Source organism: Shewanella sedimentimangrovi, assembly GCF_017354965.1.
In the GTDB taxonomy this organism is placed as follows: domain Bacteria; phylum Pseudomonadota; class Gammaproteobacteria; order Enterobacterales; family Shewanellaceae; genus Shewanella; species Shewanella cyperi.
In genome coordinates this window covers 563,358-678,700 of sequence record NZ_CP071502.1, presented here as the reverse complement: position 1 = coordinate 678,700, position 115,343 = coordinate 563,358, and the positions used below count along the sequence as shown (strand labels likewise).

The window sequence follows — 115,343 nt, the reverse complement described above, 5'->3', positions numbered from 1 at the left end:
CTGTGGGCGCTGTCAAGCAACGGCGATGTCACATTGACGACCCGCTGAATCGCCTCGGCCAACAGATGCAGGAAGCGGTTGAAGTTACTGGAAACCTGCCCCAGCTCGTCACGACTGTGCACCTCAAGCTGGTGGCTAAGATCGCCCTTGCCGTCGGCCAGTTCCCCAAGGGAATGAGCCAGGTTGCCGGCCGATTGGCCTATGGCACGGGCAATGGAAATGGTGACCACTGCCATCAAGACCAGCAGCGCCACCCCAATCCACAGGGTCAACCACAGGCTTTGTTCGGATCTGTCGCTGGCCTCTTGGATGGTGTCCTTGAACTCTGTAACCTTATCTTTCTTGAATCCCTGGATTTTTTTCAGCAAACCATCGTATGCGGCTGACTTTTTCTGGCTGATGCCACCAATATTGGCCATGTCCAGAGTACCGTCCAACATGCCCCGCGCCAAATCCAACGTCATGCGGTTATAAGCATCCAGGGCTGACAGCATGGCTGCCAAGGCCTCGGCATTGGGACCATCCAGATCCTGCAATTGGGTCAAATTGGCCTTGAGCGAGCTGTATAAATTACCGGCATTACCCAGCAATTCCTCGTCGGCAAAGGACACGGCCTGGGTATAGACCTCATCCAAACGCTGCACCAACAGCACGTTCTGGTTGGCCAGCTCGACTCTCTGGTACACCTTTTCCCCCATGAAGTTCAGGGTAGTACGGTTTTTATTGATGGAGACTATGCTGATGCCAAGATTGACTGCGAAGATAATCACCGACAACACGAAGATGGCGGCGACTTTTTTGAAAATGGAGAGATTATTGAACCATCTCATACTTAGCCCCTAAAAGGGCGCCGGGATTACTCCCGGCACCAATTGTTCAGTACTCGGCAATCACTTTGACCGAACCGTTTACCTGGCTACTATCAATATAGCCGATTATGTTGGGGTTGGATGACACCAAGCCTATGACTTCCGCGTCGCTGGCTACTTCCTTGGGTGGTGTGCCCTTACCGGTAAAGACTTTCTGCGACCAGTAGGCTTTCAACTGACTGGCTGACTTGCCCAGCACGTTGCTGTCAAATGCCTCCCTGACCGCCCCTCCTTCGAGGTTGACAGGCACAGCCTGGCCTCCTCCCGGGAAGGACTTGGTCTTGCCGAGATAGATATTTTCTATGTCTTTTTTGTCGAGACTATCGCCGTTGCTCGGGTGCACAATCACGGCAACGCCGGCAAAGACCTGCATGGAGCACAAACACAGAAGAATAGAACCCAATAGTTTTTTCATAGTGCTCTCCTAAAATACCAGATCCACGCCGAGACTGATGGCCTTGGCATCCCCCGCCACCCGCCATGAATCGGGGGTACCGGCACCGACACCATCATCGGTCACGTCATCGTACTGGATCTTGAATGCCGCCGATGGATGGAAGTCCCATCTGAGGCCCACAGAGGTGGTATTGTGAATTTCTGAACCATCGTCAAAGTCTGAATAGGAGACATAGGGCAGAAAATCACCGAAGCGATAACCCAGGGTCACCAGGTAGGTATCGAGATCTGAGCCCTCCAGGGTCAAACGGTTCAGTTCGGTCAACACCAGCAGGTTATTCCAGTCGACGTTCACCGACAGACCGTAGAACTTACCCTTGCGTTCCGTGCTGCCATTATCCCAAATGCGCTGCTCACCACCGATGATGCGTTCGTTGTTGTACTGCATATGGGTCAGACGGATATCCAGCCAATCACGGTTGAATTGCACCACCAGACCACCTATGTCCTTCCAGATCTCCCGGGTGGAAGCCCCGAAGAAAAATTCGGACAGCAGCTTGTTTGGCTCATCGTCTTCGCGGCCATAATAAATCTGGCCCGTCATGGTCCAATCGCCGATCAGGTAGTTATAGAGGGCACTGGCACCTGTGTAGTTGAAGATCTGCCAGGTGTAATTGTCTGCTGGTGGCCTGATCCAGGGATAGGCGTAACCCACGTCAAAGAAGTCGCTGTAGTAGTACAGAGGTAAACGTTTTTTACCCGCCTGCAAGGTCCAGTGTTCATTGAGCTCATAGGACAGATAGGCCCACTCAAAACTGGCGGAGAAATTATCTGCGCCCCGGGACACCACCTGGGCGGTAGCAGACAAACCGTCCATCAGATCGGCACTGAACTGCAAGCCGAACAGGGTGTCGGGTTCAAAACTCCACTCCTCAGTATAAGCGCCCACCAGAGGATAATCGGCCAGAAAGGTCGGCTCCAGGCCAAACTCTTCCACCCCACTGCCCTCAAGTACCTGGCCGCCAACCACGGAGGCGAACCCGGAAATGTGAACCTCGGCCGACGCTGCTGTACTGAGCAACAGAGTGCCAAGACATATTGCCAACGATTGTTTCATAGAAAACCCTTTTATTGTCAGGTGCATCCGAACTAAAGCCTAATTGACAATCCAAAATTAGCAACAATGCCTGGTGGATTCCTTGCGTTAAAACAAGCTTTTTTAGCATCTCTGTAACAAATGTGTGATATCAGCCACTGACAATGATGCAGTTACGTCCCTGGCGTTTGGCTTGGTAGAGACGCCGATCGCAGCTCTGCAACAGGGCGTCGGCATCCATGCCCGGCTGCCACTGGCAAATTCCCTGCGACGCTGTCACCCGGTCGGCAATGGGGGAGTCGGGATGGCTGATATTTCTTTGATGCAACAAAGCGGCCACGGATTGCGCCTTGGCCAGAGCGCCTTCCAAGGGTGTTTCCGGCAGCAAAAGCACGAACTCTTCACCCCCGTAGCGAGCCGCCAGATCCCGCGGGCGACAGGCGGCGTCGGACAACAGGGCCGCCACCTGAACCAGGCAGTCATCACCGGCCTGGTGTCCCAGGCTGTCATTGAGACGTTTGAAGTAATCTATGTCGAGCAGCAACAGGCACAGGGGTCTACCATTGCGCTGGGCGGCACGGATCTCCTGTTTCAGCAGTTCATCCAGATGGCGCCTGTTGCTCAGATTGGTTAAACCATCAACCAGTGCCAAGCGCCTGAATTGTTTCAGTAACTTTTGTTTTTCAACGCTGCCGGCAATGGCCCGGCTGAACCAGCCAAACAGCACCTGCTGCCCCACAGCTATGATCACCAGCAAACAGATAAATTTCGACAGCGGAAACGCCAGGTTCTCCGGCATCGATTGGTAGCGACTCAGGCAAATGAAGCACACCAGGGGCACCTGACCTGCGGCTATCATCAGGGCGTCCGGAAACAATCCCATCATCAGTAACAACACCAGGATGTCCGCCACGGCTTCCATGGCGGCAATGGACTGGGGGGCGACTTGCAGCAGCTCGGCAATAAACAACAGCCAGCACCACACCAATAACATCAGGAATACCAGCAGCAACCAGCGGGAATAAGGATGCACGGCACCATGGCCAAGGAACATTGCCCCCAACAGACAGATAAAGGCCAGCGGCAGTACCGCCATGAAAAATCCCCAATCCGCCGGACCTATCTCATTGAGGCGCCAGTTCAGCGTGATAGCCGCCAGCAACAGCAAACTGGCCGCACTGACCCACTGCAGACCATTTTGCACGTAGAGGGCAGACTCCAGCCGCAGTTGACTTTTAAACTCGGGAATATCCTGATCCATTGCCGTAGCAGCACGCATAGAAACCCATCTCTGGATTCAGTACAGACCAAAGCCCGCCATTGCGCTACCGTTGCATGTAAGATTAAGCCTATGATTCTGCTGCGCGGAAATAATAAAGCCCCCGGCAATACGGGGGCTTACTGTACAGAACTTTGTTATCAGGCGGCTTGGGATGCCTGCTCTTCGCCTTGCCTGATAAGGAAATCAAAGGCGCCGAGACTGGCAGTGGCACCACTGCCCATGGCAATGATAATTTGCTTGTAGGCCGCGTTGGTTACATCACCGCCAGCAAACACGCCGGGTAAGGATGTCTGGCCACGCTGGTCCACCACAATCTCGCCCCGGGCCGTCAGTTCCAGGGTATCCTTGAGCCACTCGGTGTTGGGAACCAGACCAATTTGTACAAAAATCCCCGCCAAGACGATGCTGTGACTGTCGCCGCTAAGGCGGTCCGTATAGACCAGTCCGGTGACCTTATTACCATCACCAGTCACCTCTGTGGTCTGCGCCTGGGTAATGATGTCAATATTGCCCATGGAACGCGCCTTGCGGACCAATACTTCGTCGGCCCTGAGCTTGGTGTCGAACTCAAGCACTGTGACATGCTCAACTATATTGGCCAGATCGATGGCCGCTTCGATACCCGAGTTACCACCGCCAATAACCGCCACCCTTTTACCCTTGAACAGGGGACCATCACAATGGGGGCAATAAGCCACACCGCGGCCACGGTATTCTTTCTCGCCGGGCACGTTCATTTCGCGCCAGCGGGCACCGGTGGAAATCAAAACCGTCTTGCTACTGAGCCGCGCGCCACTGGCCAAATCCAGCTGATATAGACCATCCTGGGTCAGGCGGATGGCTTTCTGGTTTTCTATCAGGTCCACCTCGTAATCGCGGACATGGGCTTCCAGGTTAGCCACCAGTTTGGGTCCCTCGGTGGCCTTAACCGAAATAAAGTTTTCAATTCCAATGGTTTCAGTCACCTGACCGCCAAAGCGGTCGGCCACCAGCGCGGTACGCAGCCCCTTGCGGGCAGCGTAGATGGCCGCCGATGCACCGGCGGGGCCGGCACCGACGATTAAGACCTCATAGGGTTCACGCCGCTCCAGGGCTTCGACTTCACGAACACCGGCTTGATTATCCACCTTGGCCAATATCTCTTTGAGACTGATGCGCCCCTGAGCGAAGAGTTCACCATTGAGGTAAACCGAGGGCACCGCCATGATCTGCCGCGACTCCACCTCGTCCTGGAACAGGGCACCATCGATCATGGTGTTGCTTATCCCGGGGTTAAGCGCTGCCATCATGTTCAGCGCCTGCACCACCTCGGGGCAGTTCTGACAGCTTAAAGACACAAAGGTTTCAAACCTCAGCTGCTCCGGCAACGCTTTAATCTGTTCAATGACCTCGGCCTCCAGTTTCAGGGGGTGGCCGCCGGTGTGCAACAGCGCCATCACCAGGGAGGTAAATTCATGGCCCATGGGCAAACCGGCAAAACGTATGTCTGCTCCCTGGGCGTTGGTCACCTGCATGGCAGGGGTCAGCTCGAGTTTGACTCTGGTTACAGACACCAGGGGCGACAAGGAAGCAATGTCATTGGCCAGCTCTAGCAACTCCTGGGATTTTTTGCTGTCATCGGCAGACACCACGAGCCTGACGTCTTGCCGTAAATTTTGCAGATAGGTTCCAAGCTGCTGTTTTAAATCCGCATTTAACATAGTGACTCCAGATGCAAGCAAAGTAAGAGGAACAAGGGCCCCGGGCTAGGACAGGGGCAAGGCCCGGAGCAAGGCGTTGGAGGCTTAAATCTTGCCTACCAGATCCAGAGACGGCGCCAGGGTTTCCTCACCGGGCTGCCACTTGGCAGGACACACTTCACCGTCGTGGGTAGCAACATATTGAGCGGCCTGGATTTTGCGCAGCAGTTCACTGGCGCTGCGACCTATGCCCAAATCGTGAATTTCGGCGACCTTTATCTGGCCTTCAGGGTTGATAACGAAGGTGCCACGCAGGGCCAGACCTTCTTCCTCAATCATCACGCCAAAGTTGTGGCTGATGGTGCCGGTAGGATCGCCAACCATGGGGAAGCTGATCTTCTTGATGGTGTCTGACGTGTCATGCCACGCCTTGTGGGTGAAGTGAGTGTCGGTGGACACCGAATAGACTTCCACGCCCATGGATTGCAACTTGGCATAGTGATCGGCCATGTCGCCCAGTTCGGTGGGACAGACAAAGGTAAAGTCAGCCGGGTAGAAGAACACCACGGACCATTTGCCCAGCAGATCCTGCTCGGTCACAGGCACGAATTCGCCCTTGTGGAATGCAGTGGCTTTGAAGGGCTTGATGGTGCTGTTGATGATGGATTGAGTCATGATTTACTCCTGGTTAGTTATCAGTTCAGTACATTCAGACCGTGGCCATGGGCAGCGCTCTGTTGTTGAACTGCATACTAATCAAGAAAAATCATCTTTTATAACGAATAAAAACTATAGCCTTAATCGCTTTTTCAAAAACACATGACGAACCGCAATGAAAATCCTCCCCAGGCGGCCCAGCACTGGGGCTCAGGTCAGTGGACCGTCCCAGGCACCAAAGCGGATATTGGTCTTGCCGAGTTGAAAATCCAAGCGCTCGGACAGCGCGGCATTACGGGACTTGATGCCGTCGAGCGACAATTGCCCAGGCCTGCGGGCAGCAAAGACTATCCAGTTTCCGCCACTGGTGAGGCAACCGTACAGTTCGGGAAACAACATCTTGAGCTGCCGATAGAGCGCCTCATTCTGACTGTGCTCGCGCCAACAATTAAGCACCAAGATGCCATTATCTTTGAGTAAACCACCGCAATTGTTAAGAAAGTCAGGATCCAACTGTTTGGCATCCACGCCCTCGGCACCGTAAATATCGGCAAAGATAATATCGACCCGTTTATGACTCTTTTCGCTCAGGAACTGCATCGCATCCTGATTCAACAAGGTCACCTTTTTGCCAATGGGCAAATAAAAGTAACGCTGGGCCAGGGTAATCACCTGCTCCCTCAGCTCCACGGCCGTAATCTTGATGGCGGCGTCAAAGCGGCGCAGGGCGTGCACCAAGGCACCACCACCCAGCCCCAGCACTATGGCGCTGCGCGGCTCACTGAACAGCAGCACCTGCAGCATGGCCTGGACATAGGAATGGGCCGGGATGTGCGGGCTTTTCTTGCTGATTTTGCTTTGCTCATCGTTTTCGGCAAAGGCAAGCACCCGGTATTCATCATCTTCCAGTACCCAAATAGGGCCAAGGGTATCTTCTTGCTGACACAAGAGGCGATAGTGCGACATAAACTTTGTTCCGTTCTGGTCCTTGAGGGCGTCTCGCCATCCCAAGATAGGGCAGGCGACATTATGACAAATCAGCTTCTGCTTGCCTTCTTTTATCTCATCAGCTGAGTCGCCGGCAGCTGAAACGGATCAATGGCGCATATTGAAAGGCTCCGCCACTTAAAATACCTGAGACTGAAGTGATTCAACGGCCTGGAAGGGATGAGCCAGGAATCCACTCCTGACTCACGTGGCATCAGCGCAAACAACGTTGAAACAGGGCAATGGCATTCTGGTACATCTGCAACGCCAGGGCAGGATCGTACCTGGCATCACCATCGCGCATAAAAGCATGCTCGGCATTGACCTCCTGCCAGCTATAGCAAGTCTGGCACTTTTCCAGGCGGGCCTGGATCAGCTCCCGGCCTGCACGGGGGACATGGGGATCCTGCTTGCCCCAAACCATCACCAGTTCTCCCCGGATATCCTGTGTGCGGCTGAGAGAATCGTTGCCGGGCGCGCTTGGCAGGGTGCCCGAGTGAATGTCGGTGGCATAGAGGCAAAATGCGGCGGCTACCCCCGGATTGACAGCGGCTCGGTACGCCAGATGGCCACCAATACAAACGCCCATGGCGCCCACTTTTCCCGAGTACCAATCCTGCGCGGCCAAAAAGGCCAGCATAGCCTCGGTGTCGCTGTCATGTTGCTCCAAGGGCTTTGACGCCTTATCGCTGTTACCCTTGTTTTTGCCGGCGTCATCATAGCCCAGCACTGTGCCCATGGGATTGAGTTCATGGAAGATCTCCGGCACCAATACGGCAAAACCGTGGCCTGCCAATATGCTGGCCATGCGACTGATGGGCGCCGTCTCCTGGAAAATTTCCGAGTAAAACAGGATAGCCGGATACGCCCCGGCAGCAGCCGGGCGATAGACAGTTGTCTGCATGGGGCCTGTGGCCGTGGGTAAACATTCAGTGTGTTGAATTATCCGCATCTGAACTCTCCTGTTTGATTTCCTACATTGGTGCGTTTGGACTTTTTCCGGCAAGTACCTGATTACCTAAGCTCGTTGCCACAGACTTTACCCGACAACACAGTCTGCACATTGGATAAGGTCGTTCCGGCTATGGCATCCAATGCTTCTTCGGTTAGAAAGGCCTGGTGACCGGTAAATACCACATTGTGGCAGGCGGACAAGCGACGGAATACATCGTCCTGAATCACCTCACTGGATTTATCCTCGAAAAACAGTTCCTTCTCATTCTCGTACACATCCAGTCCCAAAGCGCCAATTTGTCCATGCTTCAAGGCTTCCATGGCATCAAAGGCATCCAGCAATCCTCCCCTGCTGGTATTGATAACCATGACCCCGGGCTTCATTTTGGCAAAGGTTTCGGCGCACAACAGGTGATGGTTGTCTTTGGTCAATGGGCAATGAAGACTGATGATGTCGGCATTAGCAAAAAGCTCATCAAGGCCGACATAGGGCACGCCCAGCTTGCTCAGTTCGGCGTTGATATAAGGGTCGTAGGCCAGCACCTTACAACCGAATCCCAGCAGGATTTTGATGGTGGCAAGACCGATTTTACCCGTGCCGATAATCCCGACGGTTTTGCCGTGCATATTGAAACCAACCAAACCCTCGAGGGAAAAATTGGCATCGCGGGTACGCTGGTACGCCTTGTGAATGCGCCGATTCAGGGTCAGCATCAGGGCAATCGCGTGTTCAGCCACGGATTCAGGGGAATAGGCGGGCACGTTGACCACTGTCATGCCCAGACGGGTCGCGGCATCCAGATCCACATTATTGAAACCGGCGCAACGCATGGCAATCAGCCGTGTACCATGCTCATGCAACTGTTGCAGCACAGTGGCATTGAGTTCATCGTTAACAAACGCGCAGATAACCTCGAATCCCTGGGCTAACTTCAGGGTCTGGGAGCAAAGCCTGGCATCGAAATACTCGATGTGAGCACCGAAGGCCTTATTTACCTTGTCAAAGTGCTGAATGTCATAGTGCTTGGCACTGAAAAAGCCGATTCTCATAATCTCCCTCACGCCCAAATCAAGGCCCATTAGGCAAGTCTAAAGCTGGCGAGTGTAGGGCAAAAGTGAAAACTTGTCCCCAGTCTCACAAGTCATCCGCAGAAAAATGCTTCACGACAGCAAAATGTAGCGACACTAGCGCGCATCAGGAATAAATCTCAGATATAAACAATGATTGATGTGGTGTAAGCATCAAATAAAAAAGCGGCACCTTGATTAATCAAGATGCCCACTTTGACGGAAAGGGAGATTTAGTCGTCCTGTTGGTCAAGCAAACTGGATTCTTCGGACGCAAGAACCAAGTTTAAGAACACGTAGTAGATAAATACCAGGCCACTTAATGCGCCTATGGCATAAAGGCTGATAGACCACATATTAGCCTCCATTATGAATATCACCACTCATACAGCAAGCATCTATTATGATTCAGTTTTTTGTTCTGTTGACTGATCTATATGATAAATGACACAGTCAGGAAACGGTTCGCAAATAGAAGTGGGTTGCGTATTATCCTGCGCTTTTGTCTCAGAGCTAGTAAAAACAAATGGCAATGAAAACGCTGTTGTAAAGGCGGTTGCAACAACCAAAGCAGTGTACTTTTTCATAGTAGCTCTCCATTTATATGCGAAGCATATGTCATCTGATTGAGTAGGTTCAACCAACTTTAAAGGAACTCTGCACCTTAACTTTCTGCGACCAGTACATCAGAAATTATGTTACTTAGGGGCGGTGTCTTTTATTCCAAGTAAAGTTGGCTGAATGACCAGAATACTAGTATGCGGCACTGCAAGTCGGCCACAACGAAAAGGTGATGAAAAAATAACTAACTCACAACTCACTGTTTTACATCAACAAATACTACGTCAGTATTGGCATTCGCAAGGACGGAAAGTAATACATCTGCTTGGTCAGTCATGGACATTATGCTGGTAGAAAGATTCTTGACGTCTATTTTATATCTTTGGCTACCTCCTGATGTCACTGACAACTCTACTAGAAATGAATTATCCCCATCTGAATCCAGATACCAAATGGTGCCATTGGCTATGTGCCATCCATAAGAAAAGAATGGAGTGAATGCTTCTGTGACTTTAGTTGTCACACCATTATTCATCATCCAAATACCTTTGCTGTGCATTTTTGAAAAATAAAATACACCATCAGTCCGGTCATATTTCCCAGAAAATGCATCGGCAGCGAGTAATTTTTTTACTTGACCAGATTGAACATCCAACAATAATATTTGACGCTTTCCACCATCAAATACCAGAGCAACCAACTCAGACTTGCTCATGCCAAAAGAAACATTTCTAGCTGAATTTACTCCTGGAATGTAATTTATGACGCCATCGTCTACATTCATTACAAATGGCTTTCCATTAATAACTCCACAAATATATTGACTATCAGAAAAGAAACTTAATTCATCAACATGTGCAAAATTTGAAAAGCTGGTTATTTGCTTCTCCTCTCCAGAATTGTATTTTAACCAGATCTGGGGTAAGCCAGTTCGATTTGACACAAATATGGTAAGTTGTCCATTCGGGCTAATACTTCCTCGAAAGTCTCGCCGATTAGAACTTATCCAAGTTTCCGGCTGGCTTGACGTTGACTTTGGCGAACGCCAAAACCACATTTCTTCTTCAACCAATTCCCCGATAACCGCCGTGACCTGGCCAGCACCATTTGATCTGGGTGAATTTATCTCTTGAGCAAATTTGGTGAGACGAGTGACTTTATGGTCGCGTAAATCATATCTATGAAGTTGCCCTTCCTCAGCCCGATAGATAATACCTTGGCCTTGCTCATCCCACGCTACGCTTTTAAGTGGATAGCCTACCTTGAATAATTGCTGCCACTCACCTGATGAAAATTCGAACTCCATGACCAAAGTATCGAACCAACCTACATTCCTCAATACTGCGAGTTTGTCGCCATCAGGCGACAAAGTTAACCCATAATCACCTCGGCCAATGTTTATTGGCTGGCTGAGCTGTTCGCGACGCAGACTTTCAATATTGATACGAAACATCTTTTTGTATTCATCAAGCCCTTCGGTATCTATAAAAATAAGATCCTTGCCACTGAATGCTATAGCGCTGGACTGCAAGGCAGTGTGACAATTTGCCAGCACTTTGCGAGTACGTGTCAACATATCCAACAGTACCACCTCACATCTTTTCTGGCCGTCGTAATTAAGGAAAGCCAGATGCCCGCCATCATTGCTCCAGGCTGGGTAACGCTGGTTCATTCCTGGTTCAGGGGAAGACTCGATAAAATTAATGGTGCCGGTGGCGATATCCTGCGTCATGACTCGCCAAAATGTCCCATCTCGTTCCCGATACGAAAAGGCCAGTTTTTTACTATCTGGAGAAAGTACGGGATCAACCTCCTGACCATCCAAACTGGTCAGAGGAACCAGAGTAACAATATTGTCGGCAACATGATTGTTGCTCTGTAGACTTGAAACGAAAGGAATAAGCCAGTACCAGCAGGTTAACAACGACAGCAAAAACGCGGCGCCAATAACATATTTATTTGGCCGGTTTCTGAAGCGATTTTCCGGTTCAGATGGCACCGAACTCCCATCTTGCGTAAGACTGCTTACATCACCTCCGAGAGTAACGGTCTCATCGGAAGCTAATTCCGACTCGCTAAGTAGCTTCATTGTTAAAGGCTGAAGTGTATCTGACACTAATAGGTAGCCTACTTTAGGCAGCGTTTTTATGACTGTCTGAGTTCTGGCATCATCCCCTAAACTGGTGCGCAATATGCCGATAATGCGATTAATGGCATTGTCTGAGACTATGCCACCACGCCAAACCTCCTGAATGAGCTCGTCTCTGCTAACGGGACGGCCGGCACGCTCCAACAGACATACCAATACCTGCATCACCCTGAGCTCCAACTTGCTTTCATTGCCATCGCGAATGATCAAGCAGCGCTCAGGGATAATCAGGTAGTCACCAATGCGATATTTTTTATTATTAAACATGCCGTTCGCTGTGTTACTCACTTTTTATGGTTGTGTATTTAATCAATTACCAGCGATGAGGGGAAGTGCTGAACTGTAACAACAAGCTGCCTGCACTTGCCTCTTCAGATACTCTTGGGTATCTTAGCGCCCCCTGTCATTTCCTGGTTGAATTATGAACGACTTTATTTACAGCCCACCGACCACTCCCTGGCTGGATGTGCTGTACCAGGATAAAGACATCATAGTGCTCAATAAGCCCAGTGGTCTTTTGTCAGTCCCAGGTCGGGATCCGGCGCACCATGACAGCACATGGTCCAGGGTTAAAGCAGCTCATCCCCATAGTCAGATAGTGCACAGGTTGGATATGGCCACCTCAGGCGTAATAGTCCTGGCATTAAGGCGCAGTGCCGAGAGTGAACTCAAACGTCAATTTCGGGACAGAGAAACCCAGAAGGTATATTACGCCCGGGTCGCCGGCCACATGAAGGCTTCAGGGTCCGTAGATCTGCCATTGATCTGTGACTGGCCAAATCGCCCTAAACAGAAAGTGGACTTGAAGGTGGGCAAACCCTCCCTCACACATTACGAAGTGGTGAGCTATGGAAAACGCTCGACCTTGGTACGCTTGATGCCCATAACCGGACGCAGCCACCAACTCAGGGTGCATATGTTGGCTCTGGGCCATCCTATCTTGGGTGATGGATTCTATGCCGATCCCCTGGCGCGTTCACTGGCGGACAGATTATTGCTGCATGCTGCAGAGCTCAGTATTTTTCACCCCTTCAGCAAACAGCCCATGCAGTTCAGTGCCCCAGTTCCTTTTTGGGAAGCAACCGGTGCACAGTGAGCATTTTCTGGCAAAATTGCAGTTAAACGCGTAAATTAGTGCTCATTAAATGAAATTATGAGCCTATTTCTGTGGATACAGCATTTCAACGTGACCAACTGGACAATCAAATTCTCGAAGCCCTGATGCAGGAAGCCAGAACACCTTTCGCTGAATTGGCAAAACGTTTTGGGGTCAGCGCCGGCACCATACATGTCAGGGTTGAAAAAATGAAGCAGGCCGGCATCATTACCGGCGCCCAGATTACCGTCAACCCCAAAGCATTGGGATACGATGTTTGCTGTTTTATCGGCATTAACCTCAAGAGCGCCGGTGATTACCCCGCCGCACTGGCCAAGTTGAATGCCCTTGAAGAAGTGGTAGAAGCCTACTACACCACCGGCAACTACAGCATTTTTGTTAAAGTCATGTGCCAGTCAATCGAAGGACTTCAACATGTGCTTATCAACCGTATCCAGTCCATTGATGAAATCCAATCAACGGAAACCTTGATCAGCCTACAAAATCCGATATCCAGAGCCATTAAGCCTTGATTGACAGGATTTTCCTCTCATTTCAATACAGTATACCGTTAATTTTTTCATTCCTTGTTCAAACAGCAGTGTTAACTATTCGCAAACTTTGTGTTAAAAGTTAACACTGCGTCAACATTATGACGCTGTTCAAGCATAATAATTATTCGCCGGTTTCGATGTCATTTCATCGAGCGAGGCCACATTGACAAGGAAGAAAGCGTGAAAACCAAACTCTCAATGGCAATTACTGCCGCGCTGCTGTCGGGCGCAGTCAACGCAGACAACCAAGATATCCGCATTGCTCAATTAGCCGTTCCCGTTCAACATGCCGCAGTGCAGCAACAAGCCTCTATCAGTGGCATGCGCGATCAATTCGATGCCCGCACTGGCCAGGCCACCTTCCAATGGGCAAAGACCAATCAACGCACTCCGAGCTTGGGCGCTCTGGATGCCAAGTACAAACTGGCTTTTGCCGCTGATTTTTACCTGAATCAAATCACTGGCCTCTCGGTTGAAAAGCAAAGCGCGCTTAAACCTGTACTGACTAACCTGCACGACCAAGGTCGTGGTGGCATGATCGCCCGATACAATCAAGAATTCCAAGGTGTTGAAGTATTTAACCGTAGCTTCAACATTATGATGGATCGTGAATACGGCTTGGTTGCTACATCTGGCAGTCTGTTGCCCGCCAGTATTGCCGAAGCCAGCGGTCTTAAGGGCATAAAAGCTGATTTTGGTAGCGCCGCCAACGCCGTAAAAGCAGCTTCAGCGGATATGGGTGTCACTGGTTTGTCGCTCACCAGCAAAGGCAGTGAAGGCAAGTACGAAGCCTTTAAGGCGTCTGAAATTGCCAATGGCAAAATTGTTAAAGGCGAGCCTCGTGCCAAGCCAGTGTTCTTTGAACAAAAGGGCAAGTTGGTACCAGCCCAGTATGTAGAGCTTGAAATCGGCGATGCAGAAAGCCGTGATTCAGAGTTTTACGCTTTCATCATCAACAGTGAAACCAATGAAGTGCTGTTCAAGCACAACCAAACTGCTTATGAATCAGCCTTCAATTATCGCGTTTATGCCAGCGAAACCGGTGTACCCTGGGATGGCCCTCACGGTAACGTGATTCCTGCCGAGAGCGAAGATCAGGTAGATGCCACTGCCTATCTGGATGCACCTCTGGTCACCTTGAGTCACGGTCCAATCAGCACCAAAGATGCCTGGTTGGCGGATGATGCAACCATGACCTCTGGCAACAACGCTTTCGCCTATGTGGATGCAATTGCACCCGATGGTTTTACCAATGGTGACTTCAGCGCCGAGACCACCGCCGATCATACTTTTGACTACAAGTACAACACCTCCGAAGTTGAAAGTTCGGTCAATAACCGTAAAGCCTCTATTGTTAACCTGTTCTATATGAACAACTACCTCCATGACCTGTTCTACGATCATGGTTTCGACGAAGCTTCAGGTAACGCCCAGAACGACAACTATGGCCGTGGTGGTGAAGAAGGCGATGCCATTCGTGCCGAGGTCCAGGACAACTCAGGCTTTAACAATGCCAACATGAGCACCCCTGCCGATGGCCGTTCACCACGTATGCAAATGTACCTGTGGGACAGCAAAGACGCCGTGGTTGGCGAGGACTATGGCGTCATCATTTCCTCTGACGATCCTGACACTCTGCTGACCTCCAGTAAGCGTGCCAGCTTTGGTAAAGGCCAATTCGACATCACAGGCAATGTGGTACGCATCGTAGACGGCACTGCACCATTCAACGATGGCTGTACCGCTGCAACCAATGGTGCTGATTTGGCAGGTAAAATCGTCATCATTGACCGCGGTGCCTGTGCTTTCACGGTTAAAGCCAAAAATGCACAGAATGCGGGTGCCATAGGTGTTCTAATCGCCAACAACTCAGGCACTACAGATCCTGCTCCGATGGGCGGTACCGATACTTCAGTCAAGATCCCAGCCATGGGCTTGTCACTGAATGATGGCGCAGCCATTTATGCCCAAGTGGATGCGGCCAAAGATGTTGAAGTCCACATGTTCAACACCAAGCCGTTCAAAGACAGCTCTTGGGATAACGCCATCGTATCCCACGAATGGGGCCACTACATCAGTAACCGCTTGATTGGTAATGGCTCAGGCCTAATCAACAATCAAGGCCGTTCCATGGGTGAAGGCTGGGGTGACTTCCATGCCCTGTTGATGTTGGCTGAAGCTGATGATGCCATGCTGGATGGTAATGACAAGTTCCAGAAAGCCTATGCGGCGATTTCATATGTGGATTCTTTCTACTGGGGTATCCGCAACTTCCCATACAGCACAGATATGGAAATCAATCCACTGACCTTTGCCGATGTAGCAATGGATAATGCCGAAGTTCATTCCGCAGGTGAGCCTTGGGCAGTGATGCTGTGGGATTGTTTCGTGTCTCTGATTAATGATGAGCGTTACAGCTTCGATGAAGCCCGTAGCGTCATGATGGACTACCTGGTTGCCGGCTATAAGATGACGCCAATAGCACCAACCTACACCGAAGCCCGTGACGCTCTGCTGGCGGCCGCCTACGCTAACGAACCAAAAGACTATGATCTCTTTATCAAGGCCTTCGCCCGTCGCGGTATGGGTCTGGGTGCACAGTCACCAGAGCGTTATGATTCCAGGCATAGTGGTGTAGTAGAGTCATACAAGACTGAACTGCCGGCATTCGCAGTAACAGAACACGATGTGAATTCTGACTATGAAGGCCTGACCGTTGGCTATTGCAGCAAGGATGGCATCCTGGATAAGGGTGAAACCGGTACTGTATCCTTTACTATCCACAACCAAGGTAGCGAACGTTTCGAAGGTGTGGAAGCCCAGGTAGAAGTGATCAGTGATCATGACATCACTTTTGCCAATGAAGGAAAGATCACCTTTGGTGCGCTGGAACTGTTTGGTGACGCCACCAGTGCCCCAATCGAGTTCACACTCAACGATGCCAAGACCGCTGATACCATTGAACTGAAGCTCACCTTCCCATCGTTGGCAGAAGGCACAGAGGCTGAAGAGTATAGCTTTACCACAGTTGTTAACATGGACTTTAAGGACAAGGCTCCTGTAAGCAACATGTCTACCAGTGACATGGAAGATTATTCAGGCCTGGCAGATTTCAAGGAAAATGTTCTGGCCGGTGGTGATATGGCAGAAGGTACAGGCATGCTTGATGGCACCTATGCCGCCTACTTCCCGGTAGATTCCCAGTATCTGTACATTGCCAACAATGGCTTCGAATCCGATGTGGCCTTCGAAACCAAGCCGGTACAAATTGGCTACGGTGGTGATTTCACCATCAGCTGGTTCCAGTATTTCGAAATCGAAGAAAACTGGGATGGCGGCGTGGTCGAAGTCAGTGTCAACGGCGGCGACTGGGTTGATGTGACGGAGATGGGCGGTGTATTCGAGGAAGGTGGTTATACCGGTGAGCTCAACCAACTGCTGCCAGAGCGTATGACATATACCGGCTTCTCACCATGGCCAGGTACCATGGAGAAAGTAAATTTCGGTACTGCATTGAATGGTAACGAAGTTCGTTTCCGCTTCCGTATCGTCACTGATACCAACTCCAATGAGTTTGGCTGGATTGTGGACAATGTCACCTTCGAAAATATCAGCTCAAGCGTGTTCCATGAGCAGATTGCCGGCGATGCAAATCCCTGCGATAACCGTCTGCCGAACGTCACCGTGACCAGCAGTGCTGCCAGTGTGACCGAAGGTGAGTCATTTACTTTGACCGCTACCGCCATTGACGCCAACGCAGATGATACCCTGACTTATACCTGGACTCAGACTGCTGGTACAGCCGCAACTCTCACAGGTGCAAACACTGCCACCCTGACTGTTGCTACTGGCCAGGTGAACTCCAACGAAGATCAGGAATTCACTCTGACAGTAAACGATGGCACAGGTGACGTTGTCGTCAAGACCACAGTCAAGGTTAATGACGTGCCAACTCCACCAGCCGGTCCGGACAAATCTTCAGGCGGTAGCCTGGGATGGTTGGCTCTGCTGTTGTTACCCGTCGCAGCTCTGCGTCGCCGTAAGTCATAATAGTTAGAGCATGAAAAAGAGCCGCGATATGCGGCTCTTTTTATTTATAAGTATGTCAAAAATTCAAGTTGAAGTGGTTATCACATTAATGATCAGCGACTTCTGACTTGAGAGAATAGTCCAATCCCAACTCAACTCTCACGATTCCTTTTTCAGTCTTTAATCGCTTATACCAGGCATCCATGGAAAGCTGATCATTCTGAGGAGTGAGCCTGAAAGTATCCGCAGCAAGCTTACTGACCTCAAAATCCTGTTGCCAACTGATTTCATCGTCTGAAGAAATGACCACCAGAAAATTTTTGACTGTGGCAAAGGTACCAATAGACATATCAAATACCTGGGTGCCCGGTCGTAACGCCTGCTCGCTTGCCCGCAACTTAGTGCCATTGATGTTAAAAACATGCTCTAGCTTGCCCTGTTGTAAAAACCTCGGCTCCTTGGTCTGATTGGCCTTCGTTTTTGTATTGTCGGCTATTACAGCTTTGGCTGGCTGCTCACCGGCCGAAGCGCTTCGTTGCGTATTACTTGCCTGTTCCTGGGCACCGCAAGCCACCAGCAATGGCAGTATTAAATAAGGGGCTCTCATGAATTCTCCTTTTCAATCTTCTGCCCCCACTGTACGACATGTAGCACCAATAGCAAGTTTCCAAATTGTCATCCCCTACAACTCAAACACTTGCGTCATAACTTTATACAGCTCTGTGCCTTGATGCACAGAGGCCGAGGCAAAATGCAGTATCGGCACACAGTCTTCGGGTAAAGACACTGTGCTCAATACCTCACCACTGCCATACCTGTCCATCCTGAGCAGGTTTACCAGAGGAGCTCCGGCGAGCAGGGGCTCTCCCACCTTGGCAAGATATTCCACCATACCCGCCTTGGGAGAGTGGAATTTGCGATAGTGTTTCAGTAAACAGCCATGGCGCTTCATCGCCTTGGGGGCGACGTGCTCGGCAATCACACCGCGATGACTGAGGTAAGCCAATATACCCTGTGCATCTTCCAGGGCATCGGCCAGATCGATTCGTTCCTGACTGCCCAGCTCAAGGGTGAAGGCGGCCACCTTGCCCCCCAGATTTCGACCGGTTGCCTTTGCCACCTCGGCCAGGGTCCACCAGGGCACAAAGGCCGCTTCGTCCATGGCACCACCAAAACTGTTTGGGATCAGCAGGGTGTAGGGAATGGAAAAATACTGTGCTGCGGCACAATCAAACTCTGGGCAGTACAGATGCTTGCATGACTTGGGGCCGGTGTGCAGATCAAGCACTATGTCCGCGTTGTGGGCCATGGCCTGCAAGGTCACCGCCTGCCTGTGACCCGTGGTCACGCCCCAGGAATTATTCAGCCTCGCCTGGCAGCTTTCCACCAGGGTAGAGCGAAAGGCCATCACCAAAGCCGCATCATCCAAGTGGGCATGCTCTGCATACCAAGCCTGAATGTCCAAGCCGTGATCCAGGTACTCGCGATTCCAGTTCACCCCGGTAATGGGATCAAACCGGCCAAGGGTAAACTCACCGCTCTTTTGGTTTATCCCGAGCGGATTGGCAAGCGGCACCAGAGTAATGTCTCCCAGTACCTGATAGTGCTCCAGCAGCTTCATCAGCTGGTAGATAACCGCATTGCCCTGCACCTCGGCACCGTGGACGTTGGCCTGGATATAAACGCTGGGGTGTCCACTCCCCTGCCCCTTGAGCCTGTAGACCGGTAACTCCAATGGCTGGCCCGCAGCCAATTCACCGACTGGAACGGCACTTTTTACAAATGCCATTACAGCCCCTCCTCGAACAGATTTTGGTGCAGTGACTTCACCACCTGAGCCGCTTCGGATTCGGAGACCAGCACGCAGAGATTGTGAGGGCTGGCACCCTGGCAAATCATCCGCACATTGTGGGGTTCCAGCACTTCGAACACCCGCTTGCAGATCCCGGCGGTGCTGGCAATACGGTTACCTATGATGGCCACCAGCGCCAGGCCGTCTTCAACCCGGACCCGGCAGTGCTGGGACAATTCCTGCAGCAGGGCCTCATTCAGCAGGCCCTGACCGCTGGAGTCCGATCCTGTCTTATCCAGGGTCAGGGATACGTTCACCTCGGAGGTGGTGATGAGGTCCACGGAGATCTTGTGCCGGGCCAAAGTGGCAAAGGTCTCGGCCAGGAAACCACGGGCATGCAGCATTTCCAGGCTGTGGAGATTGAGCAGGGTCTGATCCCGGCGTACCGCCACGGCTCTGAAGGTTGGCGGATTCTCAACCTGATGACGGATCCAGGTGCCACCCTTTTCCGGTTCACGGCTGGAGCCGACAAACACCTGAATTTGCTGGCGTACCGCCGGCAGTATGGTGGCCGGGTGCAACACCTTGGCACCAAAGGTGGCCATTTCCGCCGCTTCACTGAAGCTGATTTCGTTAATGGGACGGGCATTGGGCGCCAAACGGGGATCTGTGGTGTAAATACCGGCCACATCGGTCCAGATCTCCACAGCCTCCGCCCGCAGGGCCTCGGCCAGCAGGGCGGCAGAATAGTCACTGCCACCACGACCCAAGGTGGTGGTTCGGCCCTCGCTATCGGCGCCGATGAAGCCCTGGGTCACAATAATCTGGTTGACCAGCAAAGGGGCCAGCCATTGCTGGGCGCGCTCGGCAATCTCGCTTATTTGCGGCTCGGCGCGGCCAAAGTGGCTGTCGGTCAGCATCACCTGACGCACATCGAAACTGCTGGAGCTGGCGCCGCGTTCCCGCAGCACGGCGGCAAACAGCAATGACGAGCATTGCTCTCCCATGGACAGCAGCTCATCCATAATCGCCTTGCTGCGGTTGAGCACCAAGGCCTCGCTCAGTGCAGAAATGCGGCTCAGCAAGCTATCGAGCTGGGCAGCCACATCCTGGGGGCGGGTCAGACAATCAAGGATTTCATATTGAATTTGGGCAATCTGCTTCAGCAGCTGCAGGCGCCGTTCATCATTGACCGTGGCCTGGGTCAACTCCACCAGCAAATTGGTCACACCGCTGGAGGCACTGACCACCACCAGATGACAGGCTTCATTATTGAGCACTATGTCGGCACAACGTGACATGGCGTCGAAATTGGCCACCGAGGTACCGCCGAATTTGGCAACAACCAGAGACATCAGCACACCTCCCGACAACAGGAAGCAGCAATAACAAACAGAGATTGGATATTCATGAATCAGCTCCGAACAAAATACGTTCGAAGAGCCTGGTGCAAAGATACAGCACCCCATAGAAGGGAAACAGCGATCGTCACCAGAAGCTCTCCACCAAAAAACAGGTGACAATCGACAGGATTCAGCCTGGCCGACCGATAACGACATGCAATTCCACATGGCATTACCTCGGCGTCAATCTCCCTCACCTTTCGTCATCGGAGTGGATGCTCCTCGAAACGGCTACCTAGTTGACGCTCCTCTTCTGTGCCTTCCCAAGGGAAGGGACCAAAAAAGTAGCAATAAAGCCCGCCCCAAGTCAATGACATTTTTTGACCGGTTAAATATAGCGCAAAGAGTTTGGCTGGCAGAATTCAACACTGCCAACGTATCAAGGAAGGTCTAACAGTCGAAGTCGGCCATGGAGCCAATAAGGCGGGCTCTGCTGCGGAAGCTGCCGAGCTGCAACTCAGGGCCGGGCATTAAGCAGGGCAGCAGTTTCAACCTGTCCTGCTCCACATAATAAATGGCATTTTGTTGGTATTTTTCGGCCAGCGCCAACACATCACCGGCCTCCATAAATACCGCCCAGCTTTTTTCTTTATGCTGCAAATCCGGACTGGTGCCGACCAAGGCTCGATAGGGGACGCCCAGGGCCTCTATGTCCGCCAATAGCTGTCGGTCCCTGAGACGATTCTGACATTCGGACAGCAGTTCGCCGCGGGGATTATGGGCGGTAATAATGGCAAACGAGGTGTCGGGGGAAATATTCTGCATCAACAGAAATTCGGTCTGTTGATAGAGGGACCAGAGGTGATTGATCTGACATTCCATGATGTTGCTTTTCATCTTTCAGAACCCGATACAGTTTAGCAGACTGAAACCTCTTGCCCAGCCCTCAGGCACAGCCATGACAAGATTTAACTTTAACCACTTAATTTTTATAAACATTATTTGCGTTAACAAATATTAACCAACCAGAGCAGCCGATTTGTTAACATTTCAATTGTTAACAAATGCCTAAAACGAGTACAATGCCGCTCGTAGCCATCCAAGCATCCGGCCGTACATTGACATAAAATGTTACATAACCGGACTCTGCTGTCGCAGTATGACTACACGGCCGAAGCAAATGTGATCTACATTGAATTTAACATGTAAACTTTACAGAAAAACAATGGCTAAGGGACCTTCCCTGGCCTTGGATTATCGAAGAAAGTACGGCCGCGACTTCCTGTGACAGCTGGCGATTTGTACTAATCATCAAGTGTATTGCCGTTCAGACCCGTCTTTGAAAGCACTTGCGTGACCACTGATCCAGTCAGCGTTTTGGTAGAGAGCCCGGGGCGACGGGCACTTATGATTAGCAAAGATTTGATTAACTTAGGTACTTGATATGCAAAACCCGCACATTCTTATCGTTGAAGATGAAGCTGTAACCCGTAATACATTGAGAAGTATTTTCGAGGCAGAAGGATATGTGGTTACTGAAGCCAATGATGGCGCAGAAATGCATAAAGCCCTGCAGGAAAACAAGGTCAACCTGGTGGTGATGGATATCAATCTACCCGGTAAGAATGGTTTGTTGCTTGCACGTGAACTGCGTGAAATCAACAACATTGGTCTTATCTTCCTGACAGGCCGTGATAACGAGGTCGATAAGATCCTGGGGCTGGAAATTGGCGCGGACGATTATATTACCAAGCCGTTCAATCCCCGCGAACTGACCATTCGTGCCCGTAACCTTCTGACCCGCGTCAACAGCGCAGGCGCCGAGACAGAAGAGAAAAGCTCAGTTGAAGTGTATCGCTTCAATGGCTGGAGCCTGGAAATCAACAGCCGTTCGCTGGTGAGCCCCCAGGGTGAATCCTACAAACTGCCGCGCAGCGAATTCCGCGCCATGCTGCACTTTGTGGAGAACCCAGGCAAGATCCTCAGCCGTGCCGATCTGCTGATGAAGATGACCGGCCGTGAGCTCAAGCCACACGACCGTACCGTGGACGTGACCATTCGCCGTATCCGCAAGCACTTCGAGAGCCAGCCGGACACGCCGGAGATCATCGCCACCATTCACGGTGAAGGTTATCGTTTCTGCGGCAACCTGGACGACTAATCCAGCTCCGCTGCATCTGTGATAAAAAGCCAACCCCGGGGTTGGCTTTTTTATTGTGCCTCTTTGAATACGCGGATTGCGGCCCGCAGGGGTCCATCAATAAAAAAGCCAGTCCGTAGACTGGCTTTTTCTATATTAATGCTTCAATTCTCGGTCAAGGAAATCCGCCAACGTCAGGTACAGATGGGCCCGCACCTTATCGCCACGCATCGAGTGCTTGGAGCCGGGATAGGTCATGAGTTGGAACAGCTTGCCCTGATCCTGCAACTCTTTGAATACCTTGGTACTGTTCTCAAACAACACGTTGTCATCGGCCATGCCGTGGTACATCAACAAGCCGCCCTGATACCCCTTCACATGGGGCAGCACACTGGATGCGTCATAACCGGCTTCGTTATCCTGCGGAGTGCCCATGTAACGCTCGGTGTAATGACTGTCATACAGGCGCCAGTCGGTCACGGGGGCGCCGGATATGGCCGCCTTGAAATGCTCAGGCGCCTTGAACAGGCTCATCAACGCCATGTAGCCGCCATAGCTGTGACCAAAAATGCCAATCCTGTCTCCGGCCACAAAGGGCAGCGTGCGCAGATAGTCCACGCCCGCCACCTGATCCCGCACCTCGGCATCGCCCATGTTTCGGTAGATCACCTGCTCAAAGCGGGTCCCCCTGTGGGCCGAGCCGCGGTTATCCAGCTGGAATACCAGGTAACCCTGTTGCAACAGATACTGGGTAAAGTAATCCTGCTCGTTCCAACTGTTGACCACCATCTGTGCATGGGGTCCGCCATAAACCCGCACCAACACCGGATAACGCTTGCTGGCATCGAAATCGACCGGCTTGAACAAGCGATAATGCAAGGCCTGGCCATCATCGGCCTTGATGGTGCCAAACTCAGGCAATTGCCACAGGCCGGCAAAGGGATACAGGGGATGGCCGGCTTTCACCGCATTCTCCTCCACCCAGGCCAGGCGCTTGCCGTTGCCATCGTGGAGACTTATCTGGGGCGGTTGACTCAGGCTGTTGAAATAGTCCAGATACACCGCCTTATCTTCCGCAAACACCGGGCTATGCATGCCAGCTGCCTGGCTAAGGCGTTCGGGCGTTCCGCCTTTGAGGCTAATCCGGTAAAGGTGCTTTTCCGTGACCTTATCCATGCGACCGCTGAAATAGACCATACCTGCCTGTTCGTCGACAAACTCTACCTCATCGACGGCCCAGTTTCCTTGAGTCAGCTGGCTCTTGAGTTTGCCGTGCGCGTCAAACAAATACAGGTGCTTGAAACCGTCCCGCTCCGAGGCCCAGAGGAAATCGGAGCTTTGCTTGAGAAAGTGCAAATCGTTATTGAGATTCACCCAGGCCTTGCTGGTCTCCGCCAGCAGCAGGGTTGAACTGTCCGGTTGCTTGATGGCCACTTTGCGCAGTTCCAGCCGCTGCTGATTGCGGCTCTGCCATTGAAAACTCAGCTGCTTGCTGTCCGGTAACCAATCCACCCGCGGCAGATAGATGTCCTTATCCTGGCCCAGCGCCACCCAAGAGGTGTTGCCGGAGGCCAGGGTCACCACACCCAAGGCAATCTCAACGTTGGCCTTGCCGGCATAGGGATAACGCTGCTCGGTGAGCTTGATGCCATCGGCATAGATTTCGTTGCGGGTCACCAACTCGACACCTGATTCATCGATGCGGGTGAAAGCGATGGCCGACTCATCCGGCGCCCACCAGTAGCCCGTCATGCGGTCCATCTCTTCCTGAGCAACAAACTCCGCCATGGCATTTTTAATGGCACCGCCGCCATCCTGGGTCAACTGAAGCAACTTGTTCTGCTGCAGATTGTAAACAAACAGGTTCTGCTCGCTGACAAAGGACACATAATGGCCCTTGGGCGACAATTTGGCATCGGTGGCAAAGCCCTCACCCGTGGCCAGCAGCCTGACCTCGCCGTTAGCCGGGGTGAAATAGTACAGTTTACCGGCGGCGGGGATCAGCAGTGCCTGACTGTCATCGGCCCAAAAATACTCCATAATGCCCTGGCCATAGATACGCTTGCGTTCACGGCGGGCCTTTTCCTCATCCGACAGCTCACCGGCCGCCAGTTTGTCGGCATCCAGCAGCAGGCTGACCTGGCCGCTGGCAACATCCATCTGCCACAGATCGTAAAAATGTTGATTGTCAGCGCGACCGGCCAAATAGGTCACCCGTTTGCCGTCCGGCGACAGGCTTAAGCCCCGAGGACTGGTGCCCGCCAGCGCAGGAGAAGCATACATGCGCGCGATGGCCAAAGGCTCTGTGCCTGCCCCCGGAAATGCCTGGGCCGCCAACACTTGATTGCCAAGTCCAACACCAACAGCCAATAAGCCACTGCTCATCAACATAGTCCCTAACCAATTTTTAATCATTATTCTATCCATTGGGGTCCATGCCCGGCCCTTGTGGCCATGGCGAAACAGGCCTCATTCTGCCCTAAATTGTGAGGTTTACCAAAGCCGATACTGTAAATAAAGGTTCAGCATGCTTCCCTGGGGAGTACAGCCAATCCAATGCGGGAACGCACTGAAAAATTCATCAATCTCGGGTATCATTGGCGGCAAAAATCATCAAGACCTCACTTTCTGTTAAGGACATAACATGCAGACCCTGTCCCAATACCTGAATCAAGCCCAGTTGTCCCCGGCTCTGGCGGCGCTGCTGACCACCCTGGCCAACAGCTCCAAGGACATCAGCCAGGCCGTGCGCAAAGGTGCCCTCGCCGGTGTGCTCGGCGTGGCCGGTACCGAGAACGTCCAGGGCGAAAGCCAGAAAAAACTCGACGTGATCACCAATGACATGCTCAAAGATGCCCTGGCCGCCGATGGCCACGTGCGCGCCCTGGCCTCGGAAGAAGAAGATGAGGTCGTGGTATTGGGTGACAAGGGCGAATTTCTGGTGTGCTTCGACCCTTTGGATGGCTCCTCCAACATCGACATCAACTCCCTGGTGGGCACCATATTCTCGGTTTTGCCAGCCCCTATTGGTGAGATCAGCGAGCAGAGTTTCCTGCAGCCCGGTCGCAACCAGGTTGCCGCCGGTTACGTGCTCTACGGCCCATCCACCATGCTGGCCCTGACCTCGGGCAAGGGTGTGCAACTCTTTACCCTGGATCCCGTCAGCGGCGAATACCTGTTGACCGTGGCCGAGGTGCAAATCCCCAAGGACACCGCCGAATTCGCCATCAACATGTCCAATCAGCGCTTCTGGGAAGCGGCGATGCAGAACTACATCGCCGACCTGATTCAAGGCAAGGCAGGCCCACGGGGCAAGTCATTCAATATGCGCTGGATTGCCGCCATGGTGGGTGATGTGCACCGGGTGCTGTCCCGCGGCGGCCTGTTCACCTACCCCACCGACACCAAGGATCCCAAGAAGCCATTCAAGCTGCGCCTGATGTACGAAGCCAACCCCATGGCCCTGCTGGTCGAGCAGGCCGGCGGCAAGGCCAGCACGGGTTATGACACCATACTCGACATCCAGCCCGAGCAGATCCACCAGCGGGTAGCTGTGATCCTCGGCTCGGCCAACGAGGTCGATGTGTGCCTGGAGTACCACGGCCGCTGAGGCCTGGCCCCTAAGTCTAAGTAGAAGGTCTAAGGCGGCTTTCATTGGCAAGCCGCCAAATCGCGCTATAATACGCGCCACTATTTTACGAAAACCTGTGTTTACACCGTTAAGGATACGCAAATGAGCTTAAATGCTGTGCCAGCGGGCAAATCCCTGCCAGATGATATCTATGTAATCATCGAAATCCCTCAGAACCACGATCCCATCAAGTATGAAGTGGACAAGGAAACCGGCGCCCTGTTCGTTGACCGCATGATGACCGCGCCCATGTTCTATCCCTGCAACTATGGTTACGTGAACCAGACCCTGAGCCTCGACGGTGATCCGGTTGACGTGCTGGTACCTACCCAGTACCCACTGCAACCTGGCAGCGTGATCCGTTGCCGTCCCGTTGGCGTACTGAAAATGACCGACGAGTCAGGTGAAGATGCCAAGATTGTTGCCGTACCACACGAGAAGATTTCCAAGGAATACGGCCACATCCAGAACGTGGACGATCTGCCGGCCCTGCTTAAAGCCCAGATCAAACAGTTCTTCGAACACTACAAAGATCTCGAGCCAGGCAAGTGGGTCAAGGTTGAAAGCTGGGAAGACGTTGAATCTGCCCGCGAAGAAATCCGCACCAGCGCCGAGCGTTACGCCCAGGCCTAAGCGGTAAAGCGCGAATACGAAAAAGCCGGCATCAAGCCGGCTTTTTTATTGCTGTTACCCGAGCTGAATACCTTCAGCACGGGTGAGCCCATAGGGTTTACTCTTCGTCGCTTTGCTCCAGCACCCTGTGTGGGCGTTCGGTTTGGTCGACTATGGTCAGCACTGCGGTATCGCCTACCACATTGCAGGAGGTGAGGATCATGTCTATTAAGCGATCGAGTGCCGCCACCAGGGCAAAGGCTTCCACTGGCAGGCCCATCTGATGGATGAGCACGCCTATCATCACCATGCCGCCTCCGGGTACGCCGCCGGCGCCCACAGACAAGAGGAAGATGCTGAACATCAGGGTCGGCAGTTGCTCCAGGGTAATGGGCATGCCAAAGGCATTGGCGATAAAGAAAATGGCTATGGTGATGTAAATGGACACCCCACCCATGTTCATGGTCGCCCCGAGTGGCACACCGAATCCGGCCACGGCGTGATTCACCTGCAGCTTCTCCACCAGGGTGCGCATGGTCACCGGAATGGTGGCGTTAGAACTGGCGGTGGACAGGGAAAAGAGGATCTGCTCCTGGGTCTTTTGCCTGAAGGTGCTGGCCGAGACCGTGGTAAACAGTTGCACCGCATAGGGATAAACCACGAAAATCCACAGTGCCAGCATACCTATGATAAGCACCAGATACTCAAGCACGCTGTAAAACACTTCGGCATCCAGGGTGGCACCCAACTTAAACATCAGCGCCCCCACGCCCAGCGGCGCCAGGTGCATCACCACAGAGATCAGCTTCATCATCACCTTGTTGGCGGTTTGGAAGCCGCTGACAGCTCCTGCCACGTGAGTTCCCATGGACTTGAGTACGGCCCCCAGCAACAGTGCCATAAAGATCACCTGCAGCATATTGCCGGAGGTAAAGGCCGCCACGGGATTGCGCGGCACTATATCGACTATCAGGCTCATCAGGTTTGGCAGCTCGGTGGCGGTAAGCTTCACCCCTTCGCCGCCGGTCATGTCCACTCCGCGCCCGGGATCCAGCACCAGGGCGACGCCCACCGCGGCAAAAATGGCCACCAGGGTATTGATGATGTAGAAACCGAAGGTCTTGGTGCCGAGGCGACCAAAGCTGCCAAGATCCTGCAGCTCACAGACACCGCAGACTATGCTGACGAACACCAAAGGTACCACCAGCATCATGATCATATTGACGAACATGGTGCCGAGGCCCGATGCGACGTCGAGCAGGGTGGATGAGAAAAAGGAAATATCCTGCAGCAGGTACTGCACTATGGAACCGCACACCAGACCGACAAAGAGGCCGATAAAGATGCGCGCCGAGAGAGTCTTCAACATAGCTTGCCTTCCCTGGGTTAGGGCGTGTTGACGTTTCATGGTTGCTTTTGCAGTAACTTGGCCGGCTTTTATATCAGGCAGTGCCTGCGCAATGTAGCATCCTACATAAGCGGGCACTAACGCATTAGAAAGACCGGCCAAGCACTGCCCTTCGGGTTCGCTTGGGCGGCACTCTGCTCTTTGTCACTCGTCACTCATTTAGAACGAACTAAACTTCGCTCCTCGTTTCTCAAGCAAAGCGCCACCAAGGCGAACATAACCTAATCTCGAAACGTCGCCACGCCCTCATCCCAGTTATCTGTTATTAGTGTAAAACGCCCAAGTCATTTGGGCCTGGCTGGATAGTGGAACAAGCCGCCGTCAATAGCAAGCCCACCAACAGCAAGCTCGCCCAAGCGGCTTGGTTCAGCTGAGCCACAGCTCCACATCCCGGATGATAAAGTTGCCGCTGTAGACGGGATGGGGCTCGCCCAAAGGTTCGAGTTCAAAGTAGCCCTTGTGCTCTTCACTCAGGCCCTCGAAGCCGCCAATCACCTGATACAGCCAGCTTTCGGCGTCCCAGGGCAACTGATTGGCCTTGAGGAAATCCAGTGCCGACTGGCGCCTTCCCGAATCAATAACGGCGCAGAAGTAATTCTCCACCGCCTGTTTGAGCGGGTTGTCCGGCACGTCGAAGTCCTCGGCCTGGCTGAGTACCACCTCGGCCTCAACGTCCCTGTGCCGAACCGGCACATCCAGCCGGGAAATGGCCTTGATGCGGGCCACCAGCTCCATCAGCTCCAGCTCCTGGGCACTGTTGTGCACGTCCACCGATGCATCGGCCAGTATGGCTTCGGCACGGTTGAACAGGCCCGGCACCTTGCGATGTGCCACGTGATCCTGGGGCACATAGTCGGGATGCATGTCTGTGTACAGCAACAAGCCTTTGAGCAAGCGGGTGCGGCCCTGGATCTGGCGGAAACGCCCCAGCAGCTCCAGCAAACGCCCCTGCACCACGCTCAGCTCCTTGCTGCAATCGCTTAAGGTTTCCTGCAATGTGGTCACCAGCAAACGCCTGAGCTCACGTATGTCACCGGCAATTTCACCCAGCTCGGTGAACTGGAACAGTTCCAGGCCGCTCAGCAATTCGCCCACCTGGCTCTGGGCCAGTTCGTTTTCGCGGATCTTGGCGCTGATGCTGCCCACATAGCCGAATTCGTTGTTGATCCGGCCCCAGAGCACCCGAATGGAATAGCGCAGATTCTCGGTAAAGGCGAACACATGCTCGGACAGATCCGCCAGGTAGGCCTCGGCGGCACTGTAATCAACGCTGGCACGGGCCTCGCGGTAGTGGGAGGCCAGGGTCTTGATGGTGGCCAGGGACGAACCCACATTGGAGTTGATCTGGCGGTTGCGCTCGTCCTTCAGGCCCTCTTCCAGCAGGGCGCGGACATTGCGAGTCAACCGCAGGCCTTCGCCGGCCTCGGGGCGCCAGAGTATGCCGGCGTCGGTGAGCTTACTGAGCACGGCCGCGTCATGGCGTCCCTCCTCGGCGCTGCCGCTGAGGTAAACGTCCATCAGGGTCTCGGCATGGCGCCCCAGCAGGCGCAGCAGCTTGACCCCGGACTGATGCAGGTTGCTGCTCATATCAGCTCCCTTTGGGTGGCGGTTTCGGCCTGAGCCTCCAGTCCCAGCCCCTCGGTCTCGTCGATAAAGCGGATCACCTCATACAGGTAATCCAACTTGCCGGTGGCGATATAAATCTGCTTCTCGGCATTGGGGCGGGTCAGGTACCCCAGCTCCACCAGACGTTTGAACACCAGCTTCATCTGGGCATCCACGTTGCTGGAAGTGGAGCCGAACAGGCGATACTGGCTGAGCTTGGCCAGCTGCTCACGAAACGCCGGGGTGTCCTCGATGCGGCTTTGCAACTCGGTGAGGCGCACAGGTGCGCCTTCGGTCAGGGGGGCATCCTGGCCCGAGGCTTCCTGCACCAGCACCAGCCATTCCACCAGGGGGATCAGCGCCTGGCAGATGTCCTTGAACTGGCTGGAGATCACCTTGCGCTCGGCCTCGCCAAGCTGGGCATAGCCGCAGAAAAACACCTCGCCTTCACCGGCAGTGGCAACGGTGCGGTTTATCTGATTCAGGTAGCTTTCCACCCGCGCCCGCATGCCGGGCTCCTTCAGGGCCCGCCAGCCGTCTTCGTCGGTCACGCGGCAGATAAATTCGCCCCGCAGCAGGCGTTCAATCAGGGCGCCCTGGCCCACCAGGCTAATAGCGTCGGTCATTACACGGCCTCCCGGGCGATACGGCTCGCCAGCTTATCGGCGATGGGATTGAGTTTGGGTTTCACCACCTGCAGCTTGCGGGTCTGCTTGTTGATGATATAGCGGTTGCGGAACAGCCCCAGCACCTCGGATTCGGGGTTGGGGAAGGCGCCGAGCACGGAAATATTGTTGTTCTCGCAGGCATCGAAAATCTTCTTCACGTTGCCATGGTGCAGGGTGCCGAGCTCATCTATGGGCCAGTGTATGGTCACGTCGGCCGGGCCCCGCAACAGGCGGGTAAAGGCCAGCAGGAACTTACACAGAATAAGATAAGCCATACCGTGGCTGGAGGACTCGTTAAGCTGCCTGTCGGTACGGATCACCAGATCGCTGTTGCCTTCACGCAGCTTGAGTTCAATCTCCAGCAGTTTGGCGATGCCGCCACTCAGGGCCGCCTTGCCTATGATGTCGAGCGCCCGGCGCATGCTGCCGGTGTAATGTTCGCTCGGCAGGCCGTTGAAACCGTCGGTCTTCCAGTGACGGAAGGCGGCCACGAACACTTCCAGCTCGGGCCAGAATTCCAGCTCACTGATCCGCGAACGAATACGTACCGCAGATTCGGACACGCCGTCGAGGAACAGCTCCTCGCCCACCTCGCGGGTGATGCGCGCGCTCTGGGACGCGATACGGCGATCTATGTCGGCCAACACGTCGTAGAAGGCACAGAGGTCGACACCGAAGTTGCGCCCCAAATCGATCAGAGAGCGCATCCGCTGCGGCACCATCACATTGAGCAGCTGCTCCAGACCCGGCACCAGCTTGCGGTAATCCAGCAGGCGGATGCCCTTGTCGGTGACCACGGTCGCCTCTTCCCGCGCCCGTTCCCAGAACTCCGCCAGGCCCGATCCCGCCTTGCCGGCGATGATGGTGTCGAAGTGCTCCACGTATTGCTTGACCGAGCCCATCAGGTAGTCGCGCTTGAGCAGCAGCTCCTCGCCTTGGCGCAGGCGCTCGCCTATGCTGCCCTGAGCCTCATCTTCGCCAGCGGCCAGCTTGAGCTCGTTCAGTTTACGCAGCAGGGCACGCAGCTTGGTGAGGTTTTCCGAGGCCTCCACCTGGGCGGCATCGGACGCCTTGCGGGCGGTCTCCAGCTCCAGACGCTTGGCCTTGACCTCGGCCATGCGGCCCGCCAACTGTTGCTCCAGATCCGCCAATTCCCGGCGCACATCGCTGAGCTGCTGGGCCAGCTTGGGTTTGCGGCCAAGCCAGGTGTGCTGATACCAATCTTCGAATCGCAGCACCTCGGCCCGGCGGCCTTCGGCGTCCTGAATGCGCTGCTCCAGGCTGCGGATGTCACTCTTGAGGGCGATGATCTTGTCCTCATCGACACCGCGGGACTTGAGTTCATTCTTGTACCACTGCTCGCAGGCCTTGGTTTCCACCTTGGCGTTGCTGCGGCGCTGCTCCATGCTGCTGCGCAGGGCGCTTATCTGGCTGTCGAGGGCACCGACCACTTCCTGCCAGTACGCGTTCTTCTCCATACGCGCTTCCAGGGCCTGTTCCTGGTGTTCGTCCAGACGTTCCTGATGCTGAGCCTTGAGCTGACGCAGCTCGTGATCCAGCTGGGTCAGGCGCTTGTTGGCCACCGCCTTGCGCTCGGCCAGGGCCTTGTTGATCTTGTCCTGCTCGGCGCGCTTCTCGTCAAACAGGCGCCGCAGATCCTCACGGGCATTCTTGTAGGCGGTGCGGGCAAAGGTCAGCTCCCGGCTCAGACCTTCCAGCTCGCCGTTGATGGCCACCAGGGTCGCTTCGGCCTCATCCTGCACCTTGGCCGCCAGGGCCAGGGCTTCCTCGGCGCGGGCCAGACGCAGCCTAAGCTCCTGTTCGGTGGCCGCGTATTCGGGCACCTCCAGCGCCTTGAGATCCAGGCCTATGCCGTAGAAGCTGTCGCCTTCGGTCAGCACAGGATGAAGATCGCTGCGGTGCAGCAGGGCGGGCGCCACCAACTTGCCAAGGGTCTGTTCCCAGCCCGGCGCTTCTTTACGCAAGAACTCCAGCAGGGTGTGGGATTGGGGGAAGAGCACGTGCTGGATCTCTTCCAGCTCGGCGCGGCGCTCGTTGTGCCTAAGGCTCGCCAGGCGCAGGGCCTCGCTGGCCTGATCGCGTCTGGCACGCAGACGGCGCTCGTCGGCGGACAGGCGCTCCACGTTGGCGTTACTGACTTCCTGCTCCTCGTCGGCGCGCTGGATACGCTCGTCAAACACCGCCAGATTGAGTTTTTCTTCCTCTGTGTAGGTGACGGCGTCCTGCTGCAACTTGAGCTTTTCGGCATCCAGCTTGAGGCGGTATTCCTCGTCGCGGAAGCGGCTCTTGATCACTTCCAGCTGATCGCGCCACTGCTGCTCCAGCTTTTCCAGGTCGGCACGGGCGCTGGCGGCCTGACGGTCGCGGCTGTCACGCTGCTTGTCGAGCTCGGCATCCAGGCCTTCGAGATCCCGGTTAAGCTGCTCGACTATCTTGCTGCGACGGCCGTTGTAGGCGGCTTCCACGTCCTGATGCTTGTCGGTAAGCAGCTTGTGGCGCTCGCTCAGGTTGTCGAGATCGATGCGCCACAGGGGCAACTGCTCCAGATGGGTGCGGGCCTGTTCTATGTCGGCATCGAGGAAGGCGCCATGTTGGTTTTCAATGGCCTCGAGATCGTGCTCAAACTTGGCGGCATCACCGCGGGCGGCGGAGATTTCCTGGTTAAGTTCGTCCCGACGCTCCTTCCATTCTTCATCCAGCTGCCGCAGATGGAAATTCAGCTCCTTGGACAGGGTTTGGTTGTGCTCCTGGCGCTGGGCCTCAAGCACCTCGTCATCCCTGTAGCCCTTGTGCAGCGCGCCGAGGCGCAGCTCGGCGGACAAGAGTTGGTTGAATTCCTGCTCCAGCTTGTCGAACTCAGGCCTGATGGCCTCGAAACCGGCAATCAGCTGACACTCGCGGATCCAGCTTTCCACCTGCTGCGGATTGATGCGGGAACTGGGTGGATTGACTCCGTCCTCTTCCAGAATGGCGGCAATCATCGACTTGACCGTCTCCATCTTGCCTTCCTTGGAGTGCACCGCCTTGGCCAACTTTTCTATGTGGCGCAAGGAGTGCTCGGGCTCGCAGAGGGAGAATTGGCGCGCATAGGCCCGCAGCTCGCTGCGATTGCCACCGGTGGCCAGCAGGGTACGGTCATTCTGGATTATTGCGCGGTATTCGCGGGTGTTGAGCAAATTGGTGTGGGCCACACCGGCGCGCTTGAGTTCGCGGCCCAGATCCGCCGCCTTGTGACACAGAAGTGTGTCGCCGTTGCGGTTCTTGACGTAATCGTCCAGCTCAAAGCCCTTGGCGATAAAACGGTAGCTGACGCCCTTGCCCTCGCCGGCGGAGGACAGCACGGCCTGATACAGCAGGCCGTCGGCCTTGCGATATTCGTAAATGATGTAGCTGCCGTCGTGGGGCAAATACCAGCGCTCAAAGCTGTCGCGGGTGGATGGCACCACCCGGCTGGGATACTCACCGTAAAACACGGGTACCAGGCGCTGCAGCGTGGTTTTACCGGAGGCATTGGTTCCACAGATGTTGGTATGGCCGTCGAGGGCCAGCTCCACCACACCGGGCAGGTGGGTGTCTATGAGCACGATTCGGATCAGGCTTGACATCTCTATCCTTAAAGCAAACTGGTGCCGGCCGTGGCAAGGCCATGGGCGGGGTTGGGGCCTGAGAAAAACAGGGCCTGAAACCTACCCGGACACGGGAAAGAGATAAGTTAAAGGAAAGCGACAGGGTTGGCAATTCAACCCGGCCAAAGTCGGCCTGGAATGCGGGTTTCAGGCCATTTTTACAACGATTGGGGCTGACAATCACAGCCGTGCCCCATTGAAGTGGATCATGACAGTTAGCCACCGCCGAGCCGCTTATCGGCTCAGACTTCAGCGGGCGTCAAGCAGGCATATTTGCCGCGATGGCTATCGACTGGACTCAACCACGCTGACGACGGGATTCGTACTCGGCCACCATGGCATCAACCTGCTCGGACTCCAGTGGACGCAGGCCGCTCATCACCAGGGTTTTGAGGCCGGTGCCCACTGTCTTGCCCTCGGCCATAAGGGCAAATTCCAAGGTCACGTCGCCGCGCTTGCCATCTATGGCCAGGCTGGATTTCACCAGTTCCAGTGTCACCTGGGTGAAGTCGAGGCTATTAAGCTCGAATGCCATGCTCTCGTAGATCACCAGTGGACGGTCCGGATTGATCATCACGCCGTGTTCATGCATCAGGGGCACCAGCACGTGGACAAAATTAAGCCCGGAGAAGGCTACGTAGCTGCGAATGAAAGACTCGATTTGCTCGGGACAGTGACTCACTTCACCCTGGCGTTGTACCTGCAGGTAACTCTTGTCACGGCTGTCGCGGACGGAAAAGGCTTCACCTACCTCGGCAGGAAACTGCAATTCCACCCCGTCTCCCACCATGCCTTCAAAGCGAAACTGCATCTTCTGGCTCAAACCATAGTGGCTCAGCACCAGGGCAAACAGCAGATCGCCTGGAACGCAGAAGCGCTTGGCATCCACGTCATGTATGGGGTTGAAGTCCTGGGCTATACCCTTGGCGAAAGCACTGGCCTGGGCCTTGCTGATCTGAACTCTGGTGTCTGTCTGGTTGAAATAAGGATCCAAAAACATAGGCGCTCGAACACTGTCTCTATTAACTGAGATAAAACAGGCGCCAAGTCTACCCCAAAGTCGGCGAATAACTCACCCGATGACTTAAGTCCCCGATACAGGTGAGACATTTTGCTGAAACATCCCAGTTTTTGATCTGGATCATAAATATCAATGCGAATCGTTTGCATTTAAAAAATCAGTGAGTAGAATAGCCGCCATCAAAACAAGCATCCAACTTCTTACATTTCGGGGAATGGGAATAATGAAAAAGACTCTGCTCGCCACCGCCATGCTGGGCCTGTTTGCCAGCCAAGCTGCTATCGCCGCCGACGACACTCAGGAACTGCGCCAAGTGATCGAACAGCAGCAAAAAGTGCTCAAGGATCTGGAAAAGCGCCTGGAAGAAACCGAAAAGCGCGTTGAACAGACCGCCGATGCTGCCGAACAAGGCCAAGGCAAGAGTGCCACTACCATTGGTGGTTACGGCGAACTGCACTACAACAACATGTCTAACAGCGATGCCGAGATCGATTTCCATCGTTTCGTGATGTTCTTCGGCCATGAGTTCAACAGCAAGACCCGTTTCTTCTCCGAACTGGAAGTTGAGCACGTTATCGCTTCCCACGAAGAAGATGACGCCGGTGAAGTTGAGCTGGAACAGGCATATGTTGAGCATGACTTTAGCGATGCCCTGACGGGTAAAGCCGGTCTGTTCCTGGTACCAGTTGGTATCATCAACGAAACCCACGAGCCCCCAGCCTTCTACGGTGTTGAGCGTAACCCTGTTGAGAAAAACATTATTCCTGCCACTTGGTGGGAAGGTGGTCTGGCCCTGAATATCAAGGCTGCTCCAGGTCTGGCCTTCGATGCTGCCGTGACCTCTGGTCTGAAAGTGGAAGATAACTTCAAGGTACGTGGTGGCCGTCAGAAAGTGTCTGAAGCCAGTGCCGAAGCCCTGGCTTACACAGGCCGCGTGAAGTACACGGCGATTCCAGGTTTGGAACTGGCCGCCACCGCCCAATACCAAGCCGATGTCACCCAGGGTGATACCGATGTAGGTGAAGAAGCCTCTGCCACCCTGCTGGAAGCCCATGCCATTTACACTGTTGGCGGCTTCACAGTTAAAGGCCTGTACGCCCAGTGGGATATCGATGGCGCCGAAGCCAAGGCCAAAGGTCGCGACACTCAGAAGGGTTGGTACATTGAGCCTTCATACCGCATCAACGACCAGTTCGGTGTGTTCGCCCGTTACAACGAGTGGGACAACGAAGCCGGTGACAGTGTCGACAGCAAGAAGAAGGTTACTTCCGTGGGTGTGAACTACTGGATCCACGAAAATGTAGTGCTGAAAGCCGATTATGAAAATCAGGGTGGCACCCTGGATTCAGACGGCTTCAACCTGGGTGTTGGCTACCAGTTCTAAGCCATGCAAAATAAAAGGGGCCTCGGGCCCCTTTTTGACTTTCTGTCAGCGGATAATTTTATGATGAAGCCCCTACTGCTGCTCCTTTCCCTGCTGTTCATGGCCACCCCTCAGGCCGATGAAATCTACCAGAGCAATGATGACTTTATTCGCCAGTCATTGGGTGAACTGCCCAAGGCTCAGGTGCTGTGGCTCAACGATAAGCAGAAGAGCGACATAGAAGAAATCCTCGCCCATAAATTCAACAAATTCAGGGTGCGCTACTGGGCCAAACCATCCCAAAGCGTATGGATATTGGAAGAAATTGGCAAAGAATCCCCCATTACGGTTGGCATCCACGTAGATCAGGGCCGGATTGCCCGCACTAAGGTGCTGGTGTACCGGGAGAGCCGCGGTGATGAAGTACGCCATGACTTCTTTACCGATCAATTCAAATCGGCGACACTGACCCCCAATCTGCAATTAGACAAAACCATTGACGGTATCACGGGGGCAACCCTGTCGGTAAGGGCCCTGACCAAGTTGTCACGCGTTGCCCTGTATCTGGATGCCGCACTGCAACCTCAGGAAGCCCAAGTCTCCCAATGAGCAAAAAGTTACATTCAGGCAAACGCTCTCCCCTGTCGCTGGCCTTCAAGCGTCACCTGAGGCCATGGCACAGACGCCTGGGTCTGGTCGGCGCCCTGTTTTTACTGCTGCTGGCCCTCACAGGCGTGGCCATCAACCATGCCGATGATTGGCACCTGCCCCAAAGTCGGGTGACCCTCAACTGGTTGCTGGACTGGTACGGCATTCAGCCACCAAACCAGGTTCTGCTGTTTGAAACCGCCCCGGAAGTGCTCGCTGCGACAGATAACCTGTTGTGGCTTGGCGAACGTCAGGTATTGGAAGCCAAGGGGCCCTTGTTGGCGGCGGTAAGGACCGAAGGATTTGTTCTGGCCATAGACAGCGACAACCTGTATCTGCTTGACGGCCAAGGGCAACTGCAGGAAGTCCAGGACACCAGTACCGGCTTGCCGAAAGCGCTCGCAAATCTGGCGGTAATGGGGCCCGATGAAATCTGGCTGCAGGCTGCCGATGGCATGTACCAAAGCGATTCACAGTTGATTGAATGGAGCAGGGCCATGCCCTTCAAGGCTCCAGAATGGATTCAAGCTGTGGCACAAGCAGATACCGCACTGCAGTTGCAGGCCCGCTCCGCTAGTCTCAACTGGGAAAGAGTCTTGCTGGACCTGCACAGCGGTCGTTTGTTTGGTCAGTGGGCCAAGTGGCTATGGGACTTTCTCGCGCTTGTCTTTGTGCTCATCAGTGTCAGCGGTGGCTATATCTGGTGGCAGCAAAAGCGCCACTGAGAGGGTCTCAGAACAGTTCCACACCACCGACAGGCTCGGGTATTACACCGGATTTCAAGCGCACCGCTTGGGCTTGTCCTGTGTCGCCGGTTGGCTGAACACAAACACATCCAGCTTTGATATAAGGTATCGTCCAGCAGCAGGTATCCCAGAATGACAGCGCTCAAGATTGTCCAGGGGCATGTTGTTTCATAGAAAAATCCCTATTCCTTTATAAACCTTCACCGATTCCGATCAGCCAAGCAAGTATGGGCTATGCCCCAAGGCCGTGCCAAAGAGACGCATATACCGCCAGGTTGCAGGCATAAAAAAACCCGCCATAAGGCGGGTTTTTCATCAGAAGTTCAATTACTTCTTGGCGGCGTTCTTGGCCTTGGTCTCAGCAATTACAGTCTCTGCCACGTTGGCTGGGCAAGCGTTGTAATGAGAGAATTCCATGGAGAACTGACCACGACCAGAGGTCATGGTACGCAGGTGACCGATGTAACCGAACATTTCGGCCAGCGGTACGTCTGCCTTAACGCGTACGCCAGTCAGACCAGCTTCCTGATCTTTGATCATGCCGCGACGACGGTTCAGGTCACCGATAACGTCACCCACATGATCGTCTGGAGTGAACACGTCAACCTTCATGATAGGCTCCAGCAGCTGTGGCTTGGCCTTAGGCATGGATTGACGGAATGCACCTTTGGCGGCGATTTCGAAGGCGATGGCTGAAGAGTCAACCGCGTGGTAAGAACCATCGAACAGCTCAACTTCAACGTCCAACACAGGGAAGCCGGCCAGAGGACCTTCATCCATCATGCTCTCGAAGCCTTTCTCAACGGCAGGCCAGAATTCCTTCGGAACGTTACCACCCACAACGGTAGAAACGAACTTGAAGCCGGTACCTGGCTCACCAGGACGGATGCGGTAGTCGATCTTACCGAACTGACCAGAACCACCTGATTGCTTCTTGTGGGTGTAACCATCTTCAACGGCTTGAGTGATGGTTTCACGGTAGGCCACCTGAGGAGCACCTACAGTCAGATCTACACCGAAGGTACGCTTCAGGATGTCAACCTTGATGTCCAAGTGCAGTTCACCCATACCTTTCAGGATGGTGTCACCGGTTTCCTGGTCGGTTTCAACCTGGAAGGATGGATCTTCAGCAACCATCTTACCCAGAGCGATACCCAGCTTCTCGGAAGCGCCTTTATCCTTAGGAGTCACGGCGATGGAGATTACTGGAGTTGGGAAGATCATGGGTTCCAGAGTACATTCATGCTTAGGATCACACAGGGTGTGACCGGTCTGAACGTTCTTCATACCCACAACGGCAATGATGTCACCGGCTTGGGCAGTGTCGATTTCGTTACGATCGTTGGCGTGCATTTCCACCATACGGCCGATACGTTCTGTCTTACCGGTAGCAGAGTTCAGGATGGTGTCACCCTTCTTCAGCTTACCAGAGTAGATACGGATAAAGGTCAGGGCGCCGAAACGGTCATCCATGATCTTGAATGCCAGAGCGCGGAAAGGCTCGTCTACAGAAACTGTAGCCACTTCACCGGTCTCTTCACCAGTCTCTGGGTCAGTCAGAGGCTGAGGATCAACTTCGGTAGGAGAAGGCAGGTAGTCAACTACTGCATCCAGAACCAGCTGCATACCTTTGTTCTTGAAAGCAGAACCGCAGAAGGTGGGGAAGAAAGACAGGTTGATGGTACCCTTACGGATACAACGCTTCAGGTCTTCGATAGAAGGCTCGTTACCTTCCATGTAAGCTTCCATCAGGTCGTCGTCCTGCTCAACGGCAGTTTCAACCAGCATTTCACGGTATTCTTCAACCTGGTCGACCATGTCGGCAGGAATTTCTTTAATTTGGTAGTTTTCTGGCAGACCAGTGTCATCCCAAACGAAGGCTTGACGGTTCAGTACGTCAACCACGCCCACGAACTCGTCTTCACGACCGATTGGCAGAGTCATCACCAGAGGGTTGGCACCCAGTACTTTCTTAATCTGAGCAACTACGCGCAGGAAGTCAGCACCGATACGGTCCAGCTTGTTCACGAAGATGATACGGGCAACTTCGGAATCGTTGGCATAACGCCAGTTGGTTTCTGATTGTGGTTCTACACCGCCGCTACCGCAGAATACGCCAACACCACCGTCCAGTACTTTCAGAGAACGGTACACTTCAACGGTGAAGTCAACGTGGCCGGGTGTATCGATAACGTTGAAACGGTGATCTTTCCAGAAACAGGTAGTAGCAGCGGACTGAATGGTAATACCACGTTCTGCTTCCTGATCCATGAAGTCCATGGTAGAGGCGCCGTCATGCACTTCACCCAGTTTGTGGATTTTACCGGTCAGCTTGAGGATACGCTCTGTGGTCGTGGTTTTACCCGCGTCAACGTGAGCGAAAATACCAATGTTTCTGTATTTTGATAAGTCGGTCATGATTCAACTTTTTTGCTTAGTTTAGAAAGTAGACGGAGTATGCCACAAAAAGCAGCAGACCACACATCAGGATTTAAGGCGCATATTGTAAATGGGAACCCTTCGCGGCGCAAACAGCTTCGCTACTTTTTAGTGGTCAAAGTGCTTAGCCCTTAAGGCTTAAGAAATAAAACGATTAAAAATCACACACTAAAGACATACCGTCTTAGGCCAATTGGCCTGATGACAAACTGTTTATAAATCAGACAAGACTTGAATGAGAACAGGCCTTAGTCAAAAGCCATTATGGCGCGATGGCGACCCTCTGACTTGGCCTGATACAGGGCTTTATCGGCACGTTCCAGACACGACAGCATGGATTCATCCGGTCTCAGTACCGCCAATCCCACACTGCACCCCAGGGAGATACCTTTGCAAAATTGTTTGGCGGTTACCGCGGCAAGCAGGGCCTCGGCCCTGGCGACGCCCTGTTCCGGGGAGCATCGCTGGCACACTATGACAAATTCTTCGCCTCCCCAGCGGGCTAGAATGTCATCCTGCTGCAATTGCAACTGCAGTACGCTTGCCAGCTCCACCAGAACCTGATCACCTGTGTTGTGCCCATGTTCATCATTGATCTCTTTGAAAAAGTCCACATCAATGATCATCAGACAAATGGGATAGTGACGCCCGGCCAGGGTGGCGGGATTGTCATCTATCCACTGATTGACGTAGTGACGGTTGTACAGACGGGTCAGGGGATCGTGCCAGGAAAGAAAGGCCAGCTCACGGTTTGATGCCTGCAAATCCTCACGCATCTGCTCCAACTGCTGGTTTTTCGACATCAACTCACTGTTGTAGCGGCTGATAATTTGATTGCGCATAAACAGTAACAGACTGCTCAGAAAGGCCAGCCCCAATCCCCAGTAGAGCAGGCCGTAGTCGGTCTCATCTATGACCTGAATATTGTTCCACTTCTGGTAAAAGGCGAGGCGCTGCTGATCGCTGATATTGGCAAGCGCGGTATTGATGTCCTGAAGCATGGGCTCCAACTCGGGGATCACCGCCATCCGCAATTCATCCTCGGGCCCACCCCAACCGGCAATCTTTAGATTGGAAAAGCCACTGTCCTGGATTTGGGCATTCACCGAAAACATGGCTCCGACATAGAGATCAGCCTTGCCTGTGGCCACCGCAGCCAAGCCTTCCCGTTCGCTTGAAACCAGGCGCAACCTCACCCTGGGATAATAGGATTTAACGTATTCCTGCAGCCGATAGCCCCGCGGCACTGCCACCGAGCGATCGCCAATTTGCTCAAAACTCTGCAAAAAAGGCTGCTCCTTGGTGGACACCAGCACATTGGGCGAGCGGAAATAAACGTCACTGAATCTCAGGTAAGCATTGCGCTCGCGGGTTTTATTCAGCATGGGACTGAGCTGACAGCCACCCCGCTTGAGCAGCTCCAGGGTGTCCTGCCAACTGCTGGTAGGGATAAGCTCAATGCTGAACCCAAGATAATCAGCCACATAACGCAAATAGTCCGATGAAATTCCAATATGGCGACCTTCATGCAGGGCCTCAAAAGGGAGCCAATCGGGATCAACACAGACACGGATATGCCGGGGCTGGGCCCCCATGGCCATGACAGGGACAAATAACAAAACACAGGCCATCAGTCTGCCACGCCACCCCATATTCGTTTTTATCCTCCGTCAGAGTTCTCCAGACTGAGCGTAGCCCACTTTCAGCGCCAACGCAGTCAGCCTTTGCATACCTTGTAAAAAAAATACCCGCCAAATGGCGGGTATTTTCAATCAATTAGCCTTATCGACTCAGGCTTCGACGGGCGATACCACGAACAGCAGATCCCCTTGAGACACCTGCTGACCATTGGTGTTGAGGATACGCTCAATGCGGTACTTCTGATCTTCCGGATAGAGCACCGCACCCTTGCGGTTGAAGCCGGCCAGGGTCACCTGGGAGAACATCTTCATGGCTTCGGTCAGCGCCAGGGTTTGATCCACTGTCACTATATCCCCTTCCTTGACGAAATCGGCTTCGCCCGGAGCGGGAGAGGTATAGAAAATACCCGCGCCCTGTGCCAATACCTTGAGTTCGTTGGACTCACCCACACGCAGGGATTCTGTATCCACACCCTGGGTCTCGGCGGCAGCTTCCATCTCGGCGATCAACGCAGGGATATCCAGCTCGGCCAACAGACGTGGCAGGTAGTTGGTGTCATACACGCCTTCGTTGAAGGTGGCATCCTTGAGGATACGCTTCAGCAGAGGAATGTTGGTGGCAATACCCTTGATCACTACGCTGTCGAGGTAGTCATACAGCTTGGCCACCACGTCTTCACGGGTTTCGCCGCGAACGATGATCTGGGCGATCAGGCTGTCGTAGTAAGGCGACACTTCCTTGCCTTCGGCAGCTATGGAGATGATTTCCACATAGTCGAGCTCAGGCAGCACACACTCGGTGATCTTGCCAGGGTTTGGCACCAGTTGCAGTACGCCATTGCTGTCCAGAGCGGCCTTCTCGGCGGTGACGCGCACTTCCATGGCGTAACCGATTTCCTTCGGCTCCAGCTTCTCGATAGAGCGACCGGCAGCGATGTCGAACTGGGCAGAGACTATGTCGATACCTGAGGTGGCCTCGGTCACAGGGTGTTCCACCTGCAGACGGGTGTTCATCTCCATGAAGTACACTTCGTTGGCATCCAGGTTATAGATGAACTCCACTGTACCTGCGCCCATGTAGTCCACGGCATCACCTAGGGCACGGGTGTAATCCAGCACCTGCTGCTTCAGCTCAGGTGGCAGCATGGTAGAACCGGACTCTTCGATCACCTTCTGGTTGTTACGTTGTACCGAGCAGTCACGCAGACCCAGTACCTTGGTGTTGCCGAACTTGTCACGCAGCAGCTGAACTTCGATGTGACGCAGTGAGGTCACATATTTTTCCAGGTACAGGTCACCATTACCGAACGCGGCAGCCGCTTCGGTGGAGGTCTTCATAAACAGCGGGATCATATCCTCGGGGCGCTTAACCACCTGGATACCTTTACCACCGCCGCCTTGTACCGCCTTGAGCAGTACCGGATAACCGATTTCACTGGCCACGTTCACCGCCTGCTCGGCGTTGGACAGAATACCGTGAGAACCGGGTACCACAGGCACGTTCTGGGCCTGGGAGGTCTTGATGGCGTTGGACTTGTTACCCATGGTGGTCATGGAGTGCACGCTCGGACCCACAAAGTTCACACCGTTGTTCACACACAGGGCAGCAAACTGCGGACTCTCGGACAGGAAGCCAATACCTGGGTGTAGTGCGTCAACCTGCTCGTATTCGGCCACTTTCAGCACTGAGTAAGCGTTCAGGTAGGATTCGTCGGAGGTGTTACCACCCAGACACACCAGCTTGTCGTTTTCCTTCAGCATGTCGGCCGGTACGGCTGTCATGTCGGGATCGGAGGCCACCAGCACCACATTGATATTGTTGTCGTGTGCCTTGCGGATCAGTTTAACCGCGGTACAACCACGGGCATGTACCAGCACCTTGTCGATGGGCTTCATCAGCGCACGTGGGTCATCCTGACGGATTTCCTCATCTTCCACCTGAGTATCGGGAACCAGGGTAGACAGGGCGTTGGTGATCACATCTTCAATGCGGGTGGCAGGCATTGGCATCAGCGGATCTATGCTTGCCAGCTGGCTGTCCAACGTGTCGCTGAAGGGGTTAAACACCAGCCCGTTCATGGCACCCGGTACCTTGGACAGGTAGTTGGACAGGGTTGAAGTGGACGGCAGGTAAGCCGGAACCACCATCTGACCGGCGAACGGCATATTGGTGCCTGACAGGTAATAGGTCTGCACCAAAGGATGGGTCACGAAGGACGCCTGGGCACCACCGGTACAGTCACCGAAACCGAACATCAGTACAGGCAGTTCGTTGTCACGGATAAAACGGGTAATACGATCGTTTACCACCGCCATGGAGAACAGCGCCGCGGCGCCTTCCTTGGTCTGCATACCACCTGAGGAGATAAAGCAGATCACCGGCAGCTTGCGCTTGGCACACTCGATCAGCAGGGCGGAGAACTTCTCGGCGGAAGCCATATCGAAAGCACCGGCCTGGAACGCTGTGTTGGACACGGCAACGCCCACCTTGAGGCTGCTGCCCTGGTGTTCGAAATCGGCTACACCGGTGATCAGACCGCAAGGACGGATCCCCTTGTCCAGCGCATCTTCGATGGACAAACGGAAACCCGGGAAGTTGAGCAGGTTGGCAGACATCTTGTCGCCATTGACCTCTTCAAAATGCTTGAAGAACTGGTTGATGACATTTTCCCAGGTCATCTTGCCGGCTTTCTTCTCGTCACGCAGTACCTTCTGGATCAGCAGATCCTGGTAGCCCATGGTCAGGCGGTTCCAGAAGTCCTTGCGACGACCGATGCGTACAGGGTTAATGGTGCCGGTGTACTTACCGTTGTCTTCTTCACTGTCGAAATATTCCGGCAGCAGGCGCTCGAAGAAATAGGTCAGGATAACGAACAGAGAGTCGTTCAGCTGTGGGAAACCCACGCTCTTCCACTGCTCAGTCTTGGTCAGCAGCTCGGCGCGGTTGGACTGAGACATGAAGTACTTCAGCCACTTGTAGAACTTGCTCTTGTCATTGGCCGTGTCCTGGGTAGACAGGGCGCGGTCGATGGACTTGTGCAGCAGGCTGTCCACAGAGGCGCGGGACAGGCTCTTGGACATCATGGCTTCCTTGGCGATGGACGCCAGGTTACCGACCACATTGTCATACAGAGCGTTGAAGATCAGTATGTTATGGCATTGCCAGATAAAGTCTTCGCGCAACTCGTTATTTACCACCACGTCCAGCACTGTCAGGTTGTTCAGCTCGGGCCAATCGGCCTGGGTCACTTCGGCAGGCAGGGTTTCCAGATAATGGATCAGCCCCTTGAAGTTGTTGGCAGCGTTGGCTTTCCAGCGATGGAACAGGGACCAGCCGATGTTGAACATCAGCGCCTTGCGGGCCTTCTTGTAGTTCTCTTTCGGCTCACCCAGGATCAAACGGGTCAGCATGTTGCGCTCGGTGGACACATCGGCACGCTTGGCAACAAAGTTATTCCACAGCTTGGACAGTTCCTCGTCGTATACCACCTTGTCCGGTGCAGACAACCAGGACTGGAATACTTTTTCCTGTTCCTTCTGGATACGGGCCAACAGATCCCCTTCGGGCACGCTCACCTTGGACAGGCGACCATATTGCTCCTGGGAGATGGAATGGATACGGCTGCGCAGGGTCAGGTAACGCAGGTAGCGGTAGGCGCTGCCGAACAGGTTCAGGTGCATGGTGGGGCTGCTGGCCACCGCCATATTGGCCGTGGTGTCCAGGGCCTTGATGTTTGGCGAAGGATTCAGGAAGCGATGCAGTGAACGGTCATAGTGTTCACGCAGGTCTTCGGACTCCTTCACAAACTTCACTGCGGCACGCTCTACGGCCTCAATGGAGCTGATGATGGCGCGGCGCAGGTTGTGTTGACGCTCGTCGCGATCTGAGGGTGAGAAGTCGATAATACCGTCGATACAACCGGCGGTGTACAGTTCTTCAGGAGACACACCCACGGACTTGGCACATTCCTGCCAAGACAGGTTGTACTTGCGGGCAATGCTCTGCAGACCCTGGGGCTGAATGGTGTTGAAGATACCGTCGCGCAAAGACAACAAAATGTTGGCGGCGGCCAGGGGAATGGCACCACCGGAATAACCGGCACCGATCACTATACCTACGGTTGGCACATCAACGTTGGCACTCTCGGCAATGGCCTTGGAAATGGAGTGTGCCTGGTTGTTGCTGTTGGCAATTTCACCCGCATCGGCACCGGGGGTGTCGATGAGGTAAACAATCGGCATGGACAGTTCGGCGAAATGACGAATGGCCTTACAGGCCGCCAGGTGATGCTCAGGCATCCAGGCGCCGTTGGCTGTGGTACGTTCCTGGGCGATGAAACCTATGCGACGGTTACGGCTGCCGAAGTTGAGATCCACTTCTGCGCTGTAGAAAGAGCCCATATGGGTCTCGGTGATCACCTTGCCTTTCAAATCGGCAATGATACGCTTGGCACCGGGACGATTTTTGTCCTGGGTCGGCTGGATCACCTTGGCCACATAGCCATCTACGTCCAGCTTGGCCAGGGTCTTCAGGTTGATCTGGATGGCATCATCATCCAAAAGACCTTTAATTTCATCAGATAAACTTTGTTTGCTGTGTTTGGGAAACAGCGAAAAATCCTTTGCCAGATGCTCCGCCTGCAAAAACAGGGGATCGGGCGTCTGTGCTTGAGTCGTTGTTACGGGCTGCTTTTTGCTGGTCATCAAGAGATCCTCTGCTAAGCCTCTGAAAATTTTTAGCCAATAAATATAACTTTGTTCTTTCGCCAATTGCCATTAAACTGCCTTGGACGCTTTGTTCCATATTTGAGACAGTAGAAAAACATGCCAGATTTGAATGGGATGGCGCTGTTTGCCGCAGTGGTCAGATCTCAGGGTTTCAGTCAGGCGGCCCGGGATACCGGCCTGCCAAAATCCACCATAAGTCGCAAAGTTGCTCAATTGGAAGAACAACTTGGCGTGCGATTGCTGCAAAGGGATACCCGCAATCTGAGCCTGACCCAGGTAGGCGCCCTCTTTTATCAGCATTGCGAGTCCATAGTCAACGAAGTGGAAGCCGCCAAGGCCGTCATAGAACATACCCAGAACGATGTCAGCGGCTCGCTGCGCATTGCCATTCCGGTGTCCTTCAGCCAGGAGCTGATTGCCAAACTGTGCAGTGGCTTTATGCGCCTGTATCCCAATGTGCAGCTGGATGTGCAGTTCACCGATTCGGACGTGGGTCTGGTGGGCGAAGGTTTTGATATCGCCATTAAGTACGGCCCGTTGCAATCCTCGGATCTGGTGGCTCGCTTATTGTTCGAGCGCCAACCCATACTGGTGGCCAGTCCCGGCTATCTCAAAACCAAGGGTATTCCCGCCACCCCCAATGAGCTGGCGGATCACTCGGGCATTCTGCTGGGTACCTCCCGCTCTGCCCCCATCTGGCCTTTGGGCAAAGGCAGCCGCAAGACCATGGTCAGCTTTAACCGTAAGGTCAGGGTCAACAGCTCCATCATGGTCAAACAGCTGGCGTTGGACGACTTCGGTATTGCCATGCTGTCCCATTCGGTGTGCAAAAAGGAGTTGGCCAGTGGCGCCTTGGTACCCATACTGCCCGAATGGCCCATGGAACCGTTCAAGGTCTACGGGGTCTATTCCAGCCGCCGCCAGCTGGCCACCAATATCAGCGTGTTCCTGGACTTTTTTGCCAAACGCATAGGCAGCCAGGAGTCCCTGCTCGGCATGATGGGCTGACAGCCGCTTGCATCCAAGCCATCAGTCATCAGCATGTGCCCGGACCTTTTTCGCCAAACGCATCGGCAGCCAGGAGTCCCTGCTCGGAATGATGGGCTGACCGCCGCTTGCATCCAAACCATCAGCCATCAGCATGTGCCCGAACTTTTTCGGCAAACGCATCGGCAGCCAGGAGTCCCTGCCCGGCATGATGGGCTGATGGCAGCAACAGTGACAGGATGAAGAATTCTTAAGCCTGTAACTCGATTTTCGGGCCACTCTGTGATATCCCTGTTTTTCAACTAGAATTATGTCAAATCAACGCCATACATCTTTGTCCGGCCAAGTTTAAAGGAATTCCCATGTTCAAGCGCCTGCTTCCGGCAATGCTCTCTTTGGGGCTGACAGCCGCGCCATTTGCCGTTTTTGCCAACCTGGATGTCGAGGAGGCCCGTCTGGCCAAGGCCAACAGCGAACTCCCCGAAGTCAGCCAACGTTATCAGGGTTTATTGGAGGGGTTGGTGGAAAAGTATGCCGCCAGTACCGAAGAGTTGGCCGTCACCAATACCATGGCACACCAGGGCCTGCGCCTGTGGCAGCAGGCGGTGCGTGACGTGCAATCGGGCAATCTGGATGACAGACCCCTCTATTGGTCACGTTTGGCCATGCGCGCCAAGCTCAAACAGACTCAACCCGGATTCAATATCGCCCCCTGGCAGCGGGATATTCTGGTCAAAGCCGTGGAAAAGTCTTCCCGCGGCTTCAGTGACATCCATTTTGCCGACGATGCACAGCTGAAAATTCTGCTCACCGGCTTCGATCCTTTCTTCCTCGACCGCAATATAGGCCAGAGCAACCCGTCGGGTTTGGTGGCGCTGATGCTCGATGGTTACCGCTTTGAGGTTAACGGCAAAAAGGCCCAGGTGGAAACCGTAATGATCCCTGTGCGCTTCGCCGATTTTGATCAGGGCATCATTGAGTCTTTACTGACACCCTTCTATCGCAATAACAGCATCAACATGGTGCTGACCGTCAGCATGGGCCGGGACAACTTTGATCTTGAGCGCTTTCCCGGACGCAACCGCAGCGCCGAAGCCCCCGATAACCTCAACGTGATGACGGGTGCCAGCAAGACCGCGCCCCTGGCACCTATGCTGGATGGCAAGATGTTGAACGGCGACGAATTTGTGCAGTTTTCATTGCCGGTGGCCGCCATGCAGGCCGTCAAGGGCCGCTGGCAGGTCAACGACAACCACAGGGTCACCACCTTGCAGCGGGGCGAATTCGATGCTGTTTCCCTCAGGGAGCTCAAGGATGCCACCTCGGTAGAAGGCTCTGGCGGTGGATACCTGTCCAACGAGATTTCCTACCGCGCCATCTTGCTGCAACAGCAGTTCGGTCGCACCCTGCCCGTGGGCCATATCCACACCCCCAGGATCGCCGGCTATAACGCCGATGAAGAGAGCGCCATAGCCGAGCAAGTGAAGGCCATGGTGGAGGCCGCCGCCAAGGCGCTGTAAACTGGGGCGGTCGCAGGCGTCATTGTCTCTGGCAATGACGCCTTTTTATTATCTCCAGCCATGGTCAGCAGATGTTCAAGCGCTTGTTCAGTCCAGCCCACAGGCCCGCAATTCAGGGAACCACAGTAGCTCAGTGCATCCCCGCCACCCGGGCGCAGGAAGAGGCGCAAATTCATCTGGAAAGTGCCTGCTTGCGGGCCGAAGCCGTGCTTGGCATCCAGGTGCCCCGCCCAGCCCTCAGTTTCAAACTCAGGGGCCGCTGTGCCGGTATGGCCCACTTGCAGGAAAACCGTATGCGCCTCAATGCGGTGCTGCTGGAAGAAAATCCGCAGGTATTCTTCACCGAAGTCATTCCCCACGAACTCTGTCACCTGCTGGCTTACCGCCAGCATGGCCGGGTTGCCCCCCATGGCCGCGAATGGCAGGCCCTGATGCGCGGCGTCTTTGGCCTGGCACCCCGCACCACCCACAGCCTGGACACCCAGTCTGTCAGTCGCAGCGTCGACTATCGCTGCGGCTGCGGCACAGTGCCCCTGTCCATTCGGCGTCACAACAAGGTGGTTCGCGGCCAAAGCCAATACCTGTGCCGCCGCTGTGGCCAAAGGCTCAGCGCGGCCTGAAGCCCGGTTGCGACCGGGATAACAATCCCTTACCATGCGGCTCCATAACAGGACACTGACGCCGACTCAAATCGTCAGTCAGTGCCGATGACAATTGCTATTTTCGGGAATGCCTTATTTTGCTCAGAGCTGCGCTGCTGTTTTTGCTGTTTTTTCCTGTTTCGCTGTTGGCCTCAACCGGTCATCCAAGTGATTTTTCCCAGGCCAAGAAGCTGGCCCGCAATATTTATCAAACCCAACTGCCGCTGCAGAGCTTTTATTGCGGCTGCGACATCAAGCTGCAGGGCAAGCAATGGCAGCCGGAGCTCGCCCGCTGTGGCTACCAGGTGCGCAAACAGGCCCAAAGGGCCGGGCGAATCGAATGGGAACACATAGTACCTGCCTGGGAGCTGGGACATCAGCGCCAATGCTGGCAAAAGGGCGGCCGCAAGCAGTGTGCCGAGCAGGATCCGCAATTCAGGCGCATGGAAGCCGATCTTCACAACCTGGTGCCGGCCATAGGTGAGGTTAACGGCGATCGCAGCAACTTCCGCTTCAGTCAGTGGAATGCCATGGCCGGCCAATACGGCAGTTGTGACATGGTGGTGGACTTTAAAGGCCGCAAGGTACAGCCGCCGGCACGCAGTCGCGGGGCCATAGCCCGAACTTATCTGTACATGCAACAGAACTACAAACTCGCCCTGTCCAGCAGCCAATTAAAGTTATTCCAGGCATGGGATAAAACTTATCCAGTTGATATGATTGAATGCAAACGCGATAAGGCCATAGCCGAGGTGCAGGGAAATCATAATCCCTTTGTGGCGAAAGCCTGCCAGTCCCACCCGAGCGCGGCAAAGGTTGCCGACTGAATTTCAGGAACACAGATGAGAGTGCCACGTATTTATCAACCCTTTCCCCTGAGCCCTGGCGCAGAACTGGCCCTGGATGAGGACGGTGCGGCCCACATAGGTCGGGTGCTGCGCATGGGTCCGGGTGAGCAGTTGTGCCTGTTCAACGGCGACGGCAAGGATTATCTGGCCGAAATCACCGAGGCCGGTAAGAAATCCGTCACTGTGCGGGTCCTGTCCGAGCAGACCAATGAGTCCGAGTCGCCCTTGCACTTACACCTGGGACAGGTGATTTCCCGCGGCGATCGTATGGATTTTACCCTGCAAAAATCGGTGGAGCTTGGGGTCAACACCATTACCCCGCTGTTTTCCGAACGCTGCGGCGTCAAGCTCAGCGGTGAACGCCTGGATAAACGTATCCAGCAGTGGCAGAAGATAGTCATCAGCGCCTGTGAACAATCGGGCCGCAGCACAGTCCCCGAAGTCAGACCGGCAATGGAATTGGCTGACTGGTGTGCCGAAAACACCACAGCGCTCAAACTGAATCTGCATCCCAGGGCGGCACACGGCATCAATGGTCTGCCACTGGAGAACAAACGCATCCGCCTGTTGATCGGCCCCGAAGGTGGACTTTCTGCCGAGGAGATAGCCATGACAGAGAACCACGCCTTCACCGACGTATTGCTTGGCCCCCGGGTGTTGCGTACCGAAACCGCCGCCCTCACCGCCATTACAGCCCTGCAGCTCAGACTTGGCGATCTGGGCTGAGCGACCTTAAGGATTAGACAATGATCAAACTCGGTATAGTGATGGACCCCATAAGCGCCATCAACATCAAGAAAGATTCCAGCTTTGCCATGTTGCTGGCAGCCCAGAGCCGTGGCTACCAACTCTTCTACATGGAGATGCAGGATCTGGCGATGATCAATGGTGTTCCCCGCGCCAATATGCGCCCCCTGACCGTTAAGCAGGACGCCGATAACTGGTATCAGCTGGGTGAGGTGAGTGACTGCCCATTGACCGAACTGGATGTGATCCTGATGCGCAAGGACCCACCGTTCGATACCGAGTATATATACGCCACCTATATGCTGGAGCGCGCCGAAGAACAGGGGGTGCTGATAGTCAACAAGCCCCAGAGCCTGCGGGACGCCAACGAGAAGCTATTTACCGCCTGGTTCTCTGAGTTTACCCCGGACACCATAGTCACCCGGGATCCGAATCGCATCCGCGCCTTCCACGCCGAGCATGGGGACATCATTCTCAAGCCACTTGATGGCATGGGCGGCACCCTCATCTTCAGGATCAAGCAGGACGATCCCAATCTCGGGGTTATCATAGAGACGTTGACCGCCTATGGTCAGCGCTATGCCATGGCGCAGACCTTCATTCCGGCCATCACCCAGGGCGACAAGCGCATTCTGGTGGTGGACGGCGAGCCCGTGCCCTATTGTCTGGCGCGGATCCCCAAACAGGGCGAAACCCGCGGTAACCTCGCAGCCGGTGGCCGCGGTGTGGCCCAGCCCCTGTCCGAAAGCGACTGGCACATTGCCCGAGCCATAGGTCCCGAGCTTAAGCGACGTGGGCTGGTCTTTGTCGGCTTGGATGTCATTGGTGACAAGCTCACTGAAATCAATGTCACCAGCCCAACCTGCATCCGTGAAATTGAGGCCGCCTTTGAGGTGGATATTACGGGCATGCTGATGGACGCCATAGAAACGCGCCTAGGCAAGCGCCAGTAATCCCAGAGCGTCCAAAACTACAACAGGAAATAGACATGTCACTGCGTCACTTTTCAGCCCTGCTGCTGTGCCTGCCACTGTGTGCCATGGCCGCCGATGGCAACGCCCTGGTCAAGACCAATACCAAGCCCAAAAATCTGGTGATCATGATTGGTGACGGTATGGGCCCCGCATACACCAGCGCTTATCGCTATTTCAAGGACAACCCAGAGACCGAAGAGATAGAGCAAACCGTGTTTGACCGCCTGCTGGTCGGCATGGCCAGCACTTATCCAGCGAGGGAAAGTGGCTACGTGACCGACTCTGCGGCGGCCGCCACCGCACTGTCAACCGGCTACAAAAGTTATAACGGTGCCATCGCCGTTGACACAGAACACAAACCTCTGACCACGCTGATGGAGCACGCCAGGGGCGCCGGCCTGGCCACAGGTATCGCCGTCAGCTGCCAGATTAACCATGCCACCCCCGCGGCCTTTCTGTCCCACAACGACAGCCGCCGCAACTACGACGCCATAGCCGAAAGCTATCTGGACAGCGATGCCCAGGTGTTGCTCGGAGGTGGCCAACGCTACTTCTCCGACGCGCTGCTCACCCGCTTTCGCGACAAGGGTTACCAAACCCTGAGCGAGTTTGACCAACTTGATGGCATCAGCAGTGGCAAGGTGCTGGGGCTGTTTGCCGACGTGCAACTGCCCTGGGCCATTGATGAACCGCAGGCCCACAAACTGAGCAAACTCACGGCCAAGGCGCTGGAGCTGCTGTCCGCCCAGGAGCAAGGATTTGTCTTGTTGGTAGAAGGCAGCCTCATCGACTGGGCAGGCCACGGCAATGACATTGCTGCCGCCATGGGGGAGATGAACGAATTCGCCAATGCCATTGAAGTGGTGGAGCAATATGTGCGCAGCCGTGGTGATACCCTGATGGTGGTCACCGCCGATCACAACACAGGTGGTATGAGCATAGGTACCGCGGGCCAATACAAGTGGACTCCGGAAGTACTGCGCACTCTGAATGCCAGTCCGGAAACCATGGCCACCAAGGCCCTGGCCAATGAGGATTGGCAACAGCCCCTGGCCCAGCAACTGGCCTTTGCCCCCTCAGCCTATGAGTACGCTGAGCTGGCCAAAGCCAGAATGCAAGGTAAGGATGTACTGGAAAGCGCCATTAAGCGTCTGATAGATGTCCGCTCCAACACCGGCTGGACCACCGGGGGACATACAGGTGTGGATGTGCAGGTTTTTGCCGCAGGTCCCGCATCAAGCCTGTTCAATGGCCATCAGGACAATACCGACATCGCCCAGAAGCTGCTGAGTCTGTTGCCCAAGGCGGCCAAAAAGCCTGTAGCCGCAACGCCCGAGGTGAAAACCGACACCCAGGCTCAGCCGCTTAAAGAACAAGTCGTCACCAATTAACGGTTCTTTGACTAACGGCCCTCTGACTAACAACCCTTTAAGCAGCAGCACCTGGAGTCAGCCTTGGAAGCTATACCAAGGCTGACAAGGCGCGGCGCTGCTAGGTGCCCAGCTTGGCCAGCAGGCTTGGCATATCTTCCCTTGGCCAGCGGCGGCTGTCGTGAATGGAGTCGAGCACAGACATGATTCTGTGCTCATCCATGGGTTTGGCCAGCAGATAACCCTGGGCCAGCTCACAGCCCGCCGTCGCCAGAAACTCGTATTGCAGCTCACTTTCGACACCTTCAGCCACCACGGTGCGCCCAAGGTTGTGGGCCAAGTCAATCACAGTGGTGACTATGTGGGTATCTGCGTCATTCTCCTGAATACCCGACGTAAAACAGCGATCTATCTTCAGTACATCAAAGGGCAGTTGCTTCAGATAGCTCAGGGACGAATAGCCGGTGCCGAAATCATCAATGGCAATTCTCACTCCCAAGGTCTTGAGCTCGGCCATGACTTCCATGGCCTTGTCTACCTGTTCAATCACGCTCTCCTCTGTGACCTCCAACAATAATCCCTTTGCGGTTATGCCATTGCTGAGCAACAGCGAACGAATGTACTCCGCCAGCCCCGGGGCCAGATAGTGGCGTGCTGACAGGTTAACGGCAATATACAGTTCGCCCCAGTCCTTGTGCTTAAGGCGTTGCAGCAGTTGCACTGCCTCTGCCAGCACATAGTTTCCCACCTCAATGATGGCATCACTGTTTTCAATGTCGGGAATAAAGTTAGCCGGCATGATCAAGCCACGTTTGGGGTGAAACCAACGCACCAAGGCTTCAAAGCCCTTGAGCTTGCCATCGGCAATGCTGACTATGGGTTGCAAAAACAGGCGCAGCTGATGTTCTGCGATGGCGGAGCTAATGTCCTGCTCTATCATCAGGCGATTATTGGCCTGCAGCAGCATATCTTCGTTGAAAATGCGGAAGTTGCTGCGACCGGCGGCCTTGGCCTGGTACATGGCAAGATCTGCATGCTTAATCAACTCTTCGGCCCGCAACGAGGGTGAATGGCAGAAAGCGACCCCTATGCTGGTGGTGATAATAAGCTTGTGGTTTCCCAGCACCACGGGTTGCTGCAAACCGGCAAAAATCTTGTGGATCACCCGCCGGACATCGGCCTCCTCGTCTATACCGCGCAGCAGGATCAGGAACTCATCGCCCCCCTGGCGGAATACCGTGTCCATGGCCCGCACACTGTTGGTTAAGCGCTCGGCAATGATCTTCAGTAATTCATCCCCCTGATCATGGCCCAAAGCATCATTGACCCTTTTAAACTCATCCAAATCCAGAAACAGTAAGGCCACCCTGTCCTGCTGCCGCCCCATACAGGCAATGGCCTTGTTCAGCTCGTGGAGCAGCATGGCCTTATTGGGTAATCCGGTAAGGCCATCAAGCATGGCCAGACGCTGCAGTTCCCGGGTGTAATCACTGACATCCTGTTCCAGGGATTGAAGCCTGTCTGCCAATCCCAGGGTGGCACCATTGAGCAGGTCCACCTCATCCTGCCACCAATTGTGAATGGGTTTGAGGCGGCGCCTGACTTCATCAAAGCGTCGTTCCGCCAGCAGCGGTAAGGCCTTCACATGCCCTTCCAGCCTGGCAATGGGCGACCAGGCGAACATCGACAGCAGTACTGCAGTCAATAGCAGGGATATCAACAACAAGCCCAGCATACTTTGTTGAAACTGCTTGAGCAGCTGGTGCCACTCCACCAGGTTGGAGATCACCAGCAAGGCGGGACCATCGACGGATTGATCCAGAGGGAAGCGCCAGATGGCATAGGGAGCATCCCCTATCTGATACAGACTGTTGCCTGTCACTATCTCGTCCCAGCGCCAATTTGCCGCGGCCTGGCGCAACAGGGGCTCACTGCGGGAACGGTTGCTGATGCTGTGCAGCTGCCGGCCCCAATATGCATTGGCTATGGGATGTTCCGAATGGCTCCCGAGCACGGCCAGCTCAAATGATTCCTGGGAGCGGAATCTGGCAAGAATGGCGGTCAATTCAGATTCAATAAAGAAATACACCTGCTGTTTATTCAGCAGTATCGGCACCTGTACCTGCAACAGGCAGCGACTGTTACAATGAATACGCCATACAGGCACAGTGGCACTGGACCAACGCTCAATCCAGGCCTTGTCACTGGCACCGGGCGCAGTGCCCAAAAAGTATGAGGGAGCACCATTGCGCCCAAGAATACCCAAGGCACTGATCCCCCAGCGCAATTGGATGTCAGCCCAATGGACCTCCAAGTCGGCAATTGCTTCATTCTGCTCATAGAGGATGACCAATTGCTGCACCGAGTCGACCGCATGGTCCACCGCCTGGTGAATGACATTATTGAGATTTTGCTGCAGACCATTTTGCTGTGACTCAAGCAAAAATCCCTGCTGTTGCGACAGTTCCCGGGAAGCAAACCATCCCAATGACAGGGTAAGCACTGTCATCAGCGACAATACACTCAGGAGCAGTTTCCATTTCAGACTGAGAAAAGGTCTGACTTCCGCCATAGGCTCACCACTGCATCCGGTAAGAGAGTTGCAGGGCAAAGATGGACCAATATTTATCCTGAGTTAAAGGTTGCGGAAATATGACCGGTGGCACCCAGGCAGCCCCTTCTATCCAATGATGTTCGGCAACCAGCAGCCAGTTATCTGCCAGTTGCCACTGCACTCCGGCGACCCAATCCTTGCTGTAACCGTAATGGGCGGGGATCCCGGTCGCGCGCTCCAGCCTGGCTCCGTTGCGGTCATCAAGATTGTTAATCATGTGATCGAAGCGGGCAAAAACGTTAACCGGTGAGGCGAAGCGGCTATGAAGGTCGAGGTAATAACCCCGATAGGGCTCTCGCCGTTCCCCCCCGGATGAAAAAATCCCCTTGAGATAGCGATTGCCCTGCATGAATTCGGCGGTCAACTCCAGCGGGCCTGCCCGGTATTGGGCCGACAGCACCAGGGCCCGCAGATCCACGTGGCTCTCGAAGGTTTTGGGTTCGGTTTCAAATCCCAGCCCCACATGAAACAAGGTGGCACCCAGGGTCCAATCCTGATACTGCAGGTCCAGGTCCAGGGACACGAATGCATCGGAATGATATTGGCCATAAGCCAGGGTGCCATTGACATTACGGGTCAAATCCTTGGTGGCATCGGCGCTGCCTCCCGTTAGGTGCCAATTCAATTGACCGTCATCCAAGTGATATTGGCCGAAAATATCCAGGCCATCTATATGCAACTGGGCATCACGATAGTAATCGGAATAAATGGATTGCGGCATGATGATCCCGGGTCGACTGAAGGGCACATCCCGGGTACTGGAATAGAGGCCTACTTCATTCTTGACCCGGCCCAGACGCACGCCCATGTGACCCGATGCCAGAAAATGGAGGTACTCGACAAACAGGTAATCCATCTGCCAAGCCTCGTCGATGAGATTGCCTCTTTGTCTGTAGTTCAGGGCACCGGCCAATCGCCAGTGCTCCGCCGGTCTCCAGGAGGACATTAATGTCGCTTCGGTCAGCTCGAGACTGGTATCGTCATCGGTGAAAAAATGACTGCCATCAACACCCACCAGGCCCTGGCTGATAAAACCGTTCCACTGCCAATCCTGAGCCAAGGCCAGGGAAGACAGCATGCCCGTCACCAATACAAATCCCCTGATATATCTCATTCGCTACTCCCTGTAGCACTTATTTCATCCGGCACATACCCCACTGCACCGGCGGTGCTGAATACCTTTCTGCGCATTTCGGCAATCGAACTGACAATTTCCGGCCTGTCGGCCATGCCGGAATAGACCGCCCTGTCCCAATTGCGTTGCAGCATATAAGGAAGAACATCCAATGAGTTTTGGCAAAACTGCCTGTGGTCTTCGGAATCCGGCGGCAGAATAAATACCCTAATCGCCTGACCATTGGTCCAGAACAATCGCTGTCGACTGAATATCAACCTCAGCTCTGCGGCATCCAATCCGGCTTCAGCAACCGATGCATTGAAAATGACCTCACTCAAGGCGGGTGAGGACAACAGGCACAGACACAACATCCCTGTTATTTTCCAGCGCATCTAAACTCTCCGTATTGGCGCCCGGGCGCCTGCGACTTGATCCTGAATCCGGTAAAACTGCCTTAATGAATAAAAGCTTAGGCAAGGAAGTACGGCACTGCACAGGAATTTGGCTGAAGATATGTTGGTCCTTGCGTTATAATCGGCCCAAATTCACAGCCCAAGTGCATCGCTTTGCTGACCAATCCATCACAACTTATCGTTAGAAATATCGAACTGCTCGCCAATCACAAGGTGTTACTGCTCAATATCGAGGCCGATACCTTAGGTTGCGAATTGCTGGATACAGCGACCGAAGTGACCGCATTAGCGCTGGATTTCAACCACTTCAATCAATTGGTCGGCCACGGTCGCCCCGGCCTCAAGGTCGAGTTTGGCCACGAGCTGCAAGCCCAAGACAGCTTCGACTCGGTAGTGGTTTTCTTTCCCAAGGCCAAGTCCTTGGCACCCTACCTGTTCAATTTGGCGGCCCAATATCTGAAGGCCGGCGGACAGCTGTTGGTATGCGGAGAAAACAAGGGCGGCATCAAGTCCCTTGACAAGCTCTTGCCCGCTTGCTTTGGCCAGGCACATAAGCTGGACAATGCCCGCCATTGTCTTTTGTATTTGAGCCAGTTGGAGGAGCAGGCTCCGGTTTGGAACCTGGATAGCTGGATCCAGCAGTACAGTTTGCCAACGCCGGCAGGTGAACTGGTGATCTGTAATGCGGTGGGTGTTTTCAGCGATCGGCGCCTGGATGAGGGAACGGCACTCTTGCTTGACCACCTGCCAAGACTGCACGGACGGGTGCTGGATTTTGGTTGCGGTGCGGGTGTCATTGCCGCGGCCCTGCTGAAGCAGCAGCCGGAACTGACGCTGGAATGCGTGGATATCAATGCCATGGCACTGCTCTCCTGCCAGCGCACCATGGCGGCCAATGGCATGCAAGCCAAAATATACCCATCCGATGGCCTGGCGCAGACCGAAGGCCGCTATGACGCCATCATTTCCAACCCCCCGTTCCACGATGGGCTAAAGAGCACTACCGATATCGCCACTCGCTTTGTGGAGCACAGCGCCACCAAATTGAGCGACAACGGACAGTGGCACATTGTCGCCAATCGCCATCTGCCCTATGCCGATACCATTGCCAGCGTATTTGGCAAGGTGCAGGTGTTGGCCGAAAACAACAAATACAAGGTTTACCATCACAGATGCGGCAAATAGCCAACGACAACCACATATTTGAGTGTCATGCTGGTCCCAAAGAAGGCTGTTCGTTAGTTTGTGGATTTGAAGTACAGATAAAGCAATTGAATTGACCATTTAAGGCTTTTTTGTACAAAGTTTATGTTGTTATACTGCTGTTACCAAACCAGGTTCAGGGCCATTTACAGTCGGCCATTTTATTTTGGGTTATGCCCGAAATCCTCGCTTGGGTTTCAGTTGCGAAGAAATATAACAACAAGACAGGGAAAACTATGCTGGCGCCAGAACTGTTCGAACTCAGTAGTGATGGAAACAAGATCGAGCTGAGACTGATCCCCAACAACCACGGCCCCATCAGCCGGGATGATCTGGTGCATTTGCTTCACCTTCCCGAATTTTCTTCTTTCTGCCCTCTGGAACCTGTCATCCAAAAAGCCGTCATGCAAACCAACAAGCTTTGTGGCACCGAAGACGGCAAGTTCGAACAGTTTTTTGCCGTTGCCGAACGGCGCGACGGCCAGATTGAAATAGTGATAAGTGACGATCGCATGCAGGCCGAGATGATCATCACCTCGGCCTGGGGCGGTAAACAAGTAACCTTGCAGGACATTCTCAAGGCGCTTAAGACCGACGGTGTCGCCATGGGACTGAGTAAGCAGCGCATCGAGCTGCTGCTCCGTCAGTTGCCTTCCCTGGCGCCGGGCGAACAATGCCGCCAGATCATTGCCAACGGCAAAGAAGCGATAAACGGCGTCAATGCCCGACTTGATCGCAAGGTCCCCCTGGCCCGTGAACGCCTGCTGCAACCCCAGGAAAGGGATGATGGCACAGTGGATATGCGCGATCTGGGTGCCGTCATCATGGTTCGACCCAACGACGTTCTCATGGTCAAAATTCCGGCCACAGAGGGCACCGCCGGCTACACGGTCATGGGGGAGCCACTGGAGCCCAAGCCCGGTAAAGATGTCACCATGACCCCGGGAAACGGCTGCGATTTCTCCCCCAAGGATCCCAACAAACTTATCGCCCTGGTGGCGGGGCAGCCGGTGGAAACCCGCAGCGGCATGCAGGTCGACGATGTGCTGCAAATCAAAAACGTCGATGTCAAATATGGCCATGTCAACTTCAAGGGGTCGGTGCTGGTGAGCGGCGATGTCGGCGAAGGCATGCATGTCAAGGCCACGGGAGATATCACGGTAATGGGGTTCGTTGATTCGGCCATACTGGAGGCCGAAGGTGACGTTATCGTCAGCAAGGGGGTCATTGGCAGGCAATTGGGCGGCAATAAACTCTCGACCCAAATCAAGGCCAAGGGACAAATTTGTGCGCAGTTTGTGCAGTATTCCCACCTTGAAGCCGAGGGTAATATTCTGGTGACCAAACAGTTGCTCCATAGCCACAGCGTCACCCACGGCTGTCTGACGGTCAGCGACGCCACGGGCCGCAGAGGCGACCTGGTAGGTGGCATAGTGCAGGCCGATCAGGGAATCAAGGCCGTGGTGATAGGCGCAACGGCAGGCACCAGAACCGAACTCTACTGCGCCATGAAGCATGGCGATTTGAGGCATGAACTCAAGCAGCTGGATGAAAGCGTCAAAGCCCTGGTGGTCGCCAGCCTGGATATAGAGGGCCGGCTACGCAAGCTGCCGCCAAAATCAGAGTGGCAAAACGATCCTGTGATGCGCGAACAGGTGCAGATGATGCTTGAAGAGAAAAACCGCATCCAGGAAGAGCGCAGCCGTGAAGAGCTGGAATTTGAGCATCTGCGTCTTGAGGCGGACAATTATTTCAGCCACTACCGGATTGAAGCCCACAAACACATCTTCGGTAACGTGGAAATTCATATAGGCAATGCCTTCAATCGTACCCAAAGGGAGCATGGCCCCTGCATCGTCAGCAACCAGGGGCAGGAAATCAATTTTGATTACAGCGCCCGTGGTTAATGGCGAGTCACAGATGAAAAACATTATTAATGACATCCACTGGCCAGCCATCATTAAGCTGGTCAACAGCGATGAGCTGCTGCTCCTGGAATCACCCCGGGATTGGTTGGAAATTGCCTGCCTGTACCAACACAGCTTCCAGGAAGGGGACTGCCTGGCCGACAGTGACGGCCAACAGTATCGAATAAGTGCACCGGAGGCCCAGCAAGACAGTCCGGTCGCGCATTTGCCAAGCCTGAGTCCACAATCCTTTCCTCTGACGCCGCTGGAGCTGCTGCCCTGGGTTAAAGCCCATGCCCTGGCCGCCGGCCAATGTTGCATTGCCAAACTGGGATTCACTACCGTGGCCCAGGGCATTGAGCTGGTCCGTTCACTCGATAGCTGATCCCCGGACCTAATCCGGGTAAAATCGCCGCCACTCTCTTTTCATCTGGACAACGCATTGGAACTCTTGAATATCGACTGCCTTGGCAAGCCGCTGCGACTGGAAGCATCGCTGGCAGGCTGGCAACAACTTTTCTGGGATAATCATCTGGTATCGGAAAAGTCAGCCAGTGCTGACAACCAGGGGCTGAGGGTGCATGAATTTCAACTGCAGTCCGCCAACGCGGAACTGCCATTGCAGATCCGTCTGGAAACCGACCTGATCTGGCAACCCTTCACTTTGGACTTCCGCTTGCTTATCGATGATGAGGTGGTCAACCAGGGAAAACGCAACGCCAGGGACCTGGAACGACAGCAACCCAGCATTGCCCGGCCCCAGGAGCGCAAGCTGAGCCTGCTCGGCTTGGGCTCATTGCTGTTTAAACTGCTGAAGAGTGCCAAGGTAATCAAGGTGGCGTTGGCCGGAGCCAGTCTGGCGGCCTATTCCTGGCTGTTTTCATTTCAGTTTGCCCTGGCACTGATCCTGTGTCTGGTGGTGCACGAGTATGGCCATGTGCGGGCCATGAAATACTTCGGCATGAAGACCAAGGGGTTTTACCTCATCCCCTTTATGGGCGGTGTTGCCCTCACCGATGACAAGATCAATACCCGCTGGCAGGACGTGGTGATTGCCATCATGGGGCCCGTCTTCGGTTTGTTGATGTCACTGACATGCCTGCTTGTCTGGTGGGTGACCGACAATCCCTTGTTCGCCGGTCTGGCGGCCTTCAACGCCCTGTTGAACCTGTTCAACCTGCTGCCCATTTTGCCCCTGGACGGCGGCCACGTGGTCAAGAGCATCAGCTTCTCAATGAACAGCATCACAGGTCTGCTTATTTGTGTGGGAGGCGCCATCTTTGGGGTCTATATCAGCTACAAACTGGGGCTGAGCCTGCTGGGCTTCCTGCTGCTGATCGGTTGCGCCGAAATCATGCTCGAATGGCGCACTCGCCATCAAAGTCATTTGCTGCCGCTGGACCGATACGGACAAATCTTTTCCGCCGTGTGGTACCTGCTGACCCTGGGTGCTTTTGTGGCCATTATCTGGTTCTTCGCCGGCACGGGCGATGGCAATCATATATTGGGCCTGCCACTGAAGATATTGCAAAGCTGAACCAATATCCCTGCAAATTAACGCCCGGCAATGCCGGGCTTTTTATACTCTCAGCCCCTTCCATTCACCTTGGTATAGGGGTAAATTCTTCCGATACAATAAGATAACATTTAAGGAAACCGATATGGAAATCACCAACATAGAAACGATTCCCGGTAAGAATATAGTCAAGCATCTGGGCATGGTGCAGGGGAATACAGTGCGGGCCAAGCACATTGGCCGTGACTTTATGGCCGGCCTGAAAAATATCGTCGGCGGTGAATTGGTGGGCTATACCGAGCTGCTCAATGAATCCAGAGAGGAAGCCACCCAGCGCATGATCTCTCAGGCCCAGGCCATAGGAGCCAACGCCGTGGTCAACGTACGCTTCTCCACTTCCAGCGTCACCGCGGGTGCCGCCGAATTGTTTGTCTATGGCACAGCCGTGCTGGTTGAGTAATTGCCATGGACCAACTCATTAATCTGGGCATATTTCTGAGCCTGGTGCTCATAGGCTACATTTTTGGTCGCATGGCCGAACGGCGGCACTTCAAATCCATCCGCGAGCGTGAGGCAAACCTGGCGGACATACTGACCTTCAGTGAACGCAAAATCCCCACAGATTTCGATAACTGCCGTGGCCAACTGGTTAGTGGCGCCGTGGTTGTATCCGTGGACTACTTCAAAATGGTGTCCGCGGGACTTCGCAATCTGGTGGGCGGCCGGGTTAGCGCCTATGAATCACTGTTGGAACGCGCCAGACGCGAGGCCCAGCTGCGGATGAAGGAAGAAGCACGCAGCCTGGGCGCCGGCGCGATATTCAATGTGCGACTGGAAACCTCGGCCATAGGCCAGGGGCAAAATAACCAGACCCGCAGTGTCGAGGTGTATGCCTATGGCACTGCCTTGATTGTGCCCACCAATGGCTGAATACAGCAATCCCCGGTTGCCGGAGGGCATCAATGTCAGTACGGAAAATCCGCTGAAGGACTTCCTGCACCTGCTGCTGGTAACGGGCCTGGGGCTGGCGGCAGCCTTGTTCCTGTTAATCCTGGCGTCGGATTTCCTGGTTCGCTACATCCCCATCCGCTATGAAGCGGCTCTGGCCAGCAAAATGCCCCAGTTGGTTGCCCAAAGCACTGTAATGGAAGCTGCTACAACCGAAACCGCCGAAGACAGAGCCAAGGTGCAGGCTTATCTCGACCGCTTGGTCGGCAAGGTAGGCAGCCAAATGGCACTGCCGTCGGAACTGACGCCCAAAATACATTATGTGGACGCGGATCTGGTTAACGCCTTTGCGACCCTGGACGGCCAGGTGTTTATCTTTCGTGGCCTGCTGGAGCAGGTGCGCAGCGAAAACGCACTGGCCTTTGTCATAGCCCATGAGCTTGGGCACCTTAAATTACGTCACCCCATCAAGGCCCTGGGACGGGGATTGGTGGTCGTGGTTGCCCTGTCGGCCATTGCCGGGGTATCCGAGACCGCATTGCCGGACTGGCTGGTGAACACCAGTGGCCAGGCGACCCTGCTGTCGTTCAGCCGCGATATGGAACTGGATGCCGATGAGGAGGCGATGAATGCCATGCTTGCTACCTACGGACATCTGGCGGGCAGTGGTGAACTGTTCGATTATCTGGCGCACCATGATGGCTTCAAGGTGCCTGCACTGCTGAGTACTCACCCCGCCCCGGATAGCCGTATTCGGGCCATTAACGAGCGTACTGTGCTGGAGAAAACGACCTCTATAGCCGAGCCACTCCCAGAGCCAAATAACAGTGCACTTACCGACATGTCATCCGTGTGCCTGAAAGTAAACGTTTGCCTGCCTTACCCTCTGCTGCCCCTTGCAGCCAAATAACAGTGCACTTACCGAAATGTCATCCGTATGCCTGAAAGCAAACGTCTGCCTGCCTTACCCTCTGCGGCCCCTTGCAGCCAAATAACAGTGCACTTACCGACATCTCGTCCGTGTGCCTGAAAGTAAACGTCTGCCTGCCTTACCCTCTGCTGCCCCTTGCAGCCAAATAGGGTCACTGTTCGCTCCGCCGGCGCCATGCCCGGCAACCTGTCCCAACTCGACCGAGCGTTGCAGCTGTCAGTATGATGCCAGATTGCACAATCCAGCAGCCGAATACCTTTTCGCAAACCCATGACAACAAAGCCGTTACATAGCGAGGAGCATTCTCAAATTCGGGAATGATTTTTTCTTATCTGAAAAATTAACGCCAAATTTGCCCACTATAGGCGTAAAAAATTCAGTTTTATATTCATACACTTAGAGAAATAATTTTTGATACCACTTTGTGGGTATAAATTTTTCAATGGGTTACAGCAGAATTGAAAAAGCGAGTGCAACCTTGTTTTCAGTCAACAAACCGCACTTGGTACGTTGGTACTATATCGTTGAATTAATAAACAACTTGTCCAGTTAGCCGAGGATTAACAAATGCACAACAATCTAGCGCTGGCAGGAAGGCAAGGACACACTATTCAGGATGACCGTTGGGATGCATTGACATCCGCACAGAAGACAGTGCTTTTCGGTCTCTACAACTATGGCTACAAGCTGTTGCTGGTCAACCATAGACAGGGTGAACCCTATGCCGTAGTTGCAAATGGATTTGAACTTGGAACTCTCGACCCCAGTGGCAAGATGAGTTTCAATTCAACTGAACTGCTCTCTTCAAACTGTTAATTCCACAGGAATTAAAGGAGGCAATCATGCTGCAGGTATCAAACAACCAAAGCATCAATGTATCTGGCCCCATCACTGTACTTTATTACGAAGGCATCCTGGGTCTGGAAATCCATGCCGCCGTGCTTGATAAGCTCGCCATCCGCAACCAGCGGGTCATTATCCCGGCAGAATTCAAGCAAGACAAGACTATTGTTGCGGTGCTTGAAGGCAACGTGAAAGTGCTCAACTCACTTGGTGAGCGCGCTTACGTCGAATCCGCCGTAGCCTGAGCTGTTTTCGGGCGGGCTGCCATCGCTGCGCCTGCCCGGGGCCAGGAAACCCGCTTTACCTTGTAAAGCGGTCACCTATGCGGGCGGTCCACCTATTTGCCCCAGCTTAAAGGGGCTGTCTTGCTGTCTGTCACTTTTTTCAGCCCCTCCACCAGCCCTGGCCCCAGACTACTGTGCCTGCTCACGCTTGCCCCTCATTGGCACCGGCCTTTCACAAATCGCATGCGGCAACACAGACATGCAAGCTGTGGCTGGTGCACCCCTTGCTGCTGTCCTGAACTGCTTTCCTGAGCGGCTTTTTTCGTGGCTGAGACTGCCTAAGCCCCTTCATTGGCTCCGGCCTTTCACAAAGCCCAAGCGGTAACACAAACAAAAAAGCGGTGGCTGGTGCACCGCTTGCTGTTGTCCTGAGCTGCATTCTTGAGCGCTTTGTGAATGGCTTACTGTTAAGCGGCTCAGATTGGCTGAGGCATGGGGTCAGCGCCCAGCCGATGTGGCCTGTGCTCACGTTCCTGGTACAGCAGCTCCAGCGCCTTGTCCAGGGAAACGGGCTTACTGTAGAGATACCCCTGGCCAAGATTACAATTGTGCGTTTTCATAAACTCATGCTGCGTCGCGGTCTCAATGCCTTCTGCCACTACCTTCATATTGAGATCCTTGGCCAGCTTGATGATGGTGGTAGTAATACCTTCATCCACGGGGTTAAGGGTGACATTGTCGACAAAACTCTTGTCAATTTTCAGCTCGGTAATAGGCAGAGTTCGCAGCACGTTGAAGCTCGAATAACCGGTACCGAAATCGTCGAGGGCAATATGCACCCCAAAGCCCCTCAGCTTATTCAAGGTATCCATCACATTGGCGCTGTTATCCACGAACAGGGACTCAGTGATCTCGAAAGTAAAACAGTTTGGAGGACTGCCAATGCTGAGAATATTTTCCTTAATCACGGCAAACAGATTGGGGTCGACAAACTGGCTGGGGGAAAGGTTTATCGACATGCCCACATTCCGCCCCAGCACGTTGGTAAAAATGGCCTGGGCCTGACACGCCTGTTTAATGATTGAATAGCCTATGGTGTTGATAAGCCCCATGCGCTCTATCGCCGATATAAACACATTGGGGTAAATCACCTCATTGGGTTGTTTCTGCCAACGGATAAGCGCTTCGAAGCCCTTGATTTGCATAGTCTCAATATCAACCTGCGGTTGATAGTGGAGAATGAATTCCTCTTCGGCAGTGGCTTTTTCAAGTTGCATCTCCAATTCCATCATTTGCAGGAATTGGGATTCCATTTCGTGACTGAAGAAGTTGATATTGGAATTGCTCTGCACCCCAACATCAATGGCAATATTGGCCCGCTTGAGCAGATGATCCGGATCTGTACCGTCCTGGCCAAAAAGACAGATGCCCACCAAACAGTGTTGCTGGAAAATCCTGTCATCAAAAGATAACTGTTTATTCAACAGCTTGGATATTTTGTTTGCACAGATCCACACATCATTAAGACTGGTGAAGTTGTCTATGTAAATGACGAAACTGTCTTCCCCCACCTGGGCTATCAAATCGGTTTTTCGGGTAATGGTGGTCAGTACCGAGGCAATATCCTGATAGACGTGTCTGAGGGAGTCGGACGAAAACACCGAGCGCAGCATCTTGAAATTATCAATCTTAATCAGCAGCAAGCCGCCCACATGACGCGATTCCTTGTTCGACTTGTTCTTGTTGAACATATCGGTGAAGTAATGCAGGTTGGGCAAGCCACTGCGCTCATCATTGTATTCCAGCCTGGCCAGTTCCTTGGTGGCGCTGTCCAGCTTGGAAATCAAGCGGCTTGGGCGGCGGAACAGCTGAAAATTGATATAGAAGATCAGCATGCATATGATGATCAGGGCGCCATAGGCCAAGCGGATGGCAAACAGGTTGGAGCTGCCTTTGGACGCCACCGTCAGAGTCCAAACCCCATTGTTATTGATGTGGATTTCCCTTGAGAATGACACCAGCTCCGGGGCTATCTTGTCGCCGAAGGAAAACGCCCTGTCGGACACCTTGGTGGCTATACGATAGAGAAAACCACTGTCTACCAAATTGCTGATCCCCACCTTGGTCTCGAAGCGGTCGAGATGGATCATCGCGGTGGCAAAGCCCCAAAACCCCTTGCCCTGCCCTTCGCCGATAAAAATTGGCAGCCGGGCTATCAGGGCTATCGGCCCCTGAACCGTCTTATAGGGACCGGATAACACCAGGCTGCGGGAATTGATGGCCTTGAGTACGTCGGCACGGCGACTGTCATCCATCAGCAAGTTATGGCCTATGGCCGCCTCGTTACCGGCCAGTGGGTATATGTAGGTCACCACACCGTTGCGGGCCAACTGCACATTGGAGAGGATCCTGATGGAACTGACCACGGTTTTGGCCACCACCTCGAATTCCTCACGGTTGATATCGGGATTCTTCTTAACTTGATCAGACAATATCTCCAATGAAATCAGAGCACTGTCTATTTGTTGTTTGATATTGATCGCCTGCTGATCGGCCAGCGCCTCCAAAATATCGGCCTGATCCCTGCTCCACAGGGTAGTTTGCAGGTCAATGAAGCGAGTGCCGACAAAAAATGTCAGCAAACTCAGGATCAAAGGCAGCAGATAGGTCTTCAGCCCGACACGAAAGGATTCACTCATGTAACTTCTTCATTGGCGAGTTCAGCGATGATGGCGGTATTGCGCGTTATCTTGGCTCGATACAAAGCATCGTCCGCCCGTTTGAGGACTGTATCCTTGTCATCCCGATCACAGAAACTGGTAGCCCCAATACTGCAGGTTACTGGTGGTTGCAGTTTGCTGTTTTCCAATGTTTTTCGCAGCCTCTCACTCATGACTGCGACACCCTCTGTACCTGTCTCCGGTAAGAGAATGACAAACTCTTCACCGCCCCAACGGAAGACAGTGTCTGTATCACGGACACTTTCCTGGCAAATGCGGGCCACCTGCCTGAGGGTTTCATCACCTATATCATGACCATAGTTGTCATTGATGGACTTGAAGTGGTCCAGATCCAGGATGATTATCGAAAACTCGGTGTGATAGCGATTGAAAATGGCTATTTGATCTTTAAGCATCTCGTCAAAACAACGCCTGTTGTACAACTGGGTCAGTTCGTCGGTTTTGGAGATACGCTCAAGCTTTTGTTCCAACTCATTTTGCAACGTGAAGTCCATGCCGTTGGATACAAAGTGGGTAATAGTGCCCGAGTCATCCTTCACCGCAGTGATGACCTTAAGCTCCAGATAAATGGAACCATCCTTGCGCTTGTTCCATACCGCCCCACGCCAACAGCCTTCCTGCAACAGGGTCTGCCACATGGCATGATAAAACTTTTGATCATGGCGTCCGGAGCTGAGCACATTGGGCTTGCCACCCACTATCTCCCGCTCCGAATAGCCGGTCATCTGACTGAAGGCCTTATTGACCTTCTGCACTGTGCCTTCCACGTCGGTTATTACCAGGGAGTTCTGGGTTTCAAAGGCCACGGCCGCAATCCGCAGTTCGGTTTCCTGCTGTTTAATCTTGGTCAGATCGGCATAACTCTCGACGTAATATGCAACCTCACCCCGTTCGTTATAGGACACCCCCAGGGTCAGCAGCTGAACCCTGTGACTCTTGTCCTTGTTGTAGGTGACCACTTCACCACGCCAACGGCCCTGTTGTCTGGCTTGCAGGTAGATGCCCTGGGCAAAACTGCGCTCCACCTGATCTTTATCGAGCAAACTCAAATTGGTGCCCAATATGTGTTCTTTTCTATACCCTGTGGTGTCCAGCACACCTTGGTTGACATTGACTATCACACCTGAGGAATCGCGGATAATCAGTCCTTCACAGCAATCAAAGGCCATGGCCCGCACAGCAGATTCGCGCTGGGCCAGCCACTGGCGCACCCGGTTGACCGAGTAGTAATAACTGATCACCAGGTTCAACAGGGACAACAGCAAAAACACCACGCCGGCGGTAGTAAAGCGGTAACTGGCGAAGTCAAACACATCAAAAGGGGTAACATTCAGATTCAAACTGAGCCACAGAGGCTTGGTTTCTGTGTCGGTAGCCGCCATGGAAATGGTGCGATAGATAATACGGCTGAGGGATTGCTCTTTTACCCTTTGATCGGGATGTTCCTTGATATAGTCAATGACCCCTTCCCAGGGAGTATCCTGCAGCTCAAACAATTCCTGCTGCCCACCCAGGTCATGGCCATTGGCGAACATCATTCTGAAATTGGGGTCAGTGTAATCTTCCGGCCACAACACCCTGGCATTGAATACCATAAGCACTATGGCGGCCACATCGTCACCAAACAACATGGGGCTGGCAACGTAAAAATTGACATCCGCATCATGGCCCGGCAATGTCAGCAAACCAAAAACCGAGTTCCTGTTACCTTTTTTATAGTATTCAATCAGGTGGTTATCGACACCCAGCTTTTGACTGACGGTATGCCTGAATTTGTTCGATGGGTAGGACGGCATATAGTCATCGATCATGCCGCTGCCCACGTCAATATAAGACACGACCTGGACATATTCACTGAAGAGTTTGGAGATGGTAAAACTGCGCTCACGGTGATCAAGGCCGCTGAAGGTCATAGCCGAAAAACGATTGGCCTCTTCTTCACTGGTTAACTCAATTTCCCGCAGTAATTGGGTGGTTTGACTCTGTATCCGCCCAAGCTCACTGTATTTAAGCTCGGTCAGTTCGGCAAAGCTCAGCTTGAAGGCGATGAGAACGTAGAGCCCAACCAATACCAGACAGACAAGGGTAAGGCGCATATAAACCGTGGCAAATTTGCCGAGCAGTCTTTTTCGCAGCGACGCCAAGTCCTGTGCACTTATCATCTGATTTTGCACATCAAACCATTGCATCAACCAACCAATCATGCCACCTCCCAAGAGTCGGTCACTGTCGCGAAACGCTTGCTGCACCTGCACTCAAGAAGCATTGCGCGCCTAGACGACCATCCCTGAGTCAGAACCATCGCAGGCAACTCCGAAACCCAAGCGGGAAAGCCGGATATCCTGCTTTCCCAGTGTCTCCGAAGACCTGACGACTGGCAAGGTTAATCATCTGAGATTTATGACAATTTATTTGATCACAATTACAGATTTGGCAAAAAGTCAGGATCAATAGCCACCTTTCTTACCGGTTCCCAAATAAGTCATATCCCAGCTGACGATGAAAGGTTCAAACCATTTGGACGGTGCCGTTTCTTTATCAGTGTGCAGCATCAGGCTTGGCGGCGTGATGCGGAACATCACCTTGTATTTGCCGACCCCATTGAGCTTGACGTTACCGCCATAGTGGGGGCCATCGTTGGCGACCATGGGATCGAAGCTGCCCGAGGTAAACCAATCGGAACCGGCCTTTTCAATCCGGTAGTCGACCTTGAGATAAGGGATCCAGGAATCCTTTACAAAGCCATAGGGATTGTTTTCCATTGCGTGCACCTTGGCTTCAAGGTGAATATCCGCGCCCGCTTCCACCTTATGGTCGGTGCTGCTCATATTGGCATGATCCATATGCTGCATGTCTGCCATTTCGCCCAGTGGCATCTTTAAATTGGTGCTGCCACCTGTCATCAACACGGGTTGAATGTACAGGCCCCAGATCTTCATACCGTATTTTTCTGTAATCTGTTCCTGCGCCTGACCGGCGGCCCAACCTGCCGAAGTAAAAAGCAGGCCCGCCATCAGGGTTCCAACAGTCAACTTGATTGATTTCATTGTCTTTCCTTCTCAAATACCAAAGATAGCGGGCCACCAGCACGCAGCAATAAAGAGGCTGGTCAAGGTCCCGACAATTTGACCTGGTACCTTTCGTCCCAAGGGAACCTCCTGCACTGTCTGGATGCGCCAGCCAAGCCACAGGCTCCATAACAAGCTGATCCCGAAAAGCACCAGCTTTATGGTTAAAATGCCGTTGCTGCCAAGGCCAACCAAACCAAGCAGTTCGAATATTTTGCCACCCAGGCCAATCAGCAATGACACCATGGCCACGGGCATGTATTGATAGGCCAATTCCACATAGCTGGCCCAGAACTGGCTGCGATCTTTTCCTGTGCCTGCGTGGGCAATGCTGCTGCTGAGCAGGTTGAGCAGGAACATGGTTGTGGCAAACACCAGCATCACCGCAGTCATAAAGCCCACTATGGTCATAAAGTCGAGCCAGTTATAGACCTCACGGCGCTCGGGATGCACACTCATCAACCACCAGGGGCCGGATTCACCAATCCAGAACTGGTCGTGTTCAATAAACCATTCACCCAATGCCTGACGCAGATCCTGATACAAGGGCAAAACCAACCACAGGAAGCCGCCCAGAGCGGAGCCGGTGCCGAGGAAGAAGAACCAAACTTCGGCCCAATTGGGGTTGTGGCTGTGGATATTCTCCACTTCTTCACCGGGAGCACGTGCCCTCACTATCAGGCTGGATTTGGCTTCGGGGTGCACGCATTTGAAGCATTCAATGCAGTGACGGCTCTCCTTCTTGTGCCGCAAATCTATCATGGTCGGGCACAGGCTAGTTTCGTGATACTGATCGGCGCCATGACTTGGGCGTTTGGGGAAAAACTGCACCACGCCCAGGCGAGAAAACAGTCCCAGCATCAGGCCAATGGGACACATATGACGACACCAGACTCTGTTGTTCCGGCCATACAGATAACCAATGATGATAGCCGCCAACATCACACTGCCGAACACATAAGCTATGGCTTCCGGATGGTCCCGCACACCCACAGTCTGTCCCAGGGTGGTGATAATCAGAAAACTGATGATGGGCATACCTTCCCAACGGATAAAAGCCGGGATTTTCAGGTGCAGGCCGAACTTGTTGATATATTCACTGGCTGCGCCCATGGGGCACAACAAGCCGCACCAGGAACGGCCGGTGAAGATCACCGACAGAAACACCAAGGGGAACCACAAGCCCCACATGGTGTAATTGGCCAGCAGGGTGAAGTGGGTAAACACTGTGTCGGTTTCCGACACTTCATCGAGAAACAAGGGCACAAACAGCAAGGCCAAAAACACCCAGAACACCGCGAAATGCACCAGACCTATGTAGCTGCGGTATTTAAAGAAGAAGCGCTCAAGCCAGAGCATACGTCCCTGCTGCTGTGGCACGACATCGACGTTTCTGCAGGGGATTACATTGTCTTCAGATACGTGCATAGTGGTGTTCTCCGGTGTCGGATAAGCAAGGCAGCATCATTGTCCGTTTTGTTGCTCTTGCTTGATTTTCATGTATTCCTCGTCCGTAATTTTCTCTTTTACGCCCAAAAAGCCCTGTTCCTTGCCCAGTTTGGCGGGACGGAATATGTCCACCTTACGGAAGAACTGATCCGCCATCAGCACACGGCCATCCTCATCGACGGCAATACCTGAGTTAAGCATATAAGCACCGGGTTTGAGATCGCTGCCGCGCTCACCAACGAACAGCAGCAACTGTCCTTCGGGATTAAAAATCTGGAAATTGCCGAAGGCCGCGTCGGAGACATAGATGTTGCCATCGCTATCCACCGCCACATCCTTGGGGCGCGAGAAGGTCCCCAATCTTTGGCCTACCTGGCCAAAGGTGCGCACCATCACTTCTTTATCGGGATCAATTATCTGAATACGGAAATTGCCGCTGTCAACCACATAGAGCAGACCGTTTTTATCCAGATCAATGCCCTTGGGCAGGTTGAACTCCAGATCGCCACGGCCGCGCTTACCCAAGGTTTTGAGCAGCTTGCCGGTCTCGGTATCAAACTGGAAAATCACATGCATGGATTCGGATACACCCCCGGTCTGGGAAATGTACATGGTCTTGCCATCGGGGGTAATGGCCAGATCCGTGGGCATACTCAACTGGGCGTCGGGTTTGATGGTGCGCAGATAATTGCCATCACGATCAAACAATTTCACGTCCTTGAGGCCCTGGTCCAGCACGAACAGGTTACCCTGAGCATCGGTTTCCACCCCGTAAGGCTTCATCAGCAATACATTGGGATCTGAGGTCAGGGATTTGAACAGGTAGTGGGCCGGGTCAAACATCATCACATCGCGTCCCGGGGGATCCGAGACAAAAATGCGCCCCTGGTGTACCGCGATACCATAGGGTTTTACGAATCCCTTGTTGGCGGCAAAAGTGCCGGTGAGAAAGGCGCTAATCTTGCTCTCTTCTGTTTGGTGCTCCACGCTCATGCTGCCCAGCAGCATGCGGTCCCAATAAAACCTGGGCTCATCGGGCGGCTTGGGGTAAACAAACTCCTCTGCCTTTTGCACTTTGTTTGAGCTAGAACAAGCCGACAGCAAGCTGCTGACTGCTAGAATACAGGCCACTGCCGTTAGGGGTCCCTTGAGTTTCACCATGAGATATCCTGCAAAGTTCCAGTTGGGTTAAGGGTCATTGTCTTGGTGAGAGACTATCAAAAAATTTAAAAATCAAGTGTGATCCATTACACAATTGCATCAGGCTCTGCTGATGTACAACCCTTAACCTTGTTAGTATACCTGCATCCAGTGTTGCCGGAGGCCGTTGAGTTCCATGGAAAAAACAAACCTTATCAGATGCTTGTTTAGCGTCCTCCTCTTCAGTTTTACCGTCGTCGGCCAGGCAGCGGACACGCCTTCTCAGCAAGCCGCGAACGGTGCCATGCTGTGGCGCAACAACTGTGCCCAATGCCATGGTGCGGACGGTCGCGGTGTCGCTGCGATGCGTGAGGCCGGACATTTTATTGACTTCACCTCCATTGCTGCCGAAGTCAGTATAGACAGACCCAGAATGCTGATTGCGGTACGTGACGGTAAACCCGGCACGGCCATGATGGGATTTCGTGACAAACTCAGCTATGAGGAAATCATCGCTGTCGTCGACTATGCCCGTGAAACCTTTATGGCCAAGCAGGACAATTTTGCCCAGTACGATGAGGGTAAAAAGCTATTTGAACGCCACTGCTCCGTGTGCCATGGCGACAGAGGTGAAGGAGCCATCATGGCCCAGGCCGGATTATTCCCCAAACCTGCTGTATTTACCGACCCAGCCATGAAAAAGCTGCTGGATCGCAACCGGATGATATTCTCCATCACCAACGGCAGACCGCAGACCGCCATGACCTCTTGGGGCAAACGCCTCGGTGAACAAAAGATTAACGCCATCGTCGATTACATCAGGGTGGTCATCATGGATGTCCCCCGTATCGACGGCTATCTTGGGCGTCCCCTTGGGGAAGGTGCCGATAGCAGCGATCCCTTCCTGTCCGGTGGCGACGTTCAAGGAACCACAGCCTCACAGATGCAAACCACCAGCCAGACCGCCAAGCAAGATAAAGGGGTCGATCCCTTCCTGGACAACCAGGGTTATGACCCCAGCAAAGATCTGAACATCAAAGATGACAGCATCATCTTCGGTGAGGCCGTCCATGACCACGGCGCCCATATGGGAGCCAAGCTCGATATCAATGCGCCACTGCCGGTGAAGCTGACAGCGGATCGGGCTGCCGGCAAGGAACTGTACAACAAAACCTGTATCACCTGTCATGGCGAGCACGGTGATGGCCAGGGGCCACGCGCTTTCTTCATCTTTCCCAAACCCAGGGACTTCACTCATCCGGCGGCGACCGAAAGTTTCAGTCGCGCCCACATTTATGAGCGTATTCGTATGGGGGTGCTGGGTTCCGAAATGCCGGCCTGGGGTCAGGTATTGACCAAGCAGCAAATGGCGGATTTGACCGAATACGTGTTCAGCGAATTCATCGCCCCGCGCAACCCCAAGGTGAAAAACACTCAGGTGGCCAATGAGCAATAAACTGCTTGGGGTACTGCTGTCCTTGCTCAGCTTCTCTGCCTTGGCAGAGGTGGATGCCGACCACGAAGCCGGCAGACAGCTGTACAACTACCGCTGCTATTATTGCCACGGCTACTCGGGCGATGCCAAGACTCTGGCGGCAAGCTGGATGGATCCCAAGCCGGCCAACTTTGCCGCCATGTCCCTTGGCGATCGAACCCAGGAACAAATGGAAGCCGTGGTACATCAGGGCATAGAGGGTACCGCCATGATGAGCTTCGATTATTTCCTGTCCGATACCGAAGTGACCACAGTTGTGCGCTTTATCCGCAAGGAATTCATGGAAAACAAGGCCGCCAACACCCACTACCATACTGCCGAGGCGGGTTGGCCCAACCATGAGCGCTACCAAGCCGCCTTTCCTTTTGCGACCGGAGAGTTGCCGGTCGATCTGGCGGATGACAAGCTCAATAACGAGCAACGCGCAGGTAAGGTTTTGTATTTAAAAGCCTGCATCAGTTGCCACGACCAGGGCAGGGTTGAGTCACAGGGCCCTATCTGGCGTACGGAAAGCATTTCTTACCCCCGTAACAACTACTCTTTTACCGAATTTGACGGCGTGACCGGGGCATCGGTATTCCTCAAGCACGACAGACCCGAAATTCAGCCCGGGCTCAGTGAATCGGCCAAAAAAGGCCAACTATTGTGGGATGGCAACTGCGCCTTTTGCCATGCCAAAGACGGTACAGGTCATAATTGGATTGGCAGTTTTCTGGAATACAAACCCCGGGATCTGACCTCCAGCCAGTTTATGGGCCAACTCACCCGGGCAGAACTGAAAGAAAGGATAAAATCCGGCGTGGTCAATACCTCCATGCCGGCATGGCGTGATGTGCTCACCGAAGAGCAATTGGAACAGCTGATTGATTATATTGAACAAGCCTTCCACCCGTTAAAGGCAGAGGGAGGGACACAGGGATGAACAAGCTATTGCTATCCCTGCTTATGCTGGCGGCATTGGCCGGTGGCCTGACTGCGAAGAACATGGGGGACTCTGCTCCCCTGTCGCAGGCAAATGGCTGGTTAAAGCCGCTATTTACTCAAAGCAGCGAAAGTGGACTGCTGATTGTCAATTTCTGGGCCAGCTGGTGTGCGCCCTGCCGCCGGGAGATGCCCATGCTTGATGGCCTTTACAGAAACGGCATGCCGATATTGGGTTACTCCATGGATGAGGACCGCTTTCTGGCCGATGAGTTTTTAAGGCGCTACCCGGTGACATTCCCCAATTTGATAGGCCGAGCCACCGAAGCCAACCAAATACAGGTATTTCCCACCACAGCAATCATCAATTCCCAGGGTCAGCCCCTGTATGTGCACCAGGGTGAACTGGATGAAACCAGTCTGCTCAACGCCTGGCGAGAATTGACGGCAGAGTCTGAGGTCGTGCGGCCATGAACAAATTATCCTATTACCTGATGTTCAAATTTCTCAAGTTGCGCACCCAGGCCATGGGCTTGCTGGCCATGGTCCTGGTCGCCATCCTGCTGACCAGCTCCTACGCTCTGTCAAAAAAGGATGAGCTGTACCACTTTTATGGCCAGATACTGCAATTGAACAGCCAGAGCGAAGATCTGACCAAGTCACACCTGATACTCATAGAGGTGATGACAGATCTGCTGATGCTCAAACAGCCCCTTGATCAGGATGGTAATTTTGACCGCAACCTGCTGAGCGGACTGCACCAGAACTTCCTCGCCCTGGCGGAGGCCAAAAATGTCATTGCCGGCATCATGCCCGAACATACACAAGACATTGAACAACTGCTGAAAATGATGGCCGCCATGGTCATGCAACCCTCAAGTGAGCTGGTCAACAGTGTGTTGGCTCAGTCACGTCAAACCAACCATAACCTGGTGACGGCATTGCAGGAACAGCAGCAGTTACGAAGTCAATTGTCGGAAAAATATCTGCAAACAAGTGAAGAATCGGCCCAAGTGGTGATGATGGTCGTGCTGCTGATAGCCCTGTTCACCTCTGTCCTGTGTATCAGCTTTTTCAGCATGCTCACCAGCAAGATCAATCTGGCGGTGAAACAAATTCAACTGCTGGTACGCAACCAGAAACCCGAACAATTGCCCGTCAGTCGCAGTGATGAAATTGGCCAGCTGTTTTCGGCGGTCAACCAGGTTTCCATTGAGTTGGAAAAGAAAGACCAGCAACTGGCCTTCGGCCGCTATACCTATTTCAACCAGGTGCGCAGTGCCTCGCTCAAACATCTGGTGGCGGGACTGATCCACGAACTGGGCAACCCCATCGCCGGCATCAAGGGCTTGCTGGGCGCCTACGAAATGTCAGACCCCGAGCAGCGGACCGAAGCGCTGGAACTCATCACCCAGCAGGTGGAAAAGCTGGAGGCCTTCAATACTCATCTGGTGAATTTTGCCAGCGAATATGGCAGCGATTCGGAAATTCTCGACCTCACGGAACAGGTCAAACAGTACATCTATTTCCTCAATCTGGATGAGCGCTGGTATCAGGTGGATATCCAGATGGATATAGTGAATGACATCCCTGCGGTACGGGCCTCCAGGGAACAGATGAGCCTGCTGCTAAACAATATCTGTGACAATGCGCTGCTGGCACTGCAAAAAAGCTTTAAAAAGAATCAAACCTTGCATTTCACGCTGCAAAACGCAGACAACAAGGTGCAGCTGGAGATTGCCGACAATGGCATAGGCATGTCGCCCCAGCTGATCGATGTCTGTCTGGAGCCCTATATCACCACCCAGGAAGACATAGCAGGCGCCGGCTTTGGTCTGAGCATCTGCCGTTCGGTGATGGAGGATATCAAGGGCAGCATCACCATCAGTTCGGAGCAGGGGAAAGGCTGTAAAGTCACCCTCACATTCCCCAGGGAGGATCTAGGCAATGAGTAAGACCGGCATTAAAAGCGCCCTGGCGTTTACCCTGTTGCCACTGCCGGTGCTGGCAGCCAACGAGCAGCTGTCTTCCTATATCATCATCAGCTGTCTGGGGCTGCTTATCCTCTGGTTACTGCTGCTGGTGTGGCATTTGCGCAAGTTTCGCCTCGACCTGGACTGGATAACCAGCACCAGTTTGCCCACTCTGGTGCTCAATGAAGACGGCGAAGTACTGCGCAGTAATGGCAAGGCCAACGAGATGCTGGATCTCACCATGCGTTCCGTTCAGGGAGAGCATATCGACGAGCTGATCCAATTCCACGACCCCGACGTTCAGGAGACTGAGATCACGCTGCAACTGCTGATCAACAACAGCAGCCTGCTGTACAAAAGCAAAAAGTACCCCGACACGGTTTTCCGGCTGCAGCGCAGTGTATTTTACAAGGACAGCTTCTGCTTCCATCTCATCAATGAGACGGAACGAATGATGTTTTCCAATTCCTTTAGTCAGGCGCAACAACTGTCCACCAAGTCCAAGCTCATCGCCAGCGCCATGCACGAAATGGGCTCTCCCATGGTGGCCATTGAGGGCGGTTTGGAATACATGTTGGTGATGCTTACCGAAGATCAACTCGATGCCGACAGCAAAACGGCCATGATCGACATGACCAATCGCATGCTCAATGAGGCCCGGCGCATCAACAACATCAAGCTGGAATTCACCGGCCTGTTCCGCGACACCACCAGCACGGTGGAATACCATAACCTCAACGATCTGATAGTGCGGGCCTGCAATCTGATGAAGTATGACAAGCGCATGCTCAATATCAGTCTGGGTTATCATCTCAATCGTGACATTCCGGCCATCAAGTTCAATGAAGGCAAGATGTTGCAGGTGTTGCTGAACATCCTGGTCAACGCCGCCGATGCCCTGGTGGAATGCTACTGGCGCACAGAGAAGAAAATCCAGGTCAGCACCCATATGGAATCGGATGGGGTTCGTTTGAGCATTGCTGACAATGGCGTGGGTATGTCCTTTGACGTGCTGGAAAAAGCCGCCGACCTGTATTTCTCAACCAAGAATCGCGGAAATGCCAGCAGCGGCAGCGGCCTGGGGTTGGTGATCTGCAAAGATCTGATCAAAGAAATGGGCGGCAAGATGGACATAGAGTCCAAAATCAATGAAGGCACCACAGTGAACATTCACTTCAGGTGTGAGCAGCAAACTGCGGAATAACCAATGAAAGTACTGAAAATACTGGTAGTCGACGACGAGATAGCCATAAGACAGGTGCTGGCGCACGCTATTCGCCGCCTGGGCCACGAAGTCATTACCGCCAAAGACGCCGAAGAGGCCCTGACCGAAATGGCCGCCAATGAAGTGGATGTCACCTTCAGCGATGTGCGCATGCCGGGCATGACAGGCATTGAATTAATAGAAGAGGCCAGGCGCAGAGGACACGAGTGTTTCTTTGTCATCATGACCGCCTTTGCCTCGGTATCGACGGCCATAGATGCCATGCGCTCCGGTGCCTACGACTACATGATGAAACCACTGCGCAACGAGGACGTGGAGCACAGGATCAAGCTCATTGCTGATCTGATCGATTTGCGCAACGAAAACCACGCCCTGCGCAATGCCGCCATGCAAGTGTCCGATAAGGTGTTTCATTCTGCTTCCGAAGCCATGGCCAGGGTCGATCGCATAGTGGCCAAGGTGGCCAATACCGATGCCACCCTAATGATCTGTGGTGCCAGCGGCTCGGGCAAAGGGGTAACGGCCAAAAATATTCACAACGCCAGCCGCCGCGCCAACAAGCCTTTTATTCCGGTCAACTGTGCCGCCATTCCCGAGCAACTGCTGGAAAGTGAACTCTTCGGTCACAGCAAGGGCGCATTCACCGGTGCCAGCACCAAGAAAATTGGCCTGTTTGAGGCGGCCTCGGGTGGCACCCTGTTCCTAGACGAGATAGGGGAATTACCGCTGGCCATGCAGGCCAAGCTGTTGCACGTGCTGGAAGACAAACAAATCCGTCCCGTGGGCAGCGATCGCTTCACCCCTGTGGATGTGCGCATCATAGCCGCCACCAACCGCGATCTGCCGGGCATGATAGAACGCAACGAGTTTCGGGAAGATCTCTATTTCCGCCTCAACGTGTTTTCCATAGTGCTGCCATCCCTCAGCGAAAGACGCGAGGATTTGCTGCCCCTGTTCCGCTTTTTCCTGGAAAACGAGCGCAAGAAACTCGGTATCAGCCAAAGCTTTGAGATTGATGCCGAGGTGGAGGCCGTGTTGATGGGCTATGATTTTCCGGGCAACATACGGGAACTGGAAAACATTGCCGAACGGGCGGTGATCCTGGCGGAAGACAACCTGATCCGGGTTGAGGATCTGCCGCAACAGCTGTACAAGCGTGCCGGTGTAAGCTTACCTGAGGAAACCAACCTCAGGGATCGCCTGAAACAATACGAACAACAGATAATCAAAGAAACCCTGGACAGTGTCGACGGGGACCGCCGCGCCGCGGCCAAACTCCTCGGTCTTGGCCTGTCCAGCCTGTACCGCAAGCTGGAGGAATATTCATGAGTCCATATCGACACATTGCCCTGCCCCGACTGCTGTGGCTCCTTAGCGCCCTGCCCCTGGCCCCGACAGCCCTGGCAGAGGCAGCCCCCGAAGCACCTGCCCAGTTAGAGTCCGAGAAGGCACAGCCCGAACAAGCGGTACAGCCTCAGGAAACCGATATGGAAAAGGCCGCTCGCCTGCTCCAAGAGGGGCGCCAAATGTATGCTCAGGACAATATGTTTGAGGCCATGCCGCTGCTGCAGGAGGCCGCCGAATTGGGACTGCCGGAAGCCCAGGGATTCTGGGGCTTTGTACTGCAAAAAGGCGGCACCACGGATGCCGCCCTTGAGATGTATCAAAAAGGGGCTGACGGGGGCGATGCCTTTGCCAAGCTGCAGCTGGCGGGCTTCCTGCTCAGAGGCGATTTCCTGCCGCAAAATGTGGAACAGGGCTTTGCCATGGTGAACGAGTGCATCTCAAAGGAATATGCCCCGGCCATGGTCGTGCTCGGCAACATATACGCTGCAGGCCAGTTTGGTACTGCCAAGGATGAAGTTAAGGCTCTGGAGCTGCTTGAGCGGGCTGCAGATTTGAACGATATCAATGCATTGACCAGGTTACACTTGATTTACCGCGACGGCTTGCTGGGGCAGGCTGCGGATCCAATAAAGGCCGCCGCATACGCGGAAAAAAGCAGTCAATTGCAAGCAATTAAAGGAAATTCGCCATGAACAAGCAGCTGCTGTTTGCCATTTTTTGCCTGAGCAGCTTTTCTGCCGCGGCCAACAATAATGGTGCCGATCTCTACCAGCGCCATTGCGCCCAATGCCATGGCAGCGACGGCGAACCCGTGATGCCGGGTGCGGCCAATTTCAATTTGCAGCAGGGGCTGAATCAATCACCCAAGGCACTGGCGCTGCGCATTGAAAATGGTAAACGTTCCTGCCCCCCATTCGCAGGCATACTCAACGAACAACAACTATATGATCTGGTTAGCCATTTAAGGAAAATGGGACGATGAAGTTAAACCTGGTTTTACCCTTGCTCTGCGGCCTGTCCCTGCTGGGCTGTGGCAGTCCCAAGCCACACGACGACACGCCGTTTCAACTGGTGGAAAACTTTCAGATGGGTGAAAGTCTGGTGGTTCGTTCACTGGCACTGGAACCCAAGGAGAAGTCACTCTGGGTCGGCAGCTCAGTCGGCGTAAGTGAAGTCAATTACGTGACCGGGGAACTGCAGCGCACCTTTAACCGCGATCACGGCCTGGCCAATGAATACGTGTTTGCCATCAACGTGGCCCCGGACGGCACCAAGTGGTTCGGCACCAACGCCGGCGGCATGAGCCGCTTCAAAGATGGCGAATGGAAAACCTTTTTCCCACTGCACGGTTTGGCGGATTACTGGATTTATTCCTTCGCCAATCATCCCGATGGCAGCCTGTGGATAGGCACCTGGGCCGGTGCCAACCGCCTTGATCCCAAAACCGAAAAATTCGAGACCTATGTTGAGCAGCTGATCAACGAATGGGTCTATGGCATAGCCGTCGATAAAAAAGGCGATATCTGGTTTGGTACCGAAGGCGGCGTCACCCATTACGACGGCAAAAACTGGCAATCCTGGGATCACAAGGATGGTCTGGGCGCCGCCAACGACAGCAATCTGCCCTACAGTACCAATACGGGCTTGGGTACCCGCTCTCGTCATGACCTGGGGGTATTCTCCGGCGGTCAGGCTACCTACAACCCAAGCTACGTGTTCTCCATTTTGGTGGACAAACGCGACCAGAGCATCTGGGCCGGCACCTGGGGTGGCGGCGTAGGTCATTTGGTCGATGGCAAATGGCACAACCTCGATGAATCCCAGGGACTGCAGGGCACCATAGTTTACGCTATCGCCCAGGAACAGGATGGCGCACTCTGGTTTGGCACCGAAAAGGGGCTGTCCCGCTTTGACGGCGAACATTGGCAGTATTTCCACAAGGGCACGGGCATGATCAACAACAACGTCTATACCATTGCCATCACCCCGGAAAATGACGTTTGGGCAGGCACCCAGGGTGGCGTTACCCATCTGCGGAGGAACAAATGAAGCGCGCTTTAGTCTCTCACTGTATCGGTCTGCTCATTGGAAGCCTGACCCTGTTGCCAGCGCAAGCCGCCGATATGCCGGCCAAGGATCCCAGCAGTAAATTTGTCCGCTATGCGGTGGGTGAGCGTAACGTCAAGGACATCTTTGCCGATGGCAAGATCATCTGGGTCGGCACATCAGGTGGCCTGGTGCGCTATGACACCGAAACCGATGAGTATCGTCACTACGATGTCCGCAATGGTCTGTTGGCCAACGGGGTGTTCCATGTCAGCCGGCTCAATAAAGAGAAACTGGTGGTGGGCACCTATGGCGGTGGCCTGACCCTGCTCGACGAAAACACCGGCCACTGGCAACGCTACAATGTGCCGGAAGGCTTGGGCGACCCCTTCGTCTATGACTTTCTGAAAATGAGCAATGGCGACCTCTGGATTGCCACCTGGACCGGTGCCAACCGCATCAAAAAGGGCCAGATGGACAATCCCGATGCCTGGGAAGTGTTCACCGTCGCCAATACCCAGGGCGGCCTGCCCAACGACTGGGTCTACGGTCTGGCCGAAGGTAAAAACGGCGAGGTCTGGTTCGCCACCGAAGGGGGGCTGGCCCGCTTCAAAGACGAAACCTGGACCCACTGGACCCATGCCGATGGCTTGGGCGCCAACTATGATGACGTCAAGGAAGAAACCTCCTTTGGTACCGACCCTGCCGCCTACTCCCGCCACCATGCCAAGCAGAAAATGGAACAGGGCTTACAGGGGGTCAATACCGCCTATAACCCCAACTACATAGTGTCGATGACGGTGGCTGACAATGGCGATGTCTGGGTAGGCACTTGGGGCGCAGGCCTCAGCCACTTTGACGGCAACAAGTTCGAAGTGCTGACCAAGAAGGATGGCCTGCCGTCGAATCACGTGTTTATGCTGCACGGCGACAAGGGCAGTGACGGCATTTGGCTTGGCACCAACATGGGCCTGTCACTATTGGGTAAAGACAACAAGGTCATCAAGACCCTAAACCGCGAAGATGGCCTGGTGGCAGATACAGTGTTCTCCATGGATATAGACAATCAAGGCGAATACTGGATAGGCAGCTACGGCGGCGTTACCCGTATCAAGGCAGCAAAGGACCAGTAGTCTGAGCCTGCCCTTGCATAAAAAAACACCCCGGCTCAATTAGAACCGGGGCGTTTTGTTTCCATCAATTTGAATACCTAACCAGACAAGATCACCAGCCAGCTTTGGCATTGGTGTTTTCTGTCATACCAAACTCTAAACATCATCCGTAATCTAAACACCACGGTATAGCCTTCTAAAATTGGCTCTACCGTGACTTATCAGGTATTACGCTATTCCCAGTAAGGACATTATTGTTTTCGTCTAATCTTGCCGGGCGGCTGATCCGGCCTGCCATTGGGCCTTGCCACAGTGATTTGTCCCAAATTGAAACTGTTGTTGTTTTCATCCGACTCGGTTTGAGTATTGGTTGCATCAATCAACAGCATCAAAAAATAACTTGTGGCTTGAGTGGTGATAGGAATATTCACCTGGTTGGAATATGCCAAGGTCTCGCCACTGTTCATACCCGTTAGCAGCACAGAATTAAGGGCTATGTCGTTGGCGTCAATCTGATTGTCGGTGGACAGATACCATTGGGCCACAAAAGGCTCTGACGACGTGCCTATACTGCCAAGGTTACTGATGGAAAACTCGGCATCCAGGTTGCTGCCGGCATTGATGCTGCCGGTTGTGGTTACTGAAGCGCTGACGATTTGCAAATCTATGTTTTGTAAATTGGCTATTTGGCAGCTTCTGCTATCATCCAATGGAAGGCTTCCAGCAGGTGGAGGTAACAGTATTTGCACTGGCTCTTCCACAACAGGGGTTATACCTTGACCAAGCTCAGGACCGTTATTCCATCCCCAAGACCAAAGCCCGCCATCACAACTGACGCCGGTCGCATGAAAAGAGTCAGCTCCAAAGCCCAAATCAAGCCAGCCGCTTGATGATGGCATTCTTGCCGGTAGATTTTGATTTCCAGCCAAACTGCCCAAGCCAGTTTGCCCTTTATGCCCCCAAGACCAATGGCTGTTGTCTGCTTTTACTGCTACCGAATGGGAATCCCCGGCGCCTATTTCCACCCAATCATTATCTACGCCTATACGAGTGGGCTGATAAACATCCTCAAAATTCCCGAGCCCTGTCGGGCCGGATCCACCATTCCCCCAACCCCAGATGCTGCCATCCTTTTTAAGAGCTATGCTGTGGCTGTCTCCAGCGGCAACGGCCTGCCAATCATTGTCGGTACCTATACGTACCGGAGACAGTCTGGTTTCAGTAGTACCATCACCCAGTAAACCATGAGAATTATCACCCCAGGCCCAAAGACTGCCGTCACTTTTAATGGCCAGGGTGTGGCCCCAACCGCCGGCAACATCTCGCCAGTCCGTATCACTACCCACTTGAGTGGGCACGTTCCGGTCGACATCTGTACCATCACCAATCTGCCCATAATCATTCTGGCCCCAGCCCCACAGCCTGCCGCTGCTATCTATGGCATAGGAAGTATCTTCGGCGGCGGCAATTTTGACCCAATCGGTGCGGTTGCCTATCCGTGTTGGTGTATCCACTTGGAGCCAATACACATCCGGATCATTTTCCAGCCCCAAGCCGAGCGCGCCGCTATAGTTACTTCCCCAAGACCAGATACTTCCGTCTTTTTTCAGGGCAACGACTTGTGTCCAGCCCACCCTAATATCGGCCCAATCGGTATCTGTGTTCACTTGCTGCGGTTGCAAAATCGCGGGCGTTTGTAAGTATCCCCACTCATCAAGCCAACCATTATTCAAGCCAAGTTCCGCGCCATAACCCCAAGACCAGAGTGTTCCGTCGCTCTTTATTGCGAAAGAACTTCGCCCCCCGGTTCTGGTCACTTGCCAGTCGCTTTCAGCTCCAATCTGTCCAGGAAGGCGATAGTCAATTCCCCTGAAACCATATTTGTAATCATCAACGCCCCAGCCCCAATAACTGCCATCGGCTTTTTGGGCAATGGCAAAATTGTTGCCGACGTTGACATGGGTCCAATCACTACTTGTTCCCACTTGCTCCGGTTGTTCGATGACGCGGCTCTTATATCCATCAACTGACTGCTCGTCGCTTTCAATAAAATTGCCCCATTGCCATAGGGTGCCATCCTCTTTGATGGCTGCATAAAACCCCAACAAACTATCCACCTCCAGCCAGGTTGAGTCATATTTTTGTACTGGTTCTGGCGCAGCCTGCCACAGACTTTTATCTTTTTTAACAACCAAAACTGTATCGGTACTTTGACTGAAGGATTGCCAATCTGTATCCACCCCGGCCCTATTTTTGTCAATACGATAGACCATTCGATTAGTTTGATAATCGTAAGAAGAGGTTCGTTTAAAATACCAAAGGCTATGATCAGCGCGTATAGCCCAAAACCTTTCAAAATATGCAGCATCCAGAGCCACACTCAACCACACATCCGTGCCACTATCGAGAGATTCGATAACAAATGTGGCTCTATCCGCTTCGGGTTCGCGGTACTGCCAACTACCCAGCCAAATGCTGCCATCCGTTTTGCGAAGTATTGCGTTACCGTCCGACCCGCCAACACTTACTTCGACCCAATCATTATCTGTGCCCAGCTGCTGAAGTCCATTGGATGAATCCCAATCATTCATCCACAAGCTACCATCGGATTTGATACTCAGAACCAAGTATCGTGACGCGCTCACCTGAAACCAGTTGCCGGAAATAGCTTGCGGCGATTGAATGACGTCGGAAAAAGAGCCTAAGCCTATCTGGCCGTTGCTGTTTTCTCCCCAGCTCCAGAGGCTGCCATCCTCCTTGATGATGTGAATGCTGTTGTTGCCAATTTCGATCTGCGGTGCCGCCTGGGCATGTAACCAGGGAAGTGCCAACCCGAGCAGGGCCAACCCGCACTGGATTTGGGTTCGTCTAAAGTGAGTTTTCTTCGGCATGGATTCTGTCCTTGCAAGCCTGAGGGTAATTGTTGTTGTGGAGGTTTAAATCTGGTTGTCACGCACGAAAGTACGCACTGGTGTGCGCTGCGCCAGTGGGCATATCCTGCGTGTTTCTGCCTCGGTTGAGGCCTGATTGCTGACGACATCCATGTATTGCGGTCTTCCCTGTTAGGAATAAGATTCAAGGAGTTGAGCTTTCGAGCTGCCTGGCGACAAGCCATAAATGCCCAAAAATTAGCCGCAGATATTACTGACTGTGACCGGACTTTGATTTGACTCTAATCAAAAAGAGGTAGAAGGTTTTTGAGGGCTATTTTCAAAAATGAGAATGGCTGCTGCAGGAAAAAGCCTTGTAAGCCAAAGAGCTTGTGCGATACCGCGGCACTTGAGGCATGACTGACTACCGTCACGAATTGACTCGAACTGAAGCTGACGGGCTCTGAGACCCTGGATGCAGATAAGGGTGTTTTTAGACAGGTACGGCGCTGACTGTCGCTATCAAAAGACGGCTTAACGACACTGCCGAAATATAAATTGCGGCTTTCTGCCAGCAAAAAAAATGCCAGTCAGCTTGGCTGACTGGCATCAGGACCTTGCCGGTATGAGTTACCGGTGGTGGTTCAGATTAGTTGACCTGGATATGGTCAATAAACCAGATGGAGTCGAAGGTACGGTTCAAAGAACGGCTGGTGAAGTTGTTCATTTCGGAACCGCCGTTCCAGCTGATCATTGTACCCTGGGCCACCTGGGTTTCAGGTACCGCCAGCCACTTTTCCTGGCCGCCTTCATTTACCCGCAGGTAGGAATAACCGGCAGAGGCAAACACTTCCAGCACTTCAGCCGTGCTGACACCGGCAGGGGCAGCAGCCTGAGCATGGTTTGCGCCATGGGGTTGAGCATGATCAGCGCCATGGGGCTGGGCCGCAGCCTGGTTCATCATACCGGGGGTGTTGAAGTGGGATACGAAATACACGGTTTCAAAGGTGCGGTTCAGGCTGGAGCTGCGGAAATTGGTCATGGGCGCATTGGTTTCCCAAGCCACCTTTTGCCCCACTGAGACACTGGTCATGGGAGCGGCTGCCCATTGCTCTTTACCATCCACTGTCACTTTAACGTAGGTGTAGCCACCACCGGCCAACACCTCTTCCACCACGCCACCAATAAGCGCGCCCTGGCTGATACTGTCCTGGGTTACTGCGGCCAGTTGTGGATGGCCCGCGGGCAGTTGCCCGGTGACCTGTTGCTGAGGTTCCTGGGCCGCCGGCGTCTCGGCCTGCTGGGGTTGACCACAGGCAGCGAGCAACAGCATGGCTGAAACTGAAGAGAGGCAAAGACGTGTTTTCATATCGGGCATCCGCGTATGTTGAGGTAAGGCTAAATTATACCTTTATGGGCAGACTGAGAGATAAAGGGGATTCCGAAAAAAGTGAGGAAGGCCACAGAAAAAACTGCAATGACGAGCAGCGCACTTTTTCTGGGCGTTAATTCCAGGGCAAATCTGGCATGCAGGGTTAAGGCCATACAAATCCAGGAAATAAGTGCCCACACTTCCAATGAATCCCAACTCCAATATCGGCCCCAGGCATCCTGGGCCCAAATGGCCCCGGAAATCAGCATCAGGGTGTCAAATACCAGCCCCACGGCCAGAAAGCGGAACGCCAATTCCGACAAGGCTTCATCTGCAGGTAAAGCCTGGAACGCCCAGCGACCTCGGGCAAGCAAGCGCAGCAGCACGGTTAGCGACAGGCTGACGGCCATCAATACCGCACCCAGAAACACCTTGCCAAAGCCCACATGAATGTAGAGCCACACGGTGTAATAGGTTGACGGGAAGAAGGTTTTTCCAGGATTGGTCAACAACAGCCAGCCCATCATCATAAAGAACACCGGGCAGGCCATCAGCAGGGCCTGACGCACCCGGGTAAAGCGATAGAAACACAGCAGCCAGATCAGCACAAAGCTCCAGATATTGCTGGAGAGTATTTCAAAAATAGTGACAAAAGGACCGTAACCAAATTCCACCCAACGCACGGTAATGGCCGCGGTATGAAATAAAAATCCGGCAATCATGGTGGGAAATAATAAAGCCGATATGCGTCGGAATAATAACAGCACTGCCAGGCCCCAACTTCCGGCCAAGGCATATAAGCCCAGGCCACTCCACAACAGTAAAAGCTCCAGTTGTTGATCCAAAACAGTCCCCACATATAGACATTTCTGGTATCTTAAACCAACGCATTATGCTTTGAAACAAGCCAAAGATTTGGGTGCATTGATGAACATCAGCAAAAGAATTCAAATTCTTACTGCTAATGGCTGGGGCCTGCTGGCGATCGCCTCCCTGATCCTCGCCAGCTTGCTGGCCATATTGCTCATAGCCATGCGCCTGCCACATTCGCCACTGGCCAGCAACGGCATTGAAGCCTTCCACGGTGTGCTGGTGTTGCATGTCACCCTGTCGTTTCTCATTTGGCTCACCGCCTCTGTATGCCAATTAACCCACAGCCGTTTGCTGAAGGACCAGGGTCAACCACTGAGCCTGATGGCCGGCCTGGGACTGTTGCTGGTGCTGATGTCGTTCTTTTTGCCTTCCTACAATCCGGTACCTTTGGATTATTTTCCCCTGTCCACCTCCTGGTGTTTCCTGTTGGGACTCGGCCTGTATCTGATTGCCGTGGCCATCACGGCCCTGCGGGGACTGTTGAGTCAGGCCGGTGACAACTCAGCCTGGTTACTTCGCATGGCACTGGCCTGCCTGTTACTGGCAATGGCAACACCGGCGCTGCTCTATGGCCAGCTGCCGGTCAATTTGGATCCCTTGAGCGGCTATCAGAGACTCCTGTGGGCGGCGGGGCATATTTATGTGTGCGCCGTCGGCTCCTTGCTGGCGGCATTGTGGCTGAAACCCGGAAATCACAGCCTCCCAATCAAACTGGCCGGCACCATACCGCCTATCGCCGCCGTGCTGACCCTGGGGTACGCCCTGTGGCAGGGCACTGTCACCCAGCCGCAACTGCACCATGATTTATTTACCTCATTGATGATGTATGCCAGTTGCGCTCCTTTGTTACTGGTTGTGCTGATGGATCTGAAACCGCTGCTGCACGACAGAATCAGCATTCTGGCCGGGGGCATACTGGCCCTGGGACTGTTGCAGGGGGCATTTATGACCTATGGCACCCTGACGGTACCGGCCCATTACCACGCCATGTTGGGACTCACCAACCTGCTGTTGTTCAGGGCACTGCTGACCCAGACACAAACCACAGCGCCCCTGGGCTGGTATGGCAGCAGCATCTTGCTGGTCAGCCTGTCACTCTGGTTCCTTGGCAGTTTTGGGGCCGCCCGCAAAGTCACCTCGGGTTATATCTGGGTGGTCGACTCGCTGCAATACCTGCTCTATGGCAGTTTGGCCGTGGGTGGCTTGTTGATGCTGGCCACCACGGCGACCATTTGTTTGAAGATTGCCGGGCAATTGCGCCGCCACAGCCCATCACGCGTCGGCCACAAGCTCAGGCCACTGACAGCCCCTGCGGATAATTAAGCCCATGAATGACAAACGCCTGCGTAACATAGTGTTTTTCGTGTTTGCGACCCTGGTGCTCGGCACTGTGTTCAGCCTGCTGCCGCAATCCTTTGTGACGGGACATAAACACAAGTACCAGGACTCGGCCCAAGACCCCAGCTACTGGCGCAGTGACAGTATCACGCCCAAACTTGAACCCCGGCAGCAACTGCAACAACCGGCCGATTATGTCAGTGGCGCCCTTGACCCTGCGGGCCACGCCAAAACGGCACAGCAGAACCAACAGCTACAGGCGTTCAACGATGCCGTGACCCTGATGCAATATGGACACCATGAAGCGGCGCTGGTGAAATGGCACGAATTTATCGGTCGCTATCCCAATGTGGTCGAAGCACAGGTCAATCTGGGCTACACCTTTATCGCCTTGGAGCAATGGGACTTTGCCCGCAGCGCACTCGAACATGCACTGGATCTCAACAGCGATCAGGCCAACGCCTACTACGGTCTGGCTCTGGTTGCGGAAGCGGGCAACGAGTTACGCCTTGCCAAAGAATATATGCAAACCTTTCTTCACCTTGAGCACGATAAGGCATTCGATAACAAAGCAAGGGCGGCGCTTTGGCTATGGGAAGAAAAATTGAAGCCTGACTATGTGTCACAAAATACTGTGACCGATAAAGATGTGACCGAGAAAGATGAAGCCAAGCACTAAACCGTTACTGATTTGCGCCCTGCAGTTCTCCACCCTATTGTTTTCAAGCCTGCTGTTTTCAAGCCTGCTGTTTTCAAGCCAGAGTCTCGCTGAGCAAAGTTGCCGCCCGGGAACCTCCCAGCCCGACCAACGCTTTATTGTCTTTGAAGACACGGGCCTGGTGCGGGACAGGGTTACCGGCCTGCTGTGGCAGCGCTGCTCCGTCGGGCAATTCTGGAACGGCACCAGCTGCGAAGAGTCCAGTAAACGCATGATCAAATCCTGGTTCACTTATTCCCAGCTGGACAGCGCCGTTGAGCGCACCATCAAGGAAACCGGGCAGGATGGCTGGCGGGTGCCCACCATAGACGAACTGCAAACCCTGGTGAAGTACGACTGCCAGGATCCGGCCATCAACAGCCATATGTTCCCCAACACCCCCAGCTGGCGTTTTTGGTCATCCACCCCCTTTGCCAACAACCCTGAATATGCCTGGACCCTGGACTTTGCTACCGGCGTGCCATCCACTGTGCTGACCAAAACCGCCTCCTACAACGTGCGTCTGGTGAAGGGCAAAATCCCTCGCCTCAATACTCCCCAGGCCAATAACGATGAGCAGGCCCTGGCTGAATGGGATGACGGCATCCACAATCTTGCCAACCCGGACCTGCAGGCGCTGCAATCACAAAAGGCAGCCTTTGCCGACCTGCCGCTGAACGATTTTGGCAAACCCGACTGGGCGGCGCTGCTGCGCGAGGGCGTAATAGCCCCCAGGGTGAACAAGTTTGGTGAGCCCGAAGAAATGCCGGTGTGGAAACACGATATAGTGTTCAAGGACACGGCCAATATGCCCTGGGTCAAATTCCCGCACCAAACCCACAGCGAGTGGTTGGCCTGCACCAATTGCCACGATGATATTTTTGCCCAGAAAACGGGCACGGCCGACATCTCCATGGCGAGCATCTATTCAGGTCAGTATTGCGGCACCTGTCACGGTGTGGTGGCCTTTACCCTCACCGACTGCGCCCGTTGCCACAGCCAGCTGCATCCCGGTGTGTCGGATCAATGGAAGGAATACTATAAGGACAAGCACTGAGCTGAGTGACCCACAACGTCCCACAAAGACGTTGTGGGTTCTGCCTAGCGCCTTGCCGGCATCCAAAATCCGAGCAGGATCACAAAGTCATCAATTGCTCGCCTTTTCAGCGTTATATTCAGCAAGGCTAATTAATTTATTCCACTCGAATCACAAAATGCCGCTGCCGCAGGTGCCAGAATAGCGCCAAGACCACTGCGGAGGGCATCCAAAATGGCAACAGACAAATCCGTTAAACACTTCCACTGTTTCAGCAAATGCATTCACCTGCTGACCGCCTTATTGTGTTCACTGGCCTTCCTTATGGCCTGGAAGGCACTGGCCACACCGTCTCTGGATGTATTCTTGCTGGAGACCCATTACGCCATTGGGCTGCTGGTCCTGTTGCTGAGCATACTGCGGCTGGTGACACTGCATCTGGTGGGTAAACCCAAGGCGCTCGGCAGTCCCCTTGCCCGCGTCATGGCCTGTATGGGCCACTATGCCCTGTACCTGGTGATCTTTTTGATCCCCCTATCCGGCATGTTGCTGATCGCCGCCAAGGCCAAACCCATGCTGTTCTTCGGTATCACCCTGTGGTCGGGCTTTCCCGAACGCACCGGCTGGCTGATCCGGTTTGCCAGCGAATTGCACCAGAGCCTGGTATGGGGCAGCACCGCCCTGTTGCTGGTCCATGTGGCCGCATCCCTCTATCATCACTTTATACTCAAGGACATCACCCTCGTACGAATGCTGGGGAGCAACAAATGAAATCAGCACTGCCGGTACTTCTGGGACTGCTGGCCTGGCCCCTTGCCCAGGCCGAGCCCCTGACCCTGACGGACACCTGGTCGGAAGTGAACTGGAACGATGTGCCCGTGGAGAGCCGCACCCTGTTTTTTCCCGGCAAGGTCAGCTTTGAATGGCTTAATTCCAGCCGTCACCCGGGTTACCAGGACCCTTTTTTTGAGCAGCGGCGCTGCAACGCCTGCCACAAGGATGAGGAATACGGGCTCGGCAATATGCTGGTCAAAGGCAGCCAGGACAGCTATCCCGGCAAGATGGGCGCCCTCCGGCTGCAATTGCAAATCGCCCATGACAATAGCTTCCTGCATGTCAGGGCCCGCTGGCAGGGGCAGGCCAACAAGCCGGCGCGCTTGCACAGTCTGCTGACATTGGAAAATGGCCAATGGCAGCCACTGCAATTCAACGCGCCGGCGGAAGAAGCCTTTTCTATCATGTGGGACGATGGCAGCATCCCCCTGTTCAGCAGTCAGGGATGCTTTCTCAGCTGTCACCTGCCGCAAGAGGGCAAGCCCGCCAAGGGACAGGGGCCAGGACTCAAAGATTATTTAGCCGCGGTGGGGGCCGGTAACAACAAATTTTTACCCGCCAGCCACAGCGGTCGCGGCACCCGTGCCAAGCCCCTGAGCGAAACCGAGCTGATGCAGCAACAGGCTGAAGGCCAGTTTGCCGATGTTTGGCAGTGGCACTCGGCCACATCCGGGGTGCTGGGGATAGTGGATGACGGTTGGCTGCTCGACAGCCGTTATCAGGATCCGGGTGAGCCCAGCGTCCGCCTCAACTTTAATCCCAGAACCGGTGAACCCATTTGGATGTTCAACCCTGAGGTGCAGGGCCGCAGCGCCCTTAACAAGCTGGATCTGGTAAAACAGCAAGGCCTGCTGACCCTGGTCGAGGGCCATAACACAGTGCCTTTCGATGCCGCCAAATTGCCCAAGGGCGCCCTGCTGCCGCAATACTATGTGTCCCGCCAGCAGGCCCACAGCAGCGAGATACAGCGCATCGAAGCCAGCTGGGACAAAGGCATCTATACCCTGGCGTTCAAACGGCCCCTGAGCACGGGTGACAGCAAAACCGACAAGTCGCTGCAAGCGGGCAAGGTTTACACCTTTGCCATCGCCATCCACGATGACAATGCCGAGGGCCGCGGCCATTTTGTCAGCTTCCCCATCTCGGTCTCCCTGACCCCCGAGGTGGACGCCGATATCATCAGCCGGGAGTTGAGCGGCGCGCAGAATCCTTAAGCAGCATCTGTCGGAGACTGAGACGGCCTGGTCGCAGCGGTTGAAGCCGCCCAGTCATAACGACTGAAGCGGCGGTAGAAGTACCAGCCCATGGCGGCGCAAAGAATGAGGCCAATGGCGAGCAAAAAAGGCTTGGCCGGATCGTAAATCACCTCAAAGCCCTGCCAACTGCCAAGGCCAAGGTATCGCAGGCGGCCACCGTTGATGGCAATCTCCTGCCCCGGTCGCAGCTCCACTCGCCTTTCGCCCTGGCGCAGCACCAAAAAGGCAGCGGCGGGTGGCACAAAATCCACCGCCTCCATGCTGCCCTCCAGCATGGACTCCACCCCTTCCAGCTTGAGCCAGAAGGGCTCGCCCAGCAAGGCCACTTCATTGGCCTGGCGCAGTTCATTGGCCGCCAGCCAGGGGAAATTCACCCCATGGGTCAGGGTTTGCCCGGCTCCGTCGGTAAATTGCAACAGGGCGCTGAAACCTATGTTCTTGGAGACATTGATGCGATAACCGCGCCACACCAGCGGCAGGTGCTCGGCCACCACCCATGATTCTTGGTCATGCCACACCCGCGCCCGCAGCCGCTGGGCCCGTTTGCCCGGCACATAGGTGGCCTCCATCGCCTGCAGCGACAGTGACAGTTCATCGAGGGAATAGGGGTGCAGGGGACCCTGCTGTGTTATCACCAACTGCTCAGGGGCAAAGCCCGCACCTTCCGGCAATTCAAAGCGGCCCTGAAATCCCGCCAGACTGCCGTACAGGGCAACCGGCAACAGCATGGCCAGGGCCACATGGAACAGTAACAAACTGCTGTCACGCTTAAAGGCAGGTTGGTAGAGGATGGCGAAAATCAGGTTAACCGTCAGCAGCAAGACCGGTGCCGCTATGGCCTCGGCATAGGGCCAACCCAAGAGATTGGCCGCGACCACGGCCAGCAACAGCAGGGCAATGGACATGAGGGTCAATTTAAGAGACGCCATTCGAGCTGGCAAACCAAAGTCCACTATTTGCATGCACTCTGCATCCACGATCTTCCGCGACTCCCGTTAGTTCCCAGCTCACCACAACTATTTTCTCTCCAGCTACCACTTGGATCCCAGGTTCTGATCCTAAGCGTGGCGTTTCGGTAATAAGGCCCGTAATTAAATACACTTCCACTAACACTTGTTCCGTCCGTTTTACCACCTTCGGGACCAACGTCATTGAGATTCACCAAAAAGGCCCGGTTCTTCCAACCGTGGGGGACTGCAACATGGCAGTAGGTACATCGCAGATTATTACCGTTTGAGGTTGATATCACTTTAGAGTGATGTTCATGCAAGTCATCCTTTCCTTTATCATCTTTGGGGTTCCAAAAACCGGTAGCGCTACCAGCCCCTGGCTCAGTTCGATACCCAGTCGTATGGCATTTAAAGCAAATCGCGTCGGTACCAAAACTATTTTCCGGATTGGACCAAACGCCACGCAAGATAAAGTAGTTGTTTGAACCATGGGGCCCCCAGGGCTTACCGGAGCTTGGGGCGCTGCCATTCGGGTTGGTATTACTTCCTGTTCCGGTATTATCACTGCCGTGACAGTCGGTGCAGTACATGGTTTGATTACCTATGTTCTTCCACGGCTGGTACCAGCGAGCAGCACTGCGAATGTTGCCTGCTGTTCGACCAGTTTTGTCCATCACCGGATGCCAGGAGCGGCTGTTTCCGGCGGTCCAACCTGTCGGTGTTGGAATTGTGGTGCCATCAACATAACCACGATGGTCCGTCGGCGCTTGAAACTCCATCGCCTGATTGGTTAGCTGGGTCACGCCGTTGGTATTGACCGGGGTGCCGCCGATTGCGGATTCTTTACCAGCCCCGGTGCTGGCACCCAGAGAAGGCGGCGTGGTACCGAAGCCATAATTCGAGTGACAGCGCATACACACCTGATATTCCCGGGTCACATAGGGCTGGGTCACCTCGGTGCCACCGCCGGCAGGGGGTACGCCCTTCTTCACGATAAAGCTGATGGCGTTATTGGCAGCTATAGGATCGGAAAGAAATAATTTCGAGCTATATACAGGTTCCACCCCGATGGAGCCCTTAAGGGCACCGGAAGCAATATTGGTGTGTGTGGAAGAGCCGCTGTGGGTATGGGTGCCCTGACTACCTGGCGCGGTGGCATTGAGCAGCGGCGCCTTCATTACCCTGTGGGGGTTGTGGCAGTCGGTGCACTCGGCATGGCGTTTTTGCAGATCGCCATTGCCGGTACGGCTGGGATCCTCGGTGAAATCCGCATCCTTGATATCGTGGGGCTCAATCTCAGCCTGATGCGAATTGGTGATCGGCATCTTGTATTTCTTGGTGGTAAAATCGGAACGGATGTCCGGAATACCCGCTTCCTGCACCACGCTGTTGCTCAGTTCCCTGTGGCACTGATAGCAGGTTTCCTCAATGGCCGGATTGCCACCGGATTTGGGCGAGGCCGTGCTGTCGGTGCCTTCCCGCAATAGGCGGCGAGAGCCTTCCACGGTATGGGTATCGTGGCAGTTTAAGCACCCTGCCTGCCATACCTTGGTGCCGAGTGGAAATTCGCGCTGGTTCGCCGCCGCATCTGTGTAGGTGTAATTGGCCGTGGTGCTGCTGGCATGCACAGACTTGGACCAGGCATCCCCTTCCTTGTCGTGGCAGCCCAGGCAAATAATGTCGTTATTGGCATCAAAGGCGCCACCTGCGGGCGTCACCTTCTGTAAGCGGTTGGCCCGCAGGAACTTGCGTTTGGCATCGTCCGGGTCGTAGAGGTGCGGGTCGTGGCAGCTGGTGCACTGCATCTTGCCCTCATGATCCAAAGGCAACTGGGGATAGACCCCGTTGCCGCGGGTCCCTATGTGGCTGACCGAGGCCGGGTCCCTGAGTTCGCCGTCGGCATTTGCCAGGGTGGTATCAAAGGTAAAGGAAATGGGGTGGTCGTTGGTCAGGTTGGTGCCGATACGGCGGGTAAAACCGGTTTGGGCACCGCTGCCCACCGGCATGGTACCGTCGGGCTGGGTGCCGCTCATGGCGATGCTGGGGTTAAGCTGACCATTGGCCACATTCACCGCCCCTATGGCCACAGTGCCGTCGTGGCAGGACAAACACAGCTTGGAGGCGCCGCCCGGGGCCAACACGGTCTCGGATTGCAGCGAAGAGGAAGTATAAACCTGGTAGGTGGCACCGGTATTTAACTGCCGGTTCCACAGCGGCACGGCCTGGGTGTTGTCACTACCGTGGGGCGTGTGGCAAAAAACGCAAATCTGGCTCTCGGTGTTGGCCTTAACCGTGTTGCTGCCAAGGGATGACAGGTTGTGTTTGGTCATAATGATGTTGGAGGAAGGTGCAGCCTCAGCCGCTATCAGCGACAGGCTCACCAAAAGACCCAGCAATGCACACCAAGCTATGACTTTCATTGCGTTCCATTCACTCCGTGCCCAGGTACTGAAACACAGTGACCCTGCCATTAAGCATATCACTGACATACACCCGGTTCTGCCCATCCACTATCACGCCCGAGGGTAACATAAAATTGCCCGGCTCGGCACCGCTGCCCCCTATGGGCAACAAAAAATCACCTTGCTGATTGAAAATCAACAGGTGATCAAAATAGGACTCGACCACGTAAATCCGTCCGCCACCGTCGAAGGCCACGCCCTTGGGGCGGTTGAGGTTACCTACCCGGTCACCCCGCTGACCAAGGGACAAGAGTTCCCCCGAGTCCAGGCTCAATTTGTGCACCTTGGCCGCCAGGGTGTCGGCGATAAGCAGTTGCCCATCCCGATAGGCCAAAAAGGTGGGCCGGTTCAGCTCGGGGGCACCGGCCAGCAGGCCGACATAACCCAGAGCCTCATCCAACTGGTGTATGCTGTGGTTCTGGGCATCGCTGATAAACCACTGGTGCCGGTCGGCCGCCCACGCCAAGCCTACAGGTTGGGCTATGGCAGCAAAACGATGTTGCTTCAACAACTGGCCAGAGAACCTGTCCAACTCCCAAATGCAGGCCGCCTCTGAGTCTGCCACCAACAAGCTGTTGTCCTTGATGGCCAGTCCCACGGGGGACTGGAAGGCCCGGCCGTTTTCTGTGCCCCAATAGGCAAACTGATTGGTCTTGGTGTCGAACATCAGTACTGCGGCGGAACCCACATCGCTGACATAAAGCCTTCCTTCACCGTCCACCGCCAGCCCCTGGGGCCGGGCCAGCTGCTTGGGCTGTTTGTCGGCCTCGCCAATCAGCCACTGCCAAAAGCGTGCAATTTTGCTTTGCTGCACAAACTCCCGGTGAAAATTCTGCTCACCTATGATGTCCCCCAAATACTGGTAACGGGGCACATCCACCGAGGGCCAGACCAGGGGGAAGTTACTGTATTGGGAGGAAAACTCGAAGCGAGCCTGGGTCTCGACGCTGGCACAACCGGCAAGTGACAACCAAATCACAGCACAGACCAGCAGCCGCATTACCATATGGAAGGCCCCATTGTCTTGTTGCCACCATAGATGCCACTGGGCAGGCCCGGTTTACCACTGTGGCAACGATCGCAATGCTCGGTACTCCAGGCCACAGTGCCGTTGTGGCACATACCGCAAAACTTGCCTTCGATAATGTCACTCATGCGCACATCGTTTGAGCCGGCGCGCATTTCAAATCCCAGTTCCGAATGGCAAACCTTGCATTTCACCCGGGCGCGGTGGAACCAGTGGGGGAACACCACCGGGCGCATCCCCTGGCTCTCGGCATAGCGGTTGAGCACCACATCGGCGTATTCAGCCCACACGGGGCCAGTGGCCAGCGTTCCGATAAAAAAAACTGTCAGTATTCGCCGCCAGCTGGTCATTGATTGCCCCCTTGTTGCTTGAGGCGAGGATCCACCTGTTCCGTAACCGGCTCATACACCCTGGAAGGCAATGGCTGAGGTCCACCTTTAACGGGTTCCGACCAGGCCACGCTGTGGCAACGACGGCACTCGGTGAGCGGGAAAGACACGGCCCCGTGACAGCGGCCGCAATATTCGCCTGCCAGGATCACAAACATATTGGTGGGATTGCCACCGGCCTTTGGGACAAAGATTTTATCGTGACAATTGCTGCAATCGAGCCAATCCGTGTGGGCCTTGTGTGGAAACCTGACCCTGGGCATTTCACCGGTATTGGGCATGATGATATCCAGATCCAAACGGCGCACCTCGGTGGCCTCATAGAGGTTATCTATGGGCTGAATAACGCCTTGATTGAGTGCTCTCACCCAGTCGACCTGATTGCCAACCCCTTGAAAGTCAGGCGGCATCTCCTTGAGTGCTTCCTCGGGCTGCTGCAACACAGTGACGCCCGGACCTTCAGGATCGTGGATACCATCCTGCTGCAACTGCAGCCAGACCCTGGGGTCTTGTGGCTCGGTTGCCGCCCAGGCCGTAGCCAACCCAAGCAGCATCAGCAGCGCGCCCGTGAGTAATCTCATGCAATATCACCTCTTATCATCAGGCGCTGGGAATAAAGATACCACCCATGCGAATAGCCTTGACCAACACGGAAGTCGATTCCTCCAACTTGGCAATGGCCTCTTTGTGCTTACCTTTCCTGGCCAGTGATTCCGCCACTTCCTGGGCCTCGGTTGCCTCCTGCACCATCTGGGCAATTTTATCCTTGAAGGACTGCGGCTTGCTTTCCAGCTTGCTGTTCACCAACAGGTTCACCAGCATAAAGTGGGTATCGTTACGATCTTTTTCGTAATGGTACTCTTCCTCGGCACTGGCGAAGCTCAGGGTACGGGTCAGGGTATCGCCACCGCGCAGCAGCTCTATGGCGCTTTTGATCAGGTTGTAACCCACATCCAGCTCGGTTCTGGCGGCCTGAAAATCACTTTTTGCGCCCAGCTCAGCCGCCACAGACTTGTGTTTGGCCACTTGGGCCATCACCAGCTTGCCTTTCTCTTCGGCTTGTTTTTCCTGCACTATGCGCTGGTAAGCCTCGGACAGGGCGTCAACCGATTTGAGCCGCTGCTCATAATCCTGTTTGAACTTATCTGAACTGACTTTTTTGGGCGTCGATGCCTGAATGGCACTGTACATCTTGCCCACCGCCATGTTCAGGTACATGTTGATGCCAGCGGTGTCGGCGGCGGTGTTGGCCTGCTCAAACAACTTGCGGGCTTCGTTATAGGTGGCTATCACGTTAGGGTCTGTGCTGGCCTGTACCTGTTTGGCACCGGAGGAGACTTCCAGCAACTTGGCCACAAAAGCATAACGACTGGGCTTTCCCTCGGGCTGCACATTCAGCGGCGGGTATTCGGGAGCCAGAGTTTCAGCCATTGCCGGTATCCCGGCACACACCAGGGATAAGGCAAGCACTAGAGTGGAAAAACCTTGTTTATACATCAAAAGCTCCCTAAGGCAGGTTGATGCCTATCATTCTCATCCCACGCTTCAATTCCAGGTTTGCATCTTCCATAACAGTCACGGCCTGTGCCGTTTGCTTACCTTTCACCAAGGTCCGGGCCTTTTCCCTGAGTGTACCAGCCTGTGCCAGCTGTTGCTGCAGTTTGCTCAGTGTTGCCTTGTCCATGCCTTCTTTTGAGCGCTCCAGCATCAACTGCATGCCGTCGTATATGCGAACTTCATAATCGTACTGCTGCTGCGGGGTATCCAGCCTGAGCTCAACGGTACGCTCCTGCTTGTCCAGGGTGCGACTGATCTGCAGTGCCAAGGCATAGTGCAGATCATCCAGTTCATCCCAAGATGCTTGCCACTGACTGGCGGTGGCCTGCTGTTTCAGCTGGCCAAGCCGGGTCTCGGCCAGCGCCAGCGCCGCCGGTGGCTGCTTTTCCTGACGCAATAGCTGCACATAATCCTGACTGACTGCCAGCATGGCCTTGAACTTTTCCAGACTCTTTTCTTCCACAGCCTGACCGCCCCCCAATTGGGATCTGAGCTTAACCGCCAGCGCAAAGGCCTGCCGTTGCAACTCGGATGCCAGCTCCAGCGACCCGGCATCATAGTGCCTTTGTGCCTTGGCTTGCAGCTCCCGGATATCGGCACGGGCTCTTTGAACTTCGGCCGACATCTGCTTTGGCTGGGAGCTGACCAGCTTGTCGATCAACTGCTGCTTTTGCACGAAAGCGGGCTCGGTCTGCGCCGCCAGCGGCGCAGACAAGAGCAACAGCAATAAGGGGGACGTCAGGTATTTCACAGCGTACCTCTATTGTTTGATGCCGACTGGCTGAGTCTTGTTCTTGGAGTGACACTTGCGGCATTCAGATACCGGGAAGGCCACCTTGCCATGACAAACACCACATTTCTCACCCATGAGAATGGCCGCCATACTGATCTGGTTGGCCCCCTTCTTGGGAATAAAAATATCAGGGTGGCAGTTGGAACAATCCAGCCATTCGGTATGCTGCTTGTGTGGATAAACCACGTCCGGCATAAAGCCCTTCACTTCACGCACTATGTTCAGATCCATCACAAAGGGTTGTTTGCTGGGATCCATACGATCATAACGTGGAGTGATCACGCCATTTTCCAAGGCCTTGACCCAATCCACCCTGTTACCGCTGGGGGCCTTGGGCAGGGATTCAAACAGTTCCTTCGGCGGTTGCAGTGCGTAGGCGCCCTCACCTTCGGGATCGTGGATACCATCCTCATATGGTGGTGGGTTCCACTCCTCGGCACTCTTCATCAGGCGATTGAATTTCAGTGCCGGTTTAACCTTCTGCTTACCTTCTGCCGACTGCATCACCTTGGCGGTGACGGCGGTTTCCTTCTTGGCGGGAGCAGCAGGCTTGGGCTCGGCCTTCTTGGCCGGCGCGGTTGCCGCTTTGCCGGACTTGGCCTGCTCCAGTACACCTGCACTTTGTAGCAGGAAGGTGACCGCAGATTCAAAGACTTCATCGCTGACATCCACGGCGCCACCCTTGGGTGGCATACCATTCAGACCTTTCATACCGTGTTCCAGCACCGTCTTGTAGCCCTGAGCGGCTCTAGGTTCCCAGTCGGCCTTGTTGCCCATCTTGGGAGCACCCATGACACCGGGTTTATGACAGGCAGAGCAACGCTCGTTCACCAGGGCTTCGCCCTGTTTCAGATCCAGCGCCAGGGTTGCGGCCGATGACAGCATTGCGACGGATACGGCTATCACTTTACTGAATGCGTTCATGGCTTACTTCCCCTTATTCTTGGCGTTGGCGGGAGTCACCAGCTTTTGCACCGTGCTGCCGTGTACCTGGGTCGACGTTCCCGGCTTGCCGGAATGACACAGGTTGCAGTTTTCCACCTGCCAGGCAATTTCACCGTTGTGGCAGGCACCACAATACTGGCCATCGATAATTTTCAACATGTTGATTTCATTACCGCCAGCCTTGAACTTAAACCCCAGATCCGCATGGCACACCTTGCAGCGGAAGCGGGCACGGTGGAACCAGTGAGGAAATACCACGGGATTCATACCGGCCTGATCGGCATAGTTGTTGATGACTATGTCACCGTATTCGGCCTGGGCCGACATGGGCATAGCCAGCCCCAGCATGGTCAGCGCTGTGGCACAGGCCAAAATAGCGCTTCGCAATTTATTGATTTTTTTCACCATACTCACTGCATCCCCTATGGTTTCACGATATTCGATGGGCTGAACCATCAAAATTTTCTTCGCGCAGAGATTGAATAGAATTCTGAAGTCTCACTGAAAACCGAGTTGAACTTGATTTCCAACCTGCCAAGGTTGTACTTCAGTTTTACGTCCAATGTGGCGACATCATTCCTGTTATTGCCATCGTTGAAGAAATAATCCTCCAACGGCAGATCTAAAGTGGCCTCGAGTAACAAGCCCCAAATATCAAACAGATCCTGTTCCATATACCAGAGATTGCCCCAGGCACTTTGCGACTCGAAATCCGAACCGGCAAACACGGCTCTGCTCCAACCATAATTCATGCGGCCACCAAAACTGGAACGGGAAGTACGCATGCTGGCACTTTCCACCCCCACATCAATACGCTCCTGCCAGTTACGGCTGTCCATGGGCGACATATCATGGCTGATGCGGCCAAAAATATTGGTGTTGGTCGAACCTTCCCCCAGGTTCCAGTTCACATCAAAACTGTGGGCCAATCTGTCGCTTTCCAATTCATTAGCCGATAAGGCAATGGTACGGTTATAACTTTGAGTCAAGGACAGCCCAACAGAGCCTAAACCTGGTGTAAAATCACGCCGAATCCCATGGCTCAGATCCAGTTGCAAATCCTGAGAATCCCGCTCCCCCTGAGACGCATTAAAACTGCCGCCCGCATGGGCGTTATATTTAGCAAAACCCAGATCGAAATTATCCCGCCAACGGGTCGCCAGACGCTCCACCAAGCGGGTACTGTCTTCGTCAAAGTACTGCTCGCCATTGAGCTTGCCGACCGTGCCTGTTTTTTCCAGCAGCACAGATGCATTGCTACTGAGAGTCTCGGACCAGTCATAGTCCGCCGCCATATTTGAAGACCAGGTCAAATTCTGGATATTGACCAGCCCGCCTTCATTACTACCATCCTGCTCCAGGCTGTAAGCCTGGTTATTCAGGCTCAATCTCAACTCAGGCAGGTCGACGAAATTCCAGCTATTGCCGTTGAACACCCTGAAGTTGCTCAGATCGATGTCCGACTGGCTATTACTGCGATTGGACCTGGAATAGCTGCCACCGATATTGGAATAGCTTTTCTCCCAATAATTGAAACTGTGGTTGTAGCTCAGGTAGAGGCTCCAATCTTTATTATCCAAGCCAACGGCTGAGGCCTTGCGGCTATCCAATCTCAAACTGCCGTAATCGCTGTGTCCCTCATATTGGCCAGTATAATTAAGCTCCAGCTCATGTACTTTGAAGTCGCGCCCATTTTCGCTTTCTGTTTCATTGCGAAAGGCGTACTTACTGTTTAAATAATTGCCACTGAAGTTAAGACTTTTACTGACGCCCAAGCTTAATGTATTAAAGATGTTGTCCGTGCTGCTTTGGCTGCGTAACTGAGAGAAACCCGCATTAAAAAAGGTTGGACTCTCATCTGCCGGATACAGGGTCAATCCTGTTCCCAAACCCCAAGACCAACTGTTATACAACTGATTGGCATAGACATCGTATTCCTGTAGCTGGCCATTCAACTGCCCGTTTACATTCAGTCCCAGCACCCAGGGACGGTAGATATAGCCTGAGCTGTTGGCCCGGCCATAATAGTCACCGATAAATGACATATCCCGGCCATAATCCTGCTCACCTTTATAGTAACTGGCAGCCAGGCCAACACTGCCGTACTGCATCAACTGCGGCGTAGACAAATCAAACCAGGTGACGGCCGCCAATTGCGGCGTCACGCCCAGTAAAATTGTCGCCACCCAGCATTGGGTGGCCCTTGATGCACCTGCCAAGGACGGCGTCTCTAGTCTTGGCTCAGTATTTCAACCTTGGCCCGCTGCGTAAGCTCTGTGATGAACTTCTCCCAGGACGCCACGCTTTTTTCCTGCAGCGCCAAGCCAGCAGCCCTTTGTTTAACCTCATCAAAACTGTGGTGCTGCTCCGGTAATCTTTCATCCAACCTGAACAGGGCCATGCCGTTAAGCAGCATCAGCACAGGTGTCATTTCCCCCGGCGCAATCTTGGACAGGGCCTCATCGGCAATATTGGAAATACTGCCCTTGTGGACAAAGCCCATATCCCCACCGTTTTCGGCCGAGGGATCGGTGGAGAACTCCCGCGCCATCTCGGCAAAGTCTTCACCGTTTACAATTCTGAAGCGCACCTGCTCCAGTTGTTTACGGGTGCTGTTCCAGGCCTCGGCACCTGCCGAGGGGTCAACAGCCATCAGGATCAAAGACACGCGATTGCGCGGTGGCTGGGTAAATTTCTCCGGGTGCTGTTCGTAAAAGTGCCGCGCTTCTTCCTCGGAAACGGTCACACTCTTCTCAAACTCATCTTTATAGGCACGGTACAGCAGATCGCGGATCAAACGCTGACGATAAACCTTGAGGTAAGCATCCTTGACCACTGGCCAATCGGGATTGTTCTGCATCTGCTCATCGAAGCGAATCACCTGAGCATCGACTTCGTTGTTATCCACTTGGAAATCCGGCTTTTGTTGCTGCAGATAATTTTGCAGCACTATCTGCTCCAGCCACTCACGCTTCACAGCGTCGAGAAAGGAGGCATATTCGGCTTCCGGCGGCTGACTGTGATAATACTTGTTGCGGCGCTTGTATTGATAGAAATCCTGGAAGGACACCAAAAGCTCAGGATTGCCATCAATCCTGGCATAAACCTGGGTGTAAGAAGGTGGTAACTGGGGTACTTTGGATGGCTCCTCGGCCATAACAACCGGTGCCAACACTGCCAGTAACCAAGGGATAATAAACCTGCCTGCTATGCCCATATGCTTCCCCATTTTTTGTTCAGCCGGTGCCCAATAATGAAAAACCGGAAATGTTAGCAACTGCTTAAATGTAACACTGATTTTACATGGCACTCCAGATAGCAAAAAGACTAACAGCCTGAGCTGTTAGTCTTTTTCTAGCTGGATCACATTATTTCACGTGACAGGCCAGACACACCGCACTTCCTCTGTTATCGATACGCAGGAAGGTAGCTGTATCGGCTTGGTGTGGATCGTGACAGGAAGCACATTCTACGAAGGGTTGGTCCACACCGCCTTCGGTACGGGTGTAGAGCGCCATATCTGTCTTGTTGCGGATACCGGACACTGGAGTGATATCACTACCAGCTACCTGGTTTGTCAAACCGGTAGTATCGTTGGTTGCACCTACAGCCACATACCAAACGGTATTACCGTTGATAGTGGTGGAAGTCAGCCCACGGAAATCCTGGTTTTTATAGGCGCTGGAATTACCACGGTCAGCATTGGTTTTGCCAGTTATCAGACCACCGGCATACTGGATACCAATTGGGTGATCGTTGGTCAGGTCAGTGCCCAAACCAGGAACGGGATTAGTAGTTTCCATCTGGCCGGTTGTGGTATTGATATTGGTGCCATACTGAGTCCAAGTACCGCCCAAACCTTCCAACGCGCCGCGGTCAGCTTTGTAGTTGCCGGAACCGGGTTGGTTAATCATTACGTCCATAGCCTGGGAACCATCGTGACATGACAGACAGGCGATAGAGACTGAACCCACTGATTTAACTGTGCCCTGCAGGGTTGCTGTGCCCAAAGTGCTGTAAGTGGAGAAAGTAGCTGAAGATGGCAGAGTTTTGTTCCACAAAGGTGCTACTGTCTCACCACCAGATTTGGCTACACCACCGTGAGGAGTATGACAGAACACGCACACTTCAGTTGTGGCATCGGTCTTGTTCCGTTGGTTAGTAGGACTTGCAACTGAAGTGCTACCCAGGTTGTGTTTGGAGTCGACAATACTCTTGTTTTGAGTCGCCATGGCATTACCTGCCATCAGCACGGTTGCCACCGCCACACTGAGTTTAAGTAAGTTTTTCATATCCCATCTCTCACTATTAGCTAGATTTCTTTGATGCTGTCACTTTCTGCAACCGCACCGTTTTATAGGGTTCCCGCTTGCATACCTCTTAATAGGCAAAAGTAGTGCCAACTTTTTCGGGGGCTTTTGGGCCAATTAAACTGATCTCGATCAATAAAAGCGGGCTTTGGGGGAAAGTGATTCCTGCTTTTCAGAATCGGGACTCTCACTATTGGTGAAACTTGGATATATCCCCTTGGAGATAAGAAAAATAAAAGGTGACAGCCGTCACAGCATGCCACCTTCGGGGGATTAACGCTGCAGTGGACCGTGGCCGGCCATAAAGCGGATGGCCTCCATCAGCTCCTCATCGCTGCATTGGGGACAGAGCCCCCCAGCCGGCATTGAGTTGCGACCTTGCTTAACTGATTGAAGCAATTGGTCCATTCCCTTAACCAACCTGGGCGCCCAATCATCGGGATTGTGCAATTTGGGCGAGTGCCCCACTCCACTTTCATGGCAATACTTGCAAGCGCTTTCATAAGCGACAGGGGCTGCATTTGCCGTCCAATGGCACAGGGCTGCCACCAGAACCAGGAAAAATTGCTGTTTCATTATGGTGCTCAACAAAACTCAGATGCCTTTTAAAGGCAAGTTTCGAGCCAAGCGGTAAGGCTGAAGCAGCTTTACAGCATGTAATTTCCTCTGCTGTGTTCTGGCTGACACCTGTGAGCAGTCTGGTACAATTTGCTACAGTTATCAGGGTGTTGCAAATGTTATAACTGGGTTGCAGATGGTTGCATCTGCCCGGTAAGGCAGGAGTAACTGGCTGTTATATAACAGACTTCACCAAGCTGTTGTCGCCATTCAGGTTAAACAAACTCCTGCCAAACCGAATCTCACACTTATAACAAGAATACATGGAGTTTTTTCATGACATCGCAACACAGATTAAAGGGGACGGCGCTGGCAGTCTTCGGAGCGCTGTACCTTGGCGTATCCGGCCACGCTGCCGCCGATATCGGCATGAAAAAGGCGGAGAAGGGCGGCTTCTATGTGCCCACCTTCACCAGCCAGGACGTAGCCGATTTCAACCAACAGCAACAAGAGATAGCCAAGGGCGATATGTTTGTGGCCCAGGGCAAGGTCAACCATGTGTTACCCAAGCGGTCACAACAGGTATTCGAATTTGACGATTCCATCAAGGGTGAGCACACCTTTATCGTCCAGTTCAGCGATAAGCCTGTGGCCACCTATGAAGGTAACTTGCCGGGCTTCAGCGCCACCAAGCCCCTGCTGAACCGCGCCACCAAGGACAAGCTGATGCAAGTCGGCGTGGCTCCTGCGGTGCAGGACTATCAGTCCATGTTGAGCAGCAAGCAAAATACCCTCCTGAGCCAGGCCAAAGCCAAGGGCGCCCAATTTGAGCTGCTGCGTCAGTTCACTGTGGCCAACAACGCCGTGGCGGTGAAGATGACCCAGAGGGATGCGGCGCTGATGGCCAAGGTGCCCGGCGTTACCAAGATCACCCCCAGCCGGGTATTCCAGCTGCGCACCGACCGTGGTCCCGAGTTTATCCACGCCGATGCGGCCTGGTCCGGCAATACCGACTCAGGTCTCAAGGCCCAGGGTGAAGGTATGGTGGTCGGCATTATCGATACCGGCATCAACACCGACCATCCCGCCTTTGCCAGCGACGCAGAGTTCGCCGCCAGCCATGAGAAAATGGGCGGCACCTTCCTCGGAGACTGTCAGGAAGACGCCAGCCTGTGTAACGACAAGCTGATCGGTGTCTATTCCTATGACATCATCACTGCGGTCTACAATGCGCCGGAATTTCAGCAGTATCCCTGGCAGACTAAACTTATTCGTCCCCGCAACGGTGAAGACCACCATGGCCACGGCTCCCACACCGCCAGCACGGTTGCAGGTAATCGCATAGAAAACACCCCATTGCAGGCCCCCACGGGCGAGCCTGTCAGTGATGGCGTGAACCTGCCATTTAATTTCGACCACACCTCGGGCGTGGCGCCGCGGGCCCATATTGTGTCTTACCAGGTATGCTGGCCGGGCAATGGTGGCGACCCCTATGCCGGTTGTCCCGAAGAAGCGATCCTCGCGGCCTACGAGGATGCCATCAAAGACGGCGTTGATGTGATCAACTTCTCCATCGGTGGTTCAGAACAATTCCCCTGGGAAGATCCCATGGAATTGGCGTTCCTGGCGGCCCGTGAAGCCGGTATCTCCGTGGCCGTGGCCGCCGGTAACTCCGGCCCCTATTTTTACAGCGCCGATCACACCTCGCCCTGGGTAACCACAGTGGGTGCCTCCACCCATGACCGTACCCTGGATGCCGGCAAGACCAGCATTACTGCCTTTGAAAGCACAGGCCCCAGCTACACCCTTCCCAGAAGTGATATCCAGGGCAAGGGCTTTACCGATGAGATTTCCGGTCAGTTTGTACTGGCGGAAAGCTACCCGGATCCGGATCCCAATGACGGTTACGCCGCCAAAACCTGTAACGCCCCCTTCCCTGCAGGCACCTTTAGCGCCGATCAAATAGTGGTGTGTGAGCGCGGTGATATCCCCCGTGTCGACAAGGCGGTAAACGTTCAGGCCGGTGGCGCCGGTGGTTTGGTGTTGCTGAACGTCAACTACAGCGACTCTACCGTTGCCGACCGCTTTGTGATCCCGGGCATCAACGTGGCCTCCAGCAGTGGTTACACCCTGAAAAACTGGATTAACCGCAGCAATGGCAGCGCCCGCGGTACCATTACCGCCCATACCAACGACTACATCCTGGATGAAAACAATGGCAACCTGCTGGCCCGCTTCAGCTCCATGGGTCCCAGCCGTTACATAGACAACCTGGTGCCGGATGTCACCGCGCCCGGCGTTAACATCTATGCCGCCAACGCCGATGACCAGCCGTTCACCAATTATCCAGCCGCCAGCGACTGGACCATGATGAGCGGCACCTCCATGGCCTCGCCACACGTGGCCGGCGCCATGACCCTGCTGACCCAGTTGCACCCCGACTGGACGCCGGCGGAAATCCAATCAGCCCTGATGCTCAGCGCCAATCAGGTTAAATTCCAACCCTACTCAGGCGCCACTCCACAGGATGTGCCCTACAACTTCATGGGCGGTGCCGGTGCCATAGATGTGGCCAAGGCCGATGCCGTGGGCTTGGTGTTGGACGAAACCATAGACAACTATGTCAACGCCAACCCCCGCAATGGCGGCATAGCCAACTGGCTCAACCTGCCGTCCATGGTGGACATGAGCTGTGAGAAAGAGTGCACCTGGATGCGCACCGTCAAGGCCACCAAGGATGGCAGCTGGAGTGTCAGCACCGAAGTGAAGGAAGACGGCGCCACACTGACGGCCTCCCCAAGCCAGTTCAGTCTTAAGGCAGGGGAAACCCAGGCCATTATGGTGAAGATGACTGTCCCAAGCATCAGTCGTAACCTGGTAGAACCCGAAGACACCGACAATCCCTGGGAAAGCAGCAACAACTACTCGCTGTTCAATGGCCAGCTGAAACTGACCAGCACCTCGGGCAATTCACCCGAGCTGCACATGCCTGTGGTGGCGCTGTCCGAATACGATCAGCTGCCTTTTGCCAAGGACATTGAGTTCAACCGCGAACAGGGCAGTGAGTCCTTCGTGGTCAATACCGACAACTACAGCCAGTTCACCCCAAGGTACTATGGTCTGGTCAAGCCTGAACTGCGCACCGCAGAACTGCCCCTGTCCAGCCCGTATCTTGGCAAAGAGCAAATCGAAGCAGGTTGGAGCGTGACCCAGGTTGTGGTACCGGAAGGCACCAAGCGCCTGATGGTTGAGGTGCAATCCAGTGACCCGGTAGGCTATGAGGAAAACAAGAACCCACGCTACTACGGCCAGCGTCCGATACTGACCATGGGTCTGGATGCCAACGGCAACGGTAATTTCATGCCGACCCAGGAAGAATTGGATGCCGACCGTTATGCCCTCAGCAGCGAGTACTTCGGTGAAATGGTGTGCCAGTCATCTGCCACCTCGGTGCAGAACTTCTGTGACATCATTGACCCTACCCCCGGCACCTACTGGGTAGCCCTGGTGAATGTCGGCTATGGAGAGCAGAAGTACAAGGTCACTACCGGCGTTGCCCTGCTGTCCAACGACAGCAGCGCCAACAACTTCAACCTGGAAGGCCCGGCCGAACACGATGGCAACGGTAACTATGCGCTGACCCTGAACTGGGATCTGCCCGATGCCGTTGAAGGCGATGTCTATTATGGTGGCTTCGATTTGGGCAACATGCCCGGCGAAGAAGGCACCCTGGGCTTCACCTCACTGAAGCTGAAGCGCGGCAAGGACAATGTGTCCTTTGAGGTCAGTCAGGATAAGGCCCGCAACATGGATGTGGTGGATATCAGCCTCAAGATGCTGCCCAACCTGGAAACCGCCGACAGGGACTTCAGTTTCAAGTTGACCCTGCCCGAAGGCATGCGTCTGGCGCCCGAGACCCTGAAAACCGTCAATGACAAGATGCTCAATGGTCTGGAAATTGATGAGCACGGTCTGAGCCTCAGCGGTACTCAGGAAAGCACTCGCGACGTACCCCGTGAGTACGTGCTGACCAACAGCCTGACCTCGGCCCAGTGCCGCACGCCCAAGATCGATGAGTTTTCCGACGGTCGTTATATAGATCTGTTCGAGTTCGGTATGCAGCCGGAGCAATCCTGGTATGTGGGCGATCATCGCACTTACTTCGACATCCCCATGGATTGGTTGTTCTGGGGTATGGGCCAGGAGCAGTTCAAGCTCTATAACCAGGACAACGGTGGCTTTATCCGCATGCACACTGTGGGTGCCATGCAGTTCAACACCGCCTACTGGATGATGAACTATCACCGCGGTCCTGGCTTCCTGTACGAGTCAATGAACGCCTTCTGGCGCGGCACCTTCGAAGCCAAGAACCGTCGTCACTGGGAAGACCCATGGGGCCTGACCCTGGCGGCTCAGTATGAGGCCGACAGACCGGATCTGGGCGATCTGCTGTTCATGGAGTTCGATAACATTACCGATAAGATGACCGGCGATGAGTATGACTATGAGGTCATAATGCGCCCCAATATCGACTTCCGCGACGATCGCTTCGAGCTGATGTTTGCCTACAACAACCTGGGCGGCAATCTGGCCAAGGGCACTGTGTTTGTTGAAGGTTTTGACAGCGTGTTCTCAACTCAGGCCGGTCCGAAAGACGGCTACCTCTATACCATGGTTGGCTTCGACAACCTGGATGAAGTGCTGACCGACAACATGGTGATCTGCTTCGACTATACCGGTCCGGAGAAAAGTGCCATCGATATGAGCTTCAAGGCGGTTATCCAGCCTGAGGCCGTGGGCAAGACCCTGGATATCAACCTGACCCAGATGGTTGAGGGTGGTGAAGAGCAAACCCTGGTACACAGCATCAAGGTCAACAGCGATCTGAAGGTGGCAGAGATGCCCAATCTGACTGTGGCTGAAGACGGCGAGCTGACCGGTATCGAGGTGTTCTATCTGGATGCCAACAAGGTGAGCAACACTGTGATTGTCACCGGCGAGCACATCCAGGCCACAGTCGAGGGCAGCCACTTCAGCCTGAAACCTGAAGCCGACTTCTTCGGTGACACCCTGGTGACTGTGACAGTGCAGGACAACGAGCATGCCAGCGATCAGGCCAGCACCAGCTTTATGCTGACAGTGACACCTGAGCAGGATGCGCCCCAGGCCATGGTGGCGGCAACTCAAATCAGCATCACCGAAGGTGGCAGTGTCACCCTCGATGCCAGCGCCTCCTACGATGTGGATAACGATGCCCTGAGCTTCGAATGGCATGGTCCTGGCACCATGTCCGGTGAAGACAGCGCCATCGCCACTGTCACTGGTCTGAGTGTGGGTGAGCATGAGTTCACGGTCACAGTCTCCGACGGTGTGATGAGCGATTCGACCGCCACCGTGATGGTCAAGGTCAGCGCTGCACCGAACGCATCGAACGACTCCAAGTCCAGTTCCGGCGGTAGCCTGGGTTGGCTGGGTCTGATGTTGCTGGCTTTGGGTGGTCTGCGCCGCCAGCGCTGATACCCAATCCAAAGTGCATGCCGTGCGCGCATGCCTGAATGAGAAAAGGGCCTTCCATTGAAGGCCCTTTTTTATGCCGCCAAGAGTATGCCATTCCCTATGAACAGCGCCTTTGTGAGCCCGGTCACAGAGGGAATTTGCGCCGGATCAACAAAGCGTGAAATAGCTCCAATTAAAGCAACATTAAAGATGCATGTTAAATAAAGAGCCTTAGAATGCAGTCAATTTCACAAGGAAAGGCTGCCCATGAATACATTCCCTTCGCTGCTCAGTTTGGCGCTGTTAACCACCTCCGCCGCGGCAACAACAGATAACACCGAAGTACAGACCGCACCGGATGGCGCAACCTCCACCATGGCCATCGCCAGCCCGGTCATGGAACGCATCAGCATCACGGCCAATCGCAAGCAGAATGTGGACACGGATCTGGCCATGTCCCTGGACAGCATCAGCAAATCCGAGCTGGCGCTGGACAAGGGCCAGCACCCGGCCGAATCCCTCAACAGCGTAGCCGGGGTATTGATAGATCAGCTTGGTGGTGGACAGGGACACAAGACCGCCATCCGCATGCCGATGAACACCAGCGGCTACTACCTGTTTTTGCAGGACAATATTCCCATTCAGTCACCGGCCTTCTTCAACCATAATGGCCTGTGGTGGTCCAGTTTCAACACCAATGTGGGCCGCATCGAAGTGATCAAGGGCGCAGGGACCGCCCTCTATGGCTCGGGCGCCGTGGCCGCCACCATCAATGTACTCTCCGACGAAGTAGAAGACGTCAACCGCCTCGACACAGGTCTGATGCTCGGCAGCGATAACTTCCACAAGCTGCAGCTGGGCTACAACCGCAAACCCGAGGCCGGCAAGGGCTGGCGCATTTCCGCTTCGGCCCAGGAAAGCGACGGCTGGCAGGAGCACACGGCTACCCAGAGAGCCGAAGTCAACGCCCGCCACGAATATGAAATCGACGCCAATCAACGCCTGGTGACCCTGCTGTCGGCCTCAACCCTGGAGCAGGAAATGGCCGCCGGTCTTACCGAGGAGCAATACCGGCAGGATCGCAACCAGTCTGGACTGAGCGATGCCGTGCTGGCGGTTGACCCGACCCGGCGCAGCGACTATCTGCGCCTCTCAAGCCAGTGGGACAAGCAAAGCGGCGATGCCAATTACTCGCTGATCGGCTACCTGCGCCGCAACACCAACAGCTACACGGCCACCTGGAACGCCAATATGCCCATGGTGGACAGTGTGGTGCGCAGCGCAGGCCTGTTGGCCCTGGCCAACTGGGTGCACGGCGATGACAGCGAAACCACGGTCGGCGCCGATCTGGAATACTCGGTCGGTGATGAAAGCTCGTTCCAACCCCTGGATGTGACTGTGGGCGGCTACAAGCCCGACAGCTTTGTGGCCGGGGAGCGTTTCTATGACGACAGCACAGATTACCTGGGCCTGTCGCCCTATGTGCAGCACCAAAGACCGCTGACGGAAAACCTGACCCTGACCCTGGGGGCCCGCTTTGATTACGCCGGTTATGATTATCACAACCATCTCGCGGCCCTGGGTGACATAGGCCACGGCAAGCTCAGCATTGCCGACCGGGAGGACAGCTTCAGCCACCTAAGTCCCAAGGCCAGCCTCAATTATCGCCTCGGCGACAGCAGCAGCCTGTACCTGCGCTATGCCAACAGCTTCCGCCTGCCCACCAGCGGCAGCCTGTACCACATCACCACCAAGGACAGCATCGAAGGCCTGTCGAACCTCAAACCCGAGATCTCCGACACCTATGAGCTGGGTTACAAGGCCAACCTCGATTCCCTGTCCTGGGATCTGGCGCTCTATTACATGGACGTGGACGACGGCATAGTCAACGCCTTCGATAGCGAGCTCGGCTTCCGCTATCAGGTCAATGCCACCCGGGTGATCCACAAGGGCGTGGAATTGGCCGCCGACTGGCAGGCCACCCGTGAACTGGCGCTGTCGCTGGCCTTTACCCGCGCCAGTCACGAGTTTGATGACTACCCGCCCATCACCGGCAATCAGATGATGAATGCCCCCGAATACATCACCAATGTCCGCGCCCGCTATAATCCGGATGCCCTTGAGGGCCTGAGCCTGATGCTGGAGTGGCAGGCCATAGGTGACTACTGGATGGATGACGCCAACAGCCGTCGCTATGAGGGTTATCAACTGACCAACCTCAAGGCCCGCTATAAGATCAACGACAGGGTGTCCATCAACGCCCGTGCCACCAACCTGTGGGACAAGGACTATGTGCAGTCGGCAGCCCTCAGCTACGGCAAGGCCAACATTAACCCCGGCGCCCCCCGCAGCCTGTATCTGGGAGTGGACGTCTCATGGTAACTCTGACCTCTATCAGGGCCACGGCCCTGCTGGCACTGGCCACGGCGCTGATGCCGGCGCAGGCACATCA

92 protein-coding genes and 1 riboswitch (2 of these 93 cut by a window edge) are annotated in these 115,343 nt (G+C 54.1%); of the genes, 43 read left to right on the top strand and 49 right to left on the bottom strand.

The window, feature by feature from the left end:
* The 12 genes from JYB85_RS02760 to JYB85_RS02710 all read right to left on the bottom strand — a co-directional run.
* On the bottom strand, positions 1–830 hold the 5' portion of the coding sequence (locus tag JYB85_RS02760) for a methyl-accepting chemotaxis protein (protein ID WP_207380956.1). 790 nt of this gene lie to the left of the window's left edge; only the first 830 of its 1,620 coding nucleotides appear in the window; it begins with the start codon at positions 828–830; the stop codon falls past the left edge of the window.
* A 46-nt stretch (positions 831–876) separates the two neighbouring features.
* Positions 877–1,284 carry a type 2 periplasmic-binding domain-containing protein gene (locus JYB85_RS02755; protein WP_207321905.1) on the bottom strand — a complete coding sequence of 136 codons (408 nt, stop codon included), beginning with the start codon at positions 1,282–1,284 and terminating at the stop codon, positions 877–879.
* Between the two features lie 9 nt (positions 1,285–1,293).
* Positions 1,294–2,382, bottom strand: coding sequence for a porin (locus tag JYB85_RS02750; RefSeq protein ID WP_207380955.1), 1,089 nt, complete (start codon positions 2,380–2,382; stop codon positions 1,294–1,296).
* Between the two features lie 130 nt (positions 2,383–2,512).
* The gene (locus tag JYB85_RS02745; protein WP_207380954.1) at positions 2,513–3,640 is read right to left on the bottom strand and encodes a GGDEF domain-containing protein; all 1,128 of its coding nucleotides are present in this window, start codon (positions 3,638–3,640) and stop codon (positions 2,513–2,515) included.
* Between the two features lie 140 nt (positions 3,641–3,780).
* A complete protein-coding gene (gene ahpF / locus JYB85_RS02740; protein ID WP_207380953.1) occupies positions 3,781–5,343 on the bottom strand; it encodes an alkyl hydroperoxide reductase subunit F in 1,563 nt (520 codons plus the stop codon).
* 84 nt (positions 5,344–5,427) lie between these two features.
* Entirely contained in the window at positions 5,428–5,997 is a 570-nt protein-coding gene (gene ahpC / locus JYB85_RS02735) for an alkyl hydroperoxide reductase subunit C (RefSeq protein WP_207380952.1), read from the bottom strand.
* Positions 5,998–6,189: 192 nt separating this feature from the next.
* The gene (locus tag JYB85_RS02730) at positions 6,190–6,945 is read right to left on the bottom strand and encodes a spermidine synthase (protein ID WP_207380951.1); all 756 of its coding nucleotides are present in this window, start codon (positions 6,943–6,945) and stop codon (positions 6,190–6,192) included.
* A 235-nt stretch (positions 6,946–7,180) separates the two neighbouring features.
* Complete coding sequence (locus JYB85_RS02725; protein ID WP_207380950.1) at positions 7,181–7,918, bottom strand: dienelactone hydrolase family protein; 738 nt, start codon at positions 7,916–7,918, stop codon at positions 7,181–7,183.
* A gap of 62 nt (positions 7,919–7,980) precedes the next feature.
* Positions 7,981–8,970 carry a 2-hydroxyacid dehydrogenase gene (locus JYB85_RS02720; protein WP_207380949.1) on the bottom strand — a complete coding sequence of 330 codons (990 nt, stop codon included), beginning with the start codon at positions 8,968–8,970 and terminating at the stop codon, positions 7,981–7,983.
* Between the two features lie 251 nt (positions 8,971–9,221).
* Positions 9,222–9,344 carry a hypothetical protein gene (locus JYB85_RS19025; protein WP_267459514.1) on the bottom strand — a complete coding sequence of 41 codons (123 nt, stop codon included), beginning with the start codon at positions 9,342–9,344 and terminating at the stop codon, positions 9,222–9,224.
* Positions 9,345–9,389: 45 nt separating this feature from the next.
* Positions 9,390–9,575: a hypothetical protein gene (locus JYB85_RS02715; protein ID WP_207380948.1), complete on the bottom strand. Its 186-nt coding sequence runs from the start codon at positions 9,573–9,575 to the stop codon at positions 9,390–9,392.
* Positions 9,576–9,805: 230 nt separating this feature from the next.
* Positions 9,806–11,965 (bottom strand): winged helix-turn-helix domain-containing protein, encoded by a 2,160-nt coding sequence (locus JYB85_RS02710; RefSeq protein WP_207380947.1) that lies wholly within the window; start codon positions 11,963–11,965, stop codon positions 9,806–9,808.
* Positions 11,966–12,119: 154 nt separating this feature from the next.
* Here JYB85_RS02710 and rluA point away from each other — a divergent pair, with 154 nt between their 5' ends.
* The 3 genes from rluA (at position 12,120) to JYB85_RS02695 (ending at position 17,398) form a co-directional block, all read left to right on the top strand.
* The gene (rluA, locus tag JYB85_RS02705) at positions 12,120–12,794 is read left to right on the top strand and encodes a bifunctional tRNA pseudouridine(32) synthase/23S rRNA pseudouridine(746) synthase RluA (protein ID WP_207380946.1); all 675 of its coding nucleotides are present in this window, start codon (positions 12,120–12,122) and stop codon (positions 12,792–12,794) included.
* A gap of 71 nt (positions 12,795–12,865) precedes the next feature.
* The gene (gene asnC, locus JYB85_RS02700; protein WP_207321893.1) at positions 12,866–13,327 is read left to right on the top strand and encodes a transcriptional regulator AsnC; all 462 of its coding nucleotides are present in this window, start codon (positions 12,866–12,868) and stop codon (positions 13,325–13,327) included.
* Between the two features lie 201 nt (positions 13,328–13,528).
* Positions 13,529–17,398 carry a rhombosortase-dependent M36 family metallopeptidase gene (locus JYB85_RS02695; protein ID WP_207380945.1) on the top strand — a complete coding sequence of 1,290 codons (3,870 nt, stop codon included), beginning with the start codon at positions 13,529–13,531 and terminating at the stop codon, positions 17,396–17,398.
* Between the two features lie 85 nt (positions 17,399–17,483).
* Here the strand turns inward: JYB85_RS02695 and JYB85_RS02690 are convergent, their stop codons facing one another.
* The 4 genes from JYB85_RS02690 to JYB85_RS02675 all read right to left on the bottom strand — a co-directional run bounded on the left by JYB85_RS02690 (position 17,484) and on the right by JYB85_RS02675 (position 21,394).
* The gene (locus JYB85_RS02690) at positions 17,484–17,984 is read right to left on the bottom strand and encodes a hypothetical protein (RefSeq protein ID WP_207380944.1); all 501 of its coding nucleotides are present in this window, start codon (positions 17,982–17,984) and stop codon (positions 17,484–17,486) included.
* Between the two features lie 75 nt (positions 17,985–18,059).
* Positions 18,060–19,166, bottom strand: a complete 1,107-nt coding sequence (locus tag JYB85_RS02685) for a succinylglutamate desuccinylase/aspartoacylase family protein (RefSeq protein WP_207380943.1) — start codon at positions 19,164–19,166, stop codon at positions 18,060–18,062.
* Positions 19,166–20,524, bottom strand: coding sequence for a lysine-sensitive aspartokinase 3 (gene lysC, locus JYB85_RS02680; protein ID WP_207380942.1), 1,359 nt, complete (start codon positions 20,522–20,524; stop codon positions 19,166–19,168). Before lysC ends, JYB85_RS02685 begins: the two co-directional genes overlap by 1 nt.
* Before the next feature lie 132 nt (positions 20,525–20,656).
* Positions 20,657–20,833, bottom strand: a riboswitch (Lysine riboswitch).
* 129 nt (positions 20,834–20,962) lie between these two features.
* Positions 20,963–21,394, bottom strand: coding sequence for a DUF3293 domain-containing protein (locus tag JYB85_RS02675; RefSeq protein WP_207381951.1), 432 nt, complete (start codon positions 21,392–21,394; stop codon positions 20,963–20,965).
* Positions 21,395–21,956: 562 nt separating this feature from the next.
* Here JYB85_RS02675 and arcA point away from each other — a divergent pair.
* Complete coding sequence (gene arcA, locus JYB85_RS02670) at positions 21,957–22,673, top strand: two-component system response regulator ArcA (RefSeq protein ID WP_207380941.1); 717 nt, start codon at positions 21,957–21,959, stop codon at positions 22,671–22,673.
* A 135-nt stretch (positions 22,674–22,808) separates the two neighbouring features.
* Here arcA and JYB85_RS02665 read toward each other — a convergent pair whose 3' ends face one another.
* Complete coding sequence (locus JYB85_RS02665) at positions 22,809–25,037, bottom strand: S9 family peptidase (RefSeq protein ID WP_407695871.1); 2,229 nt, start codon at positions 25,035–25,037, stop codon at positions 22,809–22,811.
* 259 nt (positions 25,038–25,296) lie between these two features.
* Here JYB85_RS02665 and JYB85_RS02660 point away from each other — a divergent pair, with 259 nt between their 5' ends.
* Both JYB85_RS02660 and ppa read left to right on the top strand, forming a co-directional pair.
* Complete coding sequence (locus tag JYB85_RS02660) at positions 25,297–26,262, top strand: class 1 fructose-bisphosphatase (protein ID WP_207380939.1); 966 nt, start codon at positions 25,297–25,299, stop codon at positions 26,260–26,262.
* Positions 26,263–26,385: 123 nt separating this feature from the next.
* Positions 26,386–26,916 (top strand): inorganic diphosphatase, encoded by a 531-nt coding sequence (ppa, locus tag JYB85_RS02655; RefSeq protein ID WP_207321887.1) that lies wholly within the window; start codon positions 26,386–26,388, stop codon positions 26,914–26,916.
* A gap of 97 nt (positions 26,917–27,013) precedes the next feature.
* Here the strand turns inward: ppa and JYB85_RS02650 are convergent, their stop codons facing one another.
* The 5 genes from JYB85_RS02650 to JYB85_RS02630 all read right to left on the bottom strand — a co-directional run bounded on the left by JYB85_RS02650 (position 27,014) and on the right by JYB85_RS02630 (position 35,223).
* Complete coding sequence (locus JYB85_RS02650; protein WP_207380938.1) at positions 27,014–28,264, bottom strand: dicarboxylate/amino acid:cation symporter; 1,251 nt, start codon at positions 28,262–28,264, stop codon at positions 27,014–27,016.
* Between the two features lie 405 nt (positions 28,265–28,669).
* Positions 28,670–29,890, bottom strand: a complete 1,221-nt coding sequence (locus tag JYB85_RS02645; protein ID WP_207380937.1) for a phosphoenolpyruvate carboxylase — start codon at positions 29,888–29,890, stop codon at positions 28,670–28,672.
* Positions 29,887–30,534 (bottom strand): hypothetical protein, encoded by a 648-nt coding sequence (locus JYB85_RS02640; protein WP_207321883.1) that lies wholly within the window; start codon positions 30,532–30,534, stop codon positions 29,887–29,889. Before JYB85_RS02640 ends, JYB85_RS02645 begins: the two co-directional genes overlap by 4 nt.
* The gene (locus tag JYB85_RS02635) at positions 30,534–34,202 is read right to left on the bottom strand and encodes an ATP-binding protein (RefSeq protein ID WP_207380936.1); all 3,669 of its coding nucleotides are present in this window, start codon (positions 34,200–34,202) and stop codon (positions 30,534–30,536) included. Before JYB85_RS02635 ends, JYB85_RS02640 begins: the two co-directional genes overlap by 1 nt.
* Before the next feature lie 319 nt (positions 34,203–34,521).
* Complete coding sequence (locus tag JYB85_RS02630; RefSeq protein WP_207380935.1) at positions 34,522–35,223, bottom strand: DUF3581 domain-containing protein; 702 nt, start codon at positions 35,221–35,223, stop codon at positions 34,522–34,524.
* 244 nt (positions 35,224–35,467) lie between these two features.
* Here JYB85_RS02630 and JYB85_RS02625 point away from each other — a divergent pair, with 244 nt between their 5' ends.
* From JYB85_RS02625 to JYB85_RS02615, 3 genes are read left to right on the top strand one after another with little or no spacing between them, the layout of a single operon-like run.
* The gene (locus JYB85_RS02625) at positions 35,468–36,628 is read left to right on the top strand and encodes a porin (RefSeq protein WP_207380934.1); all 1,161 of its coding nucleotides are present in this window, start codon (positions 35,468–35,470) and stop codon (positions 36,626–36,628) included.
* Positions 36,629–36,688: 60 nt separating this feature from the next.
* Positions 36,689–37,216 carry an FMN-binding protein gene (locus JYB85_RS02620; RefSeq protein ID WP_407695870.1) on the top strand — a complete coding sequence of 176 codons (528 nt, stop codon included), beginning with the start codon at positions 36,689–36,691 and terminating at the stop codon, positions 37,214–37,216.
* The gene (locus tag JYB85_RS02615) at positions 37,213–37,980 is read left to right on the top strand and encodes a PepSY domain-containing protein (RefSeq protein WP_207380933.1); all 768 of its coding nucleotides are present in this window, start codon (positions 37,213–37,215) and stop codon (positions 37,978–37,980) included. The genes JYB85_RS02620 and JYB85_RS02615 overlap by 4 nt, the downstream gene beginning before the upstream one ends.
* A gap of 348 nt (positions 37,981–38,328) precedes the next feature.
* On the opposite strand, the gene fusA is transcribed toward JYB85_RS02615, so the two are convergent.
* The 3 genes from fusA to JYB85_RS02600 form a co-directional block, all read right to left on the bottom strand.
* Entirely contained in the window at positions 38,329–40,419 is a 2,091-nt protein-coding gene (fusA, locus tag JYB85_RS02610) for an elongation factor G (protein WP_207380932.1), read from the bottom strand.
* A 269-nt stretch (positions 40,420–40,688) separates the two neighbouring features.
* A complete protein-coding gene (locus tag JYB85_RS02605) occupies positions 40,689–42,092 on the bottom strand; it encodes a diguanylate cyclase (RefSeq protein WP_207380931.1) in 1,404 nt (467 codons plus the stop codon).
* Positions 42,093–42,230: 138 nt separating this feature from the next.
* Positions 42,231–46,784 carry an ATP-binding protein gene (locus JYB85_RS02600; protein ID WP_207380930.1) on the bottom strand — a complete coding sequence of 1,518 codons (4,554 nt, stop codon included), beginning with the start codon at positions 46,782–46,784 and terminating at the stop codon, positions 42,231–42,233.
* A gap of 120 nt (positions 46,785–46,904) precedes the next feature.
* On the opposite strand from JYB85_RS02600, the gene JYB85_RS02595 reads away from it, so the two are divergent.
* The 7 genes from JYB85_RS02595 (at position 46,905) to JYB85_RS02565 (ending at position 53,916) form a co-directional block, all read left to right on the top strand.
* The gene (locus JYB85_RS02595) at positions 46,905–47,816 is read left to right on the top strand and encodes a LysR family transcriptional regulator (protein ID WP_207380929.1); all 912 of its coding nucleotides are present in this window, start codon (positions 46,905–46,907) and stop codon (positions 47,814–47,816) included.
* Between the two features lie 341 nt (positions 47,817–48,157).
* Positions 48,158–49,315: a C15 family peptidase gene (locus JYB85_RS02590; protein WP_207380928.1), complete on the top strand. Its 1,158-nt coding sequence runs from the start codon at positions 48,158–48,160 to the stop codon at positions 49,313–49,315.
* Between the two features lie 71 nt (positions 49,316–49,386).
* Positions 49,387–49,935, top strand: a complete 549-nt coding sequence (locus tag JYB85_RS02585; RefSeq protein WP_207325362.1) for a SprT family zinc-dependent metalloprotease — start codon at positions 49,387–49,389, stop codon at positions 49,933–49,935.
* A 119-nt stretch (positions 49,936–50,054) separates the two neighbouring features.
* A complete protein-coding gene (locus JYB85_RS02580) occupies positions 50,055–50,783 on the top strand; it encodes an endonuclease (RefSeq protein ID WP_324032813.1) in 729 nt (242 codons plus the stop codon).
* Positions 50,784–50,798: 15 nt separating this feature from the next.
* Positions 50,799–51,530 carry a 16S rRNA (uracil(1498)-N(3))-methyltransferase gene (rsmE, locus tag JYB85_RS02575; RefSeq protein ID WP_207325361.1) on the top strand — a complete coding sequence of 244 codons (732 nt, stop codon included), beginning with the start codon at positions 50,799–50,801 and terminating at the stop codon, positions 51,528–51,530.
* A gap of 20 nt (positions 51,531–51,550) precedes the next feature.
* Positions 51,551–52,504 carry a glutathione synthase gene (gshB, locus tag JYB85_RS02570; RefSeq protein WP_207380927.1) on the top strand — a complete coding sequence of 318 codons (954 nt, stop codon included), beginning with the start codon at positions 51,551–51,553 and terminating at the stop codon, positions 52,502–52,504.
* 35 nt (positions 52,505–52,539) lie between these two features.
* Complete coding sequence (locus JYB85_RS02565; protein WP_207380926.1) at positions 52,540–53,916, top strand: alkaline phosphatase; 1,377 nt, start codon at positions 52,540–52,542, stop codon at positions 53,914–53,916.
* A gap of 100 nt (positions 53,917–54,016) precedes the next feature.
* On the opposite strand, the gene JYB85_RS02560 is transcribed toward JYB85_RS02565, so the two are convergent.
* The 3 genes from JYB85_RS02560 to JYB85_RS02550 are packed head-to-tail and all read right to left on the bottom strand — an operon-like array spanning position 54,017 to position 58,018.
* The gene (locus JYB85_RS02560) at positions 54,017–56,467 is read right to left on the bottom strand and encodes a putative bifunctional diguanylate cyclase/phosphodiesterase (RefSeq protein ID WP_207380925.1); all 2,451 of its coding nucleotides are present in this window, start codon (positions 56,465–56,467) and stop codon (positions 54,017–54,019) included.
* A gap of 4 nt (positions 56,468–56,471) precedes the next feature.
* A complete protein-coding gene (locus JYB85_RS02555) occupies positions 56,472–57,623 on the bottom strand; it encodes a hypothetical protein (protein WP_207380924.1) in 1,152 nt (383 codons plus the stop codon).
* Positions 57,620–58,018: a hypothetical protein gene (locus JYB85_RS02550; RefSeq protein ID WP_207321866.1), complete on the bottom strand. Its 399-nt coding sequence runs from the start codon at positions 58,016–58,018 to the stop codon at positions 57,620–57,622. The genes JYB85_RS02555 and JYB85_RS02550 overlap by 4 nt, the downstream gene beginning before the upstream one ends.
* 174 nt (positions 58,019–58,192) lie before the next feature.
* Here JYB85_RS02550 and JYB85_RS02545 point away from each other — a divergent pair, with 174 nt between their 5' ends.
* The 9 genes from JYB85_RS02545 to JYB85_RS02505 all read left to right on the top strand — a co-directional run bounded on the left by JYB85_RS02545 (position 58,193) and on the right by JYB85_RS02505 (position 65,632).
* Complete coding sequence (locus JYB85_RS02545; RefSeq protein WP_207380923.1) at positions 58,193–59,224, top strand: methyltransferase; 1,032 nt, start codon at positions 58,193–58,195, stop codon at positions 59,222–59,224.
* A gap of 254 nt (positions 59,225–59,478) precedes the next feature.
* The gene (locus JYB85_RS02540; RefSeq protein WP_207380922.1) at positions 59,479–61,149 is read left to right on the top strand and encodes a DUF342 domain-containing protein; all 1,671 of its coding nucleotides are present in this window, start codon (positions 59,479–59,481) and stop codon (positions 61,147–61,149) included.
* Positions 61,150–61,162: 13 nt separating this feature from the next.
* On the top strand, positions 61,163–61,534 hold the full coding sequence (locus JYB85_RS02535; RefSeq protein ID WP_207380921.1) for a DUF4144 family protein: 372 nt from the start codon (positions 61,163–61,165) through the stop codon (positions 61,532–61,534).
* Positions 61,535–61,579: 45 nt separating this feature from the next.
* Complete coding sequence (locus JYB85_RS02530) at positions 61,580–62,686, top strand: site-2 protease family protein (RefSeq protein WP_207381948.1); 1,107 nt, start codon at positions 61,580–61,582, stop codon at positions 62,684–62,686.
* A gap of 124 nt (positions 62,687–62,810) precedes the next feature.
* Positions 62,811–63,125, top strand: a complete 315-nt coding sequence (locus JYB85_RS02525; RefSeq protein WP_207321862.1) for a YbjQ family protein — start codon at positions 62,811–62,813, stop codon at positions 63,123–63,125.
* 5 nt (positions 63,126–63,130) lie between these two features.
* Positions 63,131–63,595, top strand: a complete 465-nt coding sequence (locus tag JYB85_RS02520) for a YbjQ family protein (RefSeq protein ID WP_207380920.1) — start codon at positions 63,131–63,133, stop codon at positions 63,593–63,595.
* On the top strand, positions 63,588–64,523 hold the full coding sequence (locus JYB85_RS02515; RefSeq protein ID WP_207380919.1) for a M48 family metallopeptidase: 936 nt from the start codon (positions 63,588–63,590) through the stop codon (positions 64,521–64,523). The genes JYB85_RS02520 and JYB85_RS02515 overlap by 8 nt, the downstream gene beginning before the upstream one ends.
* A 588-nt stretch (positions 64,524–65,111) precedes the next feature.
* Positions 65,112–65,360, top strand: a complete 249-nt coding sequence (locus JYB85_RS02510; protein ID WP_207380918.1) for a hypothetical protein — start codon at positions 65,112–65,114, stop codon at positions 65,358–65,360.
* 26 nt (positions 65,361–65,386) lie between these two features.
* Positions 65,387–65,632: a DUF2375 family protein gene (locus tag JYB85_RS02505; protein ID WP_207321858.1), complete on the top strand. Its 246-nt coding sequence runs from the start codon at positions 65,387–65,389 to the stop codon at positions 65,630–65,632.
* A 455-nt stretch (positions 65,633–66,087) separates the two neighbouring features.
* On the opposite strand, the gene JYB85_RS02500 is transcribed toward JYB85_RS02505, so the two are convergent.
* The 5 genes from JYB85_RS02500 to JYB85_RS02480 all read right to left on the bottom strand — a co-directional run bounded on the left by JYB85_RS02500 (position 66,088) and on the right by JYB85_RS02480 (position 73,943).
* Positions 66,088–68,310, bottom strand: a complete 2,223-nt coding sequence (locus tag JYB85_RS02500) for a bifunctional diguanylate cyclase/phosphodiesterase (protein ID WP_207380917.1) — start codon at positions 68,308–68,310, stop codon at positions 66,088–66,090.
* A complete protein-coding gene (locus tag JYB85_RS02495) occupies positions 68,307–70,556 on the bottom strand; it encodes a sensor domain-containing diguanylate cyclase (RefSeq protein WP_207380916.1) in 2,250 nt (749 codons plus the stop codon). The genes JYB85_RS02500 and JYB85_RS02495 overlap by 4 nt, the downstream gene beginning before the upstream one ends.
* A gap of 243 nt (positions 70,557–70,799) precedes the next feature.
* On the bottom strand, positions 70,800–71,399 hold the full coding sequence (locus JYB85_RS02490) for an iron transporter (RefSeq protein WP_207380915.1): 600 nt from the start codon (positions 71,397–71,399) through the stop codon (positions 70,800–70,802).
* Positions 71,400–71,411: 12 nt separating this feature from the next.
* Complete coding sequence (locus JYB85_RS02485) at positions 71,412–72,848, bottom strand: 4Fe-4S binding protein (RefSeq protein WP_207380914.1); 1,437 nt, start codon at positions 72,846–72,848, stop codon at positions 71,412–71,414.
* Between the two features lie 36 nt (positions 72,849–72,884).
* Entirely contained in the window at positions 72,885–73,943 is a 1,059-nt protein-coding gene (locus JYB85_RS02480) for an NHL repeat-containing protein (protein ID WP_207380913.1), read from the bottom strand.
* A 289-nt stretch (positions 73,944–74,232) separates the two neighbouring features.
* On the opposite strand from JYB85_RS02480, the gene JYB85_RS02475 reads away from it, so the two are divergent.
* The 10 genes from JYB85_RS02475 to JYB85_RS02430 are packed head-to-tail and all read left to right on the top strand — an operon-like array spanning position 74,233 to position 84,149.
* Positions 74,233–75,465 carry a cytochrome c gene (locus tag JYB85_RS02475; protein ID WP_207380912.1) on the top strand — a complete coding sequence of 411 codons (1,233 nt, stop codon included), beginning with the start codon at positions 74,233–74,235 and terminating at the stop codon, positions 75,463–75,465.
* Positions 75,455–76,426 (top strand): c-type cytochrome, encoded by a 972-nt coding sequence (locus tag JYB85_RS02470; protein WP_207380911.1) that lies wholly within the window; start codon positions 75,455–75,457, stop codon positions 76,424–76,426. Before JYB85_RS02475 ends, JYB85_RS02470 begins: the two co-directional genes overlap by 11 nt.
* Positions 76,423–76,899, top strand: a complete 477-nt coding sequence (locus tag JYB85_RS02465; RefSeq protein ID WP_207380910.1) for a TlpA family protein disulfide reductase — start codon at positions 76,423–76,425, stop codon at positions 76,897–76,899. Before JYB85_RS02470 ends, JYB85_RS02465 begins: the two co-directional genes overlap by 4 nt.
* Complete coding sequence (locus tag JYB85_RS02460) at positions 76,896–78,380, top strand: sensor histidine kinase (RefSeq protein ID WP_207380909.1); 1,485 nt, start codon at positions 76,896–76,898, stop codon at positions 78,378–78,380. The genes JYB85_RS02465 and JYB85_RS02460 overlap by 4 nt, the downstream gene beginning before the upstream one ends.
* The gene (locus JYB85_RS02455; protein ID WP_207380908.1) at positions 78,373–79,602 is read left to right on the top strand and encodes an ATP-binding protein; all 1,230 of its coding nucleotides are present in this window, start codon (positions 78,373–78,375) and stop codon (positions 79,600–79,602) included. The genes JYB85_RS02460 and JYB85_RS02455 overlap by 8 nt, the downstream gene beginning before the upstream one ends.
* A 3-nt stretch (positions 79,603–79,605) precedes the next feature.
* Positions 79,606–80,952, top strand: coding sequence for a sigma-54-dependent transcriptional regulator (locus tag JYB85_RS02450; protein ID WP_207380907.1), 1,347 nt, complete (start codon positions 79,606–79,608; stop codon positions 80,950–80,952).
* Positions 80,949–81,662, top strand: a complete 714-nt coding sequence (locus JYB85_RS02445; RefSeq protein WP_207380906.1) for a tetratricopeptide repeat protein — start codon at positions 80,949–80,951, stop codon at positions 81,660–81,662. The genes JYB85_RS02450 and JYB85_RS02445 overlap by 4 nt, the downstream gene beginning before the upstream one ends.
* Positions 81,659–81,952 carry a c-type cytochrome gene (locus tag JYB85_RS02440; protein ID WP_207380905.1) on the top strand — a complete coding sequence of 98 codons (294 nt, stop codon included), beginning with the start codon at positions 81,659–81,661 and terminating at the stop codon, positions 81,950–81,952. Before JYB85_RS02445 ends, JYB85_RS02440 begins: the two co-directional genes overlap by 4 nt.
* Positions 81,949–83,019: a ligand-binding sensor domain-containing protein gene (locus JYB85_RS02435; protein WP_207380904.1), complete on the top strand. Its 1,071-nt coding sequence runs from the start codon at positions 81,949–81,951 to the stop codon at positions 83,017–83,019. The genes JYB85_RS02440 and JYB85_RS02435 overlap by 4 nt, the downstream gene beginning before the upstream one ends.
* Positions 83,016–84,149, top strand: coding sequence for a ligand-binding sensor domain-containing protein (locus tag JYB85_RS02430; protein WP_207380903.1), 1,134 nt, complete (start codon positions 83,016–83,018; stop codon positions 84,147–84,149). Before JYB85_RS02435 ends, JYB85_RS02430 begins: the two co-directional genes overlap by 4 nt.
* Positions 84,150–84,379: 230 nt before the next feature.
* On the opposite strand, the gene JYB85_RS02425 is transcribed toward JYB85_RS02430, so the two are convergent.
* The 3 genes from JYB85_RS02425 to ccsA form a co-directional block, all read right to left on the bottom strand.
* Positions 84,380–87,019, bottom strand: a complete 2,640-nt coding sequence (locus JYB85_RS02425; RefSeq protein ID WP_207380902.1) for an RCC1 domain-containing protein — start codon at positions 87,017–87,019, stop codon at positions 84,380–84,382.
* A gap of 628 nt (positions 87,020–87,647) precedes the next feature.
* Positions 87,648–88,367, bottom strand: coding sequence for a hypothetical protein (locus tag JYB85_RS02420; protein WP_207380901.1), 720 nt, complete (start codon positions 88,365–88,367; stop codon positions 87,648–87,650).
* A gap of 29 nt (positions 88,368–88,396) precedes the next feature.
* Positions 88,397–89,215, bottom strand: a complete 819-nt coding sequence (ccsA, locus tag JYB85_RS02415; RefSeq protein WP_207380900.1) for a cytochrome c biogenesis protein CcsA — start codon at positions 89,213–89,215, stop codon at positions 88,397–88,399.
* An 82-nt stretch (positions 89,216–89,297) separates the two neighbouring features.
* Here ccsA and JYB85_RS02410 point away from each other — a divergent pair, with 82 nt between their 5' ends.
* From JYB85_RS02410 to JYB85_RS02390, 5 genes are all read left to right on the top strand, one after another.
* Positions 89,298–90,566, top strand: a complete 1,269-nt coding sequence (locus JYB85_RS02410) for a hypothetical protein (RefSeq protein WP_207380899.1) — start codon at positions 89,298–89,300, stop codon at positions 90,564–90,566.
* Positions 90,567–90,570: 4 nt separating this feature from the next.
* Complete coding sequence (locus JYB85_RS02405; RefSeq protein ID WP_207380898.1) at positions 90,571–91,260, top strand: tetratricopeptide repeat protein; 690 nt, start codon at positions 90,571–90,573, stop codon at positions 91,258–91,260.
* On the top strand, positions 91,244–92,335 hold the full coding sequence (locus tag JYB85_RS02400; RefSeq protein WP_207380897.1) for an Lcl domain-containing protein: 1,092 nt from the start codon (positions 91,244–91,246) through the stop codon (positions 92,333–92,335). Before JYB85_RS02405 ends, JYB85_RS02400 begins: the two co-directional genes overlap by 17 nt.
* 213 nt (positions 92,336–92,548) lie before the next feature.
* Positions 92,549–93,085 (top strand): cytochrome b, encoded by a 537-nt coding sequence (locus JYB85_RS02395; protein ID WP_207380896.1) that lies wholly within the window; start codon positions 92,549–92,551, stop codon positions 93,083–93,085.
* Positions 93,082–94,362, top strand: a complete 1,281-nt coding sequence (locus JYB85_RS02390; protein WP_207380895.1) for an ethylbenzene dehydrogenase-related protein — start codon at positions 93,082–93,084, stop codon at positions 94,360–94,362. Before JYB85_RS02395 ends, JYB85_RS02390 begins: the two co-directional genes overlap by 4 nt.
* Here JYB85_RS02390 and JYB85_RS02385 read toward each other — a convergent pair.
* The 13 genes from JYB85_RS02385 to JYB85_RS02325 form a co-directional block, all read right to left on the bottom strand.
* Positions 94,359–95,333, bottom strand: coding sequence for a cytochrome c biogenesis protein ResB (locus JYB85_RS02385; RefSeq protein ID WP_207380894.1), 975 nt, complete (start codon positions 95,331–95,333; stop codon positions 94,359–94,361). The genes JYB85_RS02390 and JYB85_RS02385 overlap by 4 nt on opposite strands.
* 23 nt (positions 95,334–95,356) lie before the next feature.
* Positions 95,357–97,774 carry a multiheme c-type cytochrome gene (locus JYB85_RS02380; RefSeq protein WP_207380893.1) on the bottom strand — a complete coding sequence of 806 codons (2,418 nt, stop codon included), beginning with the start codon at positions 97,772–97,774 and terminating at the stop codon, positions 95,357–95,359.
* A gap of 10 nt (positions 97,775–97,784) precedes the next feature.
* Positions 97,785–98,822 (bottom strand): 6-bladed beta-propeller, encoded by a 1,038-nt coding sequence (locus JYB85_RS02375; RefSeq protein WP_207380892.1) that lies wholly within the window; start codon positions 98,820–98,822, stop codon positions 97,785–97,787.
* Positions 98,816–99,193, bottom strand: coding sequence for a c(7)-type cytochrome triheme domain-containing protein (locus tag JYB85_RS02370; RefSeq protein WP_207380891.1), 378 nt, complete (start codon positions 99,191–99,193; stop codon positions 98,816–98,818). The genes JYB85_RS02375 and JYB85_RS02370 overlap by 7 nt, the downstream gene beginning before the upstream one ends.
* Positions 99,190–99,813 (bottom strand): c(7)-type cytochrome triheme domain-containing protein, encoded by a 624-nt coding sequence (locus tag JYB85_RS02365; protein ID WP_207380890.1) that lies wholly within the window; start codon positions 99,811–99,813, stop codon positions 99,190–99,192. The genes JYB85_RS02370 and JYB85_RS02365 overlap by 4 nt, the downstream gene beginning before the upstream one ends.
* A gap of 19 nt (positions 99,814–99,832) precedes the next feature.
* On the bottom strand, positions 99,833–100,729 hold the full coding sequence (locus tag JYB85_RS02360) for a hypothetical protein (RefSeq protein WP_207380889.1): 897 nt from the start codon (positions 100,727–100,729) through the stop codon (positions 99,833–99,835).
* A gap of 10 nt (positions 100,730–100,739) precedes the next feature.
* Positions 100,740–101,540, bottom strand: coding sequence for a hypothetical protein (locus JYB85_RS02355; RefSeq protein ID WP_207380888.1), 801 nt, complete (start codon positions 101,538–101,540; stop codon positions 100,740–100,742).
* Between the two features lie 9 nt (positions 101,541–101,549).
* On the bottom strand, positions 101,550–102,506 hold the full coding sequence (locus JYB85_RS02350) for a c(7)-type cytochrome triheme domain-containing protein (RefSeq protein ID WP_207380887.1): 957 nt from the start codon (positions 102,504–102,506) through the stop codon (positions 101,550–101,552).
* Positions 102,507–102,509: 3 nt separating this feature from the next.
* A complete protein-coding gene (locus tag JYB85_RS02345) occupies positions 102,510–102,983 on the bottom strand; it encodes a c(7)-type cytochrome triheme domain-containing protein (protein ID WP_207380886.1) in 474 nt (157 codons plus the stop codon).
* Positions 102,983–104,713, bottom strand: coding sequence for a hypothetical protein (locus JYB85_RS02340; protein ID WP_207380885.1), 1,731 nt, complete (start codon positions 104,711–104,713; stop codon positions 102,983–102,985). Before JYB85_RS02340 ends, JYB85_RS02345 begins: the two co-directional genes overlap by 1 nt.
* 44 nt (positions 104,714–104,757) lie before the next feature.
* Complete coding sequence (locus JYB85_RS02335) at positions 104,758–105,744, bottom strand: peptidylprolyl isomerase (RefSeq protein WP_207380884.1); 987 nt, start codon at positions 105,742–105,744, stop codon at positions 104,758–104,760.
* Positions 105,745–105,895: 151 nt separating this feature from the next.
* The gene (locus tag JYB85_RS02330) at positions 105,896–106,819 is read right to left on the bottom strand and encodes a cytochrome c3 family protein (protein WP_207380883.1); all 924 of its coding nucleotides are present in this window, start codon (positions 106,817–106,819) and stop codon (positions 105,896–105,898) included.
* A gap of 291 nt (positions 106,820–107,110) precedes the next feature.
* Positions 107,111–107,413 (bottom strand): c-type cytochrome, encoded by a 303-nt coding sequence (locus JYB85_RS02325; protein WP_207380882.1) that lies wholly within the window; start codon positions 107,411–107,413, stop codon positions 107,111–107,113.
* A gap of 318 nt (positions 107,414–107,731) precedes the next feature.
* Here JYB85_RS02325 and JYB85_RS02320 point away from each other — a divergent pair, with 318 nt between their 5' ends.
* The 3 genes from JYB85_RS02320 to JYB85_RS02310 all read left to right on the top strand — a co-directional run.
* The gene (locus JYB85_RS02320) at positions 107,732–112,912 is read left to right on the top strand and encodes a S8 family serine peptidase (protein WP_207380881.1); all 5,181 of its coding nucleotides are present in this window, start codon (positions 107,732–107,734) and stop codon (positions 112,910–112,912) included.
* 246 nt (positions 112,913–113,158) lie between these two features.
* Positions 113,159–115,273, top strand: coding sequence for a TonB-dependent receptor (locus tag JYB85_RS02315; protein ID WP_207380880.1), 2,115 nt, complete (start codon positions 113,159–113,161; stop codon positions 115,271–115,273).
* On the top strand, positions 115,267–115,343 hold the beginning of the coding sequence (locus JYB85_RS02310) for an exo-alpha-sialidase (RefSeq protein WP_207380879.1). 1,132 nt of this gene lie beyond the right edge of the window; only the first 77 of its 1,209 coding nucleotides appear in the window; its start codon is at positions 115,267–115,269; the stop codon falls past the right edge of the window. Before JYB85_RS02315 ends, JYB85_RS02310 begins: the two co-directional genes overlap by 7 nt.

Excerpts from the sequence above, each read along its gene's own strand:
- JYB85_RS02755 (WP_207321905.1), bottom strand. The coding sequence starts at position 1,284 with ATGAAAAAACTATTGGGTTCTATTCTTCTGTGTTTGTGCTCCATGCAG.
- JYB85_RS02750 (WP_207380955.1), bottom strand. The coding sequence starts at position 2,382 with ATGAAACAATCGTTGGCAATATGTCTTGGCACTCTGTTGCTCAGTACA.
- JYB85_RS02745 (WP_207380954.1), bottom strand. The coding sequence starts at position 3,640 with ATGCGTGCTGCTACGGCAATGGATCAGGATATTCCCGAGTTTAAAAGT.
- ahpF (WP_207380953.1), bottom strand. The coding sequence starts at position 5,343 with ATGTTAAATGCGGATTTAAAACAGCAGCTTGGAACCTATCTGCAAAAT.
- ahpC (WP_207380952.1), bottom strand. The coding sequence starts at position 5,997 with ATGACTCAATCCATCATCAACAGCACCATCAAGCCCTTCAAAGCCACT.
- JYB85_RS02730 (WP_207380951.1), bottom strand. The coding sequence starts at position 6,945 with ATGTCGCACTATCGCCTCTTGTGTCAGCAAGAAGATACCCTTGGCCCT.
- JYB85_RS02725 (WP_207380950.1), bottom strand. The coding sequence starts at position 7,918 with ATGCGGATAATTCAACACACTGAATGTTTACCCACGGCCACAGGCCCC.
- JYB85_RS02720 (WP_207380949.1), bottom strand. The coding sequence starts at position 8,970 with ATGAGAATCGGCTTTTTCAGTGCCAAGCACTATGACATTCAGCACTTT.
- JYB85_RS19025 (WP_267459514.1), bottom strand. The coding sequence starts at position 9,344 with ATGTGGTCTATCAGCCTTTATGCCATAGGCGCATTAAGTGGCCTGGTA.
- JYB85_RS02715 (WP_207380948.1), bottom strand. The coding sequence starts at position 9,575 with ATGAAAAAGTACACTGCTTTGGTTGTTGCAACCGCCTTTACAACAGCG.
- JYB85_RS02710 (WP_207380947.1), bottom strand. The coding sequence starts at position 11,965 with ATGTTTAATAATAAAAAATATCGCATTGGTGACTACCTGATTATCCCT.
- rluA (WP_207380946.1), top strand. The coding sequence starts at position 12,120 with ATGAACGACTTTATTTACAGCCCACCGACCACTCCCTGGCTGGATGTG.
- JYB85_RS02690 (WP_207380944.1), bottom strand. The coding sequence starts at position 17,984 with ATGAGAGCCCCTTATTTAATACTGCCATTGCTGGTGGCTTGCGGTGCC.
- JYB85_RS02685 (WP_207380943.1), bottom strand. The coding sequence starts at position 19,166 with ATGGCATTTGTAAAAAGTGCCGTTCCAGTCGGTGAATTGGCTGCGGGC.
- lysC (WP_207380942.1), bottom strand. The coding sequence starts at position 20,524 with ATGTCTCTGGTTGTTGCCAAATTCGGCGGTACCTCGGTGGCCAATTTC.
- JYB85_RS02675 (WP_207381951.1), bottom strand. The coding sequence starts at position 21,394 with ATGGAATGTCAGATCAATCACCTCTGGTCCCTCTATCAACAGACCGAA.
- arcA (WP_207380941.1), top strand. The coding sequence starts at position 21,957 with ATGCAAAACCCGCACATTCTTATCGTTGAAGATGAAGCTGTAACCCGT.
- JYB85_RS02665 (WP_407695871.1), bottom strand. The coding sequence starts at position 25,037 with ATGAGCAGTGGCTTATTGGCTGTTGGTGTTGGACTTGGCAATCAAGTG.
- JYB85_RS02660 (WP_207380939.1), top strand. The coding sequence starts at position 25,297 with ATGCAGACCCTGTCCCAATACCTGAATCAAGCCCAGTTGTCCCCGGCT.
- ppa (WP_207321887.1), top strand. The coding sequence starts at position 26,386 with ATGAGCTTAAATGCTGTGCCAGCGGGCAAATCCCTGCCAGATGATATC.
- JYB85_RS02650 (WP_207380938.1), bottom strand. The coding sequence starts at position 28,264 with ATGTTGAAGACTCTCTCGGCGCGCATCTTTATCGGCCTCTTTGTCGGT.
- JYB85_RS02645 (WP_207380937.1), bottom strand. The coding sequence starts at position 29,890 with ATGAGCAGCAACCTGCATCAGTCCGGGGTCAAGCTGCTGCGCCTGCTG.
- JYB85_RS02640 (WP_207321883.1), bottom strand. The coding sequence starts at position 30,534 with ATGACCGACGCTATTAGCCTGGTGGGCCAGGGCGCCCTGATTGAACGC.
- JYB85_RS02635 (WP_207380936.1), bottom strand. The coding sequence starts at position 34,202 with ATGTCAAGCCTGATCCGAATCGTGCTCATAGACACCCACCTGCCCGGT.
- JYB85_RS02630 (WP_207380935.1), bottom strand. The coding sequence starts at position 35,223 with ATGTTTTTGGATCCTTATTTCAACCAGACAGACACCAGAGTTCAGATC.
- JYB85_RS02625 (WP_207380934.1), top strand. The coding sequence starts at position 35,468 with ATGAAAAAGACTCTGCTCGCCACCGCCATGCTGGGCCTGTTTGCCAGC.
- JYB85_RS02620 (WP_407695870.1), top strand. The coding sequence starts at position 36,689 with ATGATGAAGCCCCTACTGCTGCTCCTTTCCCTGCTGTTCATGGCCACC.
- JYB85_RS02615 (WP_207380933.1), top strand. The coding sequence starts at position 37,213 with ATGAGCAAAAAGTTACATTCAGGCAAACGCTCTCCCCTGTCGCTGGCC.
- fusA (WP_207380932.1), bottom strand. The coding sequence starts at position 40,419 with ATGACCGACTTATCAAAATACAGAAACATTGGTATTTTCGCTCACGTT.
- JYB85_RS02605 (WP_207380931.1), bottom strand. The coding sequence starts at position 42,092 with ATGGGGTGGCGTGGCAGACTGATGGCCTGTGTTTTGTTATTTGTCCCT.
- JYB85_RS02600 (WP_207380930.1), bottom strand. The coding sequence starts at position 46,784 with ATGACCAGCAAAAAGCAGCCCGTAACAACGACTCAAGCACAGACGCCC.
- JYB85_RS02595 (WP_207380929.1), top strand. The coding sequence starts at position 46,905 with ATGCCAGATTTGAATGGGATGGCGCTGTTTGCCGCAGTGGTCAGATCT.
- JYB85_RS02590 (WP_207380928.1), top strand. The coding sequence starts at position 48,158 with ATGTTCAAGCGCCTGCTTCCGGCAATGCTCTCTTTGGGGCTGACAGCC.
- JYB85_RS02585 (WP_207325362.1), top strand. The coding sequence starts at position 49,387 with ATGTTCAAGCGCTTGTTCAGTCCAGCCCACAGGCCCGCAATTCAGGGA.
- rsmE (WP_207325361.1), top strand. The coding sequence starts at position 50,799 with ATGAGAGTGCCACGTATTTATCAACCCTTTCCCCTGAGCCCTGGCGCA.
- gshB (WP_207380927.1), top strand. The coding sequence starts at position 51,551 with ATGATCAAACTCGGTATAGTGATGGACCCCATAAGCGCCATCAACATC.
- JYB85_RS02565 (WP_207380926.1), top strand. The coding sequence starts at position 52,540 with ATGTCACTGCGTCACTTTTCAGCCCTGCTGCTGTGCCTGCCACTGTGT.
- JYB85_RS02560 (WP_207380925.1), bottom strand. The coding sequence starts at position 56,467 with ATGGCGGAAGTCAGACCTTTTCTCAGTCTGAAATGGAAACTGCTCCTG.
- JYB85_RS02555 (WP_207380924.1), bottom strand. The coding sequence starts at position 57,623 with ATGAGATATATCAGGGGATTTGTATTGGTGACGGGCATGCTGTCTTCC.
- JYB85_RS02550 (WP_207321866.1), bottom strand. The coding sequence starts at position 58,018 with ATGCGCTGGAAAATAACAGGGATGTTGTGTCTGTGCCTGTTGTCCTCA.
- JYB85_RS02540 (WP_207380922.1), top strand. The coding sequence starts at position 59,479 with ATGCTGGCGCCAGAACTGTTCGAACTCAGTAGTGATGGAAACAAGATC.
- JYB85_RS02535 (WP_207380921.1), top strand. The coding sequence starts at position 61,163 with ATGAAAAACATTATTAATGACATCCACTGGCCAGCCATCATTAAGCTG.
- JYB85_RS02525 (WP_207321862.1), top strand. The coding sequence starts at position 62,811 with ATGGAAATCACCAACATAGAAACGATTCCCGGTAAGAATATAGTCAAG.
- JYB85_RS02520 (WP_207380920.1), top strand. The coding sequence starts at position 63,131 with ATGGACCAACTCATTAATCTGGGCATATTTCTGAGCCTGGTGCTCATA.
- JYB85_RS02515 (WP_207380919.1), top strand. The coding sequence starts at position 63,588 with ATGGCTGAATACAGCAATCCCCGGTTGCCGGAGGGCATCAATGTCAGT.
- JYB85_RS02510 (WP_207380918.1), top strand. The coding sequence starts at position 65,112 with ATGCACAACAATCTAGCGCTGGCAGGAAGGCAAGGACACACTATTCAG.
- JYB85_RS02505 (WP_207321858.1), top strand. The coding sequence starts at position 65,387 with ATGCTGCAGGTATCAAACAACCAAAGCATCAATGTATCTGGCCCCATC.
- JYB85_RS02500 (WP_207380917.1), bottom strand. The coding sequence starts at position 68,310 with ATGAGTGAATCCTTTCGTGTCGGGCTGAAGACCTATCTGCTGCCTTTG.
- JYB85_RS02495 (WP_207380916.1), bottom strand. The coding sequence starts at position 70,556 with ATGATTGGTTGGTTGATGCAATGGTTTGATGTGCAAAATCAGATGATA.
- JYB85_RS02490 (WP_207380915.1), bottom strand. The coding sequence starts at position 71,399 with ATGAAATCAATCAAGTTGACTGTTGGAACCCTGATGGCGGGCCTGCTT.
- JYB85_RS02485 (WP_207380914.1), bottom strand. The coding sequence starts at position 72,848 with ATGCACGTATCTGAAGACAATGTAATCCCCTGCAGAAACGTCGATGTC.
- JYB85_RS02470 (WP_207380911.1), top strand. The coding sequence starts at position 75,455 with ATGAGCAATAAACTGCTTGGGGTACTGCTGTCCTTGCTCAGCTTCTCT.
- JYB85_RS02465 (WP_207380910.1), top strand. The coding sequence starts at position 76,423 with ATGAACAAGCTATTGCTATCCCTGCTTATGCTGGCGGCATTGGCCGGT.
- JYB85_RS02460 (WP_207380909.1), top strand. The coding sequence starts at position 76,896 with ATGAACAAATTATCCTATTACCTGATGTTCAAATTTCTCAAGTTGCGC.
- JYB85_RS02455 (WP_207380908.1), top strand. The coding sequence starts at position 78,373 with ATGAGTAAGACCGGCATTAAAAGCGCCCTGGCGTTTACCCTGTTGCCA.
- JYB85_RS02450 (WP_207380907.1), top strand. The coding sequence starts at position 79,606 with ATGAAAGTACTGAAAATACTGGTAGTCGACGACGAGATAGCCATAAGA.
- JYB85_RS02445 (WP_207380906.1), top strand. The coding sequence starts at position 80,949 with ATGAGTCCATATCGACACATTGCCCTGCCCCGACTGCTGTGGCTCCTT.
- JYB85_RS02440 (WP_207380905.1), top strand. The coding sequence starts at position 81,659 with ATGAACAAGCAGCTGCTGTTTGCCATTTTTTGCCTGAGCAGCTTTTCT.
- JYB85_RS02435 (WP_207380904.1), top strand. The coding sequence starts at position 81,949 with ATGAAGTTAAACCTGGTTTTACCCTTGCTCTGCGGCCTGTCCCTGCTG.
- JYB85_RS02430 (WP_207380903.1), top strand. The coding sequence starts at position 83,016 with ATGAAGCGCGCTTTAGTCTCTCACTGTATCGGTCTGCTCATTGGAAGC.
- JYB85_RS02425 (WP_207380902.1), bottom strand. The coding sequence starts at position 87,019 with ATGCCGAAGAAAACTCACTTTAGACGAACCCAAATCCAGTGCGGGTTG.
- JYB85_RS02420 (WP_207380901.1), bottom strand. The coding sequence starts at position 88,367 with ATGAAAACACGTCTTTGCCTCTCTTCAGTTTCAGCCATGCTGTTGCTC.
- JYB85_RS02410 (WP_207380899.1), top strand. The coding sequence starts at position 89,298 with ATGAACATCAGCAAAAGAATTCAAATTCTTACTGCTAATGGCTGGGGC.
- JYB85_RS02405 (WP_207380898.1), top strand. The coding sequence starts at position 90,571 with ATGAATGACAAACGCCTGCGTAACATAGTGTTTTTCGTGTTTGCGACC.
- JYB85_RS02400 (WP_207380897.1), top strand. The coding sequence starts at position 91,244 with ATGAAGCCAAGCACTAAACCGTTACTGATTTGCGCCCTGCAGTTCTCC.
- JYB85_RS02395 (WP_207380896.1), top strand. The coding sequence starts at position 92,549 with ATGGCAACAGACAAATCCGTTAAACACTTCCACTGTTTCAGCAAATGC.
- JYB85_RS02390 (WP_207380895.1), top strand. The coding sequence starts at position 93,082 with ATGAAATCAGCACTGCCGGTACTTCTGGGACTGCTGGCCTGGCCCCTT.
- JYB85_RS02385 (WP_207380894.1), bottom strand. The coding sequence starts at position 95,333 with ATGGCGTCTCTTAAATTGACCCTCATGTCCATTGCCCTGCTGTTGCTG.
- JYB85_RS02380 (WP_207380893.1), bottom strand. The coding sequence starts at position 97,774 with ATGAAAGTCATAGCTTGGTGTGCATTGCTGGGTCTTTTGGTGAGCCTG.
- JYB85_RS02375 (WP_207380892.1), bottom strand. The coding sequence starts at position 98,822 with ATGGTAATGCGGCTGCTGGTCTGTGCTGTGATTTGGTTGTCACTTGCC.
- JYB85_RS02370 (WP_207380891.1), bottom strand. The coding sequence starts at position 99,193 with ATGACCAGCTGGCGGCGAATACTGACAGTTTTTTTTATCGGAACGCTG.
- JYB85_RS02365 (WP_207380890.1), bottom strand. The coding sequence starts at position 99,813 with ATGAGATTACTCACGGGCGCGCTGCTGATGCTGCTTGGGTTGGCTACG.
- JYB85_RS02360 (WP_207380889.1), bottom strand. The coding sequence starts at position 100,729 with ATGTATAAACAAGGTTTTTCCACTCTAGTGCTTGCCTTATCCCTGGTG.
- JYB85_RS02350 (WP_207380887.1), bottom strand. The coding sequence starts at position 102,506 with ATGAACGCATTCAGTAAAGTGATAGCCGTATCCGTCGCAATGCTGTCA.
- JYB85_RS02345 (WP_207380886.1), bottom strand. The coding sequence starts at position 102,983 with ATGGTTCAGCCCATCGAATATCGTGAAACCATAGGGGATGCAGTGAGT.
- JYB85_RS02335 (WP_207380884.1), bottom strand. The coding sequence starts at position 105,744 with ATGGGCATAGCAGGCAGGTTTATTATCCCTTGGTTACTGGCAGTGTTG.
- JYB85_RS02330 (WP_207380883.1), bottom strand. The coding sequence starts at position 106,819 with ATGAAAAACTTACTTAAACTCAGTGTGGCGGTGGCAACCGTGCTGATG.
- JYB85_RS02325 (WP_207380882.1), bottom strand. The coding sequence starts at position 107,413 with ATGAAACAGCAATTTTTCCTGGTTCTGGTGGCAGCCCTGTGCCATTGG.
- JYB85_RS02320 (WP_207380881.1), top strand. The coding sequence starts at position 107,732 with ATGACATCGCAACACAGATTAAAGGGGACGGCGCTGGCAGTCTTCGGA.
- JYB85_RS02315 (WP_207380880.1), top strand. The coding sequence starts at position 113,159 with ATGAATACATTCCCTTCGCTGCTCAGTTTGGCGCTGTTAACCACCTCC.